The 113,906-nt window shown below is 66.4% G+C and carries 103 protein-coding genes, 1 tRNA gene and 1 other RNA gene (1 of these 105 running past the window's edge); 81 read left to right on the top strand and 24 right to left on the bottom strand.

All coding sequences use genetic code 11. The annotated features are described in order from the left end of the window. The 5 genes from C1704_RS02180 to C1704_RS02160 form a co-directional block, all read left to right on the top strand. A protein-coding gene (locus C1704_RS02180; RefSeq protein ID WP_104300555.1) for a type VI secretion system Vgr family protein crosses the window boundary here: on the top strand, positions 1 to 2,090 show its 3' portion. The gene continues 772 nt to the left of window position 1, outside the view; only the last 2,090 of its 2,862 coding nucleotides appear in the window; its start codon lies beyond the left edge, outside the window; its stop codon occupies positions 2,088 to 2,090. Further along, positions 2,087 to 2,980, top strand: coding sequence for a DUF4123 domain-containing protein (locus C1704_RS02175; RefSeq protein WP_170064602.1), 894 nt, complete (start codon positions 2,087 to 2,089; stop codon positions 2,978 to 2,980). Before C1704_RS02180 ends, C1704_RS02175 begins: the two co-directional genes overlap by 4 nt. Beyond that, entirely contained in the window at positions 2,977 to 5,973 is a 2,997-nt protein-coding gene (locus C1704_RS02170; RefSeq protein WP_104300551.1) for a T6SS effector BTH_I2691 family protein, read from the top strand. Before C1704_RS02175 ends, C1704_RS02170 begins: the two co-directional genes overlap by 4 nt. Then, the gene (locus tag C1704_RS02165; protein ID WP_104300549.1) at positions 5,970 to 7,172 is read left to right on the top strand and encodes a DUF6708 domain-containing protein; all 1,203 of its coding nucleotides are present in this window, start codon (positions 5,970 to 5,972) and stop codon (positions 7,170 to 7,172) included. Before C1704_RS02170 ends, C1704_RS02165 begins: the two co-directional genes overlap by 4 nt. 113 nt (positions 7,173 to 7,285) lie before the next feature. After that, on the top strand, positions 7,286 to 8,266 hold the full coding sequence (locus tag C1704_RS02160; RefSeq protein WP_146076017.1) for a DUF6708 domain-containing protein: 981 nt from the start codon (positions 7,286 to 7,288) through the stop codon (positions 8,264 to 8,266). A 37-nt stretch (positions 8,267 to 8,303) separates the two neighbouring features. On the opposite strand, the gene ffs is transcribed toward C1704_RS02160, so the two are convergent. Further along, positions 8,304 to 8,401: signal recognition particle sRNA small type (gene ffs, locus C1704_RS02155), an RNA gene on the bottom strand. Positions 8,402 to 8,477: 76 nt separating this feature from the next. Between ffs and C1704_RS02150 the strand changes: the two genes are divergently transcribed. From C1704_RS02150 to C1704_RS02130, 5 genes are all read left to right on the top strand, one after another. Continuing rightward, a complete protein-coding gene (locus C1704_RS02150; RefSeq protein WP_104300545.1) occupies positions 8,478 to 9,191 on the top strand; it encodes an MgtC/SapB family protein in 714 nt (237 codons plus the stop codon). A 44-nt stretch (positions 9,192 to 9,235) separates the two neighbouring features. Then, positions 9,236 to 11,035 carry a DNA polymerase III subunit gamma/tau gene (gene dnaX / locus C1704_RS02145; RefSeq protein WP_104300543.1) on the top strand — a complete coding sequence of 600 codons (1,800 nt, stop codon included), beginning with the start codon at positions 9,236 to 9,238 and terminating at the stop codon, positions 11,033 to 11,035. Between the two features lie 25 nt (positions 11,036 to 11,060). Continuing rightward, positions 11,061 to 11,387 (top strand): YbaB/EbfC family nucleoid-associated protein, encoded by a 327-nt coding sequence (locus tag C1704_RS02140; protein ID WP_104300541.1) that lies wholly within the window; start codon positions 11,061 to 11,063, stop codon positions 11,385 to 11,387. Positions 11,388 to 11,397: 10 nt separating this feature from the next. Next, the gene (gene recR / locus C1704_RS02135; RefSeq protein ID WP_104300539.1) at positions 11,398 to 11,985 is read left to right on the top strand and encodes a recombination mediator RecR; all 588 of its coding nucleotides are present in this window, start codon (positions 11,398 to 11,400) and stop codon (positions 11,983 to 11,985) included. Positions 11,986 to 12,068: 83 nt separating this feature from the next. Beyond that, entirely contained in the window at positions 12,069 to 13,139 is a 1,071-nt protein-coding gene (locus C1704_RS02130) for an ABC transporter substrate-binding protein (RefSeq protein ID WP_104300537.1), read from the top strand. Here C1704_RS02130 and C1704_RS02125 read toward each other — a convergent pair whose 3' ends face one another. Both C1704_RS02125 and gloB read right to left on the bottom strand, forming a co-directional pair. Continuing rightward, positions 13,140 to 14,633, bottom strand: a complete 1,494-nt coding sequence (locus C1704_RS02125) for a transglycosylase SLT domain-containing protein (RefSeq protein ID WP_336469929.1) — start codon at positions 14,631 to 14,633, stop codon at positions 13,140 to 13,142. A 155-nt stretch (positions 14,634 to 14,788) separates the two neighbouring features. Then, on the bottom strand, positions 14,789 to 15,559 hold the full coding sequence (gene gloB, locus C1704_RS02120) for a hydroxyacylglutathione hydrolase (protein ID WP_104300535.1): 771 nt from the start codon (positions 15,557 to 15,559) through the stop codon (positions 14,789 to 14,791). Here gloB and C1704_RS02115 point away from each other — a divergent pair. The 4 genes from C1704_RS02115 to C1704_RS02100 all read left to right on the top strand — a co-directional run bounded on the left by C1704_RS02115 (position 15,558) and on the right by C1704_RS02100 (position 21,236). Then, a complete protein-coding gene (locus C1704_RS02115) occupies positions 15,558 to 16,400 on the top strand; it encodes a class I SAM-dependent methyltransferase (RefSeq protein WP_170064601.1) in 843 nt (280 codons plus the stop codon). The two genes, gloB and C1704_RS02115, sit on opposite strands and share 2 nt — an antisense overlap. A 22-nt stretch (positions 16,401 to 16,422) precedes the next feature. Further along, the gene (gene rnhA, locus C1704_RS02110) at positions 16,423 to 16,875 is read left to right on the top strand and encodes a ribonuclease HI (RefSeq protein WP_104300531.1); all 453 of its coding nucleotides are present in this window, start codon (positions 16,423 to 16,425) and stop codon (positions 16,873 to 16,875) included. A gap of 132 nt (positions 16,876 to 17,007) precedes the next feature. After that, positions 17,008 to 18,171, top strand: a complete 1,164-nt coding sequence (locus tag C1704_RS02105; RefSeq protein WP_104300529.1) for an efflux RND transporter periplasmic adaptor subunit — start codon at positions 17,008 to 17,010, stop codon at positions 18,169 to 18,171. Then, positions 18,168 to 21,236: an efflux RND transporter permease subunit gene (locus C1704_RS02100; RefSeq protein ID WP_104300527.1), complete on the top strand. Its 3,069-nt coding sequence runs from the start codon at positions 18,168 to 18,170 to the stop codon at positions 21,234 to 21,236. Before C1704_RS02105 ends, C1704_RS02100 begins: the two co-directional genes overlap by 4 nt. Here the strand turns inward: C1704_RS02100 and moeA are convergent. The 6 genes from moeA to C1704_RS02070 all read right to left on the bottom strand — a co-directional run bounded on the left by moeA (position 21,233) and on the right by C1704_RS02070 (position 25,746). Further along, on the bottom strand, positions 21,233 to 22,507 hold the full coding sequence (moeA, locus tag C1704_RS02095) for a molybdopterin molybdotransferase MoeA (RefSeq protein ID WP_104300525.1): 1,275 nt from the start codon (positions 22,505 to 22,507) through the stop codon (positions 21,233 to 21,235). The genes C1704_RS02100 and moeA overlap by 4 nt on opposite strands. Before the next feature lie 14 nt (positions 22,508 to 22,521). After that, positions 22,522 to 23,070 (bottom strand): GNAT family N-acetyltransferase, encoded by a 549-nt coding sequence (locus tag C1704_RS02090; protein ID WP_245876351.1) that lies wholly within the window; start codon positions 23,068 to 23,070, stop codon positions 22,522 to 22,524. Beyond that, positions 23,057 to 23,644: a molybdenum cofactor guanylyltransferase MobA gene (gene mobA, locus C1704_RS02085; RefSeq protein ID WP_104300523.1), complete on the bottom strand. Its 588-nt coding sequence runs from the start codon at positions 23,642 to 23,644 to the stop codon at positions 23,057 to 23,059. Before mobA ends, C1704_RS02090 begins: the two co-directional genes overlap by 14 nt. Further along, positions 23,634 to 23,900 (bottom strand): hypothetical protein, encoded by a 267-nt coding sequence (locus C1704_RS02080; RefSeq protein ID WP_146076016.1) that lies wholly within the window; start codon positions 23,898 to 23,900, stop codon positions 23,634 to 23,636. Before C1704_RS02080 ends, mobA begins: the two co-directional genes overlap by 11 nt. A 32-nt stretch (positions 23,901 to 23,932) precedes the next feature. Continuing rightward, entirely contained in the window at positions 23,933 to 25,048 is a 1,116-nt protein-coding gene (moaA, locus tag C1704_RS02075; protein WP_104300519.1) for a GTP 3',8-cyclase MoaA, read from the bottom strand. A 68-nt stretch (positions 25,049 to 25,116) separates the two neighbouring features. After that, positions 25,117 to 25,746 (bottom strand): C40 family peptidase, encoded by a 630-nt coding sequence (locus tag C1704_RS02070; protein ID WP_104300955.1) that lies wholly within the window; start codon positions 25,744 to 25,746, stop codon positions 25,117 to 25,119. Between the two features lie 261 nt (positions 25,747 to 26,007). Between C1704_RS02070 and C1704_RS02065 the strand changes: the two genes are divergently transcribed. The 7 genes from C1704_RS02065 (at position 26,008) to zapE (ending at position 38,845) form a co-directional block, all read left to right on the top strand. Then, entirely contained in the window at positions 26,008 to 27,909 is a 1,902-nt protein-coding gene (locus C1704_RS02065) for a propionate--CoA ligase (RefSeq protein ID WP_104300517.1), read from the top strand. A 152-nt stretch (positions 27,910 to 28,061) separates the two neighbouring features. Beyond that, on the top strand, positions 28,062 to 29,369 hold the full coding sequence (locus C1704_RS02060; protein ID WP_104300515.1) for an HD-GYP domain-containing protein: 1,308 nt from the start codon (positions 28,062 to 28,064) through the stop codon (positions 29,367 to 29,369). Then, positions 29,366 to 31,810, top strand: a complete 2,445-nt coding sequence (locus C1704_RS02055) for a sensor domain-containing protein (protein WP_104300513.1) — start codon at positions 29,366 to 29,368, stop codon at positions 31,808 to 31,810. The genes C1704_RS02060 and C1704_RS02055 overlap by 4 nt, the downstream gene beginning before the upstream one ends. A 240-nt stretch (positions 31,811 to 32,050) precedes the next feature. Next, complete coding sequence (locus C1704_RS02050) at positions 32,051 to 34,909, top strand: 2-oxoglutarate dehydrogenase E1 component (protein WP_104300511.1); 2,859 nt, start codon at positions 32,051 to 32,053, stop codon at positions 34,907 to 34,909. 75 nt (positions 34,910 to 34,984) lie between these two features. Further along, a complete protein-coding gene (gene odhB, locus C1704_RS02045; protein ID WP_104300509.1) occupies positions 34,985 to 36,238 on the top strand; it encodes a 2-oxoglutarate dehydrogenase complex dihydrolipoyllysine-residue succinyltransferase in 1,254 nt (417 codons plus the stop codon). Positions 36,239 to 36,248: 10 nt separating this feature from the next. Continuing rightward, positions 36,249 to 37,676, top strand: coding sequence for a dihydrolipoyl dehydrogenase (lpdA, locus tag C1704_RS02040; protein ID WP_104300507.1), 1,428 nt, complete (start codon positions 36,249 to 36,251; stop codon positions 37,674 to 37,676). A 68-nt stretch (positions 37,677 to 37,744) separates the two neighbouring features. Beyond that, positions 37,745 to 38,845, top strand: a complete 1,101-nt coding sequence (gene zapE, locus C1704_RS02035) for a cell division protein ZapE (protein ID WP_104300505.1) — start codon at positions 37,745 to 37,747, stop codon at positions 38,843 to 38,845. 12 nt (positions 38,846 to 38,857) lie between these two features. Here the strand turns inward: zapE and C1704_RS02030 are convergent, their stop codons facing one another. Then, a complete protein-coding gene (locus C1704_RS02030; RefSeq protein WP_104300953.1) occupies positions 38,858 to 39,628 on the bottom strand; it encodes a PP2C family protein-serine/threonine phosphatase in 771 nt (256 codons plus the stop codon). A gap of 78 nt (positions 39,629 to 39,706) precedes the next feature. Between C1704_RS02030 and C1704_RS02025 the strand changes: the two genes are divergently transcribed. Then, complete coding sequence (locus C1704_RS02025) at positions 39,707 to 39,910, top strand: DUF465 domain-containing protein (protein ID WP_104300503.1); 204 nt, start codon at positions 39,707 to 39,709, stop codon at positions 39,908 to 39,910. Between the two features lie 36 nt (positions 39,911 to 39,946). Next, positions 39,947 to 41,944 (top strand): DNA repair helicase YoaA, encoded by a 1,998-nt coding sequence (locus C1704_RS02020; protein WP_104300950.1) that lies wholly within the window; start codon positions 39,947 to 39,949, stop codon positions 41,942 to 41,944. Between the two features lie 5 nt (positions 41,945 to 41,949). Here C1704_RS02020 and C1704_RS02015 read toward each other — a convergent pair whose 3' ends face one another. Then, complete coding sequence (locus C1704_RS02015) at positions 41,950 to 42,738, bottom strand: outer membrane protein assembly factor BamD (RefSeq protein WP_104300501.1); 789 nt, start codon at positions 42,736 to 42,738, stop codon at positions 41,950 to 41,952. Positions 42,739 to 42,773: 35 nt separating this feature from the next. Here C1704_RS02015 and C1704_RS02010 point away from each other — a divergent pair, with 35 nt between their 5' ends. From C1704_RS02010 to C1704_RS01915, 20 genes are all read left to right on the top strand, one after another. Further along, on the top strand, positions 42,774 to 43,763 hold the full coding sequence (locus C1704_RS02010) for an RluA family pseudouridine synthase (protein WP_211286801.1): 990 nt from the start codon (positions 42,774 to 42,776) through the stop codon (positions 43,761 to 43,763). A gap of 238 nt (positions 43,764 to 44,001) precedes the next feature. Then, positions 44,002 to 44,787, top strand: coding sequence for an SMC-Scp complex subunit ScpB (gene scpB / locus C1704_RS02005; protein ID WP_104300500.1), 786 nt, complete (start codon positions 44,002 to 44,004; stop codon positions 44,785 to 44,787). After that, positions 44,777 to 46,504 (top strand): pseudouridine synthase, encoded by a 1,728-nt coding sequence (locus tag C1704_RS02000; RefSeq protein WP_104300498.1) that lies wholly within the window; start codon positions 44,777 to 44,779, stop codon positions 46,502 to 46,504. Before scpB ends, C1704_RS02000 begins: the two co-directional genes overlap by 11 nt. 112 nt (positions 46,505 to 46,616) lie before the next feature. Beyond that, positions 46,617 to 47,042: a nucleoside-diphosphate kinase gene (gene ndk, locus C1704_RS01995; protein WP_104300496.1), complete on the top strand. Its 426-nt coding sequence runs from the start codon at positions 46,617 to 46,619 to the stop codon at positions 47,040 to 47,042. A 40-nt stretch (positions 47,043 to 47,082) separates the two neighbouring features. Next, complete coding sequence (rlmN, locus tag C1704_RS01990; protein ID WP_104300946.1) at positions 47,083 to 48,234, top strand: dual-specificity RNA methyltransferase RlmN; 1,152 nt, start codon at positions 47,083 to 47,085, stop codon at positions 48,232 to 48,234. Then, positions 48,231 to 49,040, top strand: a complete 810-nt coding sequence (gene pilW, locus C1704_RS01985) for a type IV pilus biogenesis/stability protein PilW (protein ID WP_104300494.1) — start codon at positions 48,231 to 48,233, stop codon at positions 49,038 to 49,040. The genes rlmN and pilW overlap by 4 nt, the downstream gene beginning before the upstream one ends. After that, complete coding sequence (locus tag C1704_RS01980; protein ID WP_104300492.1) at positions 49,033 to 49,902, top strand: helix-turn-helix domain-containing protein; 870 nt, start codon at positions 49,033 to 49,035, stop codon at positions 49,900 to 49,902. Before pilW ends, C1704_RS01980 begins: the two co-directional genes overlap by 8 nt. A gap of 5 nt (positions 49,903 to 49,907) precedes the next feature. Further along, the gene (ispG, locus tag C1704_RS01975) at positions 49,908 to 51,203 is read left to right on the top strand and encodes a flavodoxin-dependent (E)-4-hydroxy-3-methylbut-2-enyl-diphosphate synthase (protein ID WP_104300490.1); all 1,296 of its coding nucleotides are present in this window, start codon (positions 49,908 to 49,910) and stop codon (positions 51,201 to 51,203) included. A 14-nt stretch (positions 51,204 to 51,217) separates the two neighbouring features. Continuing rightward, the gene (gene hisS, locus C1704_RS01970) at positions 51,218 to 52,528 is read left to right on the top strand and encodes a histidine--tRNA ligase (RefSeq protein WP_104300488.1); all 1,311 of its coding nucleotides are present in this window, start codon (positions 51,218 to 51,220) and stop codon (positions 52,526 to 52,528) included. A 45-nt stretch (positions 52,529 to 52,573) separates the two neighbouring features. After that, on the top strand, positions 52,574 to 53,239 hold the full coding sequence (locus C1704_RS01965; RefSeq protein WP_104300486.1) for a YfgM family protein: 666 nt from the start codon (positions 52,574 to 52,576) through the stop codon (positions 53,237 to 53,239). Then, the gene (bamB, locus tag C1704_RS01960; RefSeq protein ID WP_104300485.1) at positions 53,239 to 54,381 is read left to right on the top strand and encodes an outer membrane protein assembly factor BamB; all 1,143 of its coding nucleotides are present in this window, start codon (positions 53,239 to 53,241) and stop codon (positions 54,379 to 54,381) included. The genes C1704_RS01965 and bamB overlap by 1 nt, the downstream gene beginning before the upstream one ends. Positions 54,382 to 54,405: 24 nt before the next feature. Further along, complete coding sequence (gene der / locus C1704_RS01955) at positions 54,406 to 55,746, top strand: ribosome biogenesis GTPase Der (RefSeq protein WP_104300483.1); 1,341 nt, start codon at positions 54,406 to 54,408, stop codon at positions 55,744 to 55,746. A 69-nt stretch (positions 55,747 to 55,815) separates the two neighbouring features. Next, positions 55,816 to 56,058, top strand: coding sequence for an RNA chaperone Hfq (gene hfq, locus C1704_RS01950; protein ID WP_104300481.1), 243 nt, complete (start codon positions 55,816 to 55,818; stop codon positions 56,056 to 56,058). Between the two features lie 59 nt (positions 56,059 to 56,117). Next, on the top strand, positions 56,118 to 57,341 hold the full coding sequence (hflX, locus tag C1704_RS01945) for a GTPase HflX (RefSeq protein ID WP_245876350.1): 1,224 nt from the start codon (positions 56,118 to 56,120) through the stop codon (positions 57,339 to 57,341). A gap of 2 nt (positions 57,342 to 57,343) precedes the next feature. Further along, positions 57,344 to 58,729 (top strand): FtsH protease activity modulator HflK, encoded by a 1,386-nt coding sequence (hflK, locus tag C1704_RS01940; protein ID WP_104300479.1) that lies wholly within the window; start codon positions 57,344 to 57,346, stop codon positions 58,727 to 58,729. Positions 58,730 to 58,757: 28 nt separating this feature from the next. After that, on the top strand, positions 58,758 to 59,651 hold the full coding sequence (hflC, locus tag C1704_RS01935) for a protease modulator HflC (RefSeq protein ID WP_104300477.1): 894 nt from the start codon (positions 58,758 to 58,760) through the stop codon (positions 59,649 to 59,651). A gap of 5 nt (positions 59,652 to 59,656) precedes the next feature. After that, positions 59,657 to 59,842 (top strand): DUF2065 domain-containing protein, encoded by a 186-nt coding sequence (locus C1704_RS01930; protein WP_104300942.1) that lies wholly within the window; start codon positions 59,657 to 59,659, stop codon positions 59,840 to 59,842. An 84-nt stretch (positions 59,843 to 59,926) separates the two neighbouring features. Then, positions 59,927 to 61,090, top strand: coding sequence for an ATP phosphoribosyltransferase regulatory subunit (locus tag C1704_RS01925; protein ID WP_104300475.1), 1,164 nt, complete (start codon positions 59,927 to 59,929; stop codon positions 61,088 to 61,090). A gap of 48 nt (positions 61,091 to 61,138) precedes the next feature. Next, on the top strand, positions 61,139 to 62,470 hold the full coding sequence (locus tag C1704_RS01920; RefSeq protein WP_104300473.1) for an adenylosuccinate synthase: 1,332 nt from the start codon (positions 61,139 to 61,141) through the stop codon (positions 62,468 to 62,470). Positions 62,471 to 62,545: 75 nt separating this feature from the next. Continuing rightward, on the top strand, positions 62,546 to 63,067 hold the full coding sequence (locus C1704_RS01915) for a phosphoribosyltransferase (RefSeq protein WP_104300471.1): 522 nt from the start codon (positions 62,546 to 62,548) through the stop codon (positions 63,065 to 63,067). 144 nt (positions 63,068 to 63,211) lie between these two features. Here C1704_RS01915 and C1704_RS01910 read toward each other — a convergent pair. Beyond that, a tRNA-Leu gene (locus C1704_RS01910) sits at positions 63,212 to 63,296 on the bottom strand. A gap of 113 nt (positions 63,297 to 63,409) precedes the next feature. Between C1704_RS01910 and rnr the strand changes: the two genes are divergently transcribed. Beyond that, on the top strand, positions 63,410 to 65,590 hold the full coding sequence (gene rnr, locus C1704_RS01905) for a ribonuclease R (RefSeq protein WP_104300469.1): 2,181 nt from the start codon (positions 63,410 to 63,412) through the stop codon (positions 65,588 to 65,590). Positions 65,591 to 65,607: 17 nt separating this feature from the next. Here the strand turns inward: rnr and C1704_RS01900 are convergent, their stop codons facing one another. Both C1704_RS01900 and C1704_RS01895 read right to left on the bottom strand, forming a co-directional pair. Continuing rightward, complete coding sequence (locus tag C1704_RS01900) at positions 65,608 to 67,137, bottom strand: NAD(P)H-hydrate dehydratase (RefSeq protein WP_104300467.1); 1,530 nt, start codon at positions 67,135 to 67,137, stop codon at positions 65,608 to 65,610. Continuing rightward, positions 67,134 to 68,483: an amidase gene (locus tag C1704_RS01895; RefSeq protein WP_104300465.1), complete on the bottom strand. Its 1,350-nt coding sequence runs from the start codon at positions 68,481 to 68,483 to the stop codon at positions 67,134 to 67,136. The genes C1704_RS01900 and C1704_RS01895 overlap by 4 nt, the downstream gene beginning before the upstream one ends. Positions 68,484 to 68,670: 187 nt before the next feature. On the opposite strand from C1704_RS01895, the gene rpsB reads away from it, so the two are divergent. The 16 genes from rpsB (at position 68,671) to C1704_RS01815 (ending at position 83,574) form a co-directional block, all read left to right on the top strand. Then, positions 68,671 to 69,420 carry a 30S ribosomal protein S2 gene (rpsB, locus tag C1704_RS01890; protein WP_104300463.1) on the top strand — a complete coding sequence of 250 codons (750 nt, stop codon included), beginning with the start codon at positions 68,671 to 68,673 and terminating at the stop codon, positions 69,418 to 69,420. A 116-nt stretch (positions 69,421 to 69,536) separates the two neighbouring features. Then, positions 69,537 to 70,433: a translation elongation factor Ts gene (gene tsf, locus C1704_RS01885; RefSeq protein WP_104300461.1), complete on the top strand. Its 897-nt coding sequence runs from the start codon at positions 69,537 to 69,539 to the stop codon at positions 70,431 to 70,433. Between the two features lie 63 nt (positions 70,434 to 70,496). Continuing rightward, positions 70,497 to 71,207 carry a UMP kinase gene (gene pyrH / locus C1704_RS01880; RefSeq protein ID WP_104300459.1) on the top strand — a complete coding sequence of 237 codons (711 nt, stop codon included), beginning with the start codon at positions 70,497 to 70,499 and terminating at the stop codon, positions 71,205 to 71,207. A 14-nt stretch (positions 71,208 to 71,221) separates the two neighbouring features. Continuing rightward, a complete protein-coding gene (frr, locus tag C1704_RS01875; protein ID WP_104300457.1) occupies positions 71,222 to 71,782 on the top strand; it encodes a ribosome recycling factor in 561 nt (186 codons plus the stop codon). A 52-nt stretch (positions 71,783 to 71,834) separates the two neighbouring features. Continuing rightward, a complete protein-coding gene (gene uppS / locus C1704_RS01870; protein ID WP_104300455.1) occupies positions 71,835 to 72,536 on the top strand; it encodes a polyprenyl diphosphate synthase in 702 nt (233 codons plus the stop codon). A 2-nt stretch (positions 72,537 to 72,538) separates the two neighbouring features. Beyond that, complete coding sequence (locus C1704_RS01865) at positions 72,539 to 73,375, top strand: phosphatidate cytidylyltransferase (RefSeq protein ID WP_104300453.1); 837 nt, start codon at positions 72,539 to 72,541, stop codon at positions 73,373 to 73,375. Between the two features lies 1 nt (position 73,376). After that, positions 73,377 to 74,561 carry a 1-deoxy-D-xylulose-5-phosphate reductoisomerase gene (gene ispC / locus C1704_RS01860; protein ID WP_104300451.1) on the top strand — a complete coding sequence of 395 codons (1,185 nt, stop codon included), beginning with the start codon at positions 73,377 to 73,379 and terminating at the stop codon, positions 74,559 to 74,561. Further along, positions 74,558 to 75,931, top strand: a complete 1,374-nt coding sequence (rseP, locus tag C1704_RS01855; RefSeq protein ID WP_104300449.1) for an RIP metalloprotease RseP — start codon at positions 74,558 to 74,560, stop codon at positions 75,929 to 75,931. Before ispC ends, rseP begins: the two co-directional genes overlap by 4 nt. 4 nt (positions 75,932 to 75,935) lie before the next feature. Next, positions 75,936 to 78,260, top strand: a complete 2,325-nt coding sequence (gene bamA, locus C1704_RS01850; protein ID WP_104300447.1) for an outer membrane protein assembly factor BamA — start codon at positions 75,936 to 75,938, stop codon at positions 78,258 to 78,260. Further along, complete coding sequence (locus tag C1704_RS01845) at positions 78,260 to 78,775, top strand: OmpH/Skp family outer membrane protein (protein WP_104300445.1); 516 nt, start codon at positions 78,260 to 78,262, stop codon at positions 78,773 to 78,775. The genes bamA and C1704_RS01845 overlap by 1 nt, the downstream gene beginning before the upstream one ends. Further along, positions 78,772 to 79,803, top strand: a complete 1,032-nt coding sequence (gene lpxD / locus C1704_RS01840) for a UDP-3-O-(3-hydroxymyristoyl)glucosamine N-acyltransferase (RefSeq protein ID WP_104300443.1) — start codon at positions 78,772 to 78,774, stop codon at positions 79,801 to 79,803. Before C1704_RS01845 ends, lpxD begins: the two co-directional genes overlap by 4 nt. Further along, entirely contained in the window at positions 79,800 to 80,243 is a 444-nt protein-coding gene (fabZ, locus tag C1704_RS01835) for a 3-hydroxyacyl-ACP dehydratase FabZ (RefSeq protein ID WP_104300442.1), read from the top strand. The genes lpxD and fabZ overlap by 4 nt, the downstream gene beginning before the upstream one ends. A 14-nt stretch (positions 80,244 to 80,257) precedes the next feature. Continuing rightward, positions 80,258 to 81,046: an acyl-ACP--UDP-N-acetylglucosamine O-acyltransferase gene (gene lpxA / locus C1704_RS01830; RefSeq protein WP_104300440.1), complete on the top strand. Its 789-nt coding sequence runs from the start codon at positions 80,258 to 80,260 to the stop codon at positions 81,044 to 81,046. A 2-nt stretch (positions 81,047 to 81,048) separates the two neighbouring features. After that, on the top strand, positions 81,049 to 82,203 hold the full coding sequence (gene lpxB / locus C1704_RS01825; protein ID WP_104300438.1) for a lipid-A-disaccharide synthase: 1,155 nt from the start codon (positions 81,049 to 81,051) through the stop codon (positions 82,201 to 82,203). Further along, on the top strand, positions 82,175 to 82,801 hold the full coding sequence (gene rnhB, locus C1704_RS01820; RefSeq protein WP_104300436.1) for a ribonuclease HII: 627 nt from the start codon (positions 82,175 to 82,177) through the stop codon (positions 82,799 to 82,801). The genes lpxB and rnhB overlap by 29 nt, the downstream gene beginning before the upstream one ends. Then, positions 82,798 to 83,574, top strand: coding sequence for a TrmH family RNA methyltransferase (locus C1704_RS01815; RefSeq protein WP_104300434.1), 777 nt, complete (start codon positions 82,798 to 82,800; stop codon positions 83,572 to 83,574). The genes rnhB and C1704_RS01815 overlap by 4 nt, the downstream gene beginning before the upstream one ends. Here C1704_RS01815 and ppsR read toward each other — a convergent pair. Further along, positions 83,568 to 84,389 carry a posphoenolpyruvate synthetase regulatory kinase/phosphorylase PpsR gene (ppsR, locus tag C1704_RS01810; protein ID WP_104300432.1) on the bottom strand — a complete coding sequence of 274 codons (822 nt, stop codon included), beginning with the start codon at positions 84,387 to 84,389 and terminating at the stop codon, positions 83,568 to 83,570. The two genes, C1704_RS01815 and ppsR, sit on opposite strands and share 7 nt — an antisense overlap. Positions 84,390 to 84,580: 191 nt before the next feature. Here ppsR and ppsA point away from each other — a divergent pair, with 191 nt between their 5' ends. From ppsA to dnaB, 10 genes are all read left to right on the top strand, one after another. After that, a complete protein-coding gene (gene ppsA / locus C1704_RS01805) occupies positions 84,581 to 86,980 on the top strand; it encodes a phosphoenolpyruvate synthase (protein ID WP_104300430.1) in 2,400 nt (799 codons plus the stop codon). A 197-nt stretch (positions 86,981 to 87,177) separates the two neighbouring features. Then, complete coding sequence (locus C1704_RS01800) at positions 87,178 to 87,474, top strand: hypothetical protein (RefSeq protein ID WP_170064600.1); 297 nt, start codon at positions 87,178 to 87,180, stop codon at positions 87,472 to 87,474. Then, entirely contained in the window at positions 87,471 to 88,061 is a 591-nt protein-coding gene (locus C1704_RS01795) for a tetratricopeptide repeat protein (protein ID WP_104300940.1), read from the top strand. The genes C1704_RS01800 and C1704_RS01795 overlap by 4 nt, the downstream gene beginning before the upstream one ends. 144 nt (positions 88,062 to 88,205) lie before the next feature. Beyond that, entirely contained in the window at positions 88,206 to 88,463 is a 258-nt protein-coding gene (locus C1704_RS01790) for a DUF4212 domain-containing protein (protein WP_104300427.1), read from the top strand. Between the two features lie 2 nt (positions 88,464 to 88,465). Then, positions 88,466 to 90,583, top strand: coding sequence for a sodium:solute symporter family protein (locus tag C1704_RS01785; RefSeq protein WP_104300425.1), 2,118 nt, complete (start codon positions 88,466 to 88,468; stop codon positions 90,581 to 90,583). 202 nt (positions 90,584 to 90,785) lie between these two features. Then, on the top strand, positions 90,786 to 91,151 hold the full coding sequence (rpsF, locus tag C1704_RS01780; RefSeq protein WP_104300423.1) for a 30S ribosomal protein S6: 366 nt from the start codon (positions 90,786 to 90,788) through the stop codon (positions 91,149 to 91,151). Between the two features lie 34 nt (positions 91,152 to 91,185). Further along, on the top strand, positions 91,186 to 91,467 hold the full coding sequence (priB, locus tag C1704_RS01775) for a primosomal replication protein N (RefSeq protein WP_104300421.1): 282 nt from the start codon (positions 91,186 to 91,188) through the stop codon (positions 91,465 to 91,467). A gap of 42 nt (positions 91,468 to 91,509) precedes the next feature. After that, the gene (rpsR, locus tag C1704_RS01770; RefSeq protein WP_104300419.1) at positions 91,510 to 91,794 is read left to right on the top strand and encodes a 30S ribosomal protein S18; all 285 of its coding nucleotides are present in this window, start codon (positions 91,510 to 91,512) and stop codon (positions 91,792 to 91,794) included. 13 nt (positions 91,795 to 91,807) lie between these two features. Then, entirely contained in the window at positions 91,808 to 92,260 is a 453-nt protein-coding gene (rplI, locus tag C1704_RS01765; RefSeq protein ID WP_104300417.1) for a 50S ribosomal protein L9, read from the top strand. Positions 92,261 to 92,417: 157 nt separating this feature from the next. Next, positions 92,418 to 93,848: a replicative DNA helicase gene (gene dnaB, locus C1704_RS01760; protein WP_104300416.1), complete on the top strand. Its 1,431-nt coding sequence runs from the start codon at positions 92,418 to 92,420 to the stop codon at positions 93,846 to 93,848. A gap of 23 nt (positions 93,849 to 93,871) precedes the next feature. Here dnaB and C1704_RS01755 read toward each other — a convergent pair whose 3' ends face one another. The 3 genes from C1704_RS01755 to C1704_RS01745 all read right to left on the bottom strand — a co-directional run bounded on the left by C1704_RS01755 (position 93,872) and on the right by C1704_RS01745 (position 96,638). Beyond that, positions 93,872 to 95,503, bottom strand: a complete 1,632-nt coding sequence (locus C1704_RS01755; protein ID WP_104300414.1) for a PhoH family protein — start codon at positions 95,501 to 95,503, stop codon at positions 93,872 to 93,874. Positions 95,504 to 95,671: 168 nt separating this feature from the next. Beyond that, on the bottom strand, positions 95,672 to 96,148 hold the full coding sequence (locus C1704_RS01750; RefSeq protein WP_104300412.1) for a peroxiredoxin: 477 nt from the start codon (positions 96,146 to 96,148) through the stop codon (positions 95,672 to 95,674). Between the two features lie 109 nt (positions 96,149 to 96,257). Then, a complete protein-coding gene (locus tag C1704_RS01745) occupies positions 96,258 to 96,638 on the bottom strand; it encodes an Mth938-like domain-containing protein (RefSeq protein ID WP_104300410.1) in 381 nt (126 codons plus the stop codon). 155 nt (positions 96,639 to 96,793) lie between these two features. Between C1704_RS01745 and C1704_RS01740 the strand changes: the two genes are divergently transcribed. From C1704_RS01740 to C1704_RS01695, 10 genes are all read left to right on the top strand, one after another. Then, positions 96,794 to 98,023: a pyridoxal phosphate-dependent aminotransferase gene (locus C1704_RS01740; protein ID WP_104300408.1), complete on the top strand. Its 1,230-nt coding sequence runs from the start codon at positions 96,794 to 96,796 to the stop codon at positions 98,021 to 98,023. A gap of 5 nt (positions 98,024 to 98,028) precedes the next feature. Then, positions 98,029 to 99,363 (top strand): homoserine dehydrogenase, encoded by a 1,335-nt coding sequence (locus C1704_RS01735; protein WP_104300406.1) that lies wholly within the window; start codon positions 98,029 to 98,031, stop codon positions 99,361 to 99,363. A 4-nt stretch (positions 99,364 to 99,367) separates the two neighbouring features. Beyond that, positions 99,368 to 100,777, top strand: a complete 1,410-nt coding sequence (gene thrC / locus C1704_RS01730) for a threonine synthase (protein WP_104300404.1) — start codon at positions 99,368 to 99,370, stop codon at positions 100,775 to 100,777. 35 nt (positions 100,778 to 100,812) lie between these two features. Then, positions 100,813 to 101,403: a molybdopterin-guanine dinucleotide biosynthesis protein B gene (gene mobB, locus C1704_RS01725; RefSeq protein ID WP_104300402.1), complete on the top strand. Its 591-nt coding sequence runs from the start codon at positions 100,813 to 100,815 to the stop codon at positions 101,401 to 101,403. Next, positions 101,315 to 102,547 carry a molybdopterin molybdotransferase MoeA gene (locus C1704_RS01720; protein WP_104300400.1) on the top strand — a complete coding sequence of 411 codons (1,233 nt, stop codon included), beginning with the start codon at positions 101,315 to 101,317 and terminating at the stop codon, positions 102,545 to 102,547. Before mobB ends, C1704_RS01720 begins: the two co-directional genes overlap by 89 nt. Next, positions 102,544 to 102,795 carry a molybdopterin converting factor subunit 1 gene (gene moaD / locus C1704_RS01715; RefSeq protein ID WP_104300398.1) on the top strand — a complete coding sequence of 84 codons (252 nt, stop codon included), beginning with the start codon at positions 102,544 to 102,546 and terminating at the stop codon, positions 102,793 to 102,795. Before C1704_RS01720 ends, moaD begins: the two co-directional genes overlap by 4 nt. Positions 102,796 to 102,797: 2 nt before the next feature. Beyond that, positions 102,798 to 103,286 carry a molybdopterin synthase catalytic subunit MoaE gene (moaE, locus tag C1704_RS01710; RefSeq protein WP_104300396.1) on the top strand — a complete coding sequence of 163 codons (489 nt, stop codon included), beginning with the start codon at positions 102,798 to 102,800 and terminating at the stop codon, positions 103,284 to 103,286. After that, positions 103,283 to 103,672 carry a fluoride efflux transporter CrcB gene (gene crcB, locus C1704_RS01705; RefSeq protein ID WP_104300394.1) on the top strand — a complete coding sequence of 130 codons (390 nt, stop codon included), beginning with the start codon at positions 103,283 to 103,285 and terminating at the stop codon, positions 103,670 to 103,672. Before moaE ends, crcB begins: the two co-directional genes overlap by 4 nt. 121 nt (positions 103,673 to 103,793) lie before the next feature. After that, positions 103,794 to 106,394 (top strand): ATP-dependent chaperone ClpB, encoded by a 2,601-nt coding sequence (clpB, locus tag C1704_RS01700; RefSeq protein WP_104300392.1) that lies wholly within the window; start codon positions 103,794 to 103,796, stop codon positions 106,392 to 106,394. A gap of 60 nt (positions 106,395 to 106,454) precedes the next feature. Further along, the gene (locus tag C1704_RS01695) at positions 106,455 to 106,781 is read left to right on the top strand and encodes a hypothetical protein (RefSeq protein ID WP_104300390.1); all 327 of its coding nucleotides are present in this window, start codon (positions 106,455 to 106,457) and stop codon (positions 106,779 to 106,781) included. Positions 106,782 to 106,794: 13 nt separating this feature from the next. Here C1704_RS01695 and C1704_RS01690 read toward each other — a convergent pair whose 3' ends face one another. Then, positions 106,795 to 108,123, bottom strand: a complete 1,329-nt coding sequence (locus C1704_RS01690; RefSeq protein ID WP_146076015.1) for a hypothetical protein — start codon at positions 108,121 to 108,123, stop codon at positions 106,795 to 106,797. Between the two features lie 178 nt (positions 108,124 to 108,301). Between C1704_RS01690 and nadB the strand changes: the two genes are divergently transcribed. Continuing rightward, entirely contained in the window at positions 108,302 to 109,930 is a 1,629-nt protein-coding gene (gene nadB / locus C1704_RS01685) for an L-aspartate oxidase (RefSeq protein ID WP_104300386.1), read from the top strand. 10 nt (positions 109,931 to 109,940) lie between these two features. Here nadB and C1704_RS01680 read toward each other — a convergent pair whose 3' ends face one another. From C1704_RS01680 to C1704_RS17635, 5 genes are all read right to left on the bottom strand, one after another. Continuing rightward, a complete protein-coding gene (locus tag C1704_RS01680) occupies positions 109,941 to 110,228 on the bottom strand; it encodes a late competence development ComFB family protein (RefSeq protein ID WP_104300384.1) in 288 nt (95 codons plus the stop codon). A 284-nt stretch (positions 110,229 to 110,512) separates the two neighbouring features. Next, on the bottom strand, positions 110,513 to 112,330 hold the full coding sequence (locus tag C1704_RS01675; protein WP_170064599.1) for a T6SS phospholipase effector Tle1-like catalytic domain-containing protein: 1,818 nt from the start codon (positions 112,328 to 112,330) through the stop codon (positions 110,513 to 110,515). A gap of 52 nt (positions 112,331 to 112,382) precedes the next feature. Then, positions 112,383 to 112,838: a DUF3304 domain-containing protein gene (locus C1704_RS01670; RefSeq protein ID WP_104300379.1), complete on the bottom strand. Its 456-nt coding sequence runs from the start codon at positions 112,836 to 112,838 to the stop codon at positions 112,383 to 112,385. Beyond that, the gene (locus C1704_RS01665) at positions 112,835 to 113,716 is read right to left on the bottom strand and encodes a DUF4123 domain-containing protein (RefSeq protein WP_104300377.1); all 882 of its coding nucleotides are present in this window, start codon (positions 113,714 to 113,716) and stop codon (positions 112,835 to 112,837) included. Before C1704_RS01665 ends, C1704_RS01670 begins: the two co-directional genes overlap by 4 nt. A 5-nt stretch (positions 113,717 to 113,721) precedes the next feature. After that, a partial coding sequence (locus C1704_RS17635; protein WP_211286799.1) for a hypothetical protein occupies positions 113,722 to 113,906 on the bottom strand: 185 nt, incomplete at its 5' end.

Genomic DNA, 113,906 nt, shown 5'->3' with positions numbered 1-113,906 from the left:
CCCAGGTGAGCCTGGCCAGCTGGGACTACCGCAGCGTGGGCATGCGCCCCGTGCAGGTGGATGCTGCACCCCAGCTCAGCCAGAACGGCACATGCGCCGCCGACGCCACGGGCTGGTCCGATGTGCCCGGCCTGTATGCCTACGAGGACAGCACCCAGGGCCAACGCCTGGCCCAGCGCTGGATGGACGCCCTCGCTGCACGCAGCCACCTCGCGCAAGGGCGCGGCAGCGCGCGCCACCTGCATGCCGGCTGCCACTTCACTCTCAGCGGCCACCCGCGGCATCCGGGCGGCATCGACGCCCGCTATGCCGTGCTGCGCGTCGTACACCACGTCCGCAACAACCTGGGGGCCGACCCTCGGGCCCACATCGACCTCCCCACCGCCAGCGATGCCCGCGATCAAGACGACCGCCCCATCTATCGCCAGGAGCTCCTTGCCTTGCCCCTGAGCCATGCCGTGCGTGCCAGCGTGCTCGACGGCCTCGAAGGCCAAGCCCCGGTGCATCCCCGCCCCACGGTGGTGGGCGCCCAGACCGCACTGGTCGTGGGCTTGGAGGGCCCCGTTCACACCGACCGCGACCACCGCCTCAAGATCCAGTTTCACTGGCAACGCGGCGAACAGTCCAGCCACCGGCTCGGCAGCGACGACGACCGCAACGACGCCCCGGCCAGCGATGCCAGCGGCACCTGGGTGCGCGTGGCCGAATCCTGGGCGGGTGACAACTGGGGCACCCACAGCCTGCCGCGCCTGGGCCAGGAAGTCGTGGTGCAGTTCCTGGATGGCGACATCGATCGCCCCGTGGTCATCGGTGCGGTCTACAACGGCCGGGCCCGCGAAGATGGCCAAGGCAACGACGTGAATGGCGGCGCCGCACGCTCCACCGGCAACGCGCCTGCCTGGTTCCCCGGCAGTGCGGCGCCCGCCCAGCCCCAGGCCGACGCCGCGCCGATGGAAGGCCACCAGCACCCCGCCGTGCTGTCGGGCTACAAGAGCCAGGAACTCACCGCCAGCCAGGATGGCACGGGCGGGTGCAACCAGCTCGTCTTCGACGACACCCCGGGCCAGGGCCGCATCGAACTGAGCAGCACCACCGCCCACAGCCAGCTCCAGCTGGGTCACCTGCTGCACCAGAGCGACAACCAGCGCCTGCAGCCGCGCGGCCATGGTGCCGAGCTGCGCACCCAGGCCAGCGGCGCCGTGCGCGCAGGCGCCGGCCTCATGCTCAGCGCCCACGCCCGCCCTGGTGGCTCCACCCAGGCCAGCCACCAGCTCGACACCCGCGAAGCCCAGGCCCAGCTCGGCCGCGGCCAGCAACTCCAGCACAGCCTCGCACAAAGCGCCCGCGACCACCAGGCCCACACCGAAGCCCAGGCGCCAAGCGAACGGCTTGCCAACCACACGGGCTGGCAAGCGGCCCAGCAAAGCCTGGCCGCCACCGACACCGTGGGGGCCGGCGCGCCGGCCCTCAGCGACGGCGAGGACCGCCCGCCCAGCGCCATCGGCGGCGGACAGGGCCGTGTGAGCGCCTGGGGCCGCCCCGAGCTGCTGGCCTGTGCGCCGGGCGGGCTGGCCTTCACCACCCCGGCCCACCACCTGGTGAGTGCGGGGGCCAGCTTGAGCCTGGTGGCCGGGCAAGACCTTGAGCACATGGCCCAGCGCCACCACAGCGTGATGGCCGCCCAAGGCATCGTGGGGTACACCTACGGACGCGCCAGCAACCCTCGGCGGCCCATCCAGGACACAGGCATCCGGCTGCACGCGGCCAGCGGCAGCGTGACGAGCCGCAGCGCCAGCGGCGCCACGCGCATCGCCGCCCAGGGCCGGGTGGACGTCACCAGCACCCACGCCGGCATCCACATCCAGGCGCCCAGACACCTGCTCATGACCGCCGCCGGCTCGGGCCTGAAGATCGAGGGCTCCAACATCACCCTGACCACCCCGGGGCGGGCGCAGTTCAAAGCAACGGTGCGCAGCCTGGAAGGGGCGGGCAGCGCGAGTGCGTCTTTGCAGATGCCCCAGGTAGGGACGCTGGCACCATGCCCCAGCAAGATTCGGGACGCGGCAGTGCAAGGGGAAAGTGCGCTGTGAACCTGTCGGACGCGCCGGTGCTGGCCAGCCGTTTTGATCCGCGGACCACGGCGCAAGCCTTGACCGCGAGAAGGGCAGCCGAACTTCGGGGGCAATGGAGCTTGTCGCTCGCTGCGGTCTATGTGTTGATCGATCCTGTGCTGGGTGATCCCGTGATGACACAGCCCCTGCCGCAAGGTCTGAGTCTCGCGGACTTGAACGACCATCGCAGTCAAGTCTGGGGGCGCGCGAGCCATGCGCTCGCGCTGCCGCCGGGTGTCGTACTTGACTCCGCGCTCGCACCGTACCTGGTGGAACTCGACGCAGCGGAGGATCCCTGGCTGGACATCACAGTCGGCTGGGCTGTGCAAGAAGCCGTTGCAAGCTGGACCGATACACGCCATGAGGGCGTACCCCACCGCGTGGGCGGTTGGCTGCAAAGTGCGGCCCCAACCCCAGAACTGACGAGAATGCTGTCGGCTTGGCTGACCCTGAGCACCGAAGCGGCCACCACGGCACGCTACCTGCGTGTGGCTGACCGCCGGGTATGGAGCCTGATGGTCCATGTTCTCGGGGCAGGTCATGTGGCCGAGCGACTCACGCCCATCCAGCACTGGCACTGGCTGGATGCCCATGCGGCCTGGCAGGGCCTATGCGCAGCAGCCCACGCTGACGCACAGGAGCCTGCAGACCCGCAGCCGCTGGCCCGCTTCAGCAAAGCGCAATGGGCCGTGATGGCGCAAGGCCCCGCCATTCACGCGCACATCGCCCAGCACCAGGCACGCCGGGTGATGACGGCCGATGTCACCGTGGCGGCACAATCGGCGCCGGTCAGCGATGCGCAATGGCGCGCCGCTGTGGCGCACGCCGGCCTCAAGAACAAGACAGACCAGGAAGGAAGAGCACCATGAACGCCAGCGCGAAGGAATGCCGGTATTGCCACAAGAGCGGGCTGTCGCTGTTGCTGCTGCGCCCCAGCCCCATTGCACTGCACAGCGATCTGCAAGCGCCCGGATCGGCCCATGCGCGTCCCGACCCTGAGCTGGTCGCTCCTTTCACCCCCCAAGGCCTCACGCAAACCCGTCCCGTGCTGCGGCTGCTACGCGCCGGCTACGTTCATCTCTACATCCCCAAGACGAACCAATGGCGAACCTGGCGCGTCACCGAGCAGGCGCATCTTCTGGCCCAAGACCATCCCGCCTTCGGCGTGCCGTCGGCCGAGACCGTATGCACCCGCGCCGAACACAACGCCTCGGGCTTTCGGTTGCTGCCCATTGCGCAGGCGCACGAACTCATGGGCCAGTCCATCTGGCTGGCCTTCAGCGCCAACCTGTGGAGTGACGGGCTCAAGGCCCGCAACCGGGCCAATCCCCAGGCCATGGTGGAAGTGCGGCTTGGCACCACCGCGGCCCCCGCCTTCAAGCCCGATGCGCAAAACCTGCGGCGCCAGGTGTTGGAGTGCAACGTGCCGGCCTGGCATCTGCCCCGCATCGAAGCCAGGCTGCAACCCCTGTACCCCTTCAACAGCCTGGCCCGGCCGGAACAGATCGAGCACATGGCCCAGACCCTGCGGCAAGCGGCTGCCGCCCACCCCAAGACAGCAGGCCACGAACTCGCCGTGGTGCTGCCCGACCCACTGGGATACGCGGCCGAACTCAACGCCCTGCGTCTGGCGCGCCACGAACTGACCAAGCAGGCCCTGGCGCGCCCCGAGCACAGCCACCCGCTGGCCAGCTTGCACATGCTGGAGGGCTTGCGGCAGGCCGTGATCGACGAGCAAGAGGCCCACAGCTGGGAGGCTGTGAGCCCGGTGATGAACGGCGGGGCCTTCAAGGACCTCATGCGCGTGCGCCCCCACCCCCGCGGATGGCCGGAAGGCACGCGGTGGGAGCCCTTCACGGCCCGGGAAGACCTTGTGCAGCATGGCCCGGGCATGGGCCGGGTGGTGTTTCCCGACCACGCCCAGCGGGCCGAGCGATGGGCCCTCGAAGCCGCCCAGCGCAACTGGCAGCGTTACCGCAACTACCTGGACGAAGCCCACATCGGGCGCTGGAGGCAGCAGTTCGAGCAGACCATGCGAGCCGCCCACGGGGAACCGCAGGCCCGGCTGGAGACCGACTGGATGGCCGCCCTGCACAGCCCTGAGCTGGCCCGCTACCTCAACCTGCACTTCGACGACCAAGACCCCAACAGGGTTGGCACCGCGCAAGACCACAGCCCGGGCGAAGCCTTTGCGCGCGAAGTGGCCAGCGCCTGGACGCCCGCGCCCCTGAGCGAAGCCCAAGACCTCAACGAACGCTATCGCGCCCAGCTCGACAAGCGCCCCACTGACGCGGACGCCTATGTCTGGCACGCCCTGCTGGGCAACCAGGCGGCGCTCAAGGAGGGGGTGGCTCAGTATCTGCTGGACCAGCGCGCCGACAAGCTCCACGACCTGAGCGCGGGCCTGTTCACCGCGTTGGAAGAGGGGATGCCGGTGCACCCCTTCATGGCCCGGTACAGCTGGCTCACGCGACCGGGCTTTGTGGGGGCGTCGCTTGTGATCACCCAGTCCTGGACCTCGCTGCTGGGCCTGGCGGCGGCCACCATGCCGACGGCCTCCGCGCTGGCGGGGCAATCGTCCAGGCTGCAGCAGCGCCTCACAGGTGCGATGATGGTGAGCCGCACCATCGCGCTGGCGGGCCACAGCGCCGTCCAGCAGAGTGCGCTGCGCCGGCCGCTGCTCGTGGAGATCGAACTCAGCCTGCAAGAAGCCCGGGACCTCATGGCCCGGCGCCGCGCAGCCGGGGCCGATGCCCTGAGCAACACCCAACTCAAGCGCATGGCCGGCCCCAGCCGCGAGGCGCGCATCCGCCTGCAGCTGGCCACCGACACGGTGGAGGCGCGCGCAGCCGGAGTGGCGGCCGCCGACCTGGCCGCCAGTGGCGCGGGCAGTGTGGCCGGCGCAGCGGCGGCCCGCGCGGCAGCCGCCGCCGCACCGGCCGGAGCACTGCGCGTGAGCGAAGAGGTCTTCGCGCGCCTGGTGCACGCCCAAGCCCACTGGCAGCACAAGGCCGTGGCCCTGACCGACGAACTCGCCCGTGCCCTGCCCGGAGCCGCCCTCACGCTGGAAGGCCAGATCGGTTTGTTGGGGCTGTGGATCAATGGGGTGGGGGTGGTGAGCAACTTTGAGAAGTGGTCAACTTCCGGCAGTGCACTCGACTTCGTCAATACAGTGGATGCGCTTCTGGGGACCGTCGCCGGCGGCGCTCAGGTTGCCGAAGCGGCCTGGGGCGCCAGCCTCACCCACCGTCTGGGCGAGCAAGCCGCCAAGCGAGCGGTGTCTGTGGCCGTGCTGCAGGCTGTGGGCAGTGTGGCGGGGGCGGCGTCTGGGTTCTCGTTGACGGTGGGGCAGGGAATCAAGGCTGCTCGAAGCATTTCAGCAGGAAACGAGGCGAGCGCGGCAGCCTACTTCTCATCTACTGGGGCCGCACTGGGCTTCACCGCCTCCAGCGGCATCCTCGCCTGGGGCGCGGTGGCTGGGGTGATCAACCGGCGGCTGGGCACGCAAGGGGCGCTGTGGCGTGGGGCGGCGCGCGCGCGGCTGGCCAACATGGCCGTGCGCCGCGTGAGCACCCACCTGGGCCTGCGCGCAGCCACCGGCCTGGGCCTGGGCCTGACCGGCTGGGGCCTGATCCTGCTGGGCCTGACCCTGGTGGGCGAGGTCGTGGCCATCGTGCTCACGCCCAGTGCGCAGCAAGAATTCATCCGGCGCACGTACTTTGGGGTGGGGCCCACGAAGTTTGCAACCCTGGACGAGGAGATCCTGGCCCTGGAAGCACTGGGCCAGGGCGTCAACCCGGCCGACGCTGCACGGGAAGCCCGGCGTCCGCAATCCATCAGCGAACTGGGGCCGATGCCGTGAGCAAGAGTGTGGACACGGGCCTGGGCGAGCGCAGGGTGCTGGAGCCGCTGTACGAGCACGGCCAGCACGTGCTGCCCATCTACGCGGCGGGCGAGCGGGTGGCGGCCAGCAGCGCGAGTGTGGAAGAAGTCAAGAAGCGCGGCGGCGTGCGCCTGCGCCCGGCGCTGGGGCGCTACGACAAGCAGCAAAGAGCCGCGGCCCAACCGCAGGCCTACGGCTGGATCAAGGCCATCTACCCCGAAGCCATCGAGTTCACGGCGATGCGCCAGGAGCTCGAAGGCATGCCCATGATCCAGGCGGCCATTGGCCTTCTGGTGGGTGGGGGGGGGGCAGCCATTGGCGCATGGGCAATGACTTGGCCCTTCATCTACTCGATCGACGGCTTGGGCTATCAAGCGTTCTTCTTCATCGGTGGCTTGCTCATGGCCATCTTCTCCCTGCTCTTCCTTCTGTACATGGTCGGCACGCCGATACGCCTGCTGTGGGGCGGCCCGCGGGATCTGCCGGTGATCTTCGATCGCGCTCACCGCAAGGTGTACGTGATGCAGCGCGAAGTGGCCCCGGGCTTGTGGGGGCTGCTCAAGCCCTGGCCGGTGAAGGCGTGCGCGTACGACTGGGAGCTGGTGCAAGCCGAGCACCACACCGAAGTGGCGCCCAACCCGGGCACGGGTGCGCGGCGCATCCACCGGCTGGCCTTTACGGTGCGCAGGAGTGCTGAGGACCCCACCCTGATCGGGCACTTCCAGGTGGCGCTGGGCCTGGCGCTGACCGAGCCCATGGTGGCCCCGCTGTGGGAGCACATCCGCCGCTTCATGGAAGAGCGCGGGCCGCACCTGCCGCACCCCAGCGAGCCGCTGGACGAGCGCAGCGACGACCGGCCCAGCTGGTGGCAGGCGGCCGGGCGCACCGGCCCGTTTGGGCCGCGCTATGGCTGGTGGTGGAAGGAGCACCCGGGGATCACGTTGTTCTATCACTTGATTGGTATTCCGGGCCTCGCTCTCTTCATTGCTGGCTGGATCAGGATGAATGGCAACCCGATTGCCTTTATGGCTCTCCTCGCCCCCTACATCCCCTTGTCCATCAACTGGGGCCTGGCCACGGGCCTGTGGCTGGTGGCGCACACCTCGCGGGTGTACGAGTGGCCGCAGGCAGTGCGCCAGGCCATTGGAGAGCCGGTGCGAAAAGGGGCGGGGTGGTGAGTCTTGATATGGATCCCTCGGGCGAGATTGCCGCAGTCCGTGGGCGAGTGACATACGCGTTCGCGAGCAGATGGTGTTCGGTATGCAAATCTGCCAAGTAAGGAGTGCACACCATGTCCACCTTTAGCGCGTATGGCATGGGACCGAAAGGCTTCTCGACAAACAGGCGACTCAATGACTACGAACGCGAGCATCGCTTCGACATCAAGAAGCCTGCCAGCGACAAGGCTCTCTATGACCTTTCTCTCATCAAGTTCAATAGCACCTTCACCGAGTGCGTGGACAAGTGGTATTCGATGCGGGGATTCGTGGCAATGGCGGGGGCGGTGGTTTCCGCACTCATGATCTACCTGATCTGCGTCTCTTTGTATGAATTGCTCTTCAAGGGCTACCTGGAGAATCTCGCGTTGCTGCTACTGGGGGCTGTCATTCTCTGGTGGTCGGCGAAGTTTCTTGTCTCTGACGCATTCACCTACACCCACTATCCCATCCGATTCAACCGCAAGAACCGTCAGGTGTACGCCTTTCGGCGCAATGGAACCGTTTTCAAGGCCGGATGGGATGAGCTTTACTGGACCATCTACAACACCAAAGTGGGCCTTGGCGGAGGTGACCTGAACGTAATGGGTCACCTGATGGACAAAGACGGCATCACGGTGAAGGAATCCATTGGCCTGAGCCTAGTGGATGCAGGCGAAGCCGGGCGACAGAACCTTCGGCAGTTTTTCGAGTTCTTCCGCCTCTACATGGAAGAAGGCCCGGGTGCGGCACTCGAAGCACTCAAACCAACGCCGCTCATCATGCTGCCGGCCATTGACCGTCAACGCGAAAGTTGGTTCTTTGGTTGGGAGCGTTTGACTGGTGGCATGAAAGGGTTGCCGCTGCTGCAGCTTCTCTTTCAGCCATTTCTCTTGCCCATCAGCCTGTTCCGCTGGATCGTGATGCGCACCAGCAAGATCCCACAGTGGCCGCAGTGGGTGGAAGACGAGTGTCGCGTCGAACCCGACGACCCCTGGCGGCGTGAGCCGGGGTTTCGGGATGAAGAGGCGATTGCGGCCGTGAAGGCGACGGCTGGGGCGCAGAGCAACCGCTGAAGACAGGGTGACTTCAGGAGAGCAGGGCGAGGAGAGGGGTGACGAGCCTTAACCCCGGCACTGTTCGCGATGGTTAGGGCTGCTTCGTTCCCGACCTGACCCGGTTGGCCACGCTCCCATGCGGGGAGGCCCGTCAATGGTTATTGTAGGCCACGCGGGCGTTCGGGGTTTGTCGCTGGACATGGCGCACGTTTGCTGGGCATGATGGGGCATGCAAGAGTGGCTGGCGCTTGTTCCCGTGGTCTATCGAGAGATCAGCATCCATTTGCTGGGCGCGGTGATGGCGGGTGGCCTGATCGGGCTGGAGCGCAGTTATCACGGGCGTCCGGCGGGGTTTCGCACCCACACGCTGGTGTGCCTGGCGTCGAGCCTGCTGATGCTGATCACGGTCTATCACGCGCAATGGTTTGCCGGGCCTGGCGCCACGAGGGCGCAGATCGACCCGACGCGCATGGCGCAGGGGATCATGACGGGCATCGGTTTTCTGGGCGCCGGGGTGATCTTCAAGGAGGGCCTGTCGGTGCGCGGGCTGACGACCGCGGCGTCGATCTGGATCACGGCGGCGATCGGCATCCTGATCGGTGTGGGCTTCTTCTTTGCGGCCAGTCTGGCGACCGTGCTCACGCTGGGGGTGCTGGCTTTGTTCCGGCTGATCGAGGGGCGCTTGCCGACGCGGCAGCATGCCCATTTCTTCGTGCGCTTTGCTCGCGATGAGGTGATGCCGGAGGGGCGGTTGCGCGCGCTGCTGGATGAGCACGGCTTTTCGATTGCCAACCTGAACTACCGGCTCGAAGCCGAGGGCACGGCGTTCGAGTACCGGATGGTGGTGCGTACGCAGGAGGGGGATGGTCTGGGGCGTCTGGCCACCACGCTCACGGGAATGCCCTCGGTGCGCGAGTTCCGCATTTCGCCGGCGGGCGACTGAAGGTCTTCCGGCGGGCACCAGCCCGCCCCGTAGAATCGCCCCCCATGAGTTACCTCGTCCTGGCCCGCAAATACCGCCCGCGCACCTTCGAGCAGATGGTGGGCCAGGAGCACGTGGTGCAGGCCCTGTCGAATGCGCTGACGCAGCAGCGCCTGCACCATGCCTACCTGTTCACGGGCACGCGCGGCGTGGGCAAGACGACCGTGTCGCGCATCCTGGCGAAGTCGCTCAACTGCGTGGGGCCCGATGGGCAGGGGACGGTGACGGCCACACCGTGCGGCGTGTGCCAGGCCTGCACCGACATCGATGCCGGACGTTTCGTCGACTATGTGGAACTCGATGCCGCCTCCAACCGGGGCGTGGACGAGATTTCGCAGCTGCTGGACCAGGCGGTCTACAAGCCGGTGGTGGGGCGCTTCAAGGTCTACATGATCGACGAAGTGCACATGCTCTCGAACCATGCCTTCAACGCCATGTTGAAGACGCTGGAAGAGCCGCCGGAGTACCTGAAGTTCGTGCTGGCCACGACCGATCCTCAGAAGGTGCCGCCCACGGTGTTGTCGCGGTGTCTGCAGTTCAACCTGCGCCCGATGGCGCCCGAGACGGTGCTGGAGCACCTGCAGCACGTGCTGGCGGCCGAGCAGATCAGCGCGGAGCGGGGAGCTTTGCGCCTGCTGGCTCGCGCGGCGCGCGGGTCGATGCGTGACGCGCTGTCGCTGACGGACCAGGCCATTGCCTTCGGATCGGGCACGCTGTCCGAAGCTGGTGTGCGCCAGATGCTGGGCGCGGTCGATCGGGGCCATGTGGTCCGGCTGCTCGAAGCGCTGGCTGCTGGCGACGGGGTCACGTTGTTGGCCACGGTGGACGAGATGCGCGTGCGCGGCCTGGCCGCGGCCGGGGCCCTGGAGGAAATGGCCACGATCCTGCAGGAACTGGCGGTGCTGCAGGTGGTGCCTGAGGTGGCGCAGGCCGACGACCCGGACGCGGCCATGCTGCAGGCACTGGCACAGTCGTTGCCGCCCGAAGACACCCAGCTGCTCTACAGCATTGCGCTGCAGGGTCGCAATGAACTGGGCCTGGCACCCGATGAATATGGTGGGCTGACGATGGCGCTGCTGCGCATGCTGGCCTTTCGCCCGTTGACCCCGGGCAGTTCGCGGCCGCCCGCTGCGCCGCTGCAGCGCAGCCAGACCGCCACCACGCGGATGGCCCCGCGTGTGGTGGACAGGGCGGCGGCTCCCGCGGCCGTGGAATCTGCGACCGCAGCCGTGCCGCCGCGGCAAGCGGTGCGCCCGGCGGCTCCGGAGGCTGCCGCGGCAGGCGGCGATGTCCCACCCTGGGACGATGATGTGCCGCTTGCGCCGCACCCCACCGAGGAGCGTCAGCCCGCAGCGCCGCGCCGTGCCGAGCCTCAGCCAGCGGTCATTCCGTCCGTGCAGTCGACGCCGTTGGGAGACCGCTGGCAGGCACTGACCGCGCAGATGATCGAACGTGAGCTGGTGGCGGCTCTGGTGCGTGAGCTGGCTCTGCAATCGCAGTGCGTGGCTGTGGATGACACGGCCCAACCGCCACGCTGGCAATTGCGCGTGGAGCGCGAGACCCTGGCATCGGCCAATGCCCAGGCGAGGCTCGCCGCGGCGCTGGCGGAGGTGCTTGGCCACCCGGTGAGGCTGGAGGTGTTGGTGGGCGCCACCGACGACACGCCGGCGCGCCGAGATGCCGCGGCCAAGGCCCGGCGCCAGCAGGAGGCCGAAGCCGTCATACTCAACGACCCCTATGTCCAGGCCCTGATGAGCGAATTCAGCACGGCGCGCGTCGTGCCAGGCTCCATCAAGCCGCTCTGAAGATTCAAAGGAAAGGAAGCACGCCATGATGAAGGGACAGCTCGCAGGCCTGATGAAGCAGGCTCAGGCCATGCAGGACAACCTGCGCAAGGCCCAGGAGGAACTCGCTCAGATGGAAGTCGAAGGCCAGTCCGGCGCGGGGCTGGTGAAGGTGCTGATGACCTGCAAGCACGACGTGCGCCGGGTGACGGTGGACCCCAGCCTGCTGGCCGACGACAAGGACATGCTCGAGGACCTGGTGGCCGCGGCCTTCAACGACGCCGTGCGCCGCGCCGAGGAGGTGAGCCAGGAGAAGATGAGCAAGCTCACGGCCGGCATGCCCATGCCGCCGGGCATGAAGTTCCCCTTCTGAGGGGGCGGCCATGAGTCCCGGTGCGCTCGACGGCTTGGTCGAGGCCTTGCGTCGCCTGCCGGGGGTGGGGCCGAAATCGGCCATGCGCATGGCCTATCACCTGCTGCAGCACGACCGCGACGGTGCACGGCTGCTTGCCCAGACCCTCGAGACGGCCATGTCGGCCGTGCGCCACTGCCAGCGCTGCAACACCTTCACCGAGGACGAAATCTGCGCCACCTGCCGTGACCCGGAGCGGGACGCGGCCCTGCTGTGCGTGGTGGAAACGGCGGCTGACCAGGCCGCCATCGAGCGCACCGGGAGTTACCGGGGCCTCTATTTCGTGCTGCAGGGAAAGCTGAGCCCGCTGGATGGTATTGGCCCGCATGACATCGGCTTGTCACGCCTGTATGCGAGGGCGGGCGAAGAGGGCGTTCGGGAGGTGATCCTGGCGACGAACTTCACGGCAGAAGGCGAGGCCACCGCGCATGTGCTGAGCGAAACGCTCAAGTCCCGTGGCGTGGTGGTCACCCGGCTCGCCCGGGGCGTGCCTGCCGGCAGCGAACTCGAGTACGTCGATCTCGGCACGATTGCCCACGCGCTGGTGGATCGGCGCTGAGATGGCCGCCTGAGCCCCGCGGACTTTCCCTGACAGGACCCGTCCCTATGGGAGGAGGTGCCGTGCTTGCCTAAGGTGGAGGCATGGATGCGTTCAAGCCTGTCCCTCCGATCACTCGCCGGCGCTGGCTGCTGCGAGTGGGGGCGGCATCGGCCGGTCTGGCGGCACCTTTCATGGCGGTGGCCCGTGGGCGTGAGCGCGAGCGTGTCACGATCGGCCTGGGGCGTGAAGAGTCCCTCTACCACCTGCCTCTGACCGTCGCACGGCAGCTGGGCTACTTTGCCTCCGAAGGTCTGGAGGTGCGCCTGCTGGGCCTGGGCACGAATGCGGCGACGACCCAGGCCCTGGACAGCCGACGGGTGGATGTGGTGTCCGCCCCCTATCTTCAGGTGGTGATGCAGCGCCTTCGGGGCATGCCCTGGCAGGCCTTCGTGCTGACGGGGCGGGCCCCCATGGTGGCCATGGGGGTATCCACCCAGGAATTCCCCGTGTTCGAGCATGTCTCCCAGCTTCGGGGTCGCCGCATCGGGGTCGCGGGCCAGGCTTCGCTGAGTCGCCTGCTGGCCCAGGCGCTGCTGGCCAAGGCCGGCCTGAGTTCAGCGGAGGTCAGTTGGGTGGAGTTACCCTCGCCTGGGCCTGCCCTGGCTGCATTTCGCAGCGGCGGGGTGCAGGCCCTGAGCCATACGGACCCGGCCATGACTCAGCTGGAGCAGCGGGGCGAGCTGCGCCTGCTGGCCGACGCCCGCACGGTGCGAGGGGCTGCCGATGTGTTCGACGGTCCGCTGCCCTCGACCTGCCTCTTCGCCCCCCAGGGCTACGTCGAGGCGCGCACGGCGGTCTGTCAACGACTGACGAATGCCGTGGTGCGTGCCTTGCGTTGGCTGCAGACGGCTGAACTCTCCGACATCGTGGCCACCGTGCCGCCGTCGCACGCACTGGGCGACAGAGCCTTGTACCTGGCCACCTTTTTTCGGGTGCGCGGCGCCTACTCCACCGACGGATTGCTGGCGGATGAGGCCGTGCGCAACGTCTGGCGGGTGGTCCAGGGGTTGGAGGGCGTGGGGCCGAAGCCCGACATTGCAGCGCTCATGGCTGCCAGTTACACCAACGCCCTGGCCGCCAGAGTGCCTGCCCGGAACAGGCCTGCGGCCTGATCACTGACGGGCAACCTTCACCGGCGTCTTGCTGCCCTGTTTGACAGGGGCCTTGGCTGTCTGGCGTGTGGTCTGGCGCGTGCTGCCGGATTTCTGGGCCTGGGCTGTCTGCTTGGCCACCGGGCGAGGGGTCGCGCGCGTGTAGACCACCACTTGCTGGCCCCGAGCGAAACGGCCCGATGGGCTGACTCCGTTCCAGGCGGCCAGCTCTGCCGCCGGGACGCGGTAGCGCTTGGCAAGCCGCGCCACGGTGTCGCCCTGCGCAGCGCGAATCACCAGCCGCCGTCCCACCGGGCGGTTGGGTGCCAGTGCCAAGGTGGCGTTGTCGGCGATGTGCCCTGAAACATCCTGGGCGTGTTTGCGCTCGTTGCGTGGAATGAGCAGTGTCGAGCCGGCCTTCACCACCATGTTGGGGGGGATCTTGTTCACCGCACGCAGTTCTGCCTCGCTCATTCCCACCTGACGCGCCAGTTCAGCGGGCGGCTGGGTCTTGGGCACCACCCAGGCGGTCCAGCTGGCCAGCGGGCCCCGGTGCTGGCGCAGGTTGCGCATGAAGAGTTTGGCGTTGTCGTAGGGCAGCAGCAGCTGCGGCACGCCGGCGGCCAGGATGACGGGCTTGTTGAGCTGAGGATTCAGCGCCATGAACTCGGCACGGGTCAGCCCGGCGAGCTCGACGGCCACGTCCACATCCATGTCGCGCTGGATCTCGACCGTCAGGAAGTACGGGTGGTTCTCAATGCGGTTCAGGGCCAGGCCGAAGGCTTCCGGGCGGGCCACGATGTTCTTGATCGCCTGGAGCTTGGGGACGTAGTAGCGCGTCTCCGTGGGCATGCGCAGGCTTTCATAGTCGGTGGGCCGTCCGGCCTGGCGGTTGCGGGCGATGGCCCGCTGCACGCTGCCCTCGCCCCAGTTGTAGGCGGCCAGGGCCAGGTGCCAGTCTCCGAACATGCCGTGCAGCCGCGTGAGGTAGTCCAGTGCGGCGCGGGTGGAGGCCAGCACATCCCGGCGTTCGTCGCGGAACAGGTTCTGCTTGAGGTCGTAATGCCGCCCCGTGGAGGGGATGAACTGCCACATGCCCGAGGCACGTGCGCTGGACAGGGCCTGGGGATTGAAGGCGCTCTCGATGAATGGCAGCAAGGCCAGTTCGGTGGGCAGACCGCGCTGCTGCACCTCCTCCACGATATGGAAGAGGTAGCGGCTCGCGCGCTCGGTCATGCGCTGCACGTAGTCAGGGCGGGCGGCGTAGTACTGCTCGCGGTTGCGCACCAGGCCGTTGTCGAGGTCGGGCATGGCAAAGCCTTCCCGGATGCGTTCCCAGAGATCCTGCGAGGCCACCTCGTCGGGCACATCGCCGGTCTCGGCCGCTGCAGAGGCGCTGTCCGGCGGCGCCACGATCGTTGCCGCCCCGGTTGCGGCATCGGCAGGAGCTTGTGTGGTCATGGCCGCGGGGGCCGAGGCCTCGGGCTGCACGGGGCGCGGGGTGATCGCTGTCACCTCCGCCTGGGAGGCCGCAGCCGGAGTGGCAACAGCCTCGTCAGAGGCCGGCGTGACAGACGGTGCGGGGAGTCCGGCGCAGCCGCTCAAGGCGGAGACCACCGCCAAGCAACCCAGGACTCGCCTTGCAGACTTGGCAACATCGGTGAGGAACATCATCGGAATTCGTTCTTCCATTCGCGCAAGGCGGCAAAGACGGCAACGGCGTCGTGCGCCGACGGGTCCCGTTCACGGGCGGCAGCGGCCACGGCCGGCTCGCGGCAGCGTAGGAAAGGGTTGATGGCACGCTCCAGCCCAATGGTGCTGGGCAGGGTGGGGCGTCCGCGCTGTCGCAAGGTTTCGCAGTGGCGGGCATGTTCGGCCAGTGCGGCATTGCCGGGCTCCACGGCCAGCGCGAACCGCAGGTTGGAGAGCGTGTATTCGTGGGTGCAGCACACCCGTGTGGCCCCCGGCAGCGAGGCCAGGCGCGCCAGCGAGGCACTCATCTGCGCAGGGGTGCCCTCGAACAGACGCCCGCATCCTGCCGAGAACAGCGTGTCACCGCAGAACAGCAGCGGTGCGCCATCCACGTCGGGGCACCAGTAGGCCACGTGCCCGGCGGTGTGCCCGGGCACGTCCATCACCTCGAACTGCAGCCCGTTCCAGGCCACCGTCTGGCCGTCGCCCACAGGCGTGAAGGGGGCGGGGATGGCCTCTCGCGCCGGGCCGTGAACAGGTCCGTGGAGCACGCTGCGCAGGGCATCCACGCCGCCCACATGGTCGCCGTGGTGATGGGTCACTAGAATGCCGCTCAGCCTGAGACCGTGGGTCTGCAAGGCCTCGATCACCGGCGCCGCTTCGCCCGGATCGACCACCAGGGCTTCGCGGCCATCGTGGAGCATCCAGATGTAGTTGTCGGTGAAGGCGGGTAAGGCAAGCAGTTTCATGAGGCAAGACAGGCAAATTATAGGTTTGGATGAGTGGCTGCTCACCCCGGCAGGCCGGTATTTGTTGGCGTGGGAGAAGGCACAGGTCGATCGGATCGTGGGGGACCTGTTCGGGTTCCACGCGGTGCAACTCGGCTGGCCTTGCCTGGACACGCTGCGGCACAACCGCATGCCGCACCGCTGGGTGCTGCTCGACCGTCCTTTCGGTGCCTGCGTCGAGGAGGCTGCGGCGCAAGGCGCAGCGGGGGATGAAGCGGGTCACGGGGCCACGCCTCGTGCGGTGGTTGCTGACTTCCACGCCTTGCCCTTCGAGACCCAGAGCCTGGATCTCGTGGTGCTGCCGCACAGCCTGGAGCTGGCGGGCGATCCCCACCAGACCTTGCGCGAGGTCGAGCGGGTGCTCGTGCCGGAAGGCCGGATCATCATCCTGGGCTTCAATCCGGCCAGCCTGTGGGGCCTGCAGCAGCGGTGTGCGCGCATGGGCATGCGCATCGGTCTGGGGCGGCCCCCCTTGCCGGAGACCGGGGAGTTCATCGGCTACTGGCGATTGCGGGATTGGCTTCGCCTGCTGAGTTTCGAGATCGAGGGCGGGCGCTTCGGCTGCTACCGGCCCTTGCTGAGCAGCCAGGCCTGGCTGGACCGCTATCGCTGGATGGAGCCTGCCGGCGATCGCTGGTGGCCGGTGCTGGGGGCCGTGTACTTCCTGGTGGCGGTCAAGCGGGTGCGTGGCATGCGCCTGATCGGGCCGTCATGGAAACAGCGCCAGCGCGCCAAGGCAGCGCCGGCGGTCGTGGCGCGCCGCGACCCGCATTCCAGCGAGCCGCCAGGGCAGGCGTCCTGAGCCGGTCACTTCACGGAGATTCATGAGCACGACAATTCCCCGACCTCAGGTGGTCATCTACACCGACGGTGCCTGCAAGGGCAACCCCGGCCCCGGCGGCTGGGGCGCGTGGCTGGTGGCGGGCAGCCACGAGAAGGAGCTGTTCGGCGGCGAGCGTTCCACCACCAACAACCGCATGGAACTCACGGCCGTGATCGAAGCACTCGCCAGCCTGAAGCGCACCTGCGACGTGACGATCTACACCGACAGCGAGTATGTGCGCAAGGGCATCACGGAATGGCTGCCGGGCTGGAAAGCTCGCGGCTGGAAGACCGCCGACAAGAAGCCGGTGAAGAACGTCGAGCTGTGGCAGCGGCTGGAGGCACTGGCCTCGCTGCACCACGTGCGCTGGCGCTGGGTCAAGGGGCATGCCGGCGATCCGGGCAATGAGCGTGCCGATGCCCTGGCCAACCGGGGCGCCGCAAGCGTCGGGTGAACTGCGCCCGGTTTCAGGGCGAGTTGTGCGACATGCGTTCGGCTCCCCCTGAGGGGCTTGTGAAGAAGTGTGAACAGTGGGGGCCGCTTGCCCTTACATTCGTGAGCGATCCCCAAAACTAGCTGTTGCCCCATGAAGAAACTCCATGCAGTCGTGGCCGTGGTTGGAATCGCACTGGCCAGTGCCGGTGCGTACTGGTACCAGCACCAAGGCCCCGGGGCGGCATCCAGTGGTTCGGTGGGATCCTCCGGCGGGGCGTCGGCCCCGCGTGTGCCCGCCGCCGGTGGGGCTGGGGGGGGCGCGGGCGGGCCCGTGGCCGTGGAAGTCAGCCAGGCCCGGACGATGGTGATGGCCGATGAGGCTCAGGCGGTGGGCACGTTGCGGTCGCGGCAGGGGGTGATGGTGCGGCCGGAGGTTTCGGGGCGTGTGGCCTCGCTGGGCTTCCGGGACGGCCAGCCTGTGCGGCGAGGGCAGGTGCTGGTCCAGCTCGATGACAGCCTGCTGCGCGCCCAGGTCCAGCAGGCCCAGGCGCAGCTCAGCATTGCACAGGCCAACGATGCCCGCAACCGTGAATTGCTGGCCGAGAACTTCGTGAGCCAGGCGGCGGTGGACCAGGGCGCTGCCAACCTTCAGGTGGCGCAGGCCCAGCTGGCCCTGGCACAGGCCCAGCTGGCGCGCATGCGCATCGTGGCGCCGTTTGACGGAACGGCGGGCATCCGGTTGGTCAACGTGGGCGACTTCGTTCGCGAGGGGACTGATCTGGTGAGCCTCGAGGATCTGCGCACCATCTATGTCGATTTCCGCTTGCCTGAGCGGTACCTGCCGCAGCTTCGCACCGGCCAGGCTGCCCAGGTCAGCCTCGATGCGCTGCCAGGCCGGCGCTTCGAGGCCCGGGTCGAGGCGCTGGAGCCGCAGGTTGATGCGAATGGTCGCTCTGTCCTTGTGCGCGCGGCCATCGACAACCCGCAAGGCCTGCTGCGGCCCGGCATGTTTGCACGGGTGGAAGCCACGTTGGCCTCGCGCGCCGAGGCCGTGGTGGTGCCGGAAGAGGCGATCGTGCCGCAGGGGGGACGCCAGTACGTGATCACCGTGGTCGATGGCGCAGACGCGGCACCGGCGGGCGCCAAGGTGTCGCGCCGCGTGGAAGTGGTGCTGGGTCAGCGTCGCCAGGGACTGGTCGAGATTGTCCGCGGGGTGCCGGCCGGAGCGGTGGTGGTCACGGCCGGCCAGCAACGCATCCAGCGTGATGGAACGTCGCTGCGGGTGGTCGAAGTCGGTGGGGGCAAGGCGTCATGAAGATTTCTGAAGTGTCGGTGCGTCGCCCCGTCTTCGCGACGGTGCTCTCGCTGCTGATCCTCCTGGTGGGGCTGGTGTCCTTCGAGCGGCTGCAGGTGCGTGAATACCCTCGCATCGATGAGCCGGTGGTCACAGTGGCCACCCGGCTCGCGGGCGCCTCCTCGGAGGTGATCGAGTCACAGGTGACCAAACCCCTGGAAGACTCGATCGCCGGGATCGAGGGGGTGGACATCATCACCTCGATATCCCGCCAGGAGCAGAGCCAGATCTCGGTGCGCTTCAAGCTGGAGAAGAATCCGGACGACGCTGCCGCCGAGGTGCGTGACCGGGTGGCCCGTGTGCGGGGTCGTCTGCCCGATTCGGTCGATGAACCGGTGATCTCCAAGGTGGAGGCGGATGCCTCGCCGACCATCTGGCTCGCGTTCACGACCAACACCTTGTCGCCACTGGAAGTGACCGACATCATCTCTCGCATCGTCAAGCCCCGGCTGCAGACGGTGACGGGTGTGGCCGACGTGCTGGTGCGCGGCGAGCGCGAATATGCCATGCGGGTCTGGCTCGATCCGGACAAGCTGGCGGCCTACTCGGTCACGGTGCAGGATGTGGAAGACGCCTTGCGCCGTCAGAACCTCGAGGTCCCGGCCGGGCGCATCGAGGGGCAGCAGCGCGAGTTCAGCGTGACGGCGCAGACGGACCTCAGCACGCCGGAGCAGTTCGGACAGGTCGCGCTGCGCCAGGTGTCGGGCTACACCGTGCGGCTGCGCGACGTGGCACGCATCGAACTGGCGGCCGCCAGCGAGCGTTCCAGCGTGCGGCTGAACGGACAGCGTTCGGTCTCGCTCGGGGTGATCCGTCAGGCCACCGCCAACCCGCTGGAGGTGGCTGCCGGGGTGCGTGATTTCCTGCCGCGATTGCAGCAGGAACTGCCCGACGGCGTGACGGTGCAGGTGGCGAACGACAACTCGGTCTTCATCGACCGTTCGGTCAAGGCGGTCTACACAACCATTGCCGAGGCGGTGGTGCTGGTGGCCCTGGTGGTGTTCGTGTTCCTGCGCACGATGCGGGCCTCGATCATTCCCCTCATCACCATCCCGGTGTGCCTGATCGGTGCCTTTGCGCTGATGGCAGCGGTGGGGTTCACGATCAACACGCTGACCTTGCTGGCGCTGGTGCTGGCCATTGGTCTGGTGGTGGACGATGCCATCGTGGTGCTCGAGAACATCTACCGCCACATCGAGGAGGGCATGGAGCCCTTTGCGGCAGCCATCCGGGGTGCCAAGGAGGTGGGCTTCGCCGTGGTGGCGATGACACTCACACTGGCGGCCGTGTACGCGCCGCTGGCCTTCACCCCGGGGCGCACGGGCCGGCTCTTCGTCGAGTTTGCACTGACCCTGGCGGGCGCGGTGATCATCTCCGGCTTCGTGGCACTCACGCTGTCGCCGATGATGTGCTCCAAGCTGCTGCGCCACAACCCAAATCCCAGCCGTTTCGACCGCGGGATGGAGCGTGCGCTCGTGGCGCTGACGAACGGATATGAGCGGATGCTGGCATGGACGCTGCACCATCGATGGATCATCGTGCTCACGATGGTGGCCAGCGGCGCGGCGAGCTGGTGGCTTTTCACCAGCATGCGCAGCGAGCTGGCACCGATCGAAGACCGGGGGGTGGTGCTGATCAACGTCAACGCACCGGATGGATCCACCCTGGCCTACACCGAGAAGTACATGCTTGAGATCGAGCGCATCGGGCAGACGATCCCGGAGTTCGATCGCGTCTTCGTGGTGGCGGGCAACCCGACCGTGTCCCAAGGCATCTCCTTCATGCGAACGATCGACTGGGATGAGCGTCAGCGGAGCACCCAGCAGCTTGCGCGTGAACTCCAGCCGCGGCTGGCGAGCCTGCCGGGTGTGAGCGCCTTTCCCATCACGCCTCCTTCACTGGGTCAGGGCTTCCGTGAGCGCTCGGTCAACTATGTCATCCTGACCTCAGACAGCTACGAAAACCTCAACCGGGTGGCGCAGCAGTTCGTGGAGGAGATGACCCGCCATGGGGGCTTTATCCAACCCGACACAGACCTGCGACTGAACAAGCCGGAGATCTACATCGAGGTGGACCGCGAGCGTGCCGCCGATGCCGGCGTTTCGGTCGATCAGGTGGCCCGCACCGTCGAAACCATGCTCGGTGGACGCAACGTGACCCGCTTCAAACGCGACGCCGAGCAGTACGACGTGATCGTGCAGACGGATGCGGCCGGTCGTGCCCGCCCGAACGACATCGAGCGGCTGTTCGTCCGCGGGCGCGACAACCGCATGATTCCGCTGTCGTCCCTCGTGACCGTCCGTGAGGCGGTATCGCCACGCGAACTGAATCACTTCAACCAGCGTCGCTCGGTGAGCATCACTGCCAACCTGGCCCCGGGCTTTGCTCTCGGCGATGCCCTGCAGTTCATGGATGCGACGGCGGAGCGATTGCTGCCGGCGGGCTACGCCACCGAACTCAACGGCGTGTCGCGTGAGTTCCGCGCCTCCAGTGGGGCTCTGGGTCTGGTGTTCGTGCTGGCCCTGTTGTTCATCTTCCTCGTGCTGGCAGCGCAGTTCGAGAGCTTTGTGGATCCCTTCGTGATCCTGCTGTCGGTGCCCTTGTCGATGGTGGGCGCACTGGCAGCCCTGAAGCTCACGGGGGGAACGCTCAACGTCTATTCACAGATCGGGTTGATCACGCTGGTGGGGCTCATCACCAAGCACGGCATCCTGATCGTGGAGTTCGCGAATCAGCAGCGCCAGGAAGGCAAGGGTGTGATGGAGGCGGTGCTGCGTGCGGCAGCCCTGCGCCTTCGTCCCATCCTGATGACCACCGGGGCGATGGTGCTGGGTGCGGTGCCGCTGGCCATCGCCACCGGCGCAGGTGCCGAGAGCCGGCAGCAGATCGGCTGGGTGATCGTGGGAGGCATGACCCTGGGCACACTGCTGACGATCTTCGTGGTGCCCACCATGTACACCCTGTTCGCGCGCAAGAGCACGCCGGGGCCGATCACGCGGTCGGTGGAGGAGGCCGTTGGCGCCTAGATCAGGCCCTCGAAGGGGAGGACGTCCACCAGTTCCCCTTCGGCAACATCGCCCTGGTTGTGGTGCAGCACCACGAGGCCGTTGGCCTGCGACATCGAGCTCAGGATGCCTGAGCCCTGCGAGCCGGTGATGCCGACCTGCCATCGGCCATCGATCTGCCGCACGATGCCGCGCTGGTATTCGGTGCGACCGGGCTTCTTGCGCAAGGCCTGCTCGGCATGCGCCCGCAGCATGGGCAGAGGCTGCGGTGTGGCCCCCGCCATCGTCAGCAAGGCCTCTCGAACGAAGGCGTAGAACGTGATCATCACGGCCACCGGATTGCCGGGCAGACCAAACAGCACGGCTTGACGGCCATTGCTTTCGATGCGTCCGAAAGCCATCGGACGACCGGGACGCATGGCAATTCGCCAGAAGGCCACCTCACCCAGCCGAGCCATCATCTGCTTGGTGAAGTCGGCCTCACCCACGCTCACCCCGCCCGAGGTGATGATCGCGTCGGCGCTTTCGGCTGCTTGTCGGAAGGCCGCTTCGAGATCCTGCGGGTTGTCGCGGACCACGCCGAGGTCCAACAGATCGACGCCCAGGCGTTGCAGCATGCCGTGCAAGGTGTAGCGGTTGCTGTCATAGACACAACCGGCGTCCAGGGTTTCGCCGATGGAGCGCAGTTCGTCTCCCGTGGAGAAGAAGGCCACACGCAGCCGACGCAGCACGGGAACCTCGGCCTGCCCCAGAGACGCCAACAGGCCCAGATCGGCGGGGCGCAGGATCTTGCCGGCCGTCAAGGCCGGCTGTCCGCGCGCCAGGTCCTCGCCGCGCAGCCGTCGGTTGTCGCCGGGCTGCACGGCACCCGCCGGGATGGTGACGATCTCTGCGTCGGCCTGGCAGAACTCCTGGGGGACGACAGTGTCCAGCCCCTCCGGCATCACGGCACCGGTCATGATGCGCACGCATTGGCCGGCCGTCACCGGCCCCTGGAACTGCTGCCCGGCCAGTCCGGTGCCGGCGATGTGCAACCGGGTCGGGCGGTCGGGGGACAGTTCGCTGCCGCGCAGGGCATAGCCATCCATGGCGGAGTTGTCGTGCGACGGCACATCGATGGGGGAGATGATGTCGGCGGCCAGCACCCGGCCGAGCGCTGCGCGCAGTGCCAGCTTCTCGACGGCCGTGATTCGGGGGACGAAGCGCCGGATGAACTCCTGGGCCTTCTCGACAGGCAGGGCGTTCGGGTCGTAGCCGTTGACGCAGGAGGCAATCTGTTCGATCGAAGTCATTGCAGCAGCGGAACTCACAGCATCAGCACCATGTGGGCCTTGTCGAAATACTGCACCTTGCGACCGGTCTCGATCCGGATGGCATGAGGCAGCAGCCCATAGACCTTGAAGCCGACACGCTCGTAGAGCTTCACGGCCCGATCGTTGGATGCGGTCACGGTCAGTGTGAGCATCTCCAGCCCCTGGGCCTGGCGGGCAAGGTCGAGGCTTGAAGCCAGGAGCCGGCGCCCGATGCCCAGCCGGGTATGAGACTCCCGCACGTACATGCCGACGATGTTGGCGCGGTGGCGCAGCTTGCGCTTGAGCTCACGTTCGCAGGCCACGGATCCGGCCAGTTCACCATCCACCCAGGCTCCCATCAGGAACGTGCCCCCGAGCGGCTCGCTCAGTCCGAGCCGTCCCAGGTAGCTTTCGGGGCTGCGCAGGCGTTCGGTTTCCGCATCCGAGGTGAAGGACTCGGGGTGGCGCTGCAAGGCCTCGTCGCGCAGCAGCTTGTAGGCTGGCAGATCTTCCGGGCCGAGGCGTCGCACCTCGACGTGGGGCGACGCATCAGCCACGGCCACGTTCGAGCGCCACCAGCTCGTCCTGGGTGTTGACGTTGGCAAAGGCCGACTCGTCATCGAAATCCACCTCCACGGTGTGATGCTGGGCGGTCCAGCGGTCGATCTTGCGTCCCCCGCTGTCCGTGAAGCGCACGAGGCTCTCCAGCAGGGAGATCTTCATCAGCGTGAACACGGGCTGCACCTGGGCGCCAGTGCGGGCCATGGCGATGTCCGCGTCCTGGGCCTGAAGCGCGGTCGACAGGCGCGCCACCAGGTCGGTCGGGAAGTGTGGCGTGTCGCAGGGCACGGTCACGAGGTAGGGCGTCTCGCAGTGGTCCAGACCGGTCAGGAAGCCCGCCAGCGGGCCTGCAAAGTCGGGCAGGGCATCGGGCCACACGGGCACACCGAAGGCCTCGTAGGCGCCAAGATTGCGGTTGGCATTGATCATGACATGACCGACCTGCGGCGAGAGGCGCAGCAGTGCGTGCATCGCCAGCGGCAAGCCCTGGTAGTTCTGCAGGCCTTTGTCCACGCCGCCCATGCGGCTGCCACGTCCGCCGGCCAGGATGAGGCCGGTGATCTGATCAGGGTCCATTGCTTTCGTCTTGAGGGAAAGGGTCGCCGATGTAGTGCGGGCCCTTCATCACGGCCACCACCACGCAGCCCACGGCAGCCGTCACCACCATCGCAATCAGGAAGACCACGCTGCCTGCCACGATGAAGTCCACGATCTGGGAGGCGCGGGTGGCGTCATCATGCAGCCCGCTTTGCAGGGTGGTCTTGACCCAGGCCCCGATCAGCCAGGGAACCGCCACGCTGAGCCCCAGTGCCGCGAGAAGCCGCCGCTTCACGGAGGGGTTCAACAGCGGCATGCGGCGCATGGTCAGCCCCCGATGTAGTGCATTTCGACCTTGCGCTGACCGGATCCGGTATCCGCCTTCAGCGTGGAGCGCAGTTCCGAATAGCGGTCGGAGCGCTGCTGCCAGATCAGGCCGATGGCAGCGGCGATCTGTTCGTCGCTGTAGTTTCCTCGCAGCAGCGCTCGCAGATCGTGCCCCTCGGCAGCGAACAGGCACAGGAAGAGCTTGCCTTCGGTGGACAGGCGCGCACGATTGCAGTCGCGACAGAAGGCCTGCGTGACGCTGGAGATCACCCCGATCTCGCCGCCGCCGTCGCGGTAGCGCCAGCGCTCGGCTGTTTCGCCGGGGTAATTCGGGTCGATGGGCTCGAGCGGGAACGCCGCATGCAGACGTTCGATGACCTGGGCCGAAGGCAGAACCTCCTCCATGCGCCAGCCGTTGGTGGCCCCCACGTCCATGAACTCGATGAAGCGCAGCACGATGGAGGTGCCGCGAAAGTGCCGGGCCATGGGCACGATCTCGTGGTCGTTGGTGCCACGTTTGACGACCATGTTGACCTTGAGCGGCCCCAGGCCGACGCGTTCAGCCGCCTCCAGGCCAGCCAGCACGTCGGCTACCGGGAAGTCCACGTCGTTCATGCGCCGGAAGAGCGCATCATCGAGCGCGTCCAGGCTGACCGTCACGCGCTGCAGGCCGGCGTCCTTCAAGGCCCGGGCCTTGCGAGCCAGCACCGAGCCGTTGGTCGTGAGGGTCAGATCCAGCGGGTGTCCATCTGGCGTGCGAAGGGCTGCCAGCATTTCGATCAACGCCTCGATGTTCTTGCGCAGCAGGGGTTCCCCTCCCGTGAGCCGGATCTTCTGCACCCCGTGGGCCACGAACAGCCGGGCCACGCGCGTGATCTCTTCGAAGCTCAGCAGCGCCCCGTGCGGCAGGAACTGGTAGTGCTTGTCGAAGACTTCCTTGGGCATGCAGTAGCTGCACCGGAAGTTGCACCGGTCCGTGACCGAGATGCGCAGATCGCGCAACGGCCGTCCCAGGCCATCGCTCAACAGGCCCGAGGGGGGCTGCCATGCGTCCGGCACAGCGGGCACCGGGGCCCGGTAGCGGTGGTCGGCCAGAGGAATGACTTTGTCTGCCATGCCTGGATTGTGCCTCGTGCGGGCGGCGCCAGGTGCCTGGGAGCGGGGAAACCGGCCTGGGATCGCGGTCAGTCGGCCGCAGCAGCCAGGGTCTCGGCGCGGCGGGCCCCCGTGTAGCGCTTGCGCCAGTATGGCGACTCCATGCTTTCCACCCGCACCTGAGCCCCGGAGCGGGGTGCGTGGATGAAGCGGCCATCGCCTACATAGATGCCCACATGCGAGAAGGTGCGGCCCAGAGTGTTGAAGAACACGAGATCGCCGGGTTGCAGCGCCGTGCGTGCGATGCGGCGCAACTCCGGCGCCTGGGCCTGTTCGTCGGCCCGCCGGGGCAGGACGATGCCCAGGCTGACCTCATAGACGTGGCGCGTGAAGCCGCTGCAGTCAAAGCCCTGCTCCGCGGAGTTGCCTCCGCGGCGATAGCCCACGCCGAGGAAGTTCAGGGCCGTCACCACAGGCTCGGCCACGCCCTCGCGTTCGGCTGCCTCGGCATCTGCGGGCTCAAGACCGGAAGGCGCTTCTGCGGCTTGCGGAGAGGGGGTCTGAGGCGGTGGAGGGGCCAGACCTCGTTCCACCAGAAAGGCTGCCACGGCATCCTGGGAGGGCGGGGCCGGGCGTGGCGCCGGGGACGTTGCGCAGCCAGCAAGCACGCTCGCGCCCAGCAGCCAGAGGACGGGGCGGGACAGGGGCAGGACGGACATGGGCGAGAACATAGGCATGTCAGGCTTCTAAGTCAAGGAATATTGTCTGTTGACAAGCACTTATGAGGACAATTTCAAGAAGGTTCAGTGAGGTGTGTCGGGTTTCGAGGGCGAGGCCCCGGGCTCGTCCCGATGACCTGGATCAAGACCCGGCGCACGATGCGTGGCGAAGCTCGGCAATGTCAGCCGACCGTCAGCGCGCCTCACTCCAATGGCGGCTGCATCGGTGGGCACCGCCACCCGAGGATCCGAGGAGACACGATGGACTACAAGACCTTCTACCAGCGCTCGATCGACGACCCGCAGGGGTTCTGGGCTGAGCAGGCTCGTCTGATCGACTGGCAGCAGCCGCCGCAGACGATCTGCGACTACAGCCGGCCGCCCTTTGCGCGATGGTTCGTCGGGGGCACCACCAACCTGTGCCACAACGCCGTGGACAGGCACCTGGCCGAGCGGGCCGACCAGAACGCGCTCATCCATGTCTCCACCGAAACCGGCACCGAGCGGGCCTACAGCTTCCGGGAACTGCACACCGAGGTGCAGCGCATGGCCGCCGTGCTGCAGTCGCTCGGGGTGCGACAGGGTGACCGTGTGCTCATCTACATGCCCATGATCCCCGAAGCGGTGTTCGCGATGCTGGCCTGCACCCGGCTGGGGGCGATCCATTCGGTCGTCTTCGGCGGCTTTGCGAGTGTGAGCCTGGCCAGCCGGATCGACGATGCGCAGCCGTGTGTCGTGGTCAGCGCCGACGCTGGTTCGCGGTCTGGCAAAGTCGTGCCCTACAAGCCCTTGCTCGACGAGGCCATCCGTCTGGCCACGCACAAGCCCGAGCGGGTGCTCATGGTCAACCGAGGCCTGGCGCCCATGGACACCGTGGCCGGACGGGATGCGGACTACGCCAGCCTGCGCGAGCAGCACCTGGAGGCCCAGGTGCCTTGCATCTGGGTGAATGCCGACCACCCGAGCTACACGCTCTACACCAGCGGCACCACCGGCAAGCCCAAGGGAGTGCAGAGGGACACGGGCGGGTATGCCGTGGCCCTGGCGGCCAGCATGAAGCACATCTTCTGCGGCAACCCGGGGGAGACCTACTTCTCCACCAGCGACATCGGCTGGGTGGTGGGGCACAGCTACATCGTCTATGGCCCCCTGATCGCCGGCATGGCCACCATCCTGTACGAGGGGCTGCCCGTCCGACCGGATGCCGGCATCTGGTGGCAGCTGGTCGAGAAGTACAAGGTCACGGTGATGTTCAGTGCCCCGACCGCCGTGCGGGTGCTCAAGAAGCATGATGCGGCCTTCCTGAAGAAGTACGACCTGTCGAGCCTGCGCGCCCTGTTCCTGGCGGGCGAGCCGCTGGACGAACCTACTGCGCAGTGGATCGCCGACAGCCTGGGCAAGCCCATCATCGACAACTACTGGCAGACCGAGACCGGCTGGCCCATCCTCACCATCGCCAACGGCGTGGAGAAGAAGCCCAGCAAGTTTGGTTCACCGGGGGTGCCGATGTATGGCTACCGGGTGAAGCTCCTTCATGAAGGCACGGGCGAGGAGCTGACCGGCCCTCACCAGAAGGGCGTGCTGGCGATCGAGGGACCCTTGCCCCCCGGCTGCATGCAGACCGTGTGGCGCGACGACGAGCGCTTCGTCAAGACCTACTGGAGCGCCGTGCCCAACCGTCAGGTCTACAGCACCTTCGACTGGGCGATCCGTGACGAGGATGGCTACTACTTCATCCTCGGTCGAACGGACGACGTCATCAATGTGGCCGGACACCGCCTGGGAACGCGTGAGATCGAGGAGAGCATTTCCAGCCACCCCAAGGTCGCCGAAGTGGCGGTGGTGGGTGTGGCCGACAACCTCAAGGGCCAGGTGGCCATGGCCTTCGCCGTTCTCAAAGACCCCTCCGAGGCGGCCTCTGAGGCGCAGGCCCTCCAGCTCGAAGGTGAGATCATGAAGGTCGTGGACCAGCAACTGGGCGCGGTGGCCCGCCCGGCACGCGTGAGATTCGTCACAGCGCTACCCAAGACACGCTCGGGCAAACTCCTGCGTCGCGCCATCCAGGCCGTCTGCGAACACCGTGACCCGGGCGACCTGACGACCATCGAGGATCCGGCCGCTCTGCAGCAGATCCAGGCCATCGTCAGTGCGCCGACCGTCTGATGCAGCCACCGGCGCCGGGGTGTGAGATGTGACATGTCTCACATCCCGGCTCTCCCGCTTGTGGGGGATGCGAGACACTTTCGCTCAAGTCGCCGGACATTTGGTCGAAGTTCCGAGAGCCTGGATACATTGGCGGTCCAGCGCATTTTCGGATGAAAGACCTCCAGGCTCCACTTTTCGTTGACGTCCACCAGCTCCGGGTCGGCATGTATGTGCATCTCGACGTGAGCTGGATGGCGCACCCCTTCGCCACCGGGAGCTTTCGGATCGCGTCGGTGGACCAGATTGCAACGATCCAGAGCCTGGGGCTGACACGCGTCAGGTGGGACCCCGCGCGCAGTGATACCGGGGTGCTGGCGGCTGTGGCCTCCCCACAGGAAAGCACGCTGGTGCCGGTGGAACCCGAAGCCGATGTCGATGCCGAGCACACGGCCCGCGCGGCGCTGCAGCGGCGGCACCGGGCCATGCTGGCCGCCCAACGCGCCAGCATCGCAGGCTGCGAGCGCGAATTTCAAGCGGCCGCTCGCGAATTTCGGTCCATCACCGACGCCGCCCACAGCCAGCCTGACGTCGCCCGCGAGAAGTCCGAGACGCTGGTGCGCGACTTTCTGGGCAAGATCGATGGTGCCCACGACACCTGCATCCGGCTGCTCGGCGAAACAGCGGGAGACCGCACCTGCACTCACAGCCTGAACGTCACCGTCGTGTCCATGCTGCTGGGGCGCGCGATGGGACTGGGCGACGATGAGCTGCGTGACCTGGGCCTGGGAGCGCTGCTTCACGACATCGGCAAGATCGACCTGCCGGATCGCGTGCGCTGGCGCGATGAGCATTTTTCCGCCGCCGAACTGCAGTTCTACCAGGAGCACGTCGCCCACGGTGTGAGCCTGGCGCGCAAGATGAAGCTGAGCCCGCAGGCCACGCTGGTCATTGCCCAGCACCATGAGCAGGCCGATGGCAAAGGGTTTCCGCAGCGCCTGCCGGCCGAACGCATCAGCGCGGCGGCGCGCATCGTCGCGCTCGTGAATCGCTACGACACCCTGTGCAATCCGCTGAATCCGGCCAAGGGTTTGACCCCACACGAGTCTTTGTCGCTCATCTTCGCGCAGATGAAGAGTCGCTTCGACGCGGTCACCCTCAGCGCCTTCATCAAGATGATGGGCGTGTATCCGCCGGGCTCCGTGGTGGAACTCACCGACGGGCGCTTTGCGCTCGTGGTGTCGGTCAACTCTGCTCGGCCTCTCAAGCCGCGCGTGATCGTTCACGACCCCAGGGTGCCCGCCGAAGATGCGCTGATCGTCGATCTGGAGACCCAGCCGGAGCTCGGCGTGCGGCGCAGCCTCAAGCCGCTGCAGTTGCCTCGGGCAGCGCTGGACTACCTCTCGCCGCGCCAGCGCATCTGCTACTTCTTCGAGCGCGCGGTGGATGCCACCGATGCTGGCGAGGAGTCTCGCGAATGACTCCTTCGACGCTGGGCCCGGCGCTGCAGCACCTCATCGACGGGATGCTCGAAGCCGTCTGGATGGTGGACCCGGTCGAGCTGCGCGTCGTGGCGGCGAACCAGGCGGCGCATGGCCTGCTGGGGGTGAGCGAGGGCAGCCTGGTGGGGCGGCCGGCCATCGAGCTGGCCGCCACACCCGAGGACATGGTCTTCTGGGAGGACGTCGCTGCCGGACTGAGCGACAGGATCCTCTCCGACAGTCTGATCTGCCGGGCTGATGGCAGCATGGTCCAGGTCGAGCGTCGCGTGAGCCTGCTGCGCCTGGCGCCGGGTCACTCGGTCTTCCTGGTGTGCCTGCGCGACCGTACCGAGCAACGGCGGGCCGAAGACGAACTCGAACGCCTGGTGTCCGAGCTCCGTGCCACGCTGGAGTCGACAGCCGACGGCATCCTGGCCGTGGACCTGCATGGGGCCATCCGCGGCTACAACCAGCGCCTGGCCGACCTGTGGAAGTTCCCCCAGGCTCTGATGCTCCGGCGCGACGACCAAGCCGTCTTCGCCTGGCTGCGGGAATCCGTGCTCGACGTGACGGCTTACGACGAAAAGCTGGATGTCATCGCCAGATCCCCCTTGCTGGAAGCCACCGACATCATCGCCCTCAAGGGCGGGCGTGTGATCGAGCGCGTCACGCGCCCGCAGTACAGCCGTGGGCGGCCCATCGGTCGCGTCTATTCATTCCGGGACATCACCCAGCAGCTGCTCAACCAGTCCCAGCTGCAACTGGCGGCGAAGGTCTTCGAGGCCAGTCCGGACGCCGTCTTCGTCACCGACGCGGACCTCAAGATCCTCGCCGCCAACCCGGGCTGTGAGCGGCTGTGCGGCAGTCCGCGCCGTGCGCTGCTGGGGCGGCGCTGGGGGGAGCTGATCCACGATCCTGCCGAACCGGGGGCGGTGGATCGCGTGCAGGCCCTGGTCGATGAGCGAGGCAGCGCGGAGGCCGAGCTCTACTACCAGCGCAGCGAGGGGGGGAGTGGCCCCTGCCAGGTCTCGATGGTGCGCCTGCCGGACGAGACGGGAGGCACCCTCCACTACATCGCCTTCGTGAAGGACCTCACCGACAAGCTGGCCGCCAAGCGGCGCATCGAGGAGTTGGCCTACACCGATGCCCTGACCGGCCAACCGAACCGGCTCGTCTTTGCAGAGCGCGTGGATTTCGCCATCGCCATGGCACGCCGCGAGCACGGACAGTTCGCCGTGATGTTCATCGACCTGGATCGCTTCAAGCACATCAACGATTCGCTGGGCCACCTGTATGGCGATCGCGTGCTGGTGGATGTGGCCGAGCGTCTCAAGCGGTGTGTGCGTGAGGTCGACACGGTGGCGCGCTACGGCGGTGACGAGTTCGTGGTGCTGCTGCACCAGGCCGATGCCCGCGGGGCCGAAGCCACGGCACGTCGCATCCAGGAGGCGCTGAATCAGCCGGTGCAGCTCGAAGAACTGAGCTTCACGGTCACCGGCAGCATCGGCATTGCGATGTACCCGGCCGACGGGACCACCACCAATGACCTGATCAAGAACGCCGACGCAGCCATGTACCGCGTCAAGGAGCGAGGGCGTGCGGGCTTTCGCTTCTACCAGCCGCAGATGAACGTCGATTTGCTGGCGCGCATGAAGATCGACCATGCCATGCGTCAGGCACTGCCCGCTGGGCATTTCCGGTTGGCCTTCCAGCCGCAAGTGGACATCCGCAGCCAGGCCGTTGTGGCGGCTGAGGCCTTGCTGCGCTGGCGTGATCCCGATCTGGGCGATGTGTCCCCTGCCCAGTTCATCCCGGTGGCCGAGGAAAGCGGCTTCATCGTGCCCCTGGGAGACTGGGTCCTGAACCAGGCCGTGCGCCAGGCCGCCGCGTGGCAGCAGGACGGCTGTGCGCTGCAAGTCTCGGTCAATGTGTCGGCGCTGCAGTTCCAGCAAGCCAACTTCGTCGAGCGGGTCGCTGCAGCCTTGGACGCTGCCGGGCTGGCGCCCGAACTGCTGGAACTCGAACTCACCGAAACCATCCTGATCCAGGATGCGGACGAGGCGCTCGCCCGCCTGCTCCAGCTCAAGCGTCTGGGGGTGGGTCTGTCCATCGACGACTTTGGCACCGGGTACTCCAGCCTGGGCTACCTCAAGCGCTTTCCCATCGGCAAGCTCAAGATCGACCGTTCTTTCATCAGCGGCCTGCCCGCCGATGAGAGCGATGCGGGCATCGTGCGCGCCATCGTCAGCATGGCACGCGCCCTGCATCTCCAGGTGATCGCCGAAGGCGTGGAAACCGATCTGCAGCGCCAGTTTCTGGCCGCTGCCGGCTGCGACCACTATCAGGGCTATCTGTTTGCGCCAGCGGTCGATCCCGAGGAGGTGGCCGCCCTGCGCTGCGGTCAGGGGCCCGATCAGGTTCCGTGCCCGGCCGGGCGGTGACACATCGGCGGTGGGCGCTTCCCACATTGAAACGAGTTTGTGGGAAATGCTTATTGGCCATCAAACGCGATGAGTGTTAGAGTTCCACCCTGAGACTTTCGGTCCTTCCCGTCCCCTTTGCTGGTTTCTGAGTGAATCCACAGTGAAGGCGGGTCGCAATCCGCCAACCGGTCAAGCCGTGTCGCGGAAGGTTGATCAACCAGCCAACAGCCCTGGAAACCGGGGTGTGAGGTGAGCGAGATGATGCAGCAATACAGGTCCAACTCGTACCTGTTCGGGGGCAATGCTCCCTACGTCGAAGAGTTGTACGAGGCCTACCTCGACAACCCCGGTTCGGTGCCGGACAACTGGCGCGCCTATTTCGACGCCCTCCAGAACGTGCCTGCCGTCGATGGCAGCAACTCCCGTGACGTGGCCCACGCCCCGGTGATCGAATCCTTTGCGCAGCGCGCCAAGTCGAACGCCTTTACGGTCAAGGCCAGCAGTGCTGACCTGGCCGTCGCGCGCAAACAGGTGCATGTCCAGTCCCTGATTGCTGCCTATCGCTTCCTCGGATCCCGCTGGGCCGACCTCGATCCCCTCAAGCGTCAGGAGCGCCCGCGCATCCCCGAGTTGGAGCCGGCCTTCTACGACCTCACTGAAAGTGACATGGACATCACTTTCAGCGCCACCAACACCTATTTCACCAAAGCCGAGCAGATGACCCTGCGGGAAATCCTGCAGGCCCTGCGTGACACCTACTGCGGCACCATCGGCGCCGAGTTCATGCACATCACCGACCCCGCAGAGAAGCGGTGGTGGCAGGAACGCCTGGAAAGCACGCGCTCCAAGCCGATCTTCACGCCCGAGAAGAAGAAATCCATCCTGGAGCGGCTCACCGCGGCCGAAGGCCTGGAGCGCTTCTTGCACACCAAATATGTCGGCCAGAAGCGTTTTTCCCTCGAAGGCGGGGAAAGCTTCATCGCCTCGATGGACGAACTCATCAAGCGAGCCGGTGAGAAGGGTGTGCAGGAGATCGTCATCGGCATGGCTCACCGTGGCCGCCTCAACGTGCTGGTCAACACCCTGGGCAAGATGCCCAAGGATTTGTTCGCCGAGTTCGAGCACACGGCCAAGGAGGATCTGCCTGCTGGTGACGTGAAGTACCACCAGGGCTTTTCCAGTGACGTCTCCACCCCCGGCGGCCCGGTGCACCTGAGTCTGGCGTTCAACCCTTCGCATCTGGAGATCGTCAACCCGGTGGTCGAAGGCTCCGTCAAGGCCCGCATGGACCGTCGTGGCGACAAGGAAGGCGATCAGGTGCTGCCCGTGCTGGTGCATGGTGATGCCGCCTTCGCCGGCCAGGGCGTCGTGATGGAAACGCTGGCGCTGGCCCAGACGCGCGGCTACTACACCGGCGGTACCGTCCATATCGTCATCAACAACCAGATCGGCTTCACCACCAGCGACCCGCGAGACACCCGCTCGACGCTGTACTGCTCCGACGTCGTGAAGATGATCGAGGCGCCGGTGCTGCACGTGAACGGCGACGATCCAGAGGCCGTGGTGTTCTGCACCCAGCTCGCCCTGGACTACCGCCAGGAGTTCAACAAAGACGTGGTCGTTGACATCGTGTGCTTCCGCAAGCTGGGCCACAACGAGCAGGACACCCCCTCGCTCACCCAGCCGCTGATGTACAAGAAGATCGCCAAGCATCCGGGGACCCGCAAGCTCTACGCCGACAAGCTGGTGACTCAAGGCGTGCTGTCCGAGGACGGCCCCGACGAGATGGTCAAGGCCTATCGGGCCGCGATGGATGCCGGCAAGCACACCATCGATCCGGTGCTCACCAACTACAAGAGCAAGTACGCCGTCGACTGGACGCCCTTCCTCGGCAAGAAGTGGACGGATGCCGCCGACACCGCCTTGCCGCTGGCCGAGATCAAACGTCTGGCCGAGCGCATCACCACCATCCCGGAGAACTTCAAGGTCCATCCTTTGGTGGAGAAGGTCATTGCGGACCGCGCCGCCATGGGGCGGGGTGAGATCAACGTCGACTGGGGCATGGGCGAGCACCTCGCCTTCGCCTCCCTGGTGGCCAGCGGCTATCCAGTGCGCCTCTCGGGCGAGGACTGCGGGCGTGGCACCTTCACGCACCGCCACGCCGTGCTGCATGACCAGAACCGCGAGAAGTTCGACGAAGGCACCTACATTCCGCTGCAGAACGTGGCCGACAACCAGGCCCCGTTCGTCGTGATCGACTCCATCCTGTCGGAAGAAGCGGTGCTCGGTTTCGAGTACGGCTATGCCTCGGCCGACCCCAACACGCTGGTGATCTGGGAGGCCCAGTTCGGCGACTTCGCCAACGGTGCCCAGGTGGTGATCGACCAGTTCATCGCTTCTGGCGAAGTGAAGTGGGGCCGCGCCAACGGCCTGACGCTGATGTTGCCTCATGGCTACGAGGGCCAGGGCCCCGAGCACAGCTCGGCGCGCCTGGAGCGCTTCATGCAGCTGGCCGCCGACAACAACATGCAGATCTGCCAGCCCACGACGGCCAGCCAGATCTTCCATGTGCTGCGCCGCCAGATGGTGCGCATGTTCCGCAAGCCGCTCGTGCTGATGACGCCCAAGTCGCTCTTGCGCAACAAAGATGCCACCTCGCCGCTGTCCGAGTTCACCAAGGGTGAATTCCGCACCGTGATCGGTGAGCTCAACGCCGAGATCGATGCGGCCAAGGTCAAGCGAGTGATCGCCTGTTCGGGCAAGGTCTATTACGACCTCGTCAAGAAGCGCGAAGAGAAGAAGGCCGGCGACGTGGCGATCATCCGCGTCGAGCAGCTCTATCCCTTCCCGCACAAGGCTTTCGCGGCCGAGCTGAAGAAGTATCCGAACGCGACCGATGTCGTGTGGTGCCAGGATGAACCTCAGAACCAGGGGGCCTGGTTCTTCGTTCAGCATTTCATCCACGAGAACATGCTCGACGGCCAGAAGCTCGGCTATGCCGGGCGCCCGGCCTCGGCTTCGCCGGCGGTGGGTTACGCCCACCTCCACCAGGAGCAGCAGAAAGCCTTGCTCGACCAGGCCTTCGCCAAGCTCAAGGGTTTCGTGCTCACCAAATAAGTCCTGGATGCGCTGGCGGTGGGGCCCTGCGAGGGGCGCCGCTGGCGCGGCGACACGCATAGCGAAAGAACAATCATGGCAATCATCGAAGTCAAGGTTCCCCAACTGTCCGAATCGGTGGCCGAAGCCACCCTGCTGTCCTGGAAGAAGCGTCTCGGAGAAGCCGTCAGTGCGGACGAGATCCTCATCGAGATCGAGACCGACAAGGTCGTGCTCGAAGTGCCAGCCCCGGCGGCCGGCGTGATCGTGCAGCTCGTCAAGAACGACGGCGACACGGTGGTCAGCGACGAAGTCATCGCCAAGATCGACACCGAGGGTCAGGCCCAGGTCAGCCCCCTGGAGATCAAGGCCGCCCCGGCACCTGCCCCGGCCCCTGCGGCGGCTCCGGCCGTGTCCACGGGCGGCGCCAAGTCCGACGTGGCGATGCCCGCTGCAGCCAAGCTCATGGCTGACAACAACCTGAGCGCTGCTCAGGTCAGCGGCACGGGCAAGGACGGCCGCATCACCAAGGGGGATGTGCTGGGTGCCATCGAGGCTGGCGTGAAGCCCGCCGCGGTCCAGGCACCGGCAGCCCCGGCCGTGGCCAAGCCGCTGCCCCAGGTGAGCGCGCCCTCGGTCAACCTGGGTGACCGCCCGGAGCAGCGCGTCCCGATGAGCCGCCTGCGCGCTCGAGTGGCCGAGCGCCTGCTGCAGTCTCAGGCCACCAACGCCATCCTGACCACCTTCAACGAGGTGAACATGGCGCCGGTGATGGACATGCGCAAGCGCTTCCAGGAGAAGTTCGAGAAGGAGCACGGCGTCAAGATCGGCTTCATGAGCTTTTTCGTGAAGGCGGCCGTGCATGCGCTCAAGAAGTACCCCATCCTGAACGCTTCGGTGGACGGCAACGACATCGTCTATCACGGCTACTTCGACATTGGCATCGCGGTCGGCTCCCCGCGCGGCCTGGTGGTGCCCATCCTGCGCAACGCCGACCAGATGACCTTTGCCGAGATCGAGAAGAAGATTGCCGAGTTCGGTCAGAAGGCCAAGGACGGGAAGCTGGGGCTCGAAGAGCTCTCCGGCGGCACCTTCTCCATCTCCAACGGTGGCGTGTTCGGTTCCATGCTGTCCACGCCCATCATCAACCCCCCGCAGTCGGCCATCCTGGGCGTGCATGCCACGAAGGAACGTCCGGTGGTCGAGAACGGCCAGATCGTGATCCGCCCGATCAACTACCTGGCCATGAGCTACGACCACCGCATCATCGACGGCCGCGAGGCCGTGCTGGGCCTGGTGGCGATGAAGGAAGCGCTGGAAGATCCGGCACGCCTGCTGTTCGACATCTGAGGACCTGACGATGAGCCAACAATTCGACGTCATCGTCATCGGCGGTGGACCCGGCGGCTACATCGCCGCCATTCGCGCGGCCCAGCTGGGCTTCAAGGTGGCCTGCATCGACGAGTGGAAGAACGACAAGGGCGGCCCGGCTCCGGGCGGTACCTGCACCAACGTCGGCTGCATTCCGTCCAAGGCCTTGTTGCAGTCGTCCGAGCACTACGAGCACGCGGCACATCACTTTGCCGACCACGGCATCGGGCTGAGCAACCTCAGCATCGATGTGGCGAAGATGCTGAGTCGCAAGGACACCGTCGTGAAGCAGAACAACGACGGCATCCTCTACCTGTTCAAGAAGAACAAGGTCAGCTTCTTCCACGGGCGCGGCTCCTTCGTGAAGGCAGCCGAGGGGGGCTACGAGATCAAGGTCTCGGGCGCCAAGGAAGAAGTGCTCACCGGCAAGCACATCATCGTGGCCACCGGCTCCAATCCGCGGGCGCTGCCCGGCGTGGCCTTCGATGAGAAAACCATCCTCTCCAACGATGGTGCCCTGCGCATCCCGTCCGTGCCCAGGAAGCTGGGCGTGATCGGCTCGGGCGTGATCGGTCTGGAGATGGGCTCAGTGTGGCGCCGCCTGGGCGCTGAGGTCACGGTGCTGGAGGCCCTGCCCACCTTTCTGGGTGCCGTGGACGAGCAGATTGCCAAGGAAGCCAAGAAGGCCTTTGACAAGCAGGGCCTGAAGATCGAGCTGGGCGTGAAGATCGGCGAGGTCAAGACCGGCAAGAAGGGCGTCAGCATCGCCTACACCAACGCCAAGGGTGAAGCCCAGGCGCTGGAGGTGGACAAGCTCATCGTCTCGATCGGCCGGGTACCCAATACCCTCGGGCTCCACCCCGAAGCGGTGGGCCTGAAGCTGGACGAGCGCGGCGCCATCGTGGTGGATGACGACTGCAAGACCAATCTGCCCAATGTCTGGGCGGTGGGCGATGTGGTGCGTGGCCCCATGCTCGCCCACAAGGCTGAGGAAGAGGGCGTGGCCGTGGCCGAGCGCATCGCCGGCCAGCATGGGCATGTCAACTTCAACACCATCCCCTGGGTGATCTACACCAGCCCCGAGATCGCCTGGGTGGGTCAGACCGAGCAGCAGCTCAAGGCGGCCGGCCGGGCCTACAAGGCCGGCACCTTCCCCTTCATGGCCAACGGCCGGGCGCGGGCTCTGGGGGATACCACCGGGATGGTCAAGTTCCTGGCCGACGCCAAGACGGACGAGATCCTGGGCGTGCACATCGTCGGACCGTTTGCCTCGGAGCTGATCGCCGAGGCCGTGGTGGCGATGGAGTTCAAGGCCAGCGCCGAGGACATCGCCCGCATCTGCCATGCGCACCCCTCGCTGTCGGAAGCCACCAAGGAGGCGGCGCTCGCGGTGGACAAGCGCACCCTGAACTTCTGAGGTTGCAGCACAGGCACGGATCAGGGCGACTTCACCGTCGCCCTTTTTCTTGAACACGCAGGACCGGCATGACGAGCGTCACCCAGCTGTACGAAGACACGCTCAAGGAACGCGGCTACCGCAGCGACCCGGCGCAGCTGCGTGCCGTGGCCGCCTTGCAGCGCTGCCAGGACGAGTGGGCCGACTACAAGGCCCGGCGCTCCAATGCGCTCACCAAGCTGCTGCGCCGCCCACCGATCCCTCGCGGCGTGTACATGTATGGCGGGGTGGGTCGGGGCAAGAGCTTCCTGATGGATTGCTTCTTCCAGGCCGTGCCGCTCACGCGCAAGACCCGGCTGCACTTCCACGAGTTCATGCGCGAGGTGCACCGGGAACTGCAGGATCTCAAGGGCACGGTCAACCCGCTGGATGAGTTGGGCCGGCGCATTGCGCGGCGCTACCGGCTGATCTGCTTCGACGAATTCCACGTGGCCGACGTGACCGACGCGATGATCCTGCATCGGCTGCTGGAGGCTCTGTTCAAGCACCGTGTCAGCATCGTCACCACATCCAACTTCCACCCGGACGGGCTCTATCCCAACGGCCTGCACCGCGACCGCATCCTGCCGGCCATCGAACTGCTCAAGCAGCATCTGGAAGTCATCAACGTTGACAACGGCACCGACTACCGCCAGCGCACGCTCGAGCAGGTGAAGCTCTACCACTGCCCGCTGGGGGAGGAGGCCGATGCGCAAATGACGCAGGCCTTCGAGGAGCTGGCCGAAGCCCGTGACGAAAGCCCTCTCCTGCACATCGAGCGGCGCGAGATCCGCGCACGCCGGCGGGCCGGTGGTGTCGTGTGGTTCGACTTCCAGGATCTGTGCGGCGGCCCTCGCTCACAGAACGATTACCTGGAACTTGCCTCCCAGTTCCACACCGTGCTGCTGTCCAATGTGCCGCACATGCCGGTGCGCATGGCCTCGGAAGCCCGGCGCTTCACGTGGCTGGTGGATGTGCTCTACGACCGCCGCGTCAAGCTCATCATGTCGGCTGAGGTGCCGCCCGAGCAGCTCTACACCGAAGGACCGCTGGCACACGAATTCCCACGCACGGTGTCGCGCTTGCAGGAAATGCAGTCGAAGGAATTCCTGTCACTGGAACGGCGCGAGGTGGACACGCGCCTGACCTGAGCGCGGCCGAGCTCAGGTCAGCAGATCGACGCGAACGAGGGCGAGCGAGAGGTTGTCGCCCCCGCCCCGTGCCCGCTGGCGGGCCTTGCTCACCAGCATCTCGCTGGCCTCACGTGGCGGCAGGGTGTTGACGATGGCGCCCAGCTCGCGCGGCGTGAAGTAGTGCCACAGGCCGTCGCTGCAGGCCAGCAGCGAATCACCCACTTCCAGGCGATCGATGTGGTGCAGGGTCAGGGGAGGGTCCTGGAAGGTGCCCAGGCAGCCCGTCAACAGGTTGGACTGCGGGTGGGTGTTGGCTTCTTCCTCGGAGATCTGGCCCTCATCGACCAGGCGCTGCACATAGGAATGGTCCTTGGTGCGGCTGACAATCTCGGGCCCGCGGAAGTGATAGACGCGCGAATCCCCGGCATGGATCACATCGCACTCGCGATTGGGGCTCACCAGGAAGGCCGCCACCGTGCTGTGAGGTTCCTCTTCCGCGGTGATCGCGGTGAGCTTGATCATCAGGTGGGATTCAAGCACCAGTTGCTTGAGCACCTCCCGGGCATCCTCGGAGGTGGGGGCGTAGCGGTCGAACAGCTGTCTGGCCGTCAGGATGACCTGGTCGGAGGCCTTGCGGCCCCCGCTCTTGCCCCCCATGCCGTCGGCCACCACGGCCAGCACACAGCCCGGAATGCGCGAATGCACCAGGATGTCCACCTGGTCCTGCTGGTACATGCGGTCGCCCCGGTGGATGCCGGTGGCCGCGCTCAGGCGGTAACCCTTGGAAGAAGAGGTGCTCATGGCGATCGGGCGTGGATAGACCAAAACTATAATCCAGCCATTCCTCGTTGCGCCGAGAAATTTGAACGGTGGTCGGCCATGGATGAAAACCTGCACTCGCCCCAGCGTCGGCTGATCGAGTTGCGCATCGAACACGCCGACCTCGACAGCCTCATCGATGGCGCTGAATTCCAGACACCTCGGGACGAACTGGCCCTGCGGCGCCTCAAGAAGCGACGCCTGCTGCTGCGTGATCAGATCGCGCGTCTCGAAGCCGAACTCGAACCCCGCGAGCCGGCCTGAGGCCGAGGAGGTTCCGGGCCACAAGGTCTGGCCATGATGTCTGACGTGCCTGGCTTCGGTGAAGAGCTGTTGCAATCCACCCGTGAAGCCTTCGGTCCCGACGGAGCCCTCGCGCGCAGCGATCCGCGCTATCGCGAGCGCGTCATCCAGACCGAGCTGGCCGCGGCGGTGGCGCGGGCCGTGTCGCAGCGCGAGGTCCTGGTGGCCGAGGCCGGGACGGGGGTCGGCAAGACCTTTGCCTACCTGGTGCCGGCGCTGCTCGGCGGCGGCCGGGTGCTGGTGAGCACGGCGACGAAAAGCCTCCAGGATCAGCTCTTCCTGCGCGATTTGCCCCATGTGCGCGATGCCCTTGGCCTGCCGCTGCGCACGGCCCTGCTGAAGGGGCGCGGCAGCTACCTGTGCCTGCACCGCATGGAGCAGGCGCGGCATTCGGCCCTGCTGCCCGATCGCTGGTCGGTGCGCGCCCTGGCCCGCATCGAGCAGTGGGCCCAGGGCACGCGCAGCGGCGACCTGGCCGAACTGCCCGGCCTGGACGAGCGTTCACCCGTCATTCCCCTGGTCACGTCCACGCGCGACAACTGCCTCGGCACCGATTGCCCCAGCTACCGCAGCTGCCATGTCATGAACGCCCGGCGGGAGGCCCTGGCGGCCGATGTGGTGGTCGTGAACCACCACCTTTTCTTCGCGGACCTGGCCCTGCGCGAGACCGGCATGGTCGAACTGCTGCCCACCGTGGACGTGGTGGTCTTCGATGAGGCGCACCAGCTCGCCGAGGCGGGGGTGCAGTTTCTCGGTGCCACCCTGGGGACCGGGCAGATCCTCGACCTCGCGCGCGACCTCCTGGGGGCGGGGCTGCAGCATGCACGGGGCCTGCGAGACTGGCAGGCCCTCGCGGCCGGGATCGAGCGTGCTGCGCGCGAGCTGCGCCTGGCTGCGGCCGGCCCGCTGCGTGACAACCGGGGCCTGATCAAGCTGCGCTGGCAGGAGCGGGCCACGCGCGAGGCCTTCTCGGCGGCGCTGCAGGCGCTGGCCGATGCCGGACAGGGCGCTCACGAAGCGGTCCTGGCGGTGGCCGGCAGCGCACCTGACTTCACCCGCCTGGCCGAGCGCACAGAGCAGCTGGTGCAGCGCGCCCAGGACTTTGCCGAACCCGCCTTGCCCGGGCACGTGCGCTGGATCGACCTGGGCCCGCAGCAGGCCCGGCTGGTGGAGTCTCCGCTCGACATCCGCGACACCATGCGCGAGCAGATCGATGCCTCGGGCAAGGCCTGGATCTTCACGTCGGCCACGCTGGGCGACGATGACCGATTGAGCTGGTTCACCGAGCCGGCCGGTCTGGAGGATGCGCGTACCTTGCGCGTGGGCAGCCCGTTCGACTATGCAGCGCACGCCTGCGTCTATGTGCCCCGGCGGTTTCCGAAGCCCAACGAGCCGGCGCACCCCGGGGCCGTTGCTGAGCTCGCCGGTCGTCTGGCCGGGATCCTGGGCGGGCGCAGCTTCGTACTCACCACCACGCTCAAGGCCCTGGCCACCGTTGCCGACGGGCTGCGGGCCGCCTTCGACGAAGCTGGCCTGCCCATCAAGGTGCTCCAGCAGGGCGATGCGCCCAAGCGACAGTTGATGCAGGATTTCCTCGCCGAGCCCCGCGCGGTGCTCGTGGGGTCGCAAAGCTTCTGGGAGGGCATCGATGTGCCCGGCGAGGCGCTGCAGTGCGTGGTGATCGACAAGCTGCCTTTCCCCCCACCGCACGATCCCTTGATCGAGGCACGGGTGCGGCGCCTGGAAGCTGAGGGCCGCAACGCCTTCAACGACCTGTTCGTGGCCGAGGCGGCGGTGGCCCTGAAGCAGGGCGCGGGGCGGCTCATCCGCACGGAAAGCGACCGTGGCCTGCTGGTGGTGTGCGACCCTCGCATGGCCACGATGTCCTATGGTCGCAGACTGCGGGCCGCTCTGCCGCCGATGCGCTGGCTCGAGACCGAGGAAGAGGCCTCGGCCTGGCTGGCGGAACTGGCGGGATCCCCGGCAGTGGACTGAAGGGCTCAGCGCAGGTTCGCGCTGCCCGACTGGCTCAGGAAGGTGCTCTGGGGAAAGTTCAGCCGCAGCACGCGCAGGGCGTCGTCCCGCAACTCGGGCAGGCCCAGCCGGTCGTAGCTGCGCGCCATGAGATGCAGGGCTTCTTCGACCGCTGGCGATTGCTGATACTCCTGCACCGCGAGCTGCGCGCGATTGGCTGCTGCCAGGTAGGCGCCGCGGCGGAAGTAGTAGCGGGCCACGTGCACTTCATACTCGGCCAGCGAATTCACGATGAAGTTCATCCTCGCTCGCGCGTCAGGTGCGTAGACAGAATCCGGGTAGAGGTCCACGAGCTGACGGAACGACTGGTAAGCCTCCTTCGAGGCTTGCTGGTCCCGGTCGGACAGGCTCTGGCCGGAAAACCGCCCGAACAGACCGAGGTTGTCGTTGAAGTTGATGAGGCCCCGCAGATAGAGCGCATAGTCGGACGCCGCACTGGTCGGATAGAGCTTCATGTAGCGCTCGATGGTGGCCAGGGCCTGGGCACGCTCGCCGCTGCGGTAGTAGGTGTGGGCCAGCTCCAGCAGGGCCTGCTGGGCCAGGATCGTGCCGGCGGCCCGTCCTTCGAGGCGTTCGTAGAAGCGGATGGCCCGCTCGTAGTTGCCCGAGGCCGCATCCTCGCGGGCCTCTGAGTACACTCGCTCGACGCTCATGCCCGCCGTCTCGTCCTTGGGCGTGGAACTGCAGGCTGCCAGAACGGCCACGAGCGCGGCTGCGCCGAGACAGCGTGCCATCGGTGCGAAGTGAAGGTGCATCCCGTTTCCAGACAAGTTGATCCAGTCGATTCTATATGGCGCACCTTGCGCAAGACCCTGAGGCCGATGAGCTCCCGGACGCTGCCGAGCCGGATGAAGACGCCGCGGACGCCGAGGCCGAGCGCCGCGAGATGACCGTGGACGTGGCCGGGCACGGCCAGCGCCTGGACAAGTTGCTGGTGGCTCTGGCGCCGGAGTTTTCGCGCAGCCACCTGCAGCATCTTGTCGAGCAAGGTGCTGTTCGCGTGGACGGACAGCCCTCGACAGTGCCGTCTCGCAAGCTGCGCAGTGGCCAGCGCGTGGTGGTGGAGTTGCGGCCGACGCCGCAGAGCCAGGCCTTTCGGCCCGAAGCCCTGCCCATCGACGTGGTTTTCGAGGACGAGCACCTGATGGTGGTCCATAAGCCCGTGGGCTGCGTGGTGCACCCGGCCGCCGGGCACTGGTCCGGCACCTTGCTGAACGCCTTGTTGGCGCATCATGGGCGCGCCGCCGAACTGCCGCGTGCGGGCATCGTGCACCGCCTCGACAAGGACACCAGCGGCCTGATGGTGGTGGGCAAGACGCTCGAAGCCGTCACCGCGCTGACCCGTGCCATCGCTGCACGCAGCGTGCACCGGGAGTACCTGGCGCTGGTGCACGGCGAAGTCCTTCAGCCAGCGCTGCTGGCACAGATCGAAGCTCCGATTGCGCGCGATCCCCGGTCGCGCGTGCGCATGGCTGTGGTGCCCGGTGGCAAGCCGGCTCGCACCGATGTGGAGGTGGTCGCCACGCGGAACGGTTACACGGCAGTGCGCTGCATCCTGCACACCGGTCGCACCCATCAGATCCGGGTGCATCTGTCCTCCCGGGGGTACCCCCTCGTGGCGGACAGTCTCTATGGCGGGCGCGATGCCTTGGGCCTGCACCGTCAGGCCCTGCATGCCTGGCGGCTGCGGCTGCCACACCCCGTTGACGGGCGCCCCCTGCAGTTCGAGGTGCCTGCGCCGGCGGATTTTTCGCAGGCGTGGCAGACCGTGGTGTCCTGACCACGCTTGACGTGCCGTGGGCGCTACAATGCGTTCCAGACACAAGCACCGCCGCCCGCAGCCCCCCTGGCAATTCCAGGGCGAGTGCCGGGCGAGGAGGGCGGCCACGCACCCGACGTGGCGATCCCCGCGGCGATGACTAGGCCTGATCCCGTTCCCCGCGTTGCGGCTCGTCCGTCGCGCGTCGGCCGGGGCTCATGCCGATCGCCCGGTCCCGGATGAGGACGACACACGGCCAATGAACACACAGGATGCAAAGCGCGTCCTCGAGACCGCGCTGATCTGCGCGCACCAGCCCTTGCCGCTGCGTGACATGCGAGCGCTCTTCAACGACGAGTTGGGGGCTGACACGCTGCGCAGCCTGCTCGATGAGCTGGCACGCGACTGGGAGGGGCGCGGCGTGGAGCTCGTGGCGGTGTCCACCGGCTGGCGTTTCCAGAGCCGCCCCGAGATGCGCGACTATCTCGACCGGCTCAACCCGGAGAAGCCGCCGAAGTACTCCCGGGCCACGATGGAAACCCTGGCCATCATCGCCTACCGTCAGCCGGTCACGCGTGGCGACATCGAAGACATCCGCGGCGTGACGGTCAGCAGCCAGATCATCAAGCAGCTCGAAGACAGGGGCTGGATCGACGCCATCGGCTACCGCGAGGCGCCCGGGCGCCCGGCGCTGTACGCCACCACGAAGCAGTTCCTGGACGACCTGGGACTGGCCTCCCTGGATCAGCTGCCGGCCCTGGAGGGCGGGGCGGCGGCCGAGGCCGTGCAGGCCTTGGCGATGCCGCAGCAATCGTCGCTGCTCGACGAGATCGCGGATCTTCCCGAACCCGACGGGCCCGAGAACGCTTCCGAGGCTGACGCGGCCCAAGCCGCCGACACGGCGGCTGACACACAGGCGGATCCAGGTGCAGCTGAAACTCCCGAGCCTTCCGACGATCTCTTGCCTGCCCAGCCGGCGCAGCCGGCCGACAACCTGGTGAACTCCTCCAACGACGCTGAGACCCTCCCTCGCCATGAATCCTGACGTCAACGATACCCCGTCCCCCGACCCCGAGATGGGCGCGCCGCAGGGCGAACCGTCGAGTGAGGTGTCAGCGAAAGCCAAGCGGCGCAGTCCGCGCAAGCCCAAGCTGGAAGCCGTTGAAGTGGCACCGGCGGTCCCCGGAGAAGCCGTCGCGGACGAGGCCTCTCAGCCTGCGCCCGCAGCACGCAAGACGCCCCGCAGGCGCAAGCCCGCTGCGGGTGAGACGCCAGGCGTGCCGTCTCCCACTGTTGGTGCACATATGGCGGGGGAGGGCCTGGAGCGTCCCCCGGAAGCGTTGGAGCGCTCGGTTGCATCGACCGACCCGGCGGCGGCCGATGGGGGTGATGGGCCCCCAGGCGATGAAGCAGCGGGTGGCGTCGGTCGCCGCCGGCGCAATCGCCGTGGCCGCCGCGGTGAACGTGCCGAACGTGGCGAAGGCGCGGATGCTGGCACCGGCCCGCGTCCAGCGCAGCGCGGCGAGGGGGCTGCACGCAAGGGGGCCGACGCGGCACGCAGTCCCCATCCCGCGGCGCAGCGCGAGGTGGCCGAACGCTTCAACGCGGTGATCGAGGGGCAGTTCGATGCCGAGGTCGAACCCGCCGGTGAGGAAGAGATCGAGGCTGCGACCAAGCGCGTGCTGGCGCCTGAGCCTGATGCACCCAAACTGCACAAAGTTCTCGCGCAGGCGGGCATCGGCTCGCGCCGTGACATGGAGCAGCTCATCCTGGAAGGCCGCATCTCGGTGAACGGCGAGCCGGCCCACATCGGCCAGCGCATCTCTTTCGGCGACCAGGTGCGCGTCAATGGCAAGCCCATCCGCGTGCAGATCGCACCGCCAGCCCCGCGCGTGCTGGCCTATCACAAGCCGGCTGGCGAGGTCGTCTCGCATGACGACCCTCAGAACCGGCCGACGGTGTTCCGCCGCCTGCCCAAGCTCAAGCAGGGCAAATGGCAGTCGGTGGGGCGCCTGGACCTCAACACCGAAGGCCTGCTGCTGTTCACCAGCTCCGGCGAGCTCGCGAACCAGCTGATGCACCCGCGTTTCGGCGTCGAGCGAGAGTACGCGGTGCGGGTGCTGGGCACGCTGGAACCCGAAGCCCGGCAGAAGCTGCTCGAAGGCGTCAACATCGACGGTCAGCCTGCCTGCTTCAAATCCATCGAGGATGGTGGCGGTGAGGGCGTCAATCGCTGGTACCGGGTGGTGATCACCGAGGGGCGCAACCGCGAGGTGCGCAAGCTCTTTGACGCCGTAGGCCTCACGGTCAGCCGCCTGATCCGCATCCGCTACGGCAGCCTGGTGCTGCCTCGTGGTCTCAAGCGCGGGGTGTGGGTGGAACTTGGCGATCAGGATGTGCGCACCATCCGCCGCCTCACCGGCACCGATCAGCCCCGGGGCGGTGTCCAGGGGGGCGGCAAAGGCAAGCCGGGCAAGCGCCAGGGCAAAGCGGGGCCGGGGCAGGGAGCGGGGCGCAGTGCCTCAGGTGGGCGGGGGGCCCAGGGGCAGCGGTATGGCGGCCCCGATCCGCTGGAGCAGACCTATGACAAGCGCTTCGCCCAATCGACCAAAGCGAAGCAGGGGGCACCACGACAGCCCGATCCGATGCAGACCAGTGTGGGCTACATCGGTGCGGATGCCTTCTTCCGCCGCGGCAAAGGCGGCGGACGTGGGCCCGGTGGTGGTGGGGGCGGCGGCAAGCGGGGAGGCCGTGGCCGCTGAGCTCCAGCTCCTTGCAGTGTCTGGGGTCGGGGCACCACAGGCCCGGCCTCTTTCATCAACTCAAGGGCTACAATCCAATGTTTTGCCAAGTCCTTGATTCAGGAGAAATTTCATGGCGATCGAACGTACCCTGTCGATCATCAAACCCGATGCCGTGGCCAAGAATGTGATCGGCCAGATCTACAGCCGCTTTGAAGGCGCAGGTCTCAAGATCGTTGCGGCCAAGATGGTGCATCTGTCGCGTGGCGAGGCCGAGGCCTTCTACGCCGTCCACAAGGAGCGTCCTTTCTTCAAGGACCTGGTGGAGTTCATGATTTCCGGCCCCGTGATGATCCAGGTGCTCGAAGGGGAGGGCGCCATCGCCAAGAACCGCGAGCTGATGGGGGCCACCGACCCGAAGAAGGCCGACAAGGGCACCATCCGCGCTGACTTTGCCGAGAGCATCGACGCCAATGCCGTGCATGGCTCCGATGCGCCCGAAACCGCCGCCGTGGAAGTGGCCTTCTTCTTCCCCGGCATGAACGTCTACAGCCGCTGATCGCGGCTGCGGCGTTCGCATCCTCTTGCGAGGCATGCCCATGGCGGTCAACCTCCTCGACTTCGATCTGGACGGGTTGGCCGCCTACTGCGAAGGTCTGGGCGAGAAGCGCTTCCGCGCCGTCCAGCTCTTCCGCTGGATCCATCAGAAGGGTGCGTCGGACTTTGCCCAGATGAGCGATCTGGCCAAGTCTTTGCGAGACAAGCTCGCGGCTGCGGCCGAGGTGCGCCCACTGCCTGTGCTCACGGAGCAGGCCTCCGCTGACGGGACGATCAAGTGGTTGTTCGATGTGGGCGGTGGCGACGCCGTCGAAGCGGTCTTCATTCCTGAAGATGATCGCGGCACGCTGTGCGTGTCATCTCAGGCCGGCTGCGCCGTGGGCTGCCGGTTCTGCTCGACGGGGCACCAGGGTTTCAGCCGCAATCTCGCCACGGGCGAGATCCTGGCTCAGCTCTGGTTCGCCGAACACCATCTGCGTCGGCGCCTGGCACTCAAACCGGGCGAGCGCGCCATCACCAACGTCGTGATGATGGGTATGGGAGAGCCGCTGCAGAACTACAACGCGCTGGTGCCTGCTTTGAAGGTCATGCTCGATGACCATGGCTATGGCCTGTCGCGCAGGCGTGTGACTGTCTCCACATCGGGGGTGGTGCCCATGATGGATCGCCTGCGGCAGGACTGTCCGGTGGCTCTGGCGGTGTCGCTGCACGCCCCCAACGATGCCTTGCGCGATGAGCTGGTGCCTCTCAACCGCAAGTATCCGTTGCAGGAGTTGCTTGAGGCCTGCAACCGCTACCTGGAGTCCGCACCGCGCGACTTCATCACGTTCGAGTACTGCATGCTCGACGGTGTGAACGACACCGACGCACACGCCCGGCAGCTCATCGCCCTGGTGCAAGGGCATGTGCGCTGCAAGTTCAACCTGATCCCCTTCAATCCCTTCCCGGCATCCGGCCTGAAACGTTCTCCGCGCGAGCGGGTACAGGCCTTTGCCCAGATTCTGGCCGACGCCGGCCTGGTCACCACTGTGCGCAAGACGCGGGGTGACGACATCGACGCGGCCTGTGGGCAGCTGGCGGGCGAGGTGCAGGACCGCACCGATGTCCAACGCCGAATGACCCGACGGCAGCCCATTCGCATCCATGCTCGCCCCGCTCCAGGGGCGGCTTCGGCCAAGGAGACAAGTTCATGAGCGTGCGCAAGCGCCCGATCGGTTGGTGGTGGGTGGCCCTGCTGGGCCTGACGGTGCTGATGGGGGGCTGTGCCTCCACGTCGCCGACGACTGGCGGCGGCACCCAGGCGGGTCGTCAGGACGAGACCGAAGTGCAGCGGCGTGCGCGCATCCGCTTCGACCTGGCGGTGGCCTACTATGCCCAGGGGCAGCACGCCACCGCGCTGGCCGAGATCCGCCAGGCGCTGGCTCTTCAGCCCAACCTGCCGGGCGCGCACAACCTGGCTGGGCTCATCCATTCGGCGCTGGGGCAGGATCCGCAGGCGGAAGAGAGCTTCCGCATCGCGATGCAGCAGGACGGCGCCGACGCCAACGCGATCCACAACTACGGCTGGTTCCTGTGCCAGCGCCGCCGCTACGCGGAAGCCTTCACCCAGTTCAATCGGGCGATCGAGTTGCCGACCTACCGGGAGGTGCCGCGCACGCTGGTGGCCAAGGGGGTTTGCCAAGCCAATGCCGGTCTGCTGGCCGAGGCCGAGAAGACGCTCTCGCGCGCCTACCAGATGGACACGGGCAATCCAGTGGCGGCCATGAACCTGGCTCTCGTGCTCTACCGTCAGGGCGAGTATGAACGCGCACGCTTCTACGTGCGTCGCGTGAATGCGGTGCCGGAGCTCGTCAATGCAGAAACGCTGTGGCTGGCCGCTCGCATCGAGCACCGGCTGGGCAATCGCGGGGGGGTCAACGAGTTCGGGCGCGAACTGCTTCAGCGCTTCCCTCAATCCCGGGAGGCCGCCAATTTCGAGCGAGGGCGCTTCGATGACTGAGGAGCTGCACACGCCCGCGACCGGCACGGCCAGTGCCGGGCAGATGATCCGTGCCGCGCGCACGGCCCAGGGGGTGCATATCGCGGCACTGGCGGCGTCGATCAAAGTGTCTGTGCGCAAGCTGGAGGCCTTGGAAGCGGACCGCTTCGAGGAGCTGCCGGACGCGACGTTTGCGCGTGCCCTCGCACAGACCGTGTGCCGCTCGCTCAAGATCGACCCCGCGCCGGTGCTGGCCCTGCTCCCAGCCCCCGGGTCCGTCTCACAGCTCGAGCAGGTGTCGCGGGGGCTCAACCAACCATTCAGGGACCCGGCCGATGCCCGTAACGGGTTCGTGGGTCTGGGCTTCCTCCGGCGCCCGACCGTCTGGGGGCCACTGCTGCTGGTCGCCGGCGCCGTGGTGCTGTGGTCGGTGCCTTCGTCCACCTGGCAGTCGCTCCTTGGCCGGGATGCCGAGGTTGCGGCTCCGGGCGTGACCGTCGAGGTGGTTCCCCTCGATCCTTCGGCCAGTGCAAACGCACCGGCGTCCCCGGCCAGCGAGGTCGTTTCTGCTGGGCAGGCTCCCAGTACGGACGCACCGAATCCTGCGACGGAAGGGGCTTCGCAGGCGCCTGCATCTGCAGCCGCGAGCGCGCCGGTGGTGGTCCGCACCTCTGGTGAGAGTTGGGTCGAGATCCAGGATGCCCGTGGCCGGATGCTGGTGTCGCGACTGCTGGCGCCGGGCGAGGAACTGGAACTCGATGGTGCATTCCCGATGCGGGTGCGCATCGGGAATGCCGACGGCACCGAACTTCGTGTGCGCGGCGAAGTCTTTGACATGGCACCTTTCCGGCGTGAGAACGTGGCTCGATTCGACATCCGGTGAATGAAATGAGCATTGCGTCTGAGTCCCCAGGGAACGACTCCCCGATTGCTGCTGCCCGACCTGCGTCTCGACGCTCCAGGCAGGCTCGCGTGGTCTGGGGCTCGCGCGTGGTCACCGTGGGCGGCGATGCACCGGTGCGGGTGCAATCCATGACCAATACCGACACGGAGGACGTGATCGGCACGGCCATTCAGGTGAAGGAGTTGGCGCAGGCGGGCTCGGAGGTGGTACGCATCACAGTGAACACGCCTGAGGCGGCTCAGGCGGTGCCCGCCATCCGCGAGCAGCTCGACCGCATGGGGATCGACGTCCCGCTGGTGGGTGATTTTCATTACAACGGCCACAAGCTGCTCACCGAGTTTCCCGGCTGCGCCGAAAGCCTGTCCAAGTACCGCATCAACCCGGGCAACGTGGGCAAGGGGGACAAGCGCGATCGTCAGTTCGCCCAGATGATCGAGGTGGCACTCAAGCACGACCGCCCGGTGCGCATTGGTGTCAACTGGGGCAGCCTCGACCAGGAGCTGCTGGCCGAGCTGATGGACGAGAACGCCCGTCGAGTTCAACCCTGGGATGCCAAGCAGGTGATGTACCAGGCCCTGGTCACATCGGCCATCGGATCGGCGCGGCGTGCCGAAGCCCTGGGCATGGCGCCCGAGCAGATCATCCTGTCATGCAAGGTGAGCGGCGTGCAGGACCTGATCAGCGTCTATCGCGCACTGGCCGCACGTTGCGACTATCCGCTTCACCTGGGTCTGACCGAAGCCGGCATGGGCACCAAAGGCACGGTGGCGTCTGCGGCCGCTCTTTCCGTGCTGCTGCAAGAAGGCATCGGCGACACCATCCGCGTGTCGCTCACCCCTCAGCCGGGCGAGCCTCGCACCCAGGAGGTCGTGGTGGCCATGGAGATCCTGCAGGCGTTGGGGCTGCGCGTCTTCGTGCCAAGCGTCACGGCTTGCCCAGGCTGCGGGCGCACCACCAGCACGGTGTTCCAGGAACTCGCCAAGCAGATCGACGATTTCCTGCGCTCGCAGATGCCGGTGTGGAAGCACCGTTACCCTGGCGTCGAGGCGATGAAGGTGGCCGTGATGGGCTGCATCGTCAACGGCCCCGGCGAAAGCAAACATGCCGACATCGGCATCAGCCTGCCCGGCACTGGCGAAGCACCGGCAGCCCCGGTCTACATCGACGGCGAAAAGGCCTTGACGCTGAGAGGCGACAACATCGCTGCCGAGTTTCATCAGATCGTCGAAAACTACATTGAAAAGCGCTTCGGCCAGGCCCGTCATTCGGAGCCGGCCTGAAGAGCGATCCAGACATGGCTGAAAAGATCAGTGCCGTCAAAGGCATGAATGACATCCTGCCGGCCAGTGTGCCGCGCACGGACAAGCTACCCGACTCGGCCCTGTGGTCCGGGTTCGAATCCATCGTGCGCCGGCTGCTGTCACGCTATGGCTATCAGTACATCGTCACCCCCGTGGTCGAGCCGACCTCGCTGTTCGTGCGCGGGCTGGGGGAGGTGACCGACATCGTCGAGAAGGAGATGTACTCCTTCACCGATGCAATGAACGGCGACCGTCTGACGCTGCGTCCCGAGGCCACGGCCGGGATCGTGCGGGCGATGGTCGAGCACAACGCGCTCTACAACGGTCCGCTGCGACTGTGGACGCTCGGCCCGATGTTCCGGCACGAGCGACCCCAGAAGGGCCGCTACCGGCAGTTCCACCAGCTCGACGTGGAAGCCCTGGGCTTTGCCGGGCCGGACGTGGATGCCGAGCTCATCCTCATGGTGCGGGCACTGTGGCGGGAACTGGGGCTGGAAGAAGGCCGCCACGTGCGGCTGGAGCTCAACAGTCTCGGGCAGCCGCATGAGCGACATGCACATCGCGAAGCGCTGATCCGTTACTTCGAGGCGAACGCCGCGCAGCTCGACGCAGACGCCCAGCGACGTCTGCACACCAATCCCCTGCGCATCCTCGACACCAAGAACCCGGCCATGCAGGCACTCGTCGAAGGCGCACCTCAGCTCATGGACTTCCTGGGGGCCGAGTCGCGTGATCATTTCGACGCCGTGCGGTCGGTGCTGGATGCCGCGGGCCTGGCCTATCGCGTCAATCCGCGCCTGGTGCGCGGCATGGACTACTACAACCTCACGGTCTTCGAATGGGTGACCGATCAACTCGGCTCCCAGGGGACGGTCTGCGGCGGCGGCCGCTATGACGGGCTCATCGGGCAGATCGGTGGCAAGCCGGCGCCAGCCGTCGGCTTCGGCCTCGGAGTGGAGCGGTTGCTGCTGCTCATCCAGGAACTCCAGCTTCCAGTGGCCGACCCCGCGCCCGTGGCCTATGCCATCGTGCCATCCCCCGCACTATTGCCCCAGGCCATGGTCACGCTGGAGGCGCTGCGTGCCGCCGGCGTGAGCGTCGTGCAGCATGCCGGGGGCGGCAGCATGAAAAGCCAGTTCAAGAAAGCCGATGCCTCCGGCGCGCGTTTCGCATTGGTGTTCGGTGAGGAAGAGGTGGCTCAGGGCCAGGTGGCTCTCAAGGCCTTGCGTGACGCCCAGCGCCCTCAGGTGCTGCGGCCCCTGCAAGCCCCAGCCGAGTGGGCTGCCGAGCTGCTCGACGCATAATTCCCTGTTTGGCGGCCGCTTGGGCCGCCGTTGGACGAAACCTCCATGGCCACCCATCTCGATCTCGAAGAACAAGAGCAAGTCGAACGACTCAAGCACTTCTGGCGCCAGTATGGCAACCTCATCACCTGGACGCTCATCATCGTTCTGGGCGGATTTGCGGCCTGGAACGGCTGGAACTACTGGCAACGTGATCAAGGGCTGAAGGCCAGCGCCCTCTACGACGAACTGGAGCGCGCCGCCCAGGCGGGTGACGCGGCCAAGGTGCGGCAGGCATTTGACGATCTGCGCAGCCGCCACGCGCGCACGGCCTACGCGGGGCAGGGCGGGCTGGTGGCGGCTCACGCCCTGGTCGCAGCCGGACAGGCCGACGCCGCACGCGACGCCCTGCGCTGGGTCGCCGACAAGGCGACTGACCCTGACTACCGCGTGCTGGCCCGTCTGCGTCTGGCCGGCCTGTTGCTCGATGAGAAGGCCTACGACGAGGCCCTGGGCCTGGTCAGCAAGGATGTGCCGGCGCCCTATGAAGGACTCGCTGCCGATCGCCGCGGGGACATCCACCTCGCCCAGGGGCGCACCGAGCAGGCTCGCCAGGAATACCAGAAGGCCTATGCCGCCCTCGATCCCAGCCTGGACTACCGTCGCGTCGTGGAGGCCAAGCTGACGGCGCTGGGCGCGGCCCCGGCGGCGCAAGCCGAGGGAGTGCGCTGATGCTTCGAGGCGGCGAGCGCACCGGCCGATGCACTTGGCTCGGCGTGGCCCTGGGCGCAATGCTCTTGGCTGGCTGTTCCAGCAGCCCCAAGCCCCCGGAACCCACACCCTTGGTCCAACCGGCGCCGTCCGTGGTGCGGCCGCAGGTGGCCTGGACCCAGCCGGTCGGCGAGGTCCGAGCGGTGGTGCGTCCTGCGGTTGCGGCGGGGACGCTGGCTGTGGCGGCCGAGGATGGCGCGGTGACGCTGCTGGATGCCGAGACCGGCCGGGTGCAGTGGCGGGCGTCCGCCGGAGGGCCGCTGGCGGCTGGTGCGGGCCAGGATGGCCGACGCGTGGCCGTTGTCACAAGTGGGGGAGAGGTGGTGGTCCTCCAGGACGGGCAGGAACTCTGGCGCCGTCGTCTGAGCGCCCGTTCACTCACGCCCCCGCTGGTGGCGGGTGAGCGGGTTTTTGTATACGCCCAGGATCGCTCGGTGCACGCATTTGATGCAGATACCGGGTCTCGCCTGTGGGGGCAGCAACGCCCGGGCGATCCCCTGACGCTGTCTCAGCAAGGCGTGCTCCTGCCAGTCGGCGATACGCTGATCGTGGGGCAGGGGCCTCGGCTCGCCGCGCTGGACCCGCTGCGCGGCACGGTCCGGTGGGAAGTGCCCGTGGCAAACCCCCGCGGTACCAACGAGGTGGAGCGACTTGCCGATCTCGTCGGACCTGCCGGCCGTCAGGGCGATGCAGTGTGCGTGCGAGCCTTCCAGGCTGCCGTCGGTTGCGTGGACACACGTCGGGCCCGGCTGCTCTGGAGCAAGGCCTCCAACGGAGCGACAGGCATGGCGACTGACGATGGCCAGGCCTATGGAGTGGACAGCACCGGGCGGATCACCGCCTACCGACTGAGCGACGGGGACGTGCTCTGGACCGCTGACAGCCTGCGTTTCCGGGGGCTGACCACGCCTCTGGCCGCGGGCGACAGCATCGTCGTCGGGGACCAGGAGGGCTATGTCCATTTCCTGTCCCGACGCGACGGCGCCCTGGTCGGGCGCGTCGCGACCGATGGCAGCGGGATCTCGGGTGCGCCGCTGCAGGTCGGCGCGCACCTGGTGGTGCTGACCCGCGCCGGGCGACTGTATGCCTTCCGGCCCGAGTGAGGGCCGCTGCTCGAGGACATTTCCATGAAACCCGTGATCGCCCTGGTGGGGCGTCCCAACGTGGGCAAGTCCACGTTGTTCAACCGCATGACCAAGTCGCGCGACGCCATCGTGGCCGACTTCGCGGGGCTCACGCGTGATCGCCACTACGGGGACGGTAAGCTCGGCGGCCGCGACTACATCGTGATCGACACCGGAGGCTTCGAGCCCGATGCCTCCAGCGGGATCGTGCGCGAGATGGCCAAGCAGACCCGCCAGGCGGTGGCCGAGGCGGATGCCATCGTCTTTGTCGTGGACGTGCGCGCCGGGCTGTCGGCCCAGGATCATGACATCGCTCGCTACCTGCGCACCACCGGAAAGCCGGTGGTGCTGGCGGCCAACAAGGCCGAAGGCATGCAGGAAGGGCCACAAATCGCAGAGTTCTACGAACTGGGCCTGGGTGCCCCGGTGCCGGTGTCTGCAGCCCACGGGCAGGGTGTGCGCAGCCTGGTCGAGGCGGCCCTGGAACTGCTCCCACCGCTGCCAGACGACGAGGACGCGACCGAAGCTGACGCAAGAGTCATCCGTCTGGCGGTGGCGGGCCGCCCGAATGTGGGCAAATCGACCCTCATCAACACCTGGCTGGGCGAGGAACGCCTCGTGGCCTTCGACCTGCCGGGCACCACGCGCGACGCGATCCGAGTGCCGCTGGAGCACAACGGACAGGTCTTCGAGATCATTGACACGGCGGGCCTGCGGCGCAAGGGCAGAGTGTTTGAAGCGATCGAGAAGTTTTCGGTCGTCAAGACCCTGCAGGCCATTGCGCAAGCCCATGTCGTGGTCCTGCTGCTCGATGCCACGCAAGGGGTGAGTGACCAGGACGCCCACATTGCCGGCTACGTGCTCGACAGCGGGCGCGCGGTGGTGATGGCGGTCAACAAGTGGGACGCCGTGGACGACTACCAGCGGCAGATGCTCGAGCGGTCGATCGCCCAGCGCCTCGCGTTCCTGCGTTTCGCTCCGATCGTGCACATCTCGGCGCTCAGGCGCCAGGGGTTGGGGCCGCTGTGGAAGGCCATCGCCCAGGCCCATGAATCGGCGTTCAAGAAGATGACCACGCCGGTCCTGACCCGGTTGATCCACGAGGCGGTCGAGCACCAGGCGCCCAAGCGCTCAGGGATGTTCCGGCCCAAGCTGCGTTATGCGCACCAGGGAGGCATGAACCCGCCGGTGGTCGTGGTGCATGGGAATTCTCTGGAGCACGTCACTGACGCCTACAAGCGCTACCTGGAAGGCCGCATCCGCGACCATTTCAAGCTGGTCGGCACTCCGCTGAGGGTGGAGATGCGCTCGTCCCGCAACCCCTTCTCAGACAAGGATTCCTGACTACTCCTCGGAATGCGTGCAGCGGTGTGTTAACGTGCGGCTTCCAAAATATCCAACACGGAGAATATCGTGAGCAACAAAGGGCAACTCCTCCAAGACCCCTTTTTGAACCTGCTACGCAAAGAGCACGTGCCGGTGTCCATTTACCTGGTCAACGGCATCAAGCTGCAGGGCCATATTGAGTCGTTTGATCAATATGTCGTGCTGTTGCGCAACACCGTCACCCAGATGGTCTACAAGCATGCCATCTCGACGGTCGTTCCCGGCCGCGCCGTGAATTTCCACGCCAACGAACAGGCGGATTCCCACTGACATGTCCTGTCCCTCCGGCCTGGCCGGGGGGCTGGGCTCAGCCTGAGGTGACATCGACCTTGAATGCCCCGGCCGCGTACGTGCCCCAGCCGACCATCCTGGTGGGGGTGGACTTCGGGCCGGGTTCCTCTTTCGATCCCACGCTGGACGAGCTGGCTCTGCTGGCCGAGTCTGCCGGCGATGCCCCGGTGGCGCGTCTGACGGCGCGTCGCAAGGCTCCCGACGCGGCCTTGTTCGTCGGCGAGGGCAAGGCTGAAGAAATCAAGGCGCTGGTCACCCTGCACCAAGCCGCTGGCGTCCTCTTCGACCAGGCGCTGTCTCCCGCACAGCAGCGCAACCTCGAGCGTTTCCTGGGGGTGCCGGTGGCTGATCGCACCACGCTCATCCTGGAAATCTTTGCCCAGCGGGCTCGCAGCCACGAGGGCAAGCTCCAGGTGGAGCTGGCGCGTCTGCAATACCTGTCCACCCGTCTGGTGCGCCGCTGGAGCCACCTGGAGCGTCAGCGCGGCGGGGTGGGGCATCGAGGCGGGCCGGGCGAAACCCAGATCGAGCTGGACCGCCGCATGATCGGCCAGCGCATCAAGTCGGTGAAGGCCCAGCTGGAGCGGGTCAAGCGTCAACGCCAGACCCAGCGGCGCTCGCGCGAGCGCAGTGGCACCTTCAAGGTTTCCCTGGTGGGGTACACCAACGCGGGCAAGTCCACGCTGTTCAACGCGCTGGTCAAGGCCCGCACCTACGCGGCCGACCAGCTCTTCGCGACGCTGGACACCACCACCCGACAGCTCTACCTGGCCGATGCCGACCGCACGGTCAGTCTGTCCGATACTGTGGGCTTCATCCGTGATCTGCCTCACGGCCTGGTGGAGGCTTTCCATGCCACGCTGCAGGAGGCCGCCGATGCCGACTTGCTGTTGCATGTGGTGGATGCCTCCAGTGCGGGCTGGCGCGAGCAGATCGACGAAGTCCAGCGGGTGCTGGCTGACATCGGCGCTGCGGAACTTCCGCAGATCCTGGTCTTCAACAAGCTGGATGCCCTCGAGCCCAGCCAGCGCCCGCGCGATCGGGTGGACCAGTTCGAGCTGACGCCTCACCGCTCGGCCCCCAGAGTCTTTGTCAGTGCCGCCCAGGGGGAAGGTCTGGATGCCTTGCGGCGGCTCGTGGCCGATGCCTCCCTGGGACGGGCTGGTGAGACAGCGTCAGCATCGCAGGCACCTGTGTACGAATCCGATGTGGCGAATGCCGAAGCCCCGACTCCCATGAACACCACCGTCCTTGTCGCATGAGCATGAACATTCGCTTCTTTCCTCCTCCCGGTGCGCATCGTCCCGGCAGGCTGCGCTCCCTGGCCGAAACGGGCCGGGCGTTGGCGCGGGCTGTGTGGGCCACGCTCGTCTGGCCGGTGCGCGGTGTGTTCAACCTGAATGACCCTCGCTGGGGGCGCAGTCTGGACCCCCAGGGCAACGAGCCGACGCGCAACCAAGGCTCCGGGGGCGGGGGTCGCAATGACGGCCCCCCCGACCTCGATGAGCTCTGGCGGGACTTCAATCGCAAGCTCAGCGGCCTGTTCGGCGGCCGCCCAGGCGGTCCTCAACGTCCCAATGGTTCGGGCAACAACGGCTCAGGCGGCGGCTTCCAGCCGCCCGACATGAAGGGCGCGGGCATCGGCGCGGGTCTGATCGCCGGCGTGGCTGCACTCATCTGGCTGGGCAGCGGCGTGTTCATCGTCCAGGAAGGCCAGCAGGCCGTGGTCATGACTTTCGGTCGCTACAGCCACACGGCGGAAGCGGGTTTCAAATGGCGGCTGCCTTATCCCTTCCAGTCGCATGAGACGGTGCCTGTCACTCAACTGCGTTCGGTGGACGTGGGCAGCATGTCCGTGGTGCAGGCCACGGGTTTGCGTGATTCGTCCATGCTGACGCAGGACGAGAACATCGTGGACATCCGCTTCACGGTTCAGTACCGGCTGAAGGATGTGAAAGACTACCTGTTCGAGAACCGGCGACCTGATGATGCCGTGATCCAGGCAGCAGAGTCCGCCGTGCGCGAGGTCGTGGGGCGCAGCGCCATGGATGCCGTCCTCTACGAGCAGCGTGACGCGATCGCGGCTGAGTTGGTGAAGTCGGTGCAGGCTCAGCTTGACCGCCTGCGCGCCGGCATCGTGATCTCCAACGTCAATATTCAGAGCGTGCAGGCCCCCGAGCAGGTGCAAGCGGCGTTCGACGATGCCCTCAAGGCCAGCGCTGATCGTGAGCGCCTGAAGAATGAGGGTCAGGCCTATGCCAACGACGTGATTCCGCGCGCCCAGGGTACGGCGGCACGCCTGCGCGAGGAAGCCGAAGCCTATCGCGCACGTGTCGTCGCTCAGGCCGAAGGTGACGCGGATCGCTTCCGCAGCGTGCTGGCCGAGTACCAGCGTGCGCCTGCCGTGACGCGTGATCGCCTTTACATCGAGACCATGCAGCAGATCTACAGCAATGTGAGCAAGGTCATGGTGGACACGCGCAACAACAGCTTGCTGTATCTGCCTCTGGATAAGCTTATCCAGGGGGGTGCGGCCGCGTCACCCGCCCAGGCCGCCCCGTCCGCCGAGACGCCTCAGCAACCCCTGCCGATGTCCAGCGACAACCGCCTGCGCGACCCTCAGCGCAGCCGGGAGCGCGACGCCCGCTGACCGCCGAGCCGAGACCCACGAGGACCCCATGAATCGCATTGGAATGATCGTCTCGACCCTGCTGCTGGCCATCGTCGTGGCCGGGTCGATGCTTTTTGTCGTCGACCAGCGTCAGTTCGCCGCGGTGTACGCCCTGGGTGAGATCAAGGAAGTCATCAGCGAGCCGGGCTTGAAGTTCAAGCTCCCGCCGCCCTTCCAGAACGTCGTTTTCCTGGACAAGCGCATCCAGTCGTTGGACAGCCCCGAGACACGCCCCATCTTCACCGCAGAAAAGCAGAGCCTGGTGATCGACTGGCTGGTGAAATGGCGCATCACCGACCCGCGCCAGTTCATCCGCAACAACAATGGCGCCGATGTGCGTAACGCCGAAGTGCGGCTGGCGCCGATCGTGCAGGCGGCCTTCAACGAGGAAGTCACTCGCCGCACCGTGCGTGCGGTGGTGTCGACCGATCGTGAGCGCGTGATGCAGGCGGTGCAGGCTCGTCTGGCAGAAGATGCGAAAAGCTTCGGCATCGAAATCGTGGATGTGCGCATCAAGCGCGTGGACTTCTCTGCCAGCATCACCGATGCGGTCTATCGCCGCATGGAGTCGGAGCGCCGCCGTGTGGCCAATGAGCGCCGATCGACCGGTGCCGCCGAGGGAGAGAGCATTCGCGCCGATGCGGACCGGCAGCGCGAGGTCATCGTTGCAGAGGCCTACCGGGAAGCCCAGAAGGTCAAGGGCCAGGGCGATGCCCAGGCTTCGGCGATCTACGCAGCTGCCTTCGGGCGCGATCCCCAGTTTGCGCAGTTCTACCGCAGCCTGGAGGCCTATCGCCAGAGCTTCCGCAGCAAGTCTGACGTGATGGTGATCGATCCCAACGGGGACTTTTTCCGCTCGATGCAGAACAGCGGCACCGGCACGTCCCCGAGCCGCCGCTGATGCTCATGGGGGAGGTGATCCTTGCTGCGCTGGCCTTGGTGCTGGTTTTCGAGGGCCTTCTCCCTTTCCTGAGCCCCCGGGTCTGGCGCCGCGTTTTCGAGCAGGCACTCCTCCTGCGTGACGGCCAGTTGCGCTTTGTCGGATTGCTCAGCATGCTGGCCGGCCTGTTGCTCCTGCTGTTTGCCGTCTAGGCCCGCACGCACCGCCGCTGTGCCGTCGTGGCAGGGCGCGCCACGCCGGTACAATCACGTTTTTAATCCCCCTCCTGCTTTCCCATGTCTTCTGCTTGGCTCCTGCCCGAGCACATCGCCGACGTCTTGCCTTCCGAGGCGCGGCGTATCGAGGAACTCCGGCGCGTGCTGCTCGACGCGGCCCGTTGCTGCGGCTACGAGCTGGTGATGCCGCCCATGCTGGAGCATCTCGAATCCCTGCTCACTGGCGCGGGAGGGGAACTCGACCTGCGCACCTTCAAGCTGGTCGATCAGCTCAGTGGCCGCACGCTGGGTGTGCGTGCCGATGCCACGCCCCAGGTCGCTCGCATTGACGCACATCTGCTGAACCGCGAGGGCGTGACCCGGCTGTGCTACTGCGCCCCCGTGCTGCACACCCGCCCAGCCGGCCTGAGGGCGACCCGCGAACCCCTGCAGTTCGGCGCCGAGATCTATGGGCATGCCGGGCTGGAAGCCGATCTGGAAGTGCAGGAGCTGGCGCTCACCGCGCTGCAACGGGTCGGCGTGCAGGGGCTTGCGCTGGATCTGGCCGACGCCCGCATCGTCCGCGCCCTGCTGGCGGGTGTCCCCGTCGAGGCGGCCACCCTGGGCGAGGTCTATCGGTGCCTCGCGGCCAAGGACACGGCAACGTTGCAGCAGCTCACGGCGGGCTTCCCAGCCGAGGCACGCGCGGGCTTGCTGACCCTCACCGAACTGTACGGGGGGCTCGAGATCCTGGCCGAGGCGCGTCGCCGTCTGCCCGCGAGAGCCGCCATCGGTGCGGCGCTTGATGACCTCACCTGGCTGACCGATCACCTCGCCCGGGACTTCCCGGAGGTGGCGATCGGGCTGGACCTGGCCGACCTCAGCGGCTACGCCTACTACAGTGGGGCGCGCTTTGCCGTCTATGCCGCAGGCAGCCCGGATTCGCTGGTCCGAGGCGGCCGGTATGACGAGGTGGGAGCGGTGTTCGGCCGCAATCGCCCGGCGGTGGGCTTCAGCACCGACCTCAAGGAGGTGGTGGGCCTGGCCCGCGTGGCAGGCACCCGTGCGGCCGTGCGAGCGCCTTGGGGTGAGCAGCCGGCGCTGCGAGAGGCCGTGCGAGGCCTGCGCGAGCAGGGCGAGATCGTCGTGTGTGTGCTGCCTGGGCACGAACACGAGGTGCAGGAATTCGAATGCGATCGCGAGCTGGTGGCCGAAGGCGACCGCTGGGTGGTCCGGCCGCTCTGAGCGGCCGGTGCCTGCCATCCGACATTTTTTCGATTGGGACCGTTAGACATGACTCAGCACACCAGTGGCCGCAACGTGGTTGTGGTCGGCACGCAGTGGGGCGACGAAGGCAAAGGCAAGGTCGTTGACTGGCTGACCGACCATGCCAGCGCCGTCGTGCGCTTCCAGGGGGGCCACAATGCCGGCCACACCCTCGTCATCAAGGGCAAGAAGACTGCCCTGCAGCTCATTCCCTCGGGCATCATGCGTGAGGGCGTGGCCTGCTACATCGGCAATGGGGTGGTGGTCGATCCCACGCACCTGCTGACCGAGATCGAGCGCCTGGAGGCTGCCGGCCTGGAGGTGCGCTCGCGCCTGTTCATCAGCGAGTCCTGTCCCCTCATCCTGCCGTTTCACGTGGAGGTCGATCGAGCCCGCGAGGCGCTGCGCGAATCGAGCGGCGCCGGCAAGATCGGCACCACCGGCAAGGGCATCGGCCCGGCCTACGAGGACAAGGTGGCCCGCCGCGCGTTGCGGGTGCAGGACCTCAAGCACCCCGAGCGGTTCGCCGCCAAGCTGCGCGAGCTGCTGTCCCTGCACAACTTCGTGCTGGAGGGCTATCTGAAGTCCGAGGCGCTCGCGTTCGAGCCCATCTTCGAGCACGCCATGAAGGTGGCCGAGCAACTCAAGCCCATGATGGCCGACGTGGGGGTGCGGGTCCATCAGACGAACGTGCAGGGCGGACATGTGCTCTTTGAGGGTGCCCAGGGCACGCTGCTGGACATCGATCACGGCACCTATCCCTATGTGACGTCGAGCAACTGCGTGGCCGGCAATGCCGCCGCGGGCTCGGGCGTGGGCCCGGACAAACTGCACTACATCCTGGGCATCACCAAGGCCTACACCACCCGGGTGGGCTCGGGCCCGTTCCCCACCGAGTTGCCGATCGACGAGCCGGGCACCGTGGGGCACCACCTGTCCACCGTCGGCCAGGAACGCGGCACCGTGACCGGCCGCGCTCGCCGCTGTGGCTGGCTCGACGCGGCGGCCCTGAAGCGCTCGGTCCTGATCAACGGTCTCTCGGGGCTGTGCATCACCAAGCTCGACGTGCTCGACGGCCTGGATGAAATCAAGATCTGTGTCGGCTACGAACTGGGTGGCCAGCGGATCGACATCCTGCCGCTGGATGCCGACGACATCGTGAACTGCAAGCCGATCTATGAAACCTTGCCGGGCTGGAAGGGGACGACGGCGGGCATCACGCAATGGGATCAGCTGCCGGTCAACGCACGCGCCTACCTCGAGCGCATGCAGGATTGCATCGGTGCGCCCATCGACATGGTGTCCACCGGGCCGGACCGCGACCACACCATCCTGCTGCGCCATCCGTACAAGGCCTGAGCCCCTCAGGCCTCATCACCCTGCAAGATATTTTTCCCGCTTTCCTGCAATGACGAGCAAGCGCAAGGAGCCTGCATGCTGACCGACGACGGCAAACACCTCTACGTGTCCTGGGATGAATACCACATGCTCATCGAGCGTCTGGCGCTGAAGGTGCACAACTCGGGCTGGCAGTTCGACCAGATCCTGTGCCTGGCCCGTGGCGGCATGCGCCCGGGCGATGTGCTCTCGCGGGTGTTCGACAAACCCCTGGCCATCATGTCCACGAGTTCCTACCGGGCCGAGGCCGGCACCATCCAGGGGCGCCTGGACATGGCCAAGTACATCACCATGCCCAAGGGCGAGCTGGCTGGGCGGGTGTTGCTGGTCGATGATCTGGCCGACTCCGGCGTCACGCTCAAGGCCGTGGTCGAGCGCCTGCGGGGCATGCCGGCCATTGCCGACCTGCGCTCGGCCGTGATCTGGGTGAAGGGGGTGTCCAGCTATGTGCCGGACTATCATGTGGAAATGCTGCCCACCAGCCCCTGGATCCATCAGCCCTTCGAGGAATACGACAACTTGCGTCCCGAGGGGTTGGCGAAGAAGTACGCGGTTTGATCGCTCTCGATAAAACCGCCGCCACTTCCTGCCTCACGCCGGGCCGGTCACGGGAATGCCGTGGCTGGCCCTTCTTCTTGGGCGATGCGAAGTTGCACGCCCCAACGAAAAAGCCCCGCATCAAGGATGCGAGGCTTTCGTATTTGGTGCCCAGGAGAGGACTCGAACCTCCACGGAGTTACCCGCTAGTACCTGAAACTAGTGCGTCTACCAATTCCGCCACCTGGGCTTTGGTTCTTTACTCACACTATCTGGCTAAGCAAGATAGCGTTTGTCAGAACAGACGGAGATTCTATCATCAATAATTCGAACACTGCAAGCCCCTCTGTCGCTGCCTCGCTGATGAGCGAGGCCGAGGGCACCGTCATCGGACATCGCGACGGTCACGGCTTTGTGCGTCGCGACGACGGCCAGGCCGACATCTATCTGTCACCCCAGGAAATGCGCGCCGTCCTGCACCGGGACCGCATTCGCGTGCGCGTGGTACGGCTGGATCGCAAGGGGCGTCCCGAGGGGCGGGTGCTGGAGATCATCGAGCGAAAGAAGTCGCCCATCATCGGACGGTTGCTGCACGAGGGTGGTGTGTGGCTGGTTGCACCCGAGGACAAGCGCTACGGCCAGGACATCCTCATCCCGAAGAACGCCACGGCCAAGGCTCAGGCCGGACAGGTGGTGGCAGTCGAACTGACCGAACCACCTTCCATGTATTCCCAACCGGTGGGGCGCGTCACGGAAGTGCTCGGTGAGATCGACGATCCCGGCATGGAGATCGAGATCGCAGTGCGCAAGTACGAGGTGCCGCACCAGTTTTCGCCCGAAACGCTGGCGCAGGCGGCCAAGCTGCCTGACAAGATTCGCGCGGTCGATCGCAAGCACCGCATCGACCTGACGGATGTGCCGCTGGTCACCATCGACGGCGAGGACGCGCGGGATTTTGATGATGCCGTGTACTGCGAACCCGCACGTGTCGGGCGCGGCAAGGGGTGGCGCCTCGTGGTGGCCATCGCTGACGTCAGCCACTATGTGAAGCCGGGCGAGGCGCTCGACGCGGATGCTTACGAGCGGGCCACGTCGGTCTATTTTCCGCGTCGCGTGATTCCCATGCTGCCCGAGAAGCTCTCCAACGGCCTGTGCTCGCTCAACCCGGAGGAGGACCGTCTGGCGATGGTGTGCGACATGCTGATCACTGCCAAGGGTGAGATCCATGCGTACCAGTTCTTTCCCGCAGTGATCTGCTCGCATGCGCGCTTCACCTACACCGAGGTCGCGGCCATCCTGGCCAACACGCGCGGACCTGAAGCGGTTCGCCGCAAGGCGCTGGTGCCGCATCTGCTCAATCTGCATGAGGTCTATCGCGCGCTGCTGCGCGAGCGCGCCGAGCGCGGAGCGGTGGACTTCGAGACCGTCGAAACCCAGATCGTCTGCGACGACAATGGTCGCATCGAAAAGATCGTGCCGCGGGTGCGCACCGAGGCACACCGCCTGATCGAGGAGGCCATGCTGGCGGCCAACGTCTGCTCGGCGGACTTCATCGCACGGGCCAACCACGCGGCCCTGTTCCGGGTGCACGAAGGTCCTACGCCGGAAAAGCGCACGATCCTGCAGAACTACCTGCGTGCGCTGGGGCTGGGGATGACCATTGGCGACGACCCGCACCCGCGTGAGTTCCAGGCCATTGCCCAGGCCACGAAAGATCGGCCGGACGCGGCGCAGATCCATTCGATGTTGCTGCGATCCATGCAGCAAGCCGTCTACACCCCGGTGAACAGCGGCCACTTCGGTCTGGCCTACGAGGCCTACACCCATTTCACCAGCCCCATCCGGCGCTATCCCGACTTGCTCGTGCACAGAGTGATCAAGGCCCTGTTGCTGGGGCAGCGCTACAGGCTGAGTGGATTGCTGGAGGAGCCGGCATCGTCCCGACGCGGTGCCGCGCGCAAGATCCCGGCGGTTGAGATGGCGCAGTGGGAGGCCGCAGGGATTCACTGCAGCAGCTGCGAGCGCCGGGCCGATGAGGCCTCCCGTGATGTCGAAGCGTGGCTCAAGTGCCGCTTCATGCGCGACCACCTGGGCGAGGAGTATGCCGGTACCGTCAGTGCCGTCACCAGCTTCGGGCTGTTCGTCCAGCTCGACGCCCTGTATGTGGAGGGGCTCGTCCACATCACCGAGCTGGGGGGCGAGTACTACCGTTTCGACGAGGTGCGACAGGAACTGCGGGGGGAGCGCACCGGGACACGCTACGCGGTGGGCGCACGAGTGCGGGTGCAGGTCATCCGCGTGGACCTTGATGGTCGCAAGATCGACTTCCGCATGGTGCGCGAGGCCGGCGAGGAGCGCCCGGCGGTGCGGGGCGGCAGCAAGCAGGCCCGCCTGGCCCAGGTGGAGGAGGCGGACCGGGATGTCAAGGCCCGGATCCGCGCGACCAAGGGTGGCAAGGCGCCCACTTCTGCCAAGCGTGGCGCCAAGGGGGCAGCCAAGAGCGTGTCAGCCAAGACGGCCAAGCCCCGCACGCGCCGCAAGTAGCGGGTCGGGGCAGGCGCTCAGTGAACGCCAGAGCTCATCGTCTTGATGAGCCGGCTGGCCGTCAGTGGCCCACGACGCCCCGAGGCGTGCCAGTGGTCAGCGGCCGCACCGTGGTGGTGGACACCCGCGCGCGTGGCCTGCCAGGCCGTGACGCCCTGGGTCCAGACGCCCGCGATCCAGCCTGCCAGCACGTCGCCGGTGCCGGCGGTGGCCAGCGCGGCGTTGCCGGTTGCGTTGATCCAGATCGGCAGTCCAGGCGATACCACCACCGTGCCCGAGCCCTTGAGCGCCACGGTGCTCCCCAGCCGCTCGGCCAAGGCTCTTGCGGCTGCGAGCCGGTCGGCCTGTACCTCGGTGCTGCTGCATCCCAGCAGGCGCGCAGCCTCGAGGGGGTGGGGGGTGAGCACGGTGGGCTGGCCGCGCTTCGCACGGCGTGTCAGCTGGGTCTGCAAGCCGGAATCACCGGCGATGGCGTTCAGTGCGTCGGCATCGAGCAGCAAGCGAGGGGCCCGGCCCAGCCAGAGCGGCAAGGCTGATGCGATCTCGCGGCCGCCGCCGCAACCACACACCACCGTGAGCGCGTCGGTGGGCAACTGGCTGGCCGCGTGTGACCGGCGCCCCATCAATTCCGGATGGGCAGGGTCGAGCAACGGAGCCCGGTCGTCCAGGGGCTGCACATAGACTCGCCCTGCGCCCGCCGCAAGGGCGGCGCGGGCGGCGAGCCAGGCGGCGCCGGTCATGCCGGGCGCCCCACCCACCACCAGCACGTCGCCGAAGCTGCCCTTGTGCTGGGCATGACGTCGGGGCAGCGCAGCCATCGTTTCAGGCGCCAGCCCGAGGGAGGCCTCGGGCAGGGTGTCCGGCGAGACGTCCAGGTCGTCAAACCATACCTGCCCGGCCAAGTCTCGCCCCTGGCCGGTGAACAGCCCAGGCTTGAGGGTCAGCAGGCACAGCGTGTGGTCGGCTCTCACGGCCAGCGTGGGTGCGTCGGCGAGGCAACGTCCCGTGTCTCCGTCCAGACCGGTGGGCAGGTCCACTGCCAGAACGGGGCCCGGGTGTTGCCGCAGACGCTTCACGGCTTCGGCGATCAGACCATCGGGCGAACGTCGATGGCCCAGGCCGAGGAGGGCGTCGATCGCCAGGCTGCCGGCCGGCAGTGCTTCAGGCACGGCCCCAAGCTCGATCGGCACGCCGGCCGCCTGCGCCTGGCTGAGGGCCCAGGCGGCGTCAGGGGGCAGCCGTGCAGGGTCGCCCAGCAGATGGACCTGAACGCTGCGGCCTGCCGACTGAAGGTGAACGGCGGCGAGCAGGCCGTCGCCCCCGTTGTTGCCCGGACCCGCCAGGATCGAGACATCGCGCAGGTGAGGTGCCACGGCCAGTGCCAGCCTTGCCACGGCGAGTCCGGCGCGTGCCATGAGGGTATGTGGGGGCAGTTCAGCCTGCGCGGCCTGCTCGATGCGGCGGCTGTACTCGGTCCCGAACAGCGGCCACGGGGCGTGTGGAGAATCGGCCCGAACGGGCAAGGGAGCGTGGCGGGGTGCCCTCATGCGAGCGCGGCCTCGACCGCCCCTGCCAGGGTGAGAAGGTCATCATCGCGTTCTGCCCCCGCCCACAACATCAGGCCCACCGGCCAATCGCCCGGGCGGTGGCAGGGCAGGGTGATGGCGCAGCCATCCAGGAGGTTGACCACCGAGGGGTTGCGCAGAAGAAGGGCGTTGGTCCGGAAGAACACATCGTCGTCATCAGCCAGCCCGATGATCGGAGGTGCCACACAGGGCACGGTCGGCGACAGCAGGGCATCGAAGCCTGCGGTTCTCGCCTCGACTCGCTGGATCCAGTCGGCGCGGGCCTGCTGCAGAGTGAGGTAGTCTGAAGCCGGTACGTCCTGTCCCTTGCGGATGCGCTGCGCCACCCGGGGGTCGTACTCTGCTTCGCGCGTGGCCAGCAGGTCACGATGCCAGGTCCAGCTTTCCACGGCAGCAAAACTGCAGCGCGCCTGCAGCGAGACCAGTTCCGCCAGTTCGGGCAGATCGATCTCGTCGATGCGCGCACCGGCCTGGCGCAGGCGATCCAGGGCTGCTTCGAAGCTGCGAGCGACGGCGGGTTCGAGGCCGTCCAGCATCAGGGTTCGGGGGACTGCCAGCCGCCAGAGAGGCCACGGCCGTTCGCGCCGGGCAACCGTCCTGTCAGCCAGCACCTCGTGCATGCGCACGGCGTCGCGAACCGACCGGGTGATGGCGCAGGCGGTGTCCAGGGTGGGGGACAAGGGGATGCAGCCCTGCAACGGGACACGGCGGGCCGTGCATTTGAAGCCCACGAGGCCTTGCAAGGCGGCAGGAATCCGGATCGACCCCCCAGTGTCGGAGCCCAGGGCCGCCCAGGCGGCGCCGGTCGCCACAGAGACGGCGGCTCCCGAACTGGACCCGCCGGGGATCCGGGGGGTGGTTGCGTCCAGCGCGAGGGTGACCGGATTGGCCGGCATGGGGCTGTGGGGATTCCAGCCCACCCCGGAAAAGGCGAACTCGGTCATGTGGGTATGGCCCACGAGCGCCGCCCCGGCTCGCCGCAGGCGCGCGACGGCCGCGGCGTCGGTGGTGGCCGCAGGGCGTCCTTGCAGAACGCGAGACCCTGCGGTGGTGGGCTGACCGGCCACATCGAACAGGTCCTTGACACTGATCGCCATGCCGGCCAACGAGGGCAGCGGTGCGCCGGCCTCGCGTGCCCGGTCTGCGGCGAAGGCTGCAGACCGGGCCTGGGCGTCGAAATGCCTCACGAAAGCTCGGGCCGCCTCACCGTGAGCACGCGCCAGCGCATCTTCGATCAGGTCCGAGGCGGTGCACCGGCCCATGCTGAGGAGGCGGTGCGCGTCGGTCAGGTCCGAGGGGCTGCTCATGCTATAATCTTTCGGTTTACCTTTTCACGCATCTCAGCCTGCGTGCTCAGGCTGCGTGGGGGTAAGCAAATCGCGAATCCGGCCATCGAACGGTCATCGATAGATGCAAAAAGGTGTCGTCGGCCTCAGCTGTGCGCAGAGGCGGCGATTGGCGCCGGATTCTAGACCCAACCTTTGGAGTGATCCCATGTCCGTCACCATGCGTGAAATGCTGGAAGCCGGTGTCCATTTCGGGCATCAGACCCGCTTCTGGAACCCCAAGATGGCCCCCTACATCTTCGGCCATCGCAACAAGATTCACATCGTCAACCTCGAGAAGACGCTCCCGATGTTCGAGGAGGCGATGAAGTTCGTTCGCCAGCTCAGCAGCCGCCGTGGAACCATTCTCATGGTTGGCACGAAGCGTCAGGCCCGCGAGATCGTCGCTCAGGAAGCCCAACGCGCTGGCATGCCCTTCGTCGATCAGCGCTGGCTGGGCGGCATGCTGACCAACTTCAAGACCGTCAAGGCGTCGCTGAAGAAGCTCAAGGACATGCAGGCGCAGGTCGAGGCTGGTCTGGACCAGCTCAGCAAGAAGGAAGCGCTCCTGTTCCAGCGCGAACTGGCCAAGCTGGAAAAGGACATCGGCGGCATCCAGGACATGAACGCCCTGCCGGATGCCTTGTTCGTGATCGACGTGGGCTACCACAAGATCGCCGTGGCTGAAGCCAAGAAACTCGGTATCCCCGTGATCGGTGTGGTGGATACCAACCACTCGCCCTCCGAGATCGACTACGTGATCCCGGGCAACGATGACTCCGCGAAGGCGGTGGCCCTGTATGCCCGCGCCGTTGCCGACGCCGTGCTGGAAGGTCGTGCCAACGCAGTCAACGACGTCGTGCAGGCCGTCTCGGCCACCGGCGAAGATGAATTCGTGGAAGTCAACGAAGCGGCCTGACAACGCGCCCACGGACACCACGAGGGGCTGTTCAGCCCCTTTTTTTCAACACGAATCGCATGGAACCCTGGCCGCTGCCCGTGAAGAGGTGCGGCCCGTGACACAGGAGAGCAAAAATGCCCGCAATCACTGCAAGCATGGTGGCTGAACTGCGCGCCAAGACCGACGCGCCGATGATGGAATGCAAGAAGGCACTGACCGAGGCCGATGGTGACCTGGCCCGTGCCGAGGAGATCCTGCGCGTCAAGCTGGGCAACAAGGCAGGCAAGGCCGCATCGCGCGTGACCGCTGAAGGGGTGGTGGCGGCTTCCGTCAACGGCACGACGGGCGCCCTGGTGGAGGTGAACTGTGAGACGGACTTCGTCTCCAAGAATGACGCCTTCCTCGCTTTCTCGAAGGCTGTGGCTGATCTGGTTGCCCAGAACAATCCGTCCGATATCGAGACGCTGAACGGCTACGCGCTGTCGATGGAAGGCTTCGGCCCCACCGTGGAAGACGTGCGCAAGGGCCTGATCGGCAAGATCGGCGAGAACATGTCGATCCGCCGCTTCAAGCGCTACGCCGGCGGCAGCAAACTGGCCTACTACCTGCACGGCACCCGTATCGGTGTGGTCGTCGAGTTCGATGGTGACGATGTGGCGGCCAAGGACGTCGCGATGCACATCGCTGCCATGAAGCCCGCGGCCCTGTCCTCGGCAGACGTGCCGGCCGAACTGGTCGAGAAGGAGCGCAAGATCGCTGCCGAGAAGGCCGCCGAGAGCGGCAAGCCGGCCGACATCGTGGCCAAGATGGTCGAAGGCTCGGTGCAGAAGTACCTCAAGGAGGTGTCTTTGCTGGACCAGGTGTTCGTGAAGGCGGCCGACGGCAAGCAGACCGTGGGGCAGTATCTCAAGGGCGCCAGCACCACCATCAAGGGCTTCACCCTCTACGTGGTGGGCGAAGGCATCGAGAAGAAGCAGGACGACTTTGCAGCCGAAGTGGCTGCGCAGGTGGCTGCGGCCAAGGGCCAGTAAGGTTCTGGCACCGCTGAACCGATACACTTTTCACGCGCAGCCCAAGGACGACGGAGGATCTGCATGCCGACCTACAAACGCATCCTGCTCAAGCTCTCGGGCGAGGCCCTGATGGGTGACGATGCGTACGGCATCAACCGTGCCACGATCGTGCGCATGGTCCGTGAAATCCAGGAAGTCACGGCCCTGGGTTGCGAGGTGGCGGTCGTGATCGGCGGCGGCAACATCTTCCGCGGCGTGGCCGGCGGCTCGGTCGGCATGGACCGGGCCACCGCCGACTACATGGGCATGCTGGCCACCGTGATGAACGCGCTGGCGTTGGCCGATACCATGCGCCAGGAGGGGATGACGGCGCGGGTGATGTCGGCCATCGGCATCGAACAGATCGTCGAACCTTATGTCCGTCCGAAGGCCCTGCAGTACCTCGAAGAGGGCAAGCTGGTGATCTTCGCCGCGGGCACCGGCAATCCTTTCTTCACCACCGACACGGCAGCGGCGCTGCGGGGGGCCGAGATCGGTGCCCAGATCATGCTGAAAGCCACCAAGGTGGACGGGGTGTACACGGCCGATCCGAAGAAGGACCCCGAGGCAACGCGCTATGCCAGCATCAGCTTCGACGAAGCCATCGTGAAGAACCTGCAAGTCCTGGACGCCACGGCTTTTGCCCTGTGCCGCGACCAGAAACTGCCGATCAAGGTGTTCAGCATCTTCAAGCCCGGTGCGCTCAAGCGCGTGGTGCTCGGAGAGGATGAGGGCACCCTGGTCCATGTTTGAGGAGCATCGTTTCCATGAGCATCGCAGACATCAAGAAGACCGCTGAGCAGAAGATGGCCAAGTCCATCGAAGCGTTCAAGCATGAGTTGTCCAAGATCCGAACCGGCCGTGCGCATCCCGGACTGCTTGACCAGGTCCAGGTCGAGTACTACGGCTCCATGGTGCCCATCAGCCAGGTGGCCAACGTGACCCTGCTGGATGCCCGCACGATCAGTGTCCAGCCCTGGGAAAAAGGCATGGGCCCGAAGATCGAGAAAGCCATCCGCGAGTCCGACCTGGGGCTGAACCCGGCGGCTCAAGGCGACCTGCTGCGTGTGCCCATGCCTGCACTCACCGAGGAGCGCCGCAAGGAGTTGACGAAGGTGGTGCGCCATGCCGGCGAAGAGGCCAAGGTGGCCGTGCGCAATCTGCGTCGTGACGCCAATGAGCATGCCAAGAAGCTGCTCAAGGACAAGCAGATCACCGAGGACGACGAGCGACGTTCGCAGGACGAGATCCAGAAGCTCACCGATCGCACGGTGGCCGAGATCGACAAGCTGATCGCGGCGAAAGAAGCCGAGATCATGGCAGTCTGAGCGTTGGCTTGACGGCGCGTCCGCACTCGATCGGCTCGGAGTTGCAGTCTTGATGCCGCGCCACGTGGCCATCGTCATGGACGGCAATGGCCGCTGGGCCAGTCGTCGGCTCATGCCCCGGGGTGTTGGTCACAAGGCTGGTGTCGATGCCTTGGTTCGCACCGTGCAGGCCTGCCTCCAGCGCGGCATTCCCTACCTGACCGTCTTCGCCTTCTCCTCCGAGAACTGGAAGCGTCCCCAGGATGAAGTGAGCGGTCTGATGTCGCTGGTCCTGACGGCGATGTCGAACCATCTGAGCGAACTGGCCCGGCAGGGTGTGCGCATCCGCATGGTGGGTGACCGCAGCGCCGTCTCTGAGCAGGTGGGTCGTGCCTGGACGCAGGCCGAGGATGCGACCCGGCACAACGAGCGCATGATTCTGTCGGTGGCGTTCAATTACGGAGGACGCTGGGACATGGTGCAGGCCTGTCGACGGATCATGGCCAGTGGGGTGCGTCCTGAGGATGTCGATGAGGCCACCCTGGCACGGCATCTGGCTTTGTCGCATGCGCCGGACCCCGATCTGTTCATCCGCACCGGCGGAGAACTGAGGATCAGCAATTTCCTCCTCTGGCAGGCAGCTTACGCCGAGCTGTACTTCACCGATTGCCTCTGGCCCGATTTCGGGGAACTGGAGCTCGACCGTGCCCTGCAGGCCTATGCCGGGCGCGAGCGCCGCTTCGGGCAGGTGAGCGCCGATATCCGGGAAGCCTGACCATGCTCAGACAGCGCGTGATCACTGCGGTGGTGCTGCTCCTTCTGGCCTTGCCTTCGTTGCTGGCACGTGAGCCCGTGTGGTTTGCGCTGTTCAGCGGCGTTGTGGTGGCGGCTGGCGCCTGGGAATGGTCACGCCTGAATCAGGCGGGCGGTGCATCAGCTTACCTCAGCGCCATCCTGATGGCGGCCGGCTGCGCAGCCCTTTGGTGGCTGGCCGCACCACCCCAGACATTGAATCTGCTGTGGTGGCTGGCTTTGGCTGTTTGGGTCCTCGGAGGGGCTTGGGTACTGCGTGGTGGCGTGGCGGGTTGGGCCCGTGCCCCCCGGGGGGCGCGCTGGGCGCTCGGGCTGGCGTTGCTCTGGCTGGCATGGCTCGCACTGAACCAGGCCAAGGCGGTGGGCGTGAACCATCTGCTGTCGATCCTGTGTCTCGTCTGGGTGGCGGATATCGCCGCCTACTTCGGCGGGCGAGCCTTTGGTCGCCGCAAACTGGCCCCGGCCATCAGCCCGGGCAAGAGCTGGGAGGGGGTCTGGAGCGGGCTGGCCGGCGTGCTGCTGCTGGCCTTGATCTGGACGGCCGTGGATGGCCTGGGGTGGGTGGACAGTCCGAGCCTCTACTCCGTGCTGCAGGCGCGATGGGGCTGGCTGGGCTTGATCCTGGTCTGCATTTTCCTCGGGGCCATGAGCGTGGTGGGCGATCTTTTCGAGTCGCTCGTCAAGCGCGCGGCCGGTGCGAAGGACAGCAGCCGCCTGTTGCCCGGTCATGGGGGCGTGCTCGACCGTGTCGATGCATTGCTGCCGGTGTTTCCGATCGCAGTGGCGCTGGGAGGTCTCTGAGATGGTGCAGCGCGTGTGCATCCTCGGGTCGACCGGGTCCATCGGCACCAGCACCCTGGACGTGATGGCATTGCATCCGGATCGTTTTCAGGTCTGGGCCCTGACGGCCCACCGACGGGTCGATGAGATGCTGGCGCAATGTCTGCAATGGCGCCCGCGCTACGCCGTGATGACGGATGCGGCTGCGGGGTCCCGCCTGCGGCAGTTGTTGCGAGAGGCCGGAGCGCGTACCGAGGTGCTCGATGGCCCGGGAGCGCTGGAGCTCGTGGCGGCACATCCCGATGTGGATACGGTGATGGCAGCGATCGTCGGCGCGGCGGGTCTGGCTCCGTGCCTGGCCGCTGCACGGGCGGGCAAGAAGCTCCTGCTGGCCAACAAGGAGGCGCTGGTTGTCGGAGGAGCCCTCTTCCTGGATGCCGTGAAGGCGGGGGGTGCCAGGTTGCTGCCGATCGACAGCGAGCACTCCGCCATCTTTCAATGCCTGCCGGAGGATCCGCAGACCTGGGCCGATCGCATCGATCGCATCGTGCTCACCGCATCCGGGGGGCCGTTTCGTGACCGCGACCCGGCCAGTCTGGTCGAGGTGACGCCTGAGCAGGCCTGTGCCCACCCCAACTGGGTGATGGGCCGCAAGATCTCGGTGGATTCGGCCACGATGATGAACAAGGCGCTCGAAGTGATCGAGGCGCGCTGGCTGTTCGACCTGAGCCCCGAGCGCATCGAGGTGCTCATCCATCCCCAGAGCATCATCCACTCCATGGTGGTGTGCCGCGATCATTCCGTGCTGGCCCAGCTGGGCACGCCCGACATGAAGGTGCCCATTGCCTACGGCTTGGCCTACCCCGAGCGCATCGAGTCCGGTGCCAGCCGGCTGGACCTCACCCGCACCGCAGCGCTGAGCTTTCACGAACCTGACCCCCAGCGCTTCCCCGGGCTGGGACTGGCCTGGGAGGCGCTGGCGGCGCGCCACGGCACCACCGCCGTGCTGAATGCCGCCAACGAAGTGGCCGTGGCAGCCTTCCTGGACGGAACCATCCGCTTCGATCAGATTCACACGGTGAACCTGCGCACCCTTGAGGCCGTGCTGCCCGAGCCCGGCGTGCGGGATTCGCTGGAGGCCCTGCTCGCACTCGATGCCCAGGCCCGGCGGCAGGCGGAAGCGACCGTCTTGGAGCTGTCGGCATGATCACCACCGTTCTGGCCTTCCTGGTGACGCTGGGCGTCCTCATCGTCATTCACGAATGGGGGCACTACCGTGTGGCCCGCGCCTGTGGCGTCAAGGTCCTGCGCTTCTCGGTGGGGTTTGGGCGGGTGATCTGGCGACGCCAGCGCCACCCCGACGCCACCGAGTTCGTCGTTTGCGCCTTGCCCTTCGGCGGTTATGTGCGCATGCTGGACGAACGCGAGGGGGTGGTGCCAGCCGACCAGGTCCACCAAGCCTTCAACCGCCAGCCCCTGCGCTCCCGTGCAGCCATCGTGGCGGCTGGGCCCGCGGCCAACCTCCTCCTCGCGGTCGGGCTGTATGCCGCAGTGGCCTGGATCGGCATGGATGAACCCAAGGCGGTTCTGGGAGCCCCGGTGACGGCCAGTCTGGCCGACCGGGCCGGGGTGCGCGCCGGAGACTGGGTGCAGGCGGTTCGCACCGAGACAGGTGAGCCGCAGACAGTGCGCTCGTTCAGCGACCTTCGCTGGCACATCACGGAGGCGGCTGTCGCCGAGCAGGATCTGCATCTGGAAGTGACCGATGCGCAGGGGCGCCAACCGAGATGGATCCGCCTGCCTTTGTCTTCGCTGGGCGCGCGCGAGGTCGATGCCCAGCTCATGCAGAAGGTGGGCCTGGGGGCTCCCTACAGCGAGCCTGTGATCGGCGAGGTGCTGGCCGACGGACCGGCGGCCCGGGCCGGGCTGCGGGAGGGAGACCGTGTGCTGAGCGTTGATGGCCAGCCCGTGCCGGACGCTGCCCGACTGCGTGAGCGCATCCGTGCTGCCGTCAGCCCCTCGGGTGAGGCTGTGCCCATGTCGTGGCGCGTCGAAAGGGCAGGGCAGTCGTTTGACGTGCAGATCACCCCCACCGTGCGTCAGCAAGGGCAGCAGCGGGTCGGGCGCGTGGAAGCCTTCGTGGGGCGACCGGTTGAAATGGTGACGGTCCGTTACGGCGTGTTCGACGGTGTCGCCTATGCCGCACAGCGAACCTGGGACGTGTCCATCCTGAGCTTGCGCATGCTGGGCAAGATGCTCGTGGGCGACGCATCGCTCAAGAACCTGAGCGGCCCGCTGACCATTGCCGACTTCGCGGGCCAGTCCGTGCAACTGGGCCTGGCCTACTATCTGGGTTTTCTGGCTCTGGTGAGTGTCAGTCTGGGCGTGCTCAACCTGCTGCCACTGCCCGTCCTCGACGGAGGGCACCTGATGTATTATCTTTTCGAAGCAGTGACGGGGCGTCCAGTCTCCGAAGTGTGGCTGGAACGGCTGCAGCGCGGCGGCGTCGCCATCATGCTCATGTTGATGTCACTTGCCCTCTACAACGACGTCGCCCGTCTTCTGGGTCTCCACTGACCGCATGCTGCCCAACTCGACCACCGGCTTTACTTCCTTCCGAACCTTCCCTCGTCTTCGCGTGCTCGCCGCTGCGGCTCTGGCGGCCGTGCATGGCGTGGGCGCCTGGGCCGCCGAGCCCTTCGTGCTGCGTGACATCCGGGTCGAGGGCCTTCAGCGCACCGAGCCCGGCACCATCTTTGGCTCCCTGCCGTTCCGGATTGGCGACACCTACAACGATGACAAGGGCGCGGCCGCCCTGCGGGCGCTGTTCGCCACCGGCCTGTTCAAGGATGTCCGCATCGACGTCGAAGGCGACGTGGTGGTGGTGGTGATCGAGGAACGCCCCATCATCGCCAATGTCGAATTTGTCGGCACCAAGGAGTTCGACCAGGAAACCCTGGCCAAGGCCCTGCGGGATGTGGGTATCACCGATGGGCGCCCCTACGACCAGGCGCTCATCGACCGCGCCGAACAGGAACTCAAGCGCCAGTACCTGTCCAGAAGCCTGTACGGTGCGGAGGTGGTGACGACCATCACGCCGCTCGAGCGCAACCGGGTGAATGTGACCTTCACCGTGACTGAAGGGGGGCAGGCGCGCATCCGTGAGATCCGTATCACGGGCAATCAGGCCTTTTCGGAGCGCGAGCTGCGAGGGCTCTTCGACCTGAGCACCGGCGGGTGGCTTACCTGGTACACCAAGTCGGACCGCTACTCGCGTGCCAAGCTCAATGCCGATCTCGAGAAGCTCCGCTCCCACTACCTGAACCGCGGGTACCTCGAGTTTGCGGTGGAGTCGACCCAGGTGTCGATCTCACCGGACAAGCAAGACATCACCATCACGGTGAATGTTCGCGAAGGCCAGCCCTATGTGGTCACGGGCGTGAGCCTGGAAGGTGACTACCTGGGCAAGGAGGAAGACTTCAAGGCCCTGGTGCGAATCGAACCCGGCAAGCCCTACCGTGCAGAATCGGTGGCCGAGACGGTGCGCGCCTTCAACGAACGTTTCGGGGCCTTCGGCTATGCGTTCGCCCGCGTCGAGCCGCGCACCGATATCGATCGAGCCACGGGCCGCGTGGCCGTGGTGTTGGCAGCCAATCCCCAGCGGCGGGTCTATGTGCGCCGCATCAACATCAGCGGCAACGCGCGTACCCGAGACGAAGTCATCCGCCGCGAGTTCCGGCAGTTCGAATCGGCTTGGTACGACGGCGAGCGCATCCGGCTGTCGCGCGACCGGGTCGACCGTCTGGGCTTCTTCACCGAGGTGTCGATCGACTCCGAGGAGGTGCCGGGCACGCTCGACCAAGTGGATCTGAACCTGCGCGTGGTCGAGAAACCGACGGGCAACCTCATGCTCGGCGCAGGCTTCTCCAGCGCAGAGAAGCTGACCCTGACCGCGGCGATCCGCCAGGAGAACATCTTCGGCTCCGGCAATTACCTGGGCGTCGAGTTCAACACCGGCCGTTACAACCGCACCCTGGTCGTCAGCACGGTGGACCCGTACTTCACGATCGATGGTGTTTCGCGTTCCATCGATGTCTATTACCGCACGACCCAGCCGCTGTCGAGCCAGGGCAGCGACTACAAGCTCGTCACGCCCGGTGCTTCGATCCGCTTTGGCATCCCGGTGACGGAATACGATCGGGTCTTCCTCGGCATCGGTGTGGAGCGAACGGAAATCCGCGGCGAGCCCGGAGCCTTGCCCAACAGCTACTTCCGCTACCGTGAGCGCTTTGGTCCCACCAGCCTGAGCGTGCCCCTGACACTGGGGTGGACGCGCGATGACCGCGACAGTGCCCTCGTTCCCACCCGAGGACGCTATCAGCGAGTCAACGCTGAATGGAGCATTGCGGGCGACACGCGCTACCTCCGCTCCAACTACCAGTTCCAGCAGTACCTGCCTCTGTCGCGCGACTTCACGTTTGCCTTCAACACGGAACTGGGCTGGGGCAAAGGGCTGCAAGGCCGCCCGTTCCCTGTCTTCAAGAACTTCTACAGCGGCGGCCTGGGCACCGTGCGAGGCTTCGGGCAAGGATCGCTCGGGCCGGTGGACGCCACCGGCGCCTACGTGGGCGGGGCCAAGCGTCTGAACCTCAATGGCGAGTTGTATGTGCCATTTCCGGGTTCGGGCAACGACCGCACGCTGCGTTTGTTCGGCTTCCTCGATGCAGGCAATGTCTTCGGTGAGGAGGACCGCATCCGTTTTGACGACCTGCGCTTGTCCACCGGGATCGGCCTGAGCTGGGTCTCGCCGATCGGCCCCTTGAAGCTGGCCTATGGATCGCCGTTGCGCAAGCAACCCGGCGATAGAATCGAACGCATCCAATTCCAGATCGGGACCGCATTCTGATGAACAAACTTGCACTGACCGCACTGACATCCGTCTTCATGGTGCTTGGCGCAGCCTCCTCGGCGGGAGCGCAGGAGCTGAAGATCGGATATGTCAACAGCGACAAGGTGATGCGCGAGTCCGCGCCTGCCAAAGCGGCCACGGGGCGGCTCGAAGCTGAGTTCACGCGCCGTGACAAGGAGCTCAATGAGTTGGGCGCACGCTTGAAGGCGAGCTCCGAACGCCTGGAGAAGGATGCTCCGACCTTGTCGGAGTCGGAGCGCGCACGTCGCCAGCGTGAACTCGTCGAGCAGGACCGCGAGTTCCAGCGTCGTCGCCGTGAACTCCAGGAAGACTTCAACCAGCGGCGCAACGAGGAGCTGGCAGCCGTGATCGAGCGGGCCAACCGCGTGATCAAGCAGATCGCCGAGACTGAGAAATACGACCTCATCGTGCAGGAGGCCGTGCACTGGAGTCCCCGTGTGGACATCACCGACAAGGTGATCAAGGCCCTCAACGCCAACGGTGGCAAGTGAGCGATGTCCGACTGAGCCAGATCATCGAGGAGCTGGGGGGGGAACTCCTCGGCTCGGGTGAACTTCGTGTCAGTCGGATCGGCCCGCTTGAAGGAGCAGACGCCTCCACCCTGAGTTTCCTCGCGCATGCGCGCTATCAGTCGCAGTTGCAGTCCACGGGCGCTGGCTGCGTGATCGTGGCCCCGGCGTTTCGTGAGGCCGCCGCTGCGCGTGGTGCGGCCATCGTCACGCCCGACCCCTATCTCTATTTCGCGCGGCTGACCCAGTGGTGGGCGGCACGCACACGGCCTGCGCGTCCTGCGGGGCGGCATCCGACCGCAGTGGTCAGCGAGCTGGCCCGCATCGGCGACGGGGTCCGCATCGAAGCGCACGCGGTGGTCGAGGAGGGCGCCGTGCTTGGCGACGGCGTGACGGTGGGGGCGCATGGCTTCATCGGGGCGGGTGTGGTGGTCGGCGCGGGTACGCGCCTTGCGCCACGCGTGTCGCTCATGCCTGGCACCCGCCTGGGTGAGCGCTGCGTGCTGCACAGCGGCGTGGTGATCGGTGCCGACGGTTTCGGCTTTGCGCCGAACGAAGGTCGTTGGGAGAAGATCGAACAGCTCGGTGGGGTGTCGATTGGCAACGACGTGGAGATCGGTGCCAACAGCTGCGTCGATCGCGGCGCCCTGGATGACACCGTCATCGAGGACGGCGTCAAGCTCGACAACCTTGTTCAGATTGCTCACAACGTGCACATCGGAGCCCATACTGCGATGGCCGGCTGTGTGGGGGTGGCCGGCAGCGCACGCATCGGCCGGCACTGCACGGTGGGGGGCGGTGCGGGCATCCTGGGGCACCTGACGATTGCCGACCACGTGCACATCTCGTCCATGTCGCTGGTGACGCGCTCACTGCTGCAGCCCGGGCTTTACAGCGGCGTGTTTCCCATCGACGAGAATGCGGCCTGGGAAAAGAATGCGGCGACGCTGCGCCAGCTGCACAAGCTGCGCGAGCGCGTGCGCGCCCTCGAAAAGAAGACGACACCATGATGGACATCCACTCGATCCTCAAACAACTGCCTCACCGCTATCCCATCCTCCTGGTGGATCGCGTGCTGGAGGTGGAGGCCGGCAAGCGCATCCTGGCGCTCAAGAACGTCAGTGCCAACGAACCCTTCTTCCAGGGACACTTCCCCAATCGTCCGGTGATGCCGGGTGTGCTGATGCTGGAGGCGCTCGCCCAGGCTTCGGCCTTGCTCGCCTTCACCTCCGCTTCGGTCGAGCGCGACCCACGGGCCGTCTACTACTTCGTCGGCATCGATGGTGCCCGTTTCAAGCGGCCGGTGGAGCCGGGGGATCAGCTGCTGCTGGACGTGACGCTCGACCGCGCACGTGCGGGCATCTACAAGTTCAAGTGCCAGGCCCGCGTGGGTGAGGAGGTCGCGGTCGAAGCCGAAATCATGTGCACCCAGCGTCTGGTGGATGCCTGAACGGAGGCGGGGCCATGGCACAGATCCATCCCACCGCCCTGGTCGACCCCAAAGCCGAACTGGCGGCGGACGTCAGCGTCGGGCCGTATGCAGTGATCGGCCCGGACGTGTGCATCGGCGAGGGCTCGAGCATCGGCGCTCACTGCGTGATCGAGGGCCGCACGACGATTGGTCGCAACAACCGGATTTTTCAGTTCTGTTCGCTGGGGGCGGCTCCGCAGGACAAGAAGTACGCGGGTGAGCCCACACAACTGGTGATCGGTGACGGCAACACGATCCGCGAGTTCTGCACCTTCAACACCGGGACGGTCCAGGATGCCGGCGTGACCCGCATCGGCGATGACAACTGGATCATGGCCTATGTGCACGTGGCCCACGACTGCGTGCTGGGCAGCCACATCATCCTGGCCAACGCTGTGCAGCTGGCCGGGCACGTGCATCTGGGCGACTGGGTTTTCCTGGGCGGCCTGTCGGGCGTACATCAGTTCGTGCGCGTGGGGCCGCATGCCATGACAGGTTTCCAGACCCGCCTGTCCCAAGATCTGCCACCCTTCGTGACGGCGGCGGGCAACCCCGCCGAGGCCCAGGGCATCAACCAGGAAGGCCTGCGCCGCCGGGGCTACACGCCCGAGCGCATCGCCGTGGTGAAGCAGATGCACCGCACGCTGTACCGCAGGGGGCTCACGCTGGCCCAGGCCAAGGACGAACTCGCGGCGCTGCAGGGCACGGCGGCGGACGCACAGGCCGATGTGCGCCTCATGCTCGATTTCCTGGCCAACGCCGAGCGCGGCATCGTGCGCTGATCGTGGTGGCGCAGGCAAAGTCGGCGCCTCGTCTGGCCCTGGTGGCCGGAGAGGCGTCGGGGGATCTCTTGGCGGGCCTGCTGATGGGCGGTTTGCGCCAGCGCTGGCCCGATCTGACGGCCCAGGGCATCGGCGGCCCGCGCATGGCCGAGCAGGGCTTCGAGGCCTGGTGGCCGCATCACAAGCTGGCAGTGCGGGGCTATGCCGAGGTGCTTCGGCACTATCGCGACATCTCGGGCATCCGCAAGCAGCTCGCCCGGCGATTGCTGCAGGAACGCCCGGATGCCTTCATCGGCGTGGACGCCCCGGACTTCAACCTCGGGCTGGAGACCTGGCTGCGCGAGGCGGGCCTCAAGACCGTGCACTTCGTGTGCCCCTCGATCTGGGCGTGGCGCGCCAAGCGCGTGACCAAGATCGCGAAGGCTGCCGATCATGTGCTCTGCCTGTTCCCCTTCGAGCCGGAGTTGCTGGCCCGTCATGGCATTTCTGCGAGCTATGTGGGGCATCCCCTGGCCGACACGATCCCGTTGGAGGTGCCTCGAGCCTCTGCGCGGCAGGCCCTCGGCCTGTCGGCGACCGAGCCCGTGGTGGCGCTGCTGCCCGGCAGCCGCCGCAGCGAGATCCAGTACATCGCACCACACCTGCTGGCGGCAGCCGCGTTGTTGCATCGCTGCCGCCCGGAACTGCGTTTCGTTCTGCCGGTCGTGCCTGGACTTCGGGAGATGATCGATCCGCTGGTGGCAACCCATGCGGCCGATGTCCCTCTGAGCGTGCTCGACGGGCGCTCCCACGAGGCCCTGGCCGCCTGTGACCTGACCCTGATCGCCAGCGGCACGGCCACGCTGGAGGCCGCCCTGTTCAAGCGTCCCATGGTCATCACCTACCACATGCACTGGCTGAGCTGGCAGCTGATGAAGCGCATGGGCTATCAGCCCTGGGTCGGTTTGCCCAACATCCTGTGCCGCGACTTCGTCGTGCCCGAGCTGCTCCAGGACCAGGCCACGCCGCAGGCGCTGGCCGATGCGGCCCTGGCCTGGCTGGACGATCCGGCGCGCTGCGAGCGCCTGGAACAGCGCTTTCTCGAACTGCACCACCTCCTGCGCCGCAACACGGCACAGGCCGCTACCGATGCCATCGCGCAAGTCCTGGGCCGCTGAGCAGCTGCCGCTGCGCTGGGACGGTCCCGGCCTCACGGCAGGTGTGGACGAGGCAGGACGCGGCCCGCTGGCCGGGCCGGTGGTGGCCGCCGCAGTGATCCTGGACGACCAGGCACCCGTGGCGGGGCTGGCCGACTCCAAGCAGCTCACGGCTCTGAAGCGCGAACGTCTGTACGACGAGATCCGGGCCAAGGCGCTGTGCTGCTGCATCGCCGTGGCTTCTGCTGAGGAGATCGACCGCCTCAACATCCTGCAGGCCACCCTGCTGGCCATGCGGCGGGCCGTCGAGGGGCTTCGCCTGAAGCCGGCACGGGTGCTCGTCGATGGCAACCGGCTGCCGGTGCTCAAGGTGCCGGCCGAGGCCATCGTGAAAGGCGATGCCAAGATTGCAGCGATTTCGGCGGCGTCGATCCTGGCCAAGGTGCATCGCGACCGCTTGTGCGAGGCGCTGCACCTGGCGTATCCGCAGTACGGCTTTGCCACCCACAAGGGCTACCCCACGCCCGAGCATCTGGCGGCCCTGCGTCAGCACGGGCCGTGCCCGCACCACCGCCGCAGCTTCGCGCCGGTGCGCGAAGCCCTGGAGGCGCGCCCATGAAGGTCGAGTCGCTGAGTTCCCGCGACAACCCCTTGGTCGTCAAGGTGCGCAAGCTCCTGCGCGACCCGGGGGCCTATCGCAAGCTGGGTGCCGTGTGGCTGGAGGGCGACCACCTGGGGGCGGCCTGGCGCGCCCGGGGGGGGGCTGGCGGCGAAGCAGTCTTCACCGAGGCAGCCTGGGCGCGGCCCGAGCGGCGGGCCCTGGCCGAGGGGGCTGTGCGCGTGGCCGTGGTGCCCGACGGCCTGATGTCCGATCTCAGCTCGCTCGACTCACCGACGGACTGCGGGTTCCTGATCCCCTGGAGCGGGCCGGGGCAGATCCTGCCGGCGGTTGACACCGTGGTGCTGGACCGACTCCAGGACGCCGGCAATGTGGGGGCCATCCTGCGCAGCGCCGCGGCCCTCGGGGTGAAGCAGGTGGTGGCGCTGAAGGGGACGGCCGCGCTCTGGTCACCCAAGGTGCTGCGCGCAGGGATGGGGGCCCATTTCGCATTGCAGCTGGTGGAAGCCGCGGAGGAGGGGGCGCTGGTGGCCTTGGGTCTGCCGCTGCTGGGCACGAGCTCCCATGCCGCGGCCGAACTGCATCAGGCGGCGCTGCCGTCGCCCTGCGCCTGGGTGTTCGGGCACGAGGGGCAGGGCGCGTCGGCGGCCTTGCTGGATCGGTGCCAGCTGACCGTGCGCATCCCGCAGCCCGGTGGCGAAGAGTCGCTCAACGTGGCCTCGGCGGCCGCGATCTGCCTGTACGAGTCGCTGCGGCGGCGCCTGGCTCAGTAGATGAGCCGGTCCGGCCGGATGTCCCGCAGGATGGTGGTGGCGATCTCCTCGATCGACTTGTGCGTCGAAGAGAGCCAGGCGATGCCTTCGCGTCGCATCATGGCTTCGGCTTCGGCCACCTCGTAGCGGCAGTTCTCCAGACTGGCGTATTTGCTGTTCGGTCGGCGTTCGTTGCGGATCTCGCTGAGGCGATCCGGGGCAATGGTCAGCCCGAAGCATTTGCTCTTGTAGGGCGAGAGGCTGGACGGAAAGGTGCGGCGCTCGAAATCTTCGGGAATCAGGGGGTAGTTGGCGGCCTTGATCCCGTGCTGCATGGCCAGGTAGAGCGAAGTCGGCGTCTTGCCGCTGCGACTCACCCCGATCAGGATGACATCGGCTTCGGCCAGATTGCGGGCCGACTGGCCATCGTCGTGGGCGAGCGAGAAGTTGATCGCCTCGATGCGGTCGTGGTACTGCTGGCTGGCGGCCACGTCGGAGAACCGGCCGATGCGGTGGTTGGACTTCATGCCCAGCTCGGTTTCCAGAGGTTCGACGAAGGTCTGGAACATGTCCAGCACCATGCCCCGGCTGCCGCCTTTGACGATGGCGAGCACCTCCTCGTTGACCAGGGTCGTGAAGACGATGGGCCGCTTGCCCTCCACATCGGCGGTGTGGTTGATCTCGCGCACCACCTGGTGGGCCTTGTCCTCGGTGTCGATGAAGGGCCGGCGGACGTGGCGCGGTTGCAGCGCAAACTGCTTCAGGATGGAGTTGCCGAAGGTCTCGGCAGTGATGCCGGTGCCATCGGAGATGAAGAACACGGTGCGATTGGGCATGGACGTGCGGATCGGGGGGGAGGGACGGCGGTCAAAGCGCCGTAAAATCCCATCAATATCTCTCGCCCGCGCCTTCATGTCCACCCATCGCACGAACCAGAATCCACAAAGTGGTCGGGTGTGGCAGCTTTTGCCCTGTCCAGGCGCGCCGGCCGGGGAGCACCGGTTTCTCAACATCACGGAGCTTTCCCATGTCTGCAACCCACCTGGCGACCGCCCTGGTCGTTCCGTTTGAACAGCTGAGGATGACCGACGTCGAGTCGGTTGGCGGCAAGAACGCCTCCCTCGGCGAAATGATCAGTCAGTTGTCGGCCTCCGGTGTGCGGGTGCCCGGCGGCTTTGCCACCACGGCACATGCCTTCCGCGAGTTTCTGAAGCACGACGGTCTGGCCGATCGCATCAATGCGCGCCTGGCATCACTGGACACCGACGATGTGCGTGCCCTGGCCCAGGCCGGTGCCGAGATCCGCTCGTGGGTGGAAAACACACCCTTCCCGCCGGCCCTGGAAGCAGCCATCCGCGCCGAGTTCGAGAAGCTGACCGCGGGCCACCCCGGCGCCTCGTTCGCCGTGCGCTCGTCGGCCACGGCCGAAGACCTGCCCGACGCGTCCTTCGCCGGCCAGCAGGAAACCTTCCTCAACGTGGTCGGCATCGACGAGGTGCTGCACAAAATGAAGGAGGTCTTTGCCTCCCTCTACAACGACCGGGCCATCAGCTACCGTGTGCACAAGGGATTCGCCCACAGCGATGTGGCCTTGTCGGCCGGTGTGCAGCGCATGGTGCGTTCCGACATCGGTGCCGCCGGTGTGATGTTCACCATCGACACCGAATCGGGCTTCCCCGACGTGGTCTTCATCACCTCCAGCTACGGCCTGGGCGAAACCGTGGTCCAGGGGGCCGTCAACCCAGACGAGTTCTATGTGCACAAGCCGGCGCTGAAAAACGGCAAGTTCCCCATCATCCGCCGCACGCTGGGCTCGAAGCTGATCAAGATGGAGTTCTCCACGCCAGCGGAGAAGCAGGCCACCGGCAAGCTCGTGAAGACGGTGGACACCGTGCCCGAGCTTCGCAATCGCTACTCGCTCTCGGACGCCGAAGTCACCGAACTGGCTCGCTATGCCCTCGTCATCGAGCAGCATTACGGTCGCCCGATGGACATCGAATGGGGCAAGGACGGCCAGGATGGCCAGCTCTACATCCTGCAGGCCCGTCCCGAGACTGTGAAGAGTCAGGGTGAGGGCAAGGTCGAGCACCGTTACAAGCTCAAGGGCCACAGCACGGTGCTGGCCGAAGGTCGGGCGATCGGTCAGAAGATCGGCACCGGCCCGGTGCGCATCGTTCACTCCATCGCCGAGATGGACAAGGTGCAGGCGGGCGACGTGCTCGTCACCGACATGACCGATCCGAACTGGGAGCCGGTGATGAAGCGCGCCAGCGCCATCGTCACCAACCGTGGCGGCCGTACCTGCCATGCCGCCATCATCGCGCGCGAGCTGGGCATCCCGGCGGTGGTGGGCTGTGGCGATGCCACCGAGGTGCTCAAGGACGGCGCGCTGGTGACCGTGGCCTGCTCGGAGGGCGACACCGGCTACATCTACGACGGCCTGCTGGAAACCGAGGTCACCGAGATCGAACGTGGGGAGATGCCGTACTCACCGGTGAAGATCATGATGAACGTGGGCAACCCCCAGCTTGCCTTCGACTTCGCCCAGATGCCCAATGCCGGCGTGGGCCTGGCGCGGCTGGAGTTCATCATCAACAACAACATCGGCGTGCACCCCAAGGCCATCCTCGACTATCCGAATGTCGATCCTGACCTGAAGAAGGCGGTGGAGTCGGTCGCGCGGGGCCACGCCAGCCCGCGGGCGTTTTACGTGGACAAGCTGGCCGAGGGCATCGCCACCATCGCCGCGGCCTTCTGGCCCAAGCCGGTGATCGTGCGCTTGTCCGATTTCAAGTCCAACGAGTACCGCAAGCTCATCGGCGGCTCGCGCTACGAGCCCGAGGAAGAAAACCCGATGCTCGGCTTCCGTGGAGCCTCGCGCTACGTGAGCGAAGCCTTCGGAGAAGCCTTTGCCATGGAGTGCGAGGCCCTCAAGCGCGTGCGCAATGACATGGGCCTGACCAATGTCGAGATCATGGTGCCCTTCGTACGCACCCTGGCTCAGGCCGAGAAGGTCAATGCGATGCTGGCCGAACGTGGGCTCAAGCGCGGCCAGGACGGGCTGCGCCTGATCATGATGTGCGAGATTCCCAGCAACGCCATCCTCGCGGAGCAGTTCCTGGAGCACTTCGACGGCATGTCCATCGGCTCCAACGATCTGACACAGCTCACGCTGGGCCTGGACCGCGATTCGGGACTGGAACTGCTGGCGCATGACTTCGACGAACGCGATCCGGCCGTGAAGGCGCTCATCTCGCGCGCCATCGCAGCGTGCCGGGCGCACGGGAAGTACATCGGGATCTGCGGCCAGGGCCCCAGCGACCACCCGGACTTCGCCCAGTGGCTGGCACAGGAGGGGATCGTCTCGATTTCGCTGAACCCCGACACGGTGATCGACACCTGGAAGCTGCTGGCGGCTCGAAGCTGACACAGCGCCATCTTGCTGCGCCGCCGCAAAGCGTCGGTGCCGGCCCAGGCGGCCCCGAGGGGGCCGCTTTTTGCTGCGGTTTCGCCGGACGGCGCCAGGGTAAGCCCTCATCGGGCTTACGCTCAGGCTGACGCCATTGTCAGAAATGCGTAAGCCACCCGCCAAGAATGAGGGTCAGTGCATCCTGCCACCCCTCCATGCTGCTGTTCGTGACCATCGTTCAGACCGTGTCGGCCATCGCCCTGCTGTCATTGATCGGGCAGTGGCTGCTGGGGCTGCTGGCGGGGGCGGGCCGTGACAGCAATCTCTTCTACCAGCTCCTGGGCATCCTGACGAAGCCTTTCGTGCGTCTGACCCGTCTGATCACGCCCAGGGTGGTGATCGATCGGCATATCCCGCTGGCCACCTTCCTTCTGCTGGTGGCCGCCTATGTGGCGTCCACGCTGACGCGCATCGCCATCTGCATCGAGATCGGAGTCCACCTATGCCGATGACGGCTCCTGCACTGGCCCACACCAAGCGGTGGGCCTACCGGTGGTCACGCTGGCGGGCGATGGCCATGATCCTCTTCGGGCGCCATGGTGCTGCGATGGAGATATTCGCAGACCTCCTCGCGCGATACCCCAACGATCCCTACGCGCTGGCCAGCCGGGCACACCTGCAGGCGCAGCGCGGCCATCGCGAGGCGGCACTGGCCGACTACCGACAACTGCTGGAAGCGCATCCCGAGCACTCAGCGGCCTCCTGGTTCAACTACGGCTACATGCTGGAGGAGGGCGGTGAGCACGAGCAGGCCGAGGTGGCCTTCCGCCGTGCCGTCGCGCTCGACCCCAAGCTCGACCGGGCCTGGTACGGCCTGGGCCTGGTGCTCATCCGAGCCCATCGCTTCGACGAGGCCATCGAGGCCCTCAAGCGCAACACCGAATTGCAGCCCATGAGCCCGTACGGCTGGTATCAGCTCGCGCGGGTGCATGTGGATCGTCACGAGCCCGAAGAGGCGCGGCGGATCATCCGCCACCTCAAGGGCTTCGAGCCCAAGGTCGCCGCTCAGCTCGAGCGCGAAACCGGCTTGGCCGTGTGACGTCGGCGAAGCGAACCCGGAGGGCCGGGTGCGCTTCAGGGGGCAGCCCGTGCTGCAAGCCCGCCCTTGGAGACGGGTGGGGGGCTGTCGTTCTGCGCTTCGGGGGAGGGCCCCCGGGGGGTGAGCAATGAGGAGACCACTGCCATGCAGTTGACGCGCAAGCACGAGGAGTACTGGCGCAAGAACCTGAGGATGACCAGCATCTTGTTGGCCATCTGGTTCTTCGTCACGTTTGTCGTCGGGTACTTTGCCCGTGATCTGAACTTCAATTTCTTCGGTTGGCCATTCAGCTTCTGGGTCGGGGCACAAGGGGCCCTGATTGTCTACGTGGCCATCATCTGGTACTACGCCAAATACATGAACCGGCTGGACCAGGAACACGGTGTTGCGGAGGAGGACTGATCATGGCAGGCATGTTCGGAACTGACTCCGGTGCGACCGGTGCGGCTGCCAATGCCGCGTTCAAGAAGCAGCTCAACAAGGTGTACGGCTGGTACACCGGGGGCTTCTTCGTCTTCATCATTGTCCTGGCCCTGCTCGAGCAGATGGGCCTGCCGGCCAACTGGATCGGCCTGATCTTCCTGCTCGCCACCGTGGCGCTGTATGCCGGCATCGGCATCATGAGCCGCACCACGGACGCGGCCGAGTACTACGTGGCCGGCCGGCGCGTGCCCGCGATCTACAACGGCATGGCCACTGGCGCCGACTGGATGTCCGCGGCGTCCTTCATCGGGATGGCCGGTACGCTGTACCTCACGGGTTACGGCGGCCTGGCTTTCATCATGGGCTGGACGGGTGGCTACTGCCTGGTGGCGCTGTTCCTGGCGCCCTACCTGCGCAAGTTCGGCCAGTTCACGATTCCCGACTTCCTCGGCGCCCGCTACGGCGGGAACCTGGCCCGGCTGATCGGCATCCTGGCCGCCATCCTCTGCTCCTTCACCTATGTGGTGGCGCAGATCTATGGTGTCGGTCTGATCACCTCGCGCCTGTCGGGCCTGGCCTTCGAGATCGGGATCTTCGTGGGCCTGGGGGGCATCCTGGTGTGCTCCTTCCTGGGTGGCATGCGGGCAGTGACCTGGACCCAGGTGGCCCAGTACATCATTCTGATCATCGCCTACATGATTCCGGTCGTGTGGCTGTCGGTGAAGCAGACCGGTGTGCCCATCCCGCAGGTCATCTACGGCTCCCAGCTCGAGAAGGTGACGGCCAAGGAGAAGGAGCTGCGTGCTGATCCGAAGGAGCTCGAGGTCATCGAGATCTTCAAGCAGCGTGCCGCGGCCGCCGACGCGAAGCTCAAGGACGTGCCTGCGGCCATGGCAGCCGACAAGGCCGCGGCCGAGCAGAAACTGGCTGACCTGAAAGCCCAGAACGCCCCGCTGGCCGAGATCCAGGCTGCCGAGAAAGCCCTGGCGGCGCTGCCGGCGACCGAGGCCGATGCCCGCAAGGCCTATGCGGCGGCCAAGGCGGCCAATGCGGCACGTGCTGTGCCGCTGGCAGGCATGCCCAGCCACGCCCAGATCTATGCGGGCGACCCGAACGGGGATGAAGCGGCGAAGAAGGCTTTCGACACCTCGCGGCGCAACTTCCTGGCGCTGGTGTTCTGTCTGATGGTGGGCACGGCGGCGCTCCCGCACATCCTGATGCGCTACTACACCACGCCCTCGGTGAAAGAGGCGCGTGAATCGGTGTTCTGGTCGCTGTTCTTCATCTTCCTGCTGTATTTCACTGCTCCGGCTTTGGCCGTGCTGGTGAAGTACGAGGTGATGACCGTGCTGGTGGGTACGCCCTTCGACCGATTGCCGGAATGGATCGCAGCCTGGAACAGGGTGGACCCCTCACTGCTGACAGTGCAGGACGTGAACGGTGACGGGATCTTCCAGCTCGGTGAGATGCGCATCGGCGGGGACATCATCGTGCTGGCCACCCCGGCCATCGCGGGGCTGCCGTATGTGATCTCGGGCATGGTCGCGGCCGGTGGTCTGGCCGCAGCGCTGTCCACCGCTGACGGCCTGCTGCTGACGATTGCCAACGCGCTGTCGCATGACCTGTACTACAAGATGATCGATCCCAACGCGCCCACCTCGCGCCGGGTGATGATCTCCAAGATGCTGCTGCTGATCGTCGCGATCCTGGCGGCCATGGTGGCGGCCCAGAAGCCGGCGGACATCCTGTTCCTGGTGTCGGCAGCCTTCTCCTTCGCCGCGGCCGCGTTCTTCCCGGCTCTGGTGCTGGGGATCTTCTGGAAACGCGCATCCAGCATGGGGGCGGTTCTGGGCATGATTGCCGGTCTGGGCATCACCTTCTACTACATGGTGACCACCCAGCCCTGGCTGCGGAGCGTCTTCGGCGTCACCTCGCCCGTGGAGCTCTGGTGGGGCATCCAGCCCATCTCGGCCGGGCTGTTCGGCGTGCCGGTGGGCTTTGCCGTCATCATCCTGGTGAGCCTGGTCACCCCGGCTCCGAAGAAAGAAGTGCAGGAGCTCGTCGAGCATGTGCGCTATCCGAACCTGAAGTCGGCCTGATTCCGCAGGCTTGTTCCAGGAGCCGCCAAACGGCGGTTCCCGCCCAGGGCTCACCAGTCGGTGGGCCCTGCTTGCTTTTTAGGCTACAATTTTGGGCTTTCCATCCTTGCCGTACCCGTTGGCAGGACTGCGAGTGCAGGCCTGTCTTGACGCCCGGGACGGCTACCCCACCCATTTCGATGGGAATCCACAAGGAGTGTCAATGCGTCACTATGAAATCGTCCTGTTGATCCATCCGGATCAAAGCGAGCAGGTCAACGCCATGCTCGAGCGCTACAAGGGCATGGTCACCGCTGCTGGTGGCAAGGTGCACCGTGTCGAAGACTGGGGCCGCCGTCAGCTGGCCTACATGATCCAGAAGCTCGCCAAGGCGCACTACCTGTGCCTGAACATCGAGTGCAGCAAGGAAACCCTGGCTGAGCTGGAGACGGGCTTCCGCTTCAACGACGCCGTGCTGCGTCACCTCACGGTGCAGAAGAGCAAGGCCGAGACCGCTCCGTCCATCATGATGAAGGCGGTCGAGAAGGAAGAAGCTCGCAAGTCGCACCAGGAAGCTGCTGCTGCCTGAGTGACGGCCTGCCACCCGCTGCCGGCGGCGTTCCATGAACCAGGTGGTTCTGGATGCTCAGCTGACCGAGCGAGGTGCCATGCGCTACACCCCGGCCGGACTTCCTGCCCTCGACCTGCTGCTTTCGCACGAGTCGCTGGTCACGGAGGCCGGTATGCCCCGCAAGGTCCGTATGGACCTGAAGGCGGTGGTGATCGGGGCCCTGGCAGAGCGGTTGAACCGCATCGAGTTGGGCAGTGTCCACCGATTCAGCGGGTTCCTCGCCTCCCAGCGCAATGGCCGCGGTGTGGTGCTGCACGTCACCGAGCTGCCGTAGTGCTTTGTTCGTATTCGGATAGATCAATTTTGAGAGGTCAACATGCCCCCGCCTCGTGGTAAGTTTTCGAAGGATCGTAAAGGCAAGCGCAACCAGCAATCGCTGCTGTTCAAGCGCAAGCGCTTCTGCCGCTTCACTGTCGCTGGTGTGGAAGAGATCGACTACAAAGATGTCGATACCCTGCGCGACTTCATTGGCGAAAACGGGAAGATCACGCCGGCCCGCCTGACGGGTACCCGCGCCATCTATCAGCGTCAGCTGACGACCGCCATCAAGCGCGCCCGTTTCCTGGCCCTGCTGCCCTACACCGACCAGCACAAGGTCTGAGGAGAGTCGAGCCATGCAAATCATCCTGCTTGAAAAAGTCGCCAACCTGGGCAACCTGGGCGATGTGGTGAAGGTGAAGGACGGCTATGCCCGCAATTTCCTGATCCCCACCGGCGCGGCCCGCCGTGCCACCGAAGCGGCGGTCAAGGAATTTGAAGCCAAGCGCGCCGAACTGGAAAAGGCTGCTGCCGCCAAGCTGGCTGCCGCCCAGGCCCTGGGCGAGAAGATCAATGGCAAGACGGTCCAGATCAGCCAGAAGGCTGGTGTGGATGGACGCCTGTTCGGTTCTGTCACCAACGCTGATGTGGCCGAAGGTCTGACCAAGATGGGCTTCGAGGTCCACAAGTCGCAGGTGCGCATGCCCAACGGCCCGCTCAAGACCGTTGGCGAGCACGCTGTGAGCGTGGGGCTGCACACGGACGTCACGGTGGACGTGACCGTTGCCGTGGTCGGCGAAGCTGCCTGATCCCGAGGATTTCTCCTCGACAAAAGGCCGGTGCCTGAGCACCGGCCTTTTTCGTTTCTTTCACAGCTTGCCCCCTGAAAGACACAGGCTGTCCTCCAGATATCCACAGACTTGTGCCCTTGTCTGTGGCGGGTGCTGGCCTTAATCTCTAACGCTTATGTCCGCCATCGTTTCCGGCTCCGCCTTTCCCGAGACCCCCCGTCGCCCGCAGGAGGACGAGGTCGCGCGCCTGCGCATCCCGCCCCATTCCATCGAGGCGGAACAAAGCGTGCTCGGCGGCCTGTTGATCGACAACGGCGCCTGGGATCGCGCCGGCGACCTGCTCACCGACAGTGACTTCTATCGCTACGAGCACCGGCTGATCTACGCGGCCATCGGGCAGCTGATCAATGCCAGCAAGCCGGCCGACGTGATCACCGTGTTCGAACAGTTGCAAAGTCTGGGCAAGGCCGAAGAATGTGGCGGGCTCACATACTTGAACGCGCTGGCCCAGAGCGTGCCCAGTGCGGCCAACCTGCGACGCTATGCCGAGATCGTTCGAGAGCGGGCGGTGCTGCGTAAACTGGTTTCGGCCAGCGACGAGATCGCCACGGCGGCTTTCAACCCTCAGGGCCGCCCGGTATCGCAGATCCTTGACGAGGCTGAAGGACGCATCTTTCAGATCGGTGAGGAGGGCAACCGCGGCAAGCAGGGCTTCCATTCCATGGATTCTCTGGTGGTGCAACTGCTCGACCGCGTCCAGGAACTGGCTGAGAACGGTGCCGAAGACGTGACCGGTGTGCGCACCGGCTTCTACGACCTCGATCGGATGACCTCGGGCTTGCAGCCGGGCGACCTGATCGTCCTGGCCGCCCGCCCCTCGATGGGCAAAACCGCCTTTGCACTGAACATCGGCGAGCACGTGGCCGTCACGGAAGGCTTGCCGGTCGTGGTGTTTTCAATGGAAATGGGCGCGGCCCAGCTCGCTCTGCGGGTGGTGGGCTCGCTGGGCCGTATCGACCAGAGCCACCTGCGCACCGGCAACCTGCGCGATGACGAATGGTCTCGACTGTCCGAGGCGGTGGAAAAGCTGCGCAACGCCAGCATCTTCATTGACGAAACTCCCGGCCTGACCCCGGGCGAACTGCGTGCGCGTGCGCGTCGCCAGGCCCGACAATGTGGCCAGCTGGGCCTCATCATCATCGACTATCTGCAGCTGATGAGCGGCAGTGGCGGTGGCAGCGAGGAGAACCGCGCCACGGTGCTGGGCGAGATCTCGCGCGGCCTCAAGGCCCTGGCCAAGGAGTTGCGTTGCCCGGTGATCGCCTTGTCTCAGCTGAACCGGAGTGTGGAAACCCGCACGGACAAGCGTCCTATGATGAGCGACCTGCGTGAGTCGGGCGCGATCGAGCAGGATGCCGACGTCATCATGTTCATCTACCGCGACGAGTACTACACCAAGGACGCCTGCAAGGAGCCGGGTGTGGCGGAGATCATCATCGGCAAGCAGCGCAACGGTCCCGTCGGGACCGTCAAGCTGACCTTCCTGAAGCCGCTGACCAAGTTCGAGAACCTGGCGCCCGGCGCGCTCGGTGGGGACGACTACTGACCGGTCGTCGGCGAGCCAGCAGCCTAGAGAACCTCACTGGCGAAGTCGGCCAGGCGTGAGCGTTCCCCGCGCGCCAGGGTCACGTGGCCACTGTGCGGCCAGCCTTTGAAGCGGTCCACCGCATAGGTGAGTCCCGAACTGCCCTCGGTGAGATAGGGCGTGTCGATCTGCGCGAGGTTGCCCAGGCAGACGATCTTCGTGCCGGGGCCGGCGCGGGTGATCAGCGTCTTCATCTGCTTGGGGGTGAGGTTCTGGGCCTCATCGATGATCACGAACTTGTTCAGGAAGGTGCGCCCGCGCATGAAGTTCATGCTCTTGATCTTCACCTTCGAGCGCACCAGTTCGTTCGTGGCGGCACGGCCCCAGTCCCCGGCGCCCGAATCGGTGCGCGCCAGCACTTCGAGGTTGTCGTCCAGTGCACCCATCCAGGGTGACATCTTTTCTTCCTCGGTGCCGGGCAGGTAGCCAATGTCCTCACCCACGGGCACGGTCACGCGCGTGACGATGATCTCGGTGTAGCGACGCTCGTCGAGCACCTGGCTGAGGGCGGCGGCCAGTGTCATCAGCGTCTTGCCCGTGCCGGCGGTACCGGTGAGTGTGACGAAATCGCACTCCGGATCCATCAGCAGGTTGAGGGCAAAGTTCTGCTCGCGGTTACGTGCCGTGACACCCCACACCGCATTCTTCTGATGGGTGTACTCCTTGCAGGTGCGCAGTACGGCGGTCTTGCCGGTGATCTCGGTGACTTTGGCATACAGCGGTGACACGCCCGGGGCTTCGAGATAGACGAACTGGTTGACCAGCAGCGCCGGAATCAGCGGCCCGCTGATCCGGTAGAAGGTGGCACCGCCTTGCTGCCAGCTCTCCATCGTCTTGCCGTGGCGCTCCCAGAAGTCGGCCGGCAGCGGCAAGACGCCGGTGTAGAGCAGGTCGCCGTCGTCCAGCGTCTTGTCGTTGTAGTAGTCCTCGGCGGGCAGGCCCAGCGCTCGGGCCTTGATGCGCATGTTGATGTCTTTGGACACCAGCACCACGTCGCGCTCTGGGTGTTTCTGTCGCAGAGACTGCACCACACCGAGGATCTGGTTGTCGGCCTTGCCTTGTGGGAGGCCGACCGGTAGCTGGACATCCACCAGCTGGGTCTGGAAGAAGAGGTGGCCGCCGGCTTCGCGATGCCCCGTCTTGGCCAGGGCCACACCCTCTGGGAAGTTGGCGGGTGTCTGAGCGACCAGCGCGTCAAGCTCACGACTGACCTGTCGGGCGTTACGAGCCACTTCGGACATGCCACGCTTGTGACTGTCGAGTTCCTCCAGCGTGATCATCGGCAGGTAGATGTCGTGTTCTTCGAAGCGGTAGATCGACATCGGGTCGTGCATCAGCACGTTGGTATCGAGCACGAAGAGTTTGGGAGGGCCGTCGCTTCGGGGCCGGCGCGGTTTGGGCTGGGACTGGATGCGTGAGCTGCGGGCCACCGGCTGCGCCGGTGCACTCACGGGGCTGGGCGCGAGCGGAGCGGGGTCGTCACGCAGTTCGAGCAATGCTGCGGCGGCCGGTTCGGTCTTGTGGGATCGTGGGGTCTTGCGCGGAGCACTCTGCGCATCGATATCGGACGGGGTCAGCAGGGTGGCTTTTTTCGTGGGCGGCTTGGGCAGAGGCATCGTTGGAGGCAGTCTTCAGGCAGCAGAAACGAAAAAGCCGCACAGCAAGCTGGGCGGCTTCGCGGGGGCGCGGGGAGGACGACTCGGAGATCGGCGCGGCGGCATGGCCCCATTATGCATGGGCAAGAAGACGGCGCAACGGGTGGCGTGGCGCGCACACCGCGCGTCTCAGGCGGCCTTCTTCAGCGACTTGACCACCTTGAGCACCTCGTCCACGTGGCCGGCCACCTTGATGCCGCGCCATTCGTGACGAAGCACGCCGTCGCCGTCGATGACGAAGGTGCTGCGCTCGATGCCCTTGACCTTCTTGCCGTACATGATCTTGTTCTTGACCACGCCGAACATGTGGCAGAGCTTCTCCTCGGTGTCAGCGATCAGTTCGAAAGGCAATTCCAGGTTCTGCTTGAACTTGTCATGCGAGGCCATGTTGTCACGCGACACGCCGAACACCACCGCGCCGGATTTCACGAAATCCTTGTGCTTGTCACGGAACTGCATGGCTTCGGTGGTGCAACCCGGGGTATTGTCCTTGGGGTAGAAATACAGCACGACGATCTGGCCCGCATAGGCTTGGGGCGTGTACTTCACCCCGTTGGTGGCAAGCGCTTCAAAGTCCGGCAGGGGTTTATTGAGGGCTGGCGTCATGTAGGTGTTGAAGAGGGTTGCGCCCGTTCAGGCCTAGCCGGAGATTATAGCCGTACCGCGGTCGATACTCTGAGCCAATCGCTGCGCTTCGCGCGATTGGACGATGGCCTCAGGGCTGCGGAAGCATCAGCAGCGCCACGACGCTGCGCCCCTCACCAGCGAGGATGTTGAAGGTGCGGCAGGCCGCCGCAGTGTCCATGGTTTCCATGCCGATCCGGCGGCTCATCAACGGCCGCAGGAGGCTCGGCGACGCAAAGCGCAGGCGCGGGCCGGTGCCCAGCAGCACCACCTCCGGACTCATCGAAGCCACCAGTTCCAGATGTTCCTGCGTGAGGGCGCCGATCTCGCAGCAGTCCCACGGCTGCACCTCGCCGCGCCAGGGCACGATCAGGCTTCCTGCGAGTGACACGGCATTCACGCTGATCGCCGACGGCGTGACCGCGGTGATGATGTTCAGCGAGGCATCGTTACGATCGGGCTGGAGTTTCACGACAATCGGGTCACAGCAGAGGCAATGGGCGGGCGGGTGCGTGTCTTTTTCAGGGGCGCGCTGTGGTTAAATTATAGGTTTTGCACTGCAGCAAGCCTGCATCGCCCGCCATATTCCAGGGCCCGGGGAAGGGCCTGCTTCCGGGGAGTCTTGTCGTGAAACCCGTCTCCAAATCGGCCAAGCTGGCCAATGTCTGCTACGACATCCGTGGGCCGGTGCTTGAAAAGGCCCGGCAGATGGAGGAAGAGGGGCACAAGATCATCAAGCTGAACATCGGCAATCTGGCGGTGTTCGGCCTGGAGCCGCCGGACGAGATCGTGCAGGACATGATCCGCAATCTGCCTCACACGGCAGGTTACACCGACTCCAAGGGCCTCTTCGCACCGCGCAAGGCCGTGGTGCACTACACGCAGGAAAAGAACATCCGCGGCGTGACGGTCGATGATGTCTATCTCGGCAACGGTGCCTCCGAGCTGATCGCCATGAGCATGAATGCCTTGCTCAACGACGGCGACGAGGTGCTCATTCCGGCGCCCGACTACCCGCTCTACACCGCCGTGGTGGCCTTGTCTGGCGGCACACCGGTGCACTACCTGTGCGACGAGCAGTCGGACTGGATGCCTGACATTGCCGACATCAAGGCCAAGATCACGCCGCGCACCAAGGCCCTGGTGGTCATCAACCCGAACAACCCCACCGGTGCTCTGTACCCGGAGTCGGTGCTGCTGGAGCTGCTGGAGGTGGCCCGCCAGCACCAGCTCATCGTGTTCGCCGACGAGATCTACGACAAGACGCTCTTTGACGGCAGCACGCACACGAGCATCGCCTCGCTGGCTGACGACGTGCTGTGCGTGACCTTCAACGGCCTGTCGAAGAACTACCGCTCCTGCGGCTACCGCGCGGGCTGGATGGTGGTGTCGGGCGAGAAGAAGCATGCGCGCGACTACATCGAAGGCCTGAACATGCTGGCGTCGATGCGCCTGTGTGCGAACACGCCGGGCCAGCTGGCGATCCAGACGGCGCTGGGCGGCTACCAGAGCATCAAGGATCTGGTCGCCCCCGGCGGGCGGCTGTGCCGCCAGCGCGATCTGGCGCACAAGCTGCTCACCGAGATTCCTGGCGTCAGCTGCGTGAAGCCCAAGGCGGCGCTGTACATGTTCCCGCGACTGGATCCCAAGCTCTACCCCATCGCCGATGACCAGCAGTTCGCCTACGAGTTGCTGGCCGAGGAGAAGGTGCTGATCGTGCAGGGCACGGGCTTCAACTGGCCGCATCCCGATCACTTCCGTCTGGTCTTCCTGCCCAACTCGGACGACCTGGCCGAGGCCATCGGCCGCATCGCTCGTTTTCTCGATCACTACCGCAAGCGTCACTCTCAGGGATGAACCCCATGAACTCCATCCAGAATCCGCTGCGCCTGGGCCTGCTGGGCGCCGGCGTCGTTGCCTCAGGCGTTGTCAAGGTGCTCGAGCGCAACCAGGCGGAGATTCGCCGCCGCGCCGGGCGGGGCATCGAAGTCGCCCGCGTGGGCGCACGCAACCTGGCCAAGGCCCGGGCCGCGCTCGGCGACGGGCTGGCGATCACCGACGACCTCGATGCGGTCGTGACCGACCCGAAAGTCGACATCGTCGTCGAGCTGATCGGGGGGACGACACGGGCCCGTGAACTGGTGCTCAAGGCCATCGCCTCGGGCAAGCATGTGGTCACGGCCAACAAGGCCCTGCTGGCCGTGCACGGCACCGAGATCTTCGCGGCAGCGAGCGACAAAGGCGTGATGGTGGCCTTCGAGGCGGCGGTGGCCGGCGGCATTCCCATCATCAAGGCTCTGCGAGAAGGCCTCACGGCCAACCGCATCCAGTGGATCGCCGGCATCATCAACGGCACGACGAACTTCATCCTCAGCGAGATGCGTGCCAAAGGCCTGGACTTCGGCACGGTACTGAAGGAGGCCCAGCGCCTGGGTTACGCCGAGGCCGACCCGACCTTCGACATCGAAGGCGTGGATGCGGCCCACAAGGCCACGATCATGAGCGCCATCGCGTTTGGCATCCCGATGCAGTTCGACAAGGCCTACGTGGAAGGCATCACCAAGCTCCAGGCGGCCGACATCAACTACGCCGAGCAGCTGGGCTACCGCATCAAGCTGCTGGGGGTGACCAAGCGGCGCGACGATGTGGCCGGTGGCGGCATCGAGCTGCGCGTGCACCCGACCCTGGTGCCGGCCAAGCGGCTCATCGCCAACGTCGAAGGTGCGATGAACGCGGTGGTGGTGAACGGCGATGCCGTGGGCTCCACGCTCTACTACGGCAAGGGTGCTGGTTCCGAGCCCACGGCTTCGGCCGTGGTGGCCGACCTGGTGGACGTGACGCGCCTGCACACGGCCGACCCCGACCACCGCGTGCCGCACCTGGCCTTCCAGCCCGATGCGCTCGACAACGCGCCCGTGCTGTCCATCGAGGATGTGGTGACGTCCTTTTACCTGCGCCTGCGGGTGGCCGACCAGACGGGCGTGCTCGCGCGCATCACCGGCATCCTGGCCGAGCATGACATCTCCATCGATGCGGTGCTGCAGCGCGAGGCAGGCGACGACGAGACCCAGACCGACCTCATCATCCTCACGCACGAGACCCGCGAAGGCCGCATGAACGAAGCCCTGTCGAAAATGCAGGCCCTGCCCACCGTGCTGGCGCCCATCGTGCGCATCCGCAAGGAAGAACTGAACTGAGGCCATGAAGTACATCAGCACCCGCGGCGACCGCACCGAGCGCGGCTTCTCCGAGATCCTGCTCGAAGGCCTGGCCCCGGATGGCGGGTTGTACCTGCCGGTGGCCTATCCAAAGGTGGACGCCCCCACGCTGCAGCGCTGGCGTGGCCTGTCTTATGCCGATCTGGCCTTCGAGATCCTGTCGCTCTACATCGACGACATCCCGGCCGACGACCTGCGCACGCTGGTGTCACGCACGTACACGAAGGACGTGTTCGGCACCGAGGCCATCACACCGCTCAAGCCGCTGGGCGAGGGCTTCTACCTGGAGGCGTTGTCCAACGGGCCGACGTTGGCCTTCAAGGACATGGCGATGCAGCTGCTGGGCCAGCTCTTCGAGTACGAGCTGGGCCGCCGCGGCGAGGAACTCAACATCCTCGGGGCCACGTCGGGAGACACCGGCAGTGCGGCCGAGTACGCAATGCGCGGCAAGAAGGGTGTGCGGGTGTTCATGCTGTCGCCTCATGGCCGCATGAGCCCCTTCCAGCAGGCCCAGATGTTCAGCCTGCCCGATGCCAACATCCACAACCTGGCCATCGAAGGCGTTTTCGATGACTGCCAGGACATCGTCAAGGCGGTGTCGAACGACCTCGAGTTCAAGCGCCGCTACAAGATCGGCACGGTGAATTCCATCAACTGGGCGCGTCTGCTGGCCCAGGTGGTGTACTACTTCGCCGGCTACTTCCAGGCGACGCGCAGCAACGAAGAGAAGGTGAGCTTCTGCGTGCCGTCGGGCAACTTCGGCAACATCTGCGCCGGGCATGTGGCACGCCAGATGGGCCTGCCCATCCATCGTCTGGTGCTGGCCACCAACGAGAACGACGTGCTGGACGAGTTCTTCCGCACAGGCACCTACCGTGTGCGCAAGGGGGCCGAGACCCACGAGACCTCCAGCCCCTCGATGGACATCTCCAAGGCGTCCAACTTCGAACGCTTTGTCTTCGACCTGCTGGGCCGGGATGCCGCGCGTACGCGCCAGCTCTTCCGCGAGGAGGTGGAGCGGCGCGGCGCCTTCACCTTGTCGCCGGCCGAGTTCGCGAAGGTGGCTGACTACGGCTTCGTCTCGGGCAAGAGCACCCATGCCGACCGCCTCGCGACCATCCGCGACGTGTTCGGACGCTTCGGCGTGATGATCGACACGCACACCGCCGATGGCGTGAAGGTGGCGCGCGAACATCTGGACGAGGGGGTTCCGATGATCGTGCTGGAAACTGCCCTGCCGGCCAAGTTTGCCCAGACCATCCGCGAGGCCCTGGGCCGCGAGCCCGAGCGGCCGGCCGCCTTGATGGGCATCGAGAACCTCCCCAAGCGCTTCAAGGTCATGGGGGTGGACGCTGACGCGGTGAAGCGTTACATCGCCGAAAATTGCCACTGACACGTGCCCGCATCGAGGCACGCAGGACAAAGTGCATGAAGGTCGTGGGTTTCTGCGGGTATTCCGGGTCGGGCAAGACCACCCTGGTGGAGCAGGTGATCGGCGGCCTGAAGCTGGCAGGCCAGCGTGTGTCTGTGGTCAAGCATGCCCACCATGCCTTCGACATCGACCATCCGGGCAAGGACTCCTGGCGTCATCGGCAGGCGGGCGCCTTCGAGGTGGTGGTGGCCTCTGATCGCCGCCTGGCGAAGATCCGCGAGTTCGAGGCGCCTTGCGAACCCACCGTGCACCAGTTGATCGCGGAACTCTACGACTGTGACTGGGTGCTGGTCGAGGGGTTCAAGCATGCCGATCTGCTCAAGATCGAGGTGTGGCGCGCATCGCTCGGTCACCGGGCCCAGTATGTCGAGGACCCGTTCGTGACGGCGATCGCGACCGACAGCCCTGGCGAATTGCCCCATCCCACCTTGCGTCCGGTGCTGGATCTGAACGATGCCGCGAGCGTGGTGGAGCACCTGCTGCACAATCAGGACCGCTATGAGTACCGCTCCCCGTTCTCCGATGCTCAGCCTGGAGGAGGCGCTGGCGAGGCTGCTGGCAGCAGCTACGCCGATCTCCGGGACTGAGGACCTCCCGACGGCTCAGGCCCTGGGCCGCGTGCTGGCGCGCGACCTGATCTCGCCGCTGGATGTTCCACCGCTGGCCAACACGTCGATGGACGGCTATGCCGTGCGTGCCGCCGACGTGCCCGTGGCCGGCACGGTGCTGCCCGTGAGCCAGCGCATCGCCGCCGGGCAGGTCGGGGCCGTGCTGCAGCCGGGCACCGCCGTGCGCATCTTCACCGGGGCACCGCTGCCCGCAGGCGCCGATGCCGTGGTGATGCAGGAGCAGTGCGAGGCGGTGGAGGGCGGGGTGAGGATCCAGACCGTGCCGGTGCCCGGCCAATCGGTGCGTCAACGGGGCGAGGACCTGCGCGAGGGCGCCGTGGCGCTGGCCCGCGGCTGCCGCCTCACGCCCCAGGCGCTGGGTCTGGCAGCCACGGCGGGGGCTGCGAGCCTGGCCGTGGTGCGTCGTCCAAGGGTGGCCTTGATGTCCACGGGTGACGAGTTGGTGATGCCGGGAGAGCCGCTGCGCCCAGGGGCCATTTACAACGCCAACCGCGATACCTTGAAAGGCCTGCTGGCCCAGTTCGGCTGCGAGTGCACCGACCTGGGCATCGTGCCCGACCGGCTGGAGACCACACGGGCAGTGTTGCGCGAGGCCGCGCGCGGGCACGATCTCATCCTGAGTTCTGGTGGGGTCTCGGTGGGCGAGGAAGACCACATCCGGCCGGCGGTGAGCGCCGAGGGGCAGCTCGATCTCTGGCAGATCGCGATCAAGCCCGGCAAGCCGCTGGCTTTTGGCCACGTGCGACGGGACGGGGGTGGGGAGGCCGCCTTCATCGGACTGCCGGGCAATCCGGTGTCGAGCTTCATCACCTTCCTCCTGCTGGCTCGGCCCTTCCTGCTGGCCTTGCAGGGGGCTGACCCCGCTGCGCCGCAGGGTGTGTGGCTGGAGGCCGGGTTCGACTGGCCCAAGCCGGACCGCCGGCGCGAGTTCCTGCGGGTGCGCTACGGGGAGGACGGCCGGCTGGCCTTGTTCCCCAACCAGAGTTCCGGTGTGCTGACCTCGGCCGTGTGGGCCGATGGCGTGGCTGACGTGCCGCCCGGGCAAGCCATCGCCCGCGGGGATCGGGTGCGTTTCGTGTCGTTTGCCGAGTGGATGCAATGAAGGTCACCGTGAAGTACTTTGCCTCGATCCGCGAGGTTCTGGGTCCGCACGAGAGCATCGAGGTGCCCGAAGGCAGCACGGTGGGCAGCCTGCGCGCGCTGCTGCAGACCCGCTCCGGTGCCCACGCCGAAGTGCTGGGGCCAGGCCGTGCGCTGCGAGCGGCGCTCGACCAGACCCTGTGCGACGAGTCCGCCGCCTTGCGCGAGGGCGCCGAGGTGGCCTTCTTCCCACCCGTGACCGGGGGCTGAGCATGGCCGAGCTGCGTGTGCGCATCCAGACCGAGGACTTCGACCTCGGCGCCGAGGTGGCGGCCCTGCGCGCCGGCGATGCGGGCGTGGGAGCGGTGGCGGTGTTCGTCGGTACCGTGCGCGACCGCAATGACGGCCAGGGCGTGAGCCGCATGGAACTGGAACATTACCCGGGCATGACCGAACGCTCCATCGAGGCCATGATCGACGAGGCGCACCGTCGCTTCGACATCCGTGCCGCGCGCGTGATCCATCGGGTGGGCCCGTTGTTGCCGCAGGACCAGATCGTCTATGTGGGCGTGAGTTCGGCCCACCGCAGTGAGGCCTTCCAGGCTTGCGAGTTCCTGATGGACTACCTCAAAACCCAGGCGCCGTTCTGGAAAAAGGAAACCACGCCGGACGGGGCGCGGTGGGTGGATGCTCGTGTGAGCGACGATGAGGCCCTGAAGCGCTGGGGCATCGTGGCCTGCAATGCGGAGCCCACTCGATGAGCGTCGCGTTGAGCGCGACCGGTGCCTTGGCCGTGGGGGCAGGGGCTGCCGTCGGCGGGGTGGCGCGGTGGCTGCTGAGCGTCTGGCTCAACCCCGCCTGGGGAGGTTTTCCGCTGGGCACCTTGCTGGCCAATGCCCTGGGCGGGCTGCTGATCGGGGTTGCGATGGCCTGGTTTGCCCGCAGTCCGGACGAGGTGCTGCGCCTGCTGCTGGTCACCGGCTTCCTGGGGGGCTTCACCACGTTCTCGGCATTTTCGCTGGAGTCGCTGCACCTGCTCCAGAAGGACCAATGGGGCATGATGCTCCTGCATACCCTGGCGCATGTGCTGGGGGCCCTGGCCTGCTGTGCGCTGGGTTGGCGGCTGATGCGCAGCTGGCTCGGTTGAGCGCTCGCGCTTGATCCCGGTCAAACCGGTTCGGGGCTGCGGTCTTTTCGGGCCGGCGGGGCTTGGGCACACTTGAAACGGGCCCGTTGCCCCCCAATTCGACGTCAATTGGAGGTATTTCATGCGACTCGACAAGCTCACGACCAAATTCCAGGAGGCGCTGGGTGACGCCCAGAGCCTGGCGCTGGCCCACGACAACCAATACATCGAGCCGGCGCACATCCTGCTGGCCATGCTGCAGCAGGATGAGGGGCCCAAGGCCCTGCTGGCGCGCGCCGGGGTGAACACCGCCGGCCTGCACAAGGCCGTGGAGGCGGCCATCAAGCGCCTGCCCCAGGTGCAGGGCGCCGAACAGGTCCAGGCCGGGCGCGACACCATCAGCCTGCTGCAGGCAGCCGAGAAGGAAGCCCTCAAGCGGGGCGACCAGTACGTCGCCAGTGAGATGTTCCTGCTGGCCCTGACCGACAGCAAGGCCGAGATCGGCCAGCTCGCCCGCGAGTTCGGCCTGACGCGCAAGTCGCTGGAGGCGGCCGTGGAGGCCGTGCGAGGTGGGCAGCCGGTGGACAACGCCGAGGCCGAGGGCCAGCGCGAAGCACTCAAGAAGTACACGCTGGACCTCACCGAGCGCGCCCGCCAGGGCAAGCTCGACCCGGTGATCGGCCGGGACGACGAGATCCGCCGCGCCATCCAGGTGCTGCAGCGACGCTCGAAGAACAACCCGGTGCTCATCGGCGAGCCGGGCGTGGGCAAGACGGCCATCGTGGAGGGTCTGGCACAGCGCATCGTCGCCGGTGAGGTGCCCGAGACGCTGAAGAACAAGCGCGTGCTGGTGCTGGACATGGCCGGCCTGCTGGCCGGGGCCAAGTACCGCGGTGAGTTCGAGGAGCGGCTGAAGTCGGTGCTCAAGGAAGTGGCCCATGACGAGGGGCGCATCATCCTCTTCATCGACGAGATCCATACCATGGTGGGCGCCGGCAAGGCCGAGGGCGCCATCGACGCGGGCAACATGCTCAAGCCGGCGCTGGCGCGCGGCGAACTGCACTGCATCGGCGCCACCACGCTGGACGAGTACCGCAAGTACATCGAGAAGGACGCCGCCCTGGAGCGCCGCTTCCAGAAGATCCTGGTGGATGAACCCACCGTGGAAGCCACGATCGCCATCCTGCGGGGTCTGCAGGAGAAGTACGAGGTCCACCACGGCGTGGAGATCACCGACCCGGCCATCGTGGCCGCGGCCGAGCTGAGCCACCGCTACATCACCGACCGCTTCCTGCCCGACAAGGCCATCGACCTGATCGACGAGGCAGCCGCCAAGATCAAGATCGAGATCGACTCCAAGCCCGAGGCCATGGACAAGCTCGACCGCCGGCTCATCCAGCTGAAGATCGAGCGCGAGGCCGTGCGCAAGGAAAAGGACGAAGCCTCCATCAAGCGCCTGGGCTTGCTGGAAGAAGAGATCGCCAAGCTCGAGCGGGAATACGCCGACCTGGAGGAGATCTGGAAGGCCGAGAAGGCCACCGCCCAGGGCTCGGCCCAGGTGAAGGAAGAGATCGACAAGATCAAGTTCCAGATCGAGGAGTTCACCCGCAAGGGCGACTTCAACAAGGTGGCCGAGCTGCAGTACGGCAAGCTGCCCGAGCTGGAAAAGCGCCTGAAGGATGCCCAGGCCAAGGAGTCGGGCAAGGCCAAGGACGCCAAGGAGGGCGGCAAGCCCCAGCTGCTGCGCACCCTGGTGGGTGCGGAAGAGATTGCCGAGGTGGTGGCGCGCGCTACCGGCATCCCGGTAAGCAAGCTCATGCAGGGCGAGCGTGAAAAGCTCCTGCAGATGGAAGCCAAGCTGCACGAGCGCGTGGTGGGCCAGGACGAGGCCATCGTGGCCGTGGCCGATGCCATCCGCCGCTCGCGCGCGGGCTTGTCCGACCCGAACCGGCCGCTGGGCAGCTTCCTCTTCCTGGGCCCCACGGGCGTGGGCAAGACCGAGCTGTGCAAGGCGCTGGCGGGCTTCCTCTTCGACAGTGAAGAGCACATGGTGCGCATCGACATGAGCGAGTTCATGGAGAAGCACTCCGTGAGTCGCCTGATCGGCGCGCCGCCGGGCTACGTGGGCTATGACGAAGGCGGCTATCTCACCGAGGCCGTGCGGCGCAAGCCCTACAGCGTGCTGCTGCTCGACGAGGTGGAGAAGGCTCACCCGGACGTGTTCAACGTGCTGCTGCAGGTGCTGGACGATGGCCGCCTGACCGATGGCCAGGGTCGCACGGTGGACTTCAAGAACACCGTGATCGTGATGACCAGCAACCTGGGCTCGCACCAGATCATGCAGATGGCCGGGCAGGACCGCGAGCTGATCCGCGATGCGGTATGGGCCGAGGTGAAGCAGCACTTCCGCCCCGAGTTCCTCAACCGCATCGACGAGACGGTGGTGTTCCATGCGCTGGACCAGAAGCACATCGAGTCCATTGCGAGGATCCAGCTCAAGCACCTGGAGCAGCGGCTGGAAAAGATGGACATGAAGCTCGACGTGTCGCCCGAGGCGTTGGCCGAACTGGCCAAGGTCGGCTTCGATCCGGTGTTCGGGGCCCGGCCGCTGAAGCGGGCCATCCAGCACCGCATCGAGAACCCGGTGGCCAAGCTCATCCTTCAGGGCCGTTTCGGCCCGAAGGATGTGATCCCGGTGACGGTGGAGAATGGCGAATTCGCCTTCGGCCGCACCGTGCATTGAGGTATCCAGTGGCGGGGCCCCGAGGGGGAACCCCGCTGCTCACCGGAGACTCACAACTTGATGGACTTCCTGCGCACCCTGCTGGCTTCGGCCGCCTCGCTGCTGCTGCGGCTGCTTGTCGTGGTATTCAGCCTCGTCTTTCTGGCCAGCCTGGCGGTGGCCGGGCTGGTGGCCGCCCTGGTGCTCAGCGTATGGGCCTTGCTGCGTGGCCGTCGGCCGACGGTGGCCGATTTCGGCCTGTTCCGGCGCTACCGCTGGACCGACATCCACACCCGGACCCGCGCGTGGACGGCCGGCCGTGGCACGGCGCGCGCCCCGGGCGAGGTGATCGACGTGGAAGTGCGCGAATTGCCGCCCCGTCAGGGCAACACGCAGCCCCGCGGTTGAGCTCGGTGCGGGCTCAGCGCCCGCCTTGCTGTTGCTTGAGCCAGGCGTCGAGCCTCTGGAGCTGGAAGCGCACGAGCGACTGGTTCGTCTTGTGTCGGTCGAGCAGGCAATGCAGCGCCACATCGGGCAGCCCCGGCAAGGGGCGCACCACCTGGTGATGGCGGTCCGACGAAATCAGGATCTCGTGGGCCGGGTCGCCGAGGTTCAGAGCCAGGCGGGCCATCTGCTGGGCCTTGAGAATGGCCGCACCTTGCCGCGCCAGATCGATCGGCGAGGGGCCGCGCCCGGCGTGTCCCAGCGGCGCCGCCAGGTTGGCATCGAAGACGCAGCACGACAGCAGGCCGGTCATCTGGGCCACCATGCTCACATAGGTTTCCATGTAAGCCTGGGCTGGCACCGTGGTGGCGGAGGCTGAAGGCGCAGGCGCGGGCGGCTGCGCCACCGGGGTGGCGGCCGTGTGGGCCCAGGGCGGAGCCTGCGGCACCGTGGTGCCGCCCTCAGGGTCGAGCCTCAGGTTCAGCGAGGGCAGCTGCATCGGGGCCTGGGTTTGCGCGCCCGAACTGGCGAGCCGGCCGCGCATGGCGTTCCTCTGCCAGAACCCGAGGATGTAGGACCAGGCATCGGCGGGGCGCGAGGGCTGGGGGGCCGCACGCACCAGCATGCCGTGGCGCTGCACCACCTGCGCCGACTGTGCCGCCGCAGCCTGGGCCGCCGCCGGGCCGAGCGGCATGATGAGCAGGCTGGGGCAGACCCAGGCCGGCACATGCACCCACTGCATCATCTGGCGCAGGGCGTTGCCCGAACCCTGGGCGGGCATTTCTGCCAGCAGTACCACACTGACCTGGGCATGCTCCATCAGCACCCGGCTGACGGCCTGCTGACCGGCTGGCGTGCTTTGCACGTCGGTCGAATAGAGATGCACGCTCTGCCCTTCAGGCGAGGTGTAGGTGGCGTATTCGATGCTGGCCAGCAGCGTGCCGTAGCCCTGCTGGCGGATGATGAGCTTCTGCACCGCGCTGCCACCGTGCACGGCGAGCTGGCGCAGCAATTGCCGCGAGACATTGCCACCGATGTCGTGCAGGGCGACGTGCAGGCTTTGCAGGTGGTCGAACTGCAGCCGCAGGGCCTCGGCAGCATCGCAGGTGACAAAGAGCTCGCGCGTGTTGGGGCCGGTCAGGCGCCCGATCTCCCGCGTGCCTGCCACGCGTGGATCGTCGCTGTCGCGCGCCATGATCTGCGTGGCCATCGTGTCAGGCATGGTGGCCGCCCATTCGACGGGGCCGCTGCCGGCTTCGCCGGAATGGGGGTTGGTTTTGTCATCCATGCGCTGTACGTAAGACATGGCGCCTCGTTTCAGGAGGTTCGGTGGTTGTGAGTGCAGTGTAACTACGCGTTTCACCCGCGTGGCACACCCGTTCGGGGGAGGGGGGTGCGGGCCTGCGACCTACTTCACGGTTGACCGTGCCGTGCTGTCCTGGGACAGGCGCTCGATAGAATGACGCGCAGCTGATCGGAGACACATGAACGCGACACGCAACGACCCGGTGGTGATCGTGGGAGCCGGCCTGGCCGGCCTGACGGTGGCCCTGCACCTGGCGGCGACCCGGCCCGTGGTGGTACTGGCCAAGCGCAGCCTGGGCGAGGCAGCCACGGCCTGGGCCCAGGGGGGCATCGTGGGGGTGCTGGGCAGCGACGACAGCATCGACAGCCATGTGCGCGACACCCAGGACGCGGGCGCCGGCCTGGTGGACGAGGGCACGGCCCGCTTCATTGCCGAACACAGTGCTGCGGCCATCGAATGGCTGGTGGCTCAGGGGGTGCCATTCTCGCCCGATCCTCAAGGCCCGCTGGGCCTGCATCTCACCCGCGAGGGGGGGCATGCCGTGCGGCGCATCGCCCATGCGGCCGATGCCACCGGCAAGGCCATCCACGACGCCCTGCTGGCCCAGGTGCGCCAGCATCCCAACATCGAGCTGCGCGAACGCTGGATGGCCGTGGACCTGGTGACTTCGCGCCACCTGAAACGCGACGAGCCGCCGCGCTGCTACGGCGTGTATGCCCTCGACATCGACCGCGGCCACGTGGAAACCCTGCCGGCAGCGGCCGTGGTGCTGGCCACCGGCGGTGTCGGCAAGGTGTATCGCTACACCAGCAACCCCGACACCGCCACGGGCGATGGCATCGCGATGGCGTGGCGGGCGGGGTGCCGGGTGGGCAACATGGAGTTCATCCAGTTCCACCCCACCTGCCTGTACCACCCGCAGGAACGCAGCTTTCTGATCACCGAGGCCCTGCGCGGCGAGGGAGCCCACCTGAAGCTGCCCGATGGCACGCGCTTCATGCCGGCGCACGATGCACGTGCGGAGCTCGCACCACGCGACATCGTGGCCCGCGCCATCGACTTCGAGATGAAGAAGCACGGCCTGGACCATGTCTGGCTGGACGCCACGCACCTGGGCGCAGCCTTCCTGAAGGAGCACTTTCCCACCATCCACGCGCGTTGCCTGGCACTGGGCATCGACATCACCCGCCAGCCCATCCCGGTGGTGCCGGCGGCCCACTACACCTGCGGCGGGGTGGTGACCGACCTGCAGGGCCGCACCGACCTGCCGGGGCTTTACGCCGTGGGCGAATCGACCTACACCGGCCTGCACGGCGCCAACCGCCTGGCGAGCAATTCGCTGCTGGAGTGTGTGGTGCTGGGCCGCACGACGGCGCAGGACATCGAAACTCATGCTCGCCTGGAAGAGGCGATGCTGCCGCCCTGGGACGAAAGCCAGGTGGAGGATGCCGACGAGCAGGTGGTGATCTCGCACAACTGGGACGAGCTGCGCCTGCTGATGTGGAACTACGTGGGTATCGTGCGCACCACGCGGCGGCTGGAGCGCGCGCTGCACCGCATCCACCTGCTGCGCAGCGAGATCGACGACTACTACTCCAACTTCCGCGTCACCCGCGACCTGCTGGAACTGCGCAACCTGGTGGAATGCGCCGAACTGATCGTGCGATCGGCGCTGGTGCGCCATGAAAGCCGGGGCCTGCACTACAGCCGCGACTTCCCCCGCACCTTGCCGGTGAGCTTCCCGACCATCCTCACGCGGCCGGCCGGGCGGCGCTTGTCGGCCACACATCAAGGGTGTGGCCTCTAGGGGAGGCTGCTCAGCCCCGGGCGCGCATGGCGTTGCGGGCCTGCACGAACTCGAAGGCGTGGGTGACGGCCTCGGCCAGGGCGCGCTCGTTCTCGGCGCGCTCCTTTTCCGTCAGGTAGAAGACCAGGTCCACCTCGTGGCGGATGTAGCGCGACGGGAGCCTGTTCAGTGCCACGCAGGCCACGTCGGCCAGCATGTCACCTCGCACCTGCGGATAACGCGGGGCCATCTGCATGACCGCCTCGAACACCGGGCGCTCGAAGTAGTTGTGGATGTTGGTGAAATCGGCGTCTCTCATGCGAGTCTCCGGAGTCGCAGGCACCAGTATGTCCAGCGAAGCCGGCGGGTCAAGCCTTGAATTGGCAGGGCTTGACGGTTCATTTGCAGCGACCCCGCGCGCCATTCAGTAAGCCCCTGGGCGCAAGCGCAAGGTACCGCTCACCTTGTCTCCCACAGGGCCACGGCCTGCGCATCGCTCAGAGTGGCCTTCGGCCGCCAGCGCTGCGGCCAGGGTGAAACGGCAGGGGCGCAGTTTCTCTGCGCCTTCAGTGGGCTTGTCGGCGGACTCGTGGGCTTCGATGTCTATGTCAGCGGTTGTTGAAGGGCATGTGATGACGCCGCAGCAGGAGCGGGTGGCACATGCATCGATCCACGTTGGGCGACGCGACTTGCCTCGGGATCCGCCGCACGTGCGTACTGAACGGCGTTGTCACCCCCTTGATACAGCCGACGTGGATCCGTGGCCCAGGTTCTGTCCATCGCAAACCCAGCCAATGAGTCCGTGACGTGGTCGTCGAACAGGGCCACCACGTCGGGGTCGGTCAAGGGCTCCATCTCCCAGGCTTCTCGCAAGATGCGAGCAAACGGGCGCAGGGTCTTCGGATCCTCGGCGAGCACGCGAGCGCTGTCTTCCAGGAATTGTTGGTCGTATCGCTCCAGCGAAGCGATCAACTCCTCCGCGCGGCTGGGCATCGTGCCCAGAGTGGCTTCCTGATGCGTCAGTGCCCAGCTGGCATGGTCTGCGCGCTCGGAAGCCTGTTCAAAGGCTGCGCGGTGCGTCGCACTGGCGCGGCGGCGGTTGTACATGCTTCGCGCCGCGGCTTCCGCGTCCTTCGCGGCTTCATACTCTCGCCGCAGCCGATCGACCTCCGCCTGCTTTGCTTCGCGTTCGCGAGCCAGCGCCGCGTCATAGTCGTTCAGTCGGCGAGTGTCGAGGTCAGCCTCACCCTGGCGCCGGGCCCGCAACTTGCGCCCGATGTGCACGATACGCCAACGGAAGTAGAGCTTCATATGGGCCAGGATGGTCTCACCAATGGGGCGGCCCTGCGCACCGACCACCTGCAGGTAGCGGTTGAACCGTCGGGACAGCAGCTGCCGGGCTTCGCGGTCTGCGTGGTCAGTAGGAACAAAGTCTTCTCTGATATCCCTTGGTAAGCCTGCAATGCGCCGCAAGGGCACGCCCGCCTTCACCGCTTCGTCGTACATCGCCCGCAACGGCACCAGGCTCATCATGGCAAAGCGGTTGAGGTTGCGTCCGCCCTCGCCCGGTCGATAGCCACCGCCCACGTCGGAATGCACACCGGGATAGAACACCTCATGGCAATTGGCGGGGTAGCGACCGTCTTCCAGGACCGAATCCAGCGGAAACGAGTTGCGGATCTCGTGCGCCGCGCAGTAGTGCACGCAGCGCTCCACCATCGATGGAATCCTCAAATCGCTGGCCCAGGCGCTGTGCCCATCGGCCTGGGATGCCATCAGCACCGGGATTGCACCCACCAGCGGCATCAGTGCAGCAGCCTCTCCGGCATACCTACGCGCCGCAGCGGGCACCCCCACCGAGGCCACCGTGTCGAACAAGCCCATGAAGTACAGGCGGAACGGATAACCACCGCCAGTCCACACCCAGCCCGCACCCGAGCGCCTGCAGCGCCGGGCCACGCGGCGCGCAAAGGCCCGCGCCTGCGCCGCGCCGCGGGAAAAACCAAACAGCGCCAGATGGATGCCGCGAATCTTGTTCACCGGGTTCTGGGCGCGGGCGGCGGCTTCACGCACTTCTTGTTCCAGACGTCGCATCGCCCATTCCAGGCGCGCTTCCCCGCCTTGGGCAACCGCCATCGCCAACTTGCCTCCTCGGTCGCCGATTTCGCGGAAGGGGGTTCCAATGCCGGGGACGTAGATGCGCACTTTCCCCATGGGCGTGTCTTCAACGGCTGCCCGGTGAAGCCGCGATACGTTGCTGTGCTCGAATGTCGGTGCGTCGATCTTCTCGTTGTTGCCTGTGCCATCGAAGAAGATGCTGACCCACAGCTCTTGCTGGCAGTCGGCTACCGCGCTGTGAGGTTGATCGGTTCGCTGTGCAAAGCGCGCAGCAAGCGTTTCGACAGGCGATCTGGTTGCCATGCTGTCCGGCGTGGTTGGTGTCGTAGGCGCCCGCACGGGAATGGCCAAACACTCACTCATTTTTCGCTCCCTGCTGAACCGACGGCCTCGGCGGTGGCGAGCGCACCGATGTGATGCGCAACTGCACGGTGCCATCCGGCATGAAGTGAACCTCCAGGTTGTGGGGGTCGTCAGGAACTGGCCCATTCAAGGTTGCTCGATAGCTGGCCGGTTCCCGATGCCGTGTCAACTGCTGGTTCTCATCTTCCTCAGATCCCCAAACCCACTCCACCTCCATCTCGATCGGAAGTGGTCGGCTGGGGCGGTAGCCGATGCAGCAGACGACGCTCCCGCCGCCCTCCATGGGGAACACATTGCTGCCACCTTGCCCACCCACACTGAAGCTGTCGATGTAGCGCTCCGTGTGGTTGTAGCCGACGATGCCCAGCATCACAGGTTCGTTCTTGCTGCAGCCCACGAGCGCGAAGGCTGCAAGCAAGCAGGCCATCCCTGACCGGGTCGGTTTCATGCGGACTCCTTATGTGTCATGGCGAGGTAGGCCTCCACCAGCGAGTGCTTGTCTTCTGCCTTGGCCACGCATGGCCTCCAAGCGGGGTCTCCCCACCAGTCAGCGCCGTGCTGGATGGCCAGCGCAAGCGCGAGTGCGTGATCGCGGGCCGCAAAGAGGCCTCGCTCGCAACAGCGCTTGATCTGCGCGCAGGCCCAGGCATGTCGCTGTGCATCGGGCAAGCTGTCGAGCAAGGCCGCATCCTGTTCGCGCAGCAAGCCAAGCACCGCGTCGGGAGCGGTCGTCTCGACCAAGGCGTCGAGTTGCTCACCAGTACAGACCAGCGGACGCTCGGCCAAGGGGTCGTCCTCAGGGCAGTGCAGCGCCAACGCGAGATGTCCACCTCGGCGATTCGGCAGGAGCATCTGCGTCCCGAAGGCCAGGACATCGTGGCGCAAGTCACCAGACCAGGCCTCACTCAAAGCCAGTATCACACGAGGGTCCCACCACCGCAGGAGGTAGGCGGTTCCCTCTGACTCCAACTCCAGGCGACGCACCAGGCGCTGCGCGACACCTCCGGCATCCAACGGCGAGGCGATGAGCGAGACCGTGCATGACTCTGCACTCTGGGAGGCGTATGCATTCATCATCTGCGCCTCGACAAAGCCTTGGTCCATCGCGACCAGCACGGGTGCGGTGGGCCACGCTTGAGGTTGCAGCCTGAGCCGTGAGAACAGGTTGGTCACGCAGCGGTCAGACTCTCGTAGCCTCGCCAAGTCGGGGCCTGGTGCGCTGCGGTCGATCAGCGCGTAGAGACGATCCTTGTGGGTCTTCCTCGCCGCAACCCAGGCATGCGCGTCCACAGCATCGTCGCTGCTTTGTGATTCGAGCTCAGCCATGACACTCACCGCTTCACGACTGGCGCACCTTGCGCGCGAGCCTTGAGCAAGCACTCCACGCACACCTGTTTCGGCATCAGCGGCAAGGGTTGCTCCACCCTCTGCGCCCCCACCATCCTCCTGCTCCCCGCCTGCACCCGGATCGTGCCGGGGCACTCCACGGTGAGGCCTGAGGCCTGCAGGGTGATGC

This window comes from Caldimonas caldifontis, assembly GCF_002930615.1.
Classification (GTDB): domain Bacteria; phylum Pseudomonadota; class Gammaproteobacteria; order Burkholderiales; family Burkholderiaceae_C; genus Caldimonas; species Caldimonas caldifontis.
Note: the sequence above shows the minus strand (reverse complement) of the source record. Positions and strands in the feature narration are given on the sequence as shown.

Bases quoted from the DNA above. Each gene is read 5' to 3' on its own strand.
- rpsB (WP_104300463.1), top strand. From the start codon at position 68,671: ATGTCCGTCACCATGCGTGAAATGCTGGAAGCCGGTGTCCATTTCGGG.
- rpsF (WP_104300423.1), top strand. From the start codon at position 90,786: ATGCGTCACTATGAAATCGTCCTGTTGATCCATCCGGATCAAAGCGAG.
- C1704_RS02070 (WP_104300955.1), bottom strand. From the start codon at position 25,746: ATGTCCGTCCTGCCCCTGTCCCGCCCCGTCCTCTGGCTGCTGGGCGCG.
- C1704_RS02140 (WP_104300541.1), top strand. From the start codon at position 11,061: ATGATGAAGGGACAGCTCGCAGGCCTGATGAAGCAGGCTCAGGCCATG.
- thrC (WP_104300404.1), top strand. From the start codon at position 99,368: ATGAAGTACATCAGCACCCGCGGCGACCGCACCGAGCGCGGCTTCTCC.
- C1704_RS01895 (WP_104300465.1), bottom strand. From the start codon at position 68,483: ATGAGCAGCCCCTCGGACCTGACCGACGCGCACCGCCTCCTCAGCATG.
- C1704_RS01865 (WP_104300453.1), top strand. From the start codon at position 72,539: ATGCTCAGACAGCGCGTGATCACTGCGGTGGTGCTGCTCCTTCTGGCC.
- C1704_RS02100 (WP_104300527.1), top strand. From the start codon at position 18,168: ATGAAGATTTCTGAAGTGTCGGTGCGTCGCCCCGTCTTCGCGACGGTG.
- C1704_RS01690 (WP_146076015.1), bottom strand. From the start codon at position 108,123: ATGTCTTACGTACAGCGCATGGATGACAAAACCAACCCCCATTCCGGC.
- rnhB (WP_104300436.1), top strand. From the start codon at position 82,175: ATGCCATCGCGCAAGTCCTGGGCCGCTGAGCAGCTGCCGCTGCGCTGG.
- zapE (WP_104300505.1), top strand. From the start codon at position 37,745: ATGACGAGCGTCACCCAGCTGTACGAAGACACGCTCAAGGAACGCGGC.
- C1704_RS01785 (WP_104300425.1), top strand. From the start codon at position 88,466: ATGGCAGGCATGTTCGGAACTGACTCCGGTGCGACCGGTGCGGCTGCC.
- C1704_RS02025 (WP_104300503.1), top strand. From the start codon at position 39,707: ATGGATGAAAACCTGCACTCGCCCCAGCGTCGGCTGATCGAGTTGCGC.
- gloB (WP_104300535.1), bottom strand. From the start codon at position 15,559: ATGAAACTGCTTGCCTTACCCGCCTTCACCGACAACTACATCTGGATG.
- C1704_RS01925 (WP_104300475.1), top strand. From the start codon at position 59,927: ATGTCTTCTGCTTGGCTCCTGCCCGAGCACATCGCCGACGTCTTGCCT.
- C1704_RS01915 (WP_104300471.1), top strand. From the start codon at position 62,546: ATGCTGACCGACGACGGCAAACACCTCTACGTGTCCTGGGATGAATAC.
- tsf (WP_104300461.1), top strand. From the start codon at position 69,537: ATGCCCGCAATCACTGCAAGCATGGTGGCTGAACTGCGCGCCAAGACC.
- hisS (WP_104300488.1), top strand. From the start codon at position 51,218: ATGGCTGAAAAGATCAGTGCCGTCAAAGGCATGAATGACATCCTGCCG.
- C1704_RS02010 (WP_211286801.1), top strand. From the start codon at position 42,774: ATGGCGCACCTTGCGCAAGACCCTGAGGCCGATGAGCTCCCGGACGCT.
- ppsA (WP_104300430.1), top strand. From the start codon at position 84,581: ATGTCTGCAACCCACCTGGCGACCGCCCTGGTCGTTCCGTTTGAACAG.
- C1704_RS01965 (WP_104300486.1), top strand. From the start codon at position 52,574: ATGGCCACCCATCTCGATCTCGAAGAACAAGAGCAAGTCGAACGACTC.
- lpdA (WP_104300507.1), top strand. From the start codon at position 36,249: ATGAGCCAACAATTCGACGTCATCGTCATCGGCGGTGGACCCGGCGGC.
- rseP (WP_104300449.1), top strand. From the start codon at position 74,558: ATGATCACCACCGTTCTGGCCTTCCTGGTGACGCTGGGCGTCCTCATC.
- C1704_RS01900 (WP_104300467.1), bottom strand. From the start codon at position 67,137: ATGAGGGCACCCCGCCACGCTCCCTTGCCCGTTCGGGCCGATTCTCCA.
- C1704_RS01750 (WP_104300412.1), bottom strand. From the start codon at position 96,148: ATGACGCCAGCCCTCAATAAACCCCTGCCGGACTTTGAAGCGCTTGCC.
- C1704_RS01665 (WP_104300377.1), bottom strand. From the start codon at position 113,716: ATGGCTGAGCTCGAATCACAAAGCAGCGACGATGCTGTGGACGCGCAT.
- C1704_RS01670 (WP_104300379.1), bottom strand. From the start codon at position 112,838: ATGAAACCGACCCGGTCAGGGATGGCCTGCTTGCTTGCAGCCTTCGCG.
- C1704_RS02170 (WP_104300551.1), top strand. From the start codon at position 2,977: ATGAACGCCAGCGCGAAGGAATGCCGGTATTGCCACAAGAGCGGGCTG.
- rnhA (WP_104300531.1), top strand. From the start codon at position 16,423: ATGAGCACGACAATTCCCCGACCTCAGGTGGTCATCTACACCGACGGT.
- C1704_RS02160 (WP_146076017.1), top strand. From the start codon at position 7,286: ATGTCCACCTTTAGCGCGTATGGCATGGGACCGAAAGGCTTCTCGACA.
- bamB (WP_104300485.1), top strand. From the start codon at position 53,239: ATGCTTCGAGGCGGCGAGCGCACCGGCCGATGCACTTGGCTCGGCGTG.
- C1704_RS01755 (WP_104300414.1), bottom strand. From the start codon at position 95,503: ATGCCTCTGCCCAAGCCGCCCACGAAAAAAGCCACCCTGCTGACCCCG.
- C1704_RS01800 (WP_170064600.1), top strand. From the start codon at position 87,178: ATGCTGCTGTTCGTGACCATCGTTCAGACCGTGTCGGCCATCGCCCTG.
- rpsR (WP_104300419.1), top strand. From the start codon at position 91,510: ATGCCCCCGCCTCGTGGTAAGTTTTCGAAGGATCGTAAAGGCAAGCGC.
- C1704_RS01720 (WP_104300400.1), top strand. From the start codon at position 101,315: ATGAGTACCGCTCCCCGTTCTCCGATGCTCAGCCTGGAGGAGGCGCTG.
- bamA (WP_104300447.1), top strand. From the start codon at position 75,936: ATGCTGCCCAACTCGACCACCGGCTTTACTTCCTTCCGAACCTTCCCT.
- moaE (WP_104300396.1), top strand. From the start codon at position 102,798: ATGGCCGAGCTGCGTGTGCGCATCCAGACCGAGGACTTCGACCTCGGC.
- C1704_RS02060 (WP_104300515.1), top strand. From the start codon at position 28,062: ATGAAAGACCTCCAGGCTCCACTTTTCGTTGACGTCCACCAGCTCCGG.
- C1704_RS01980 (WP_104300492.1), top strand. From the start codon at position 49,033: ATGACTGAGGAGCTGCACACGCCCGCGACCGGCACGGCCAGTGCCGGG.
- der (WP_104300483.1), top strand. From the start codon at position 54,406: ATGAAACCCGTGATCGCCCTGGTGGGGCGTCCCAACGTGGGCAAGTCC.
- C1704_RS01695 (WP_104300390.1), top strand. From the start codon at position 106,455: ATGGACTTCCTGCGCACCCTGCTGGCTTCGGCCGCCTCGCTGCTGCTG.
- C1704_RS02130 (WP_104300537.1), top strand. From the start codon at position 12,069: ATGGATGCGTTCAAGCCTGTCCCTCCGATCACTCGCCGGCGCTGGCTG.
- rnr (WP_104300469.1), top strand. From the start codon at position 63,410: ATGAGCGAGGCCGAGGGCACCGTCATCGGACATCGCGACGGTCACGGC.
- odhB (WP_104300509.1), top strand. From the start codon at position 34,985: ATGGCAATCATCGAAGTCAAGGTTCCCCAACTGTCCGAATCGGTGGCC.
- C1704_RS01930 (WP_104300942.1), top strand. From the start codon at position 59,657: ATGGGGGAGGTGATCCTTGCTGCGCTGGCCTTGGTGCTGGTTTTCGAG.
- ispC (WP_104300451.1), top strand. From the start codon at position 73,377: ATGGTGCAGCGCGTGTGCATCCTCGGGTCGACCGGGTCCATCGGCACC.
- frr (WP_104300457.1), top strand. From the start codon at position 71,222: ATGAGCATCGCAGACATCAAGAAGACCGCTGAGCAGAAGATGGCCAAG.
- hflK (WP_104300479.1), top strand. From the start codon at position 57,344: ATGAACATTCGCTTCTTTCCTCCTCCCGGTGCGCATCGTCCCGGCAGG.
- C1704_RS01680 (WP_104300384.1), bottom strand. From the start codon at position 110,228: ATGAGAGACGCCGATTTCACCAACATCCACAACTACTTCGAGCGCCCG.
- C1704_RS01735 (WP_104300406.1), top strand. From the start codon at position 98,029: ATGAACTCCATCCAGAATCCGCTGCGCCTGGGCCTGCTGGGCGCCGGC.
- moaD (WP_104300398.1), top strand. From the start codon at position 102,544: ATGAAGGTCACCGTGAAGTACTTTGCCTCGATCCGCGAGGTTCTGGGT.
- C1704_RS01795 (WP_104300940.1), top strand. From the start codon at position 87,471: ATGACGGCTCCTGCACTGGCCCACACCAAGCGGTGGGCCTACCGGTGG.
- C1704_RS01815 (WP_104300434.1), top strand. From the start codon at position 82,798: ATGAAGGTCGAGTCGCTGAGTTCCCGCGACAACCCCTTGGTCGTCAAG.
- C1704_RS01675 (WP_170064599.1), bottom strand. From the start codon at position 112,330: ATGGCAACCAGATCGCCTGTCGAAACGCTTGCTGCGCGCTTTGCACAG.
- C1704_RS02030 (WP_104300953.1), bottom strand. From the start codon at position 39,628: ATGAGCACCTCTTCTTCCAAGGGTTACCGCCTGAGCGCGGCCACCGGC.
- ndk (WP_104300496.1), top strand. From the start codon at position 46,617: ATGGCGATCGAACGTACCCTGTCGATCATCAAACCCGATGCCGTGGCC.
- pilW (WP_104300494.1), top strand. From the start codon at position 48,231: ATGAGCGTGCGCAAGCGCCCGATCGGTTGGTGGTGGGTGGCCCTGCTG.
- mobB (WP_104300402.1), top strand. From the start codon at position 100,813: ATGAAGGTCGTGGGTTTCTGCGGGTATTCCGGGTCGGGCAAGACCACC.
- C1704_RS02105 (WP_104300529.1), top strand. From the start codon at position 17,008: ATGAAGAAACTCCATGCAGTCGTGGCCGTGGTTGGAATCGCACTGGCC.
- nadB (WP_104300386.1), top strand. From the start codon at position 108,302: ATGAACGCGACACGCAACGACCCGGTGGTGATCGTGGGAGCCGGCCTG.
- mobA (WP_104300523.1), bottom strand. From the start codon at position 23,644: ATGGACCCTGATCAGATCACCGGCCTCATCCTGGCCGGCGGACGTGGC.
- moaA (WP_104300519.1), bottom strand. From the start codon at position 25,048: ATGGCAGACAAAGTCATTCCTCTGGCCGACCACCGCTACCGGGCCCCG.
- rlmN (WP_104300946.1), top strand. From the start codon at position 47,083: ATGGCGGTCAACCTCCTCGACTTCGATCTGGACGGGTTGGCCGCCTAC.
- pyrH (WP_104300459.1), top strand. From the start codon at position 70,497: ATGCCGACCTACAAACGCATCCTGCTCAAGCTCTCGGGCGAGGCCCTG.
- C1704_RS02065 (WP_104300517.1), top strand. From the start codon at position 26,008: ATGGACTACAAGACCTTCTACCAGCGCTCGATCGACGACCCGCAGGGG.
- recR (WP_104300539.1), top strand. From the start codon at position 11,398: ATGAGTCCCGGTGCGCTCGACGGCTTGGTCGAGGCCTTGCGTCGCCTG.
- ispG (WP_104300490.1), top strand. From the start codon at position 49,908: ATGAGCATTGCGTCTGAGTCCCCAGGGAACGACTCCCCGATTGCTGCT.
- lpxA (WP_104300440.1), top strand. From the start codon at position 80,258: ATGGCACAGATCCATCCCACCGCCCTGGTCGACCCCAAAGCCGAACTG.
- ppsR (WP_104300432.1), bottom strand. From the start codon at position 84,389: ATGCCCAATCGCACCGTGTTCTTCATCTCCGATGGCACCGGCATCACT.
- uppS (WP_104300455.1), top strand. From the start codon at position 71,835: ATGCCGCGCCACGTGGCCATCGTCATGGACGGCAATGGCCGCTGGGCC.
- C1704_RS01845 (WP_104300445.1), top strand. From the start codon at position 78,260: ATGAACAAACTTGCACTGACCGCACTGACATCCGTCTTCATGGTGCTT.
- clpB (WP_104300392.1), top strand. From the start codon at position 103,794: ATGCGACTCGACAAGCTCACGACCAAATTCCAGGAGGCGCTGGGTGAC.
- fabZ (WP_104300442.1), top strand. From the start codon at position 79,800: ATGATGGACATCCACTCGATCCTCAAACAACTGCCTCACCGCTATCCC.
- crcB (WP_104300394.1), top strand. From the start codon at position 103,283: ATGAGCGTCGCGTTGAGCGCGACCGGTGCCTTGGCCGTGGGGGCAGGG.
- C1704_RS02150 (WP_104300545.1), top strand. From the start codon at position 8,478: ATGCAAGAGTGGCTGGCGCTTGTTCCCGTGGTCTATCGAGAGATCAGC.
- hflC (WP_104300477.1), top strand. From the start codon at position 58,758: ATGAATCGCATTGGAATGATCGTCTCGACCCTGCTGCTGGCCATCGTC.
- C1704_RS02020 (WP_104300950.1), top strand. From the start codon at position 39,947: ATGTCTGACGTGCCTGGCTTCGGTGAAGAGCTGTTGCAATCCACCCGT.
- C1704_RS01920 (WP_104300473.1), top strand. From the start codon at position 61,139: ATGACTCAGCACACCAGTGGCCGCAACGTGGTTGTGGTCGGCACGCAG.
- dnaB (WP_104300416.1), top strand. From the start codon at position 92,418: ATGTCCGCCATCGTTTCCGGCTCCGCCTTTCCCGAGACCCCCCGTCGC.
- moeA (WP_104300525.1), bottom strand. From the start codon at position 22,507: ATGACTTCGATCGAACAGATTGCCTCCTGCGTCAACGGCTACGACCCG.
- C1704_RS02115 (WP_170064601.1), top strand. From the start codon at position 15,558: ATGAGGCAAGACAGGCAAATTATAGGTTTGGATGAGTGGCTGCTCACC.
- dnaX (WP_104300543.1), top strand. From the start codon at position 9,236: ATGAGTTACCTCGTCCTGGCCCGCAAATACCGCCCGCGCACCTTCGAG.
- priB (WP_104300421.1), top strand. From the start codon at position 91,186: ATGAACCAGGTGGTTCTGGATGCTCAGCTGACCGAGCGAGGTGCCATG.
- C1704_RS02015 (WP_104300501.1), bottom strand. From the start codon at position 42,738: ATGCACCTTCACTTCGCACCGATGGCACGCTGTCTCGGCGCAGCCGCG.
- C1704_RS01790 (WP_104300427.1), top strand. From the start codon at position 88,206: ATGCAGTTGACGCGCAAGCACGAGGAGTACTGGCGCAAGAACCTGAGG.
- C1704_RS02055 (WP_104300513.1), top strand. From the start codon at position 29,366: ATGACTCCTTCGACGCTGGGCCCGGCGCTGCAGCACCTCATCGACGGG.
- C1704_RS02000 (WP_104300498.1), top strand. From the start codon at position 44,777: ATGAATCCTGACGTCAACGATACCCCGTCCCCCGACCCCGAGATGGGC.
- C1704_RS02050 (WP_104300511.1), top strand. From the start codon at position 32,051: ATGATGCAGCAATACAGGTCCAACTCGTACCTGTTCGGGGGCAATGCT.
- rplI (WP_104300417.1), top strand. From the start codon at position 91,808: ATGCAAATCATCCTGCTTGAAAAAGTCGCCAACCTGGGCAACCTGGGC.
- scpB (WP_104300500.1), top strand. From the start codon at position 44,002: ATGAACACACAGGATGCAAAGCGCGTCCTCGAGACCGCGCTGATCTGC.